Source organism: Microbulbifer aggregans (assembly GCF_020524005.1).
GTDB lineage: Bacteria > Pseudomonadota > Gammaproteobacteria > Pseudomonadales > Cellvibrionaceae > Microbulbifer > Microbulbifer aggregans_A.
This window is the reverse complement of the sequence record NZ_JAIVKK010000004.1, coordinates 230,686-346,028: the sequence shown is the minus strand read 5'-3', so window position 1 is coordinate 346,028 and position 115,343 is coordinate 230,686. Positions and strand designations below refer to the sequence as shown.

The following is a 115,343-nucleotide window of genomic DNA, read 5'->3' as shown; positions in this document are numbered from 1 at the left end:
GGCAGTGAGCGGGTTTTTGACGCTACAGCGGAGGATGTTATCGGGACGGCACAGTTCCGGGTAAACGGCAATGCCGCCTTTATCCGCTATGTGCTGGAAGTGCCTTACAAGGATTCCACAATCAAGCTCACGGTCGACGATCGCATGTACCTTACCGCCGACAACGTGCTGATTGGCGAGTCGGAACTGAGTAAATGGGGCTTCCGTGTCGGCGAGATCGTGCTGACAATATTCAAGCCCGAGTCGAGCTGATAATTCACTCACAGCGTAAGAAGAAAGATAAAAGGCGCCTTCCGGCGCCTTTTTCATAGGGTTCTACAGAAATTCGCGGGACAGCTGCCGTCACGCTTTCTTTACAAATTCAGACTTCAGCTTCATCGGGCCAACGCCTTCGATTTTGCAATCGATATTGTGGTCTGAATCAACCAGGCGAATATTCTTCACCTTGGTGCCAACCTTGACCACGAGGGAAGAGCCCTTGACCTTCAGGTCTTTTATTACGGTAACCGTATCACCATCAGCCAGTGTGTTCCCGTTGGCGTCTTTGACCAGCAGTGCGTCCTCGTCTGTATCGCCCGAATCACCGGCCGACCACTCGTGTCCGCACTCTGGGCAAACCAGGTTCACACCATCTTCATAGGTATATTCTGATGCGCACTTTGGGCAGTTGGGCAGATTTGACATAGTACTTCCTAGCAGCTTGCTAAAGGTTTAATGCGGCTCTGGCAGCTATTAAACGACAACATGAGATAAATTAATTGCGCGGCAAGTATAACCGGAAGCCGGCTGTTTCACATTTTCACGCTGGCCGGGACAGATGCGGCGCAACCAGAGCAGGCATCAACGGCTCAATACGACTAGGCAGGAACTGAAAACAGAGTGTATGAGAAGAGAGGAAAACCAGGCAGCAATGATCAGGGCGTAAGGTACACGCCCTGATCACTGCGCGCTGAGGGGACGGGGTCGAAGTACAGACTACTCCCCGTCGTCACCCCCGTTCATGCCCAGCTCCTTGAGCTTGCGCGTCAGGGTATTTCTGCCCCAACCCAACAGCTCTGCGGCGTCGCGCTTGCGACCAGCGGTGTGCTTGAGCGCGATCTCAATCAGGGCTCGCTCAAACGCCGGTACCGCTTCGCTGAGGATCTCGCGGCGGCCGGTAGCCAGGGCCTGATCTGCCCACAGGCGCAGCGCTTTCTGCCAATCCTGCGGCGCATCACTGGTAGCACTCTGCTGGTGCAGCTCCGGGGGCAGGTCGTCGACGTGGACTTCGCGACCGGACGCCATGACGGTGATCCAGCGACAGGTGTTTTCCAGCTGGCGCACGTTACCCGGCCAGTCCAGACCCGAGAGATATTCTTCGGTTTCCTTGAGCAGGATTTTCGGTTCTACCCCCAGGTCTTTTGCCGCGCTGTTGAAGAAGTGGCGCACCAGACGTGGAATATCTTCCCGGCGATCAGACAGACGGGGAATATGGATACGGATGACATTGAGACGATGGAAAAGGTCTTCGCGGAACTTGTGTTCCTGCACCAGGTTTTCCAGATTTTGGTGAGTGGCCGCAATGATGCGGACATCAACCTTGACCGGGGTATGACCACCGACCCGGTAGAACTCACCATCCGCCAGTACCCGCAACAGGCGGGTTTGTGTCTCTGCGGGCATATCGCCTATCTCATCGAGAAACAGCGTACCGCCATTGGCCTGCTCAAAACGGCCAGCGCGTTGTGCAGTCGCACCGGTAAATGCCCCTTTTTCATGGCCGAACAACTCTGACTCCATCAGGTCTTTCGGAATCGCAGCCATGTTGAGTGCAATAAACGGCTGGTTTTTTCGGGGGCTGTGATTGTGCAGCGCCTGTGCGACAAGTTCTTTACCGGTCCCGGATTCACCATTGATCAGCACGGTGATATTGGAATGAGACAGGCGGCCAATCGCGCGAAATACTTCCTGCATCGCCGGCGCTTCACCGATGATTTCTTTCGAGCTGGTGCCGTTGTCGATGGTTACCGGCTCTTCAATCTCCTGCTCATTGGCATGCGCCAGGGCACGGCGAGTTACCGCCACCGCCTCATCCACATCGAAGGGCTTGGGCAGGTATTCGAAGGCACCACCCTGATAGGCGGCAACCGCACTGTCGAGATCCGAGTGCGCGGTCATGATAATGATTGGCAGCGCGGGGCGTTCCGCCTGGAAGCGCTGCAACAGTTTGAAGCCATCGGAGCCTGGCATACGAATATCACTGATGACGACATCGGGCTGTTCGCTGTAGAAGTCATCCAGCGCGCGGTCGCCGTTTTCGTAGCAGGTGGTATCTATCCCCGCACGCGAAAGTGCGCGTTCCAATACCCAGCGGATAGAGCGGTCGTCATCAATAATCCAAACGCGATTGTTCATAATAATTTTCCGGTCTGCGTTCTTTTTAATAAGTAATCTTGTTCGGCTGCTACTCCGTCAACAGCGGCAAATAAATCTGGAACTCCGTCTGACCGGGCTGGCTTTCACATTTGATGAGCCCCCGGTGCTGGTTAATGATGTGCTGAGAGATCGACAATCCCAGTCCCGATCCCTCTGCGCGCCCGGAAATCATCGGGTAGAAGATCCGTTCGCGAATGTCTTCCGGTATACCCGGCCCGTTGTCGACAATATCGATCCGACACACCAGCGGACACTGGCGGCGGCCAATAGTGAACTGGCGCTGTACCCGGGTACGCACAGTGATACATCCCTTGGCAAGGCCGATACTCTCGTCGATGGCCTGCATAGCGTTGCGTACGATATTCAGAACCGCCTGGATAAGTTGCTCACTATCCGCGGGAATATCCGGGATCGACGGGTCGTAATCGCGCCGGATAATCATTGCCCCGTCGCACTCCGCTTCAATCAGCTGTGCAACGCGCTCGGTAATCGAATGCACATTGACGGGCTGCAGCGTGAGCGGCTTGCGCGATCCCAGCATGCGATCGACCAGGTTGCGCAGCCGATCCGCCTCTTCAATGATGATCTGGGTGTATTCCGCCAGGCCCTCGTCCGGCTGGACGCCCATCTCCACATCTTTCAATTCCCTTTGCAGCAACTGTGCCGCTCCGCGTATTCCGCCGAGAGGATTTTTCACTTCGTGCGCCATACCCCGTACGAGGTTGCGGGTGGTTTCCTGGGCGGCAAGCAGGGCATCTTCACGGGCGATACGCAGCAGGCGATCCATGGACTGGACCTCGAGCAGTAGCAGGCCCAGATCCGACAGTGGAGTCACCGAGTAATCCACCGTGCACTCCTCGAGGTTGTGCAGGATCCACAGCGCCCGGCGCACGGTGTATTTCTCACCGGTGGCAAGTGCATTGCGCAACGCCTGGTCTGCGGCCTGGGACTCCCGCACGACTTCCGCCAATGGCTGGCCCAGGGCCCGCGCGCTCGAGGTCGCAACCAGGTCTTCCGCGGCGGAGTTCAGGTAGTAAATCGACAGGTTTTCATCAAGTACCAGCACGGCTGAAGTGAGGTTATCCAGCAATAGCCGTAACTGACGGTCATTGAGCATGCGGTATTCCGGTTCTCGTTACAGTTCGTTCGCCTAATGGCAGTGCAAGAAGCAAACCAAAATGGCGCACAAGGAAAAGCCAAGTGTTTCGAATGGGGCACAACATACTGGCGAGCACCCAATGTGCACCATTATTGTGCATCGAGCAAAATTTGGCCAGCTTGACGCCTTGGTCAGCACCAAAGGGAAATCAGATAGGGGAGAACAGGCAGGAGTGAAGTACGAGCGTGCAAGAAGGAGGGGCAGCGGAAGACCGCTAAGAATTGAGCCTGGGAGAGCCAGAAGCTCCCAGGCTGGAGGACAGTGAAATACGCACTAGCGGCGCGGTTGCGGCCCGACCCCCGGCGCCTGGGGCATTTTCGGCGCCTGGGGCGCTTGCTGAGCGGGGAAGTCCGGTACCTGCCCTCCCGGTCTCTTCACATGAACCTGAATACTCTGGGATTCCGCCAGTGGCTGGCCTCCTGCACCCAGCAATACCGCCTGAATCGTGTGCGTACCGCGCTCCAGGGCGGAAATATCGAGACTGGTGCCAGTGGAACTGCCCGACCAACGCTGGCCGTCGATCACCGCGAAGAACTGATACTCGCCGCGCGGCACCGGATCCATCGCCACCTGCAACACGATAAAGCGCTGTCCCGGCGGGATCGTGGCGTCATTGGCCGGGCTGACGATGGCGAAATTGACCGGCCCGAGATCATCATTCCGGGGATCATCATCTGACTTGGGGGAAAGTTTGCGTGTGGGCAGGGGGCGCGGCAGTGAAATCGGCTGCACATTGGTGGGACCGATCTTGACCTTTTCCGCCTTCTGACCCGGCGGCGGCGTATCGCTGAACGTAACCTTGCCATCCGGGCCCACCACCTTGTACACCGTGCTCCCGGCGGAGGTCACCGGCTTGTCACTCTGGCTCTTCACCGTATCCGCCGCAGCCATCGCCGGCGCCGTAAGGAAGAATCCACCAGCCAGTCCAACAACCAGTGCCAGAAAAGGACTCGGGAGGCAGCGCTCTGCGCGTTTCACAATGCTCTTCATGGTGCTTTCTTTTCCCTGACCATTCAGTAAAAGGCTAGTGTACCCACATAAAAAAAGCCCGCACCAGAGGTACGGGCTTTTCTTCGCCACTGCGCCACCGGAAGGTGGCAGCAGGGACTGTACAACTCGCGTAACGGATTACACGGAGTAGTACAGCTCGAACTCGACCGGGTGAGTGGTCATGTTCACGCGCTGAACTTCTTCGCGCTTCAGGTCGATGAAGGCGTCGATCGCGTCGTCGGTGAATACACCACCTTCGGTCAGGAACGCGCGGTCCTCGTCCAGTGCGTCCAGAGCCTGTTCCAGGCTGGAAGCTACAGTCGGGTACTCGGCCAGTTCTTCTGCCGGCAGGTCGTACAGGTCTTTGTCTGCAGCGTCGCCAGGGTGGATCTTGTTCTTCACGCCGTCGAGGCCAGCCATCAGCAGAGCAGCGAAGGCCAGGTACGGGTTGGCGGTCGGATCCGGGAAACGGGTCTCGATACGCTTGCCTTTCGGGCTCGACACGAACGGAATGCGGATAGACGCAGAACGGTTACGCGCGGAGTAGGCCAGGATTACCGGTGCTTCGAAGCCAGGAACCAGACGCTTGTAGGAGTTGGTCGAAGAGTTACAGATCGCATTCAGCGCGCGTGCGTGCTTGATGATACCGCCGATGTAGAACAGGGCAGTTTCAGACAGGCCAGCGTATGCGTCACCAGCGAACTGGTTTACGCCGTCTTTGCTGAAGGACTGGTGTACGTGCATACCAGAACCGTTGTCGCCTACCAGCGGCTTCGGCATGAAGGTCGCAGTTTTGCCGTAAGCGTGCGCTACGTTGTGTACTGCGTACTTCAGGATCTGAACTTCGTCAGCCTTTTTGGTCAGGGTGTTGGCGCCAACGCCGATTTCACACTGGCCAGCGGTGCCCACTTCGTGGTGGTGTACTTCGATCACCAGGCCCATAGATTCCATCGCGGAGCACATGGCTGCGCGGATGTCGTGCAGGGAGTCGACCGGCGGAACCGGGAAGTAACCGCCTTTAACGCCCGGACGGTGACCCATGTTGCCTTCGGCGAAGCTTGCGCCGGAAGACCAGGCCGCTTCCTGGGAGTTGATTTTGTAGAAGGCGCCGCCCATTTCGGCACCCCAGGTAATGTCGTCGAATACGAAGAATTCGGGCTCCGGGCCCATCAGCACGGTGTCACCCAGGCCGGTGGACTTCAGGTATTCTTCGGCGCGCAGTGCGATGGAGCGCGGGTCGCGCTCGTAGCCCTGACCGGTGATCGGGTCAACGATGTTACAGCGAATGATTACAGTCGCTTCGTCGGTGAACGGATCCAGGAACGCGGTATCGTCGTCCGGCATCAGGATCATGTCGGATTCGTTGATGCCCTTCCAACCTGCGATGGAAGAACCATCGAACATCTTGCCTTCTTCGAAGAACTCGCCGCCAACTTCCGAGGACGGAATGGAAACGTGTTGTTCCTTACCTTTGGTATCGGTGAATCGCAGGTCTACCCATTTTGCTTCGCTCTCTTTAATGAGCCCGAGCGTTTTCGCTGACATTGCAGTCCTCCAAGAATGAAAAGTTATGTGTCGCGCCAATTCGCTAGTTCTTGTGGCAACTGAATAAGCAAGGAATGTGCCAAATTGGGGCAAGGCCATAAAAATGGCCGCTCGCCGACGCAGAGCCGTGAAATCAATAGTCGCGGGGGCAGCTTAATCTCAAAAATGAATCGATCACAAGCAAAGATGCACCAAAAAAGAACCCGTGCACGCGCGCAGGCACCATTATGGTGCGACGAGCAAAATCTCCACAGCGAGTTTATAATTCGCCACCTTTTACAGGGTCTGCGCTCTCCAGCCTATAACTGCACGATGGAAGCCCCGCAGGCCCGGCAACTTCACTCGCGGTATTCGGCACACTCCCTATGCACTTCGTCGTCAAGTTTTTCCCAGAGATCACCATCAAGAGCAACCCGGTGCGTAAACGCATGTCGCGCCAGCTTGCCGACAATCTGCGCAAACTGCTGCGGCAGCTGGATGACCGTATTCAGGTACGCAAGGACTGGGAAAAGATCGATGTGATCGCCCCGGATGCAGTATCCCACCTTTCCGATCGCATTGAAGAGGTACTGGCGCACACTCCAGGTATCGCCAACTTTGCGCGGGTGCAGCAGTTTCCGCTGGGCGACCTGGACGATATCTACCAGAAGACACTGGCGGCCTGGGGCGAAAGGCTTGCCGGCAAAACCTTCTGTGTGCGCGTGAAACGCACCGGCAAGCACGACTTCCAGTCCCTCGACGTGGAGCAATACGTCGGCGGCGGCCTGAACCAGAATACCGATGCGGCCGGCGTAAAACTCAAAAACCCCGACATCACCGTGAAGCTGGAAGTCCGCCACGACAAGCTGAACATCATCGAACAGCTCCACCAGGGCCTCGGCGGCTTCCCGCTGGGCACTCAGGACCCGGTATTGTCACTGGTGTCCGGCGGCTTCGACTCCACCGTCGCCAGCTATCTCACCATCAAGCGCGGGATTCGTACCCACTACCTGTTTTTCAATCTCGGCGGCCGCCAGCATGAGCTGGGGGTAAAAGAGGTGGCCTTCTACCTGTGGGAAAAATACGCCGCTTCTCACCGGGTGCGCTTTGTCACCGTACCGTTTGACGAAGTGGTGGCAGAGATTCTCGAGCAGGTTGACGATTCCTATATGGGCGTAACATTGAAACGCATGATGCTGCGCGCCGCCTCCGTCATCGCCAAAGAACTGGAGGTAGATGCGGTGGTAACCGGGGAAGCCATCGCCCAGGTTTCCAGCCAGACCCTGAAAAACCTCGCCGTAATCGACAGCGTCACCGACACCCTGGTACTGCGCCCGCTGATCGCTTCCGACAAGACCGACATCATCCGTACCGCGCGCGAAATCGGCACCGAAGAATTCGCCGCAAACATGCCGGAATACTGCGGCGTGATTTCGGTAAAACCCACCACCCGCGCAAAAATGGAAAAGGTGGAGAAAGAGGAAACCCGCTTCGATTTCAGCGTACTGGACCGCGCCGTAGGCAACCGCGTGATACAGAATATCGACGAAGTGATGCAGGACCTGCGAGACGATGCCCCGCCGGTGGAAGTTGTCACAGAGCCGGGCAACGCTACCGTAATCGATATCCGTCACCCGACAGAAGAAGAAGTAAATCCACTGGAACTGGACGATACCGAAGTGGAGACCATCCCCTTCTATCGTCTGAGCACCGCATTCCAGAAACTGGATACAGACAAGCACTACCTGCTGTACTGTGACCGCGGTGTGATGAGCCAACTACATGCCTCGCACCTGCTGGACGCGGGCTACCGCAACGTGGGCGTTTTCCGCCCCGAGAAACCCAAAGCGAACCAGTAAGCTCACCGTATTGCCGGGGCCAGGAGACGGCCCCGGCCTCCCACCCTCATTTCAGCTCCACTGCCTGCCCTACTGTTTCCAACCCGATCCACTCTGGAATCGGGGACTGCCATTCCTATAGAATCCAAAGCCAAGAAAAATAATTCCAAAGGGAAAAGGATGACCAAGCTGTATCTGGGTATAGATCTGGGCACCACCAATTCGGCTGCCGCGGTTTTCGATGGGGAACGAGTATCGGTCGTACCCAACAAACGCGGACAGGAAAATACGCCATCTATTGTTCGTATAGTCGGTGACAACGTCATGGTCGGCGACCGTGCCCGCAAATTCCTGGACACTGATGCAGCCAATACGCACCGCGAATTCAAACGTCTTATGGGCACGGGAAATCGCACTGCTGCGGATAGCCATGGCAAGCAGTGGTCACCAGAGCAGCTTTCCGCTGAAGTACTCAAGGCTCTGCTGGATGACACCGAAACTGCCCGTGGTATACGGCCCAGCCAGGCCGTCATCACCGTACCCGCACTGTTCGAGCTTCCGCAGAGCAAGGCAACCTCGGAAGCCGCACACTTCGCCGGCCTGCAAAAGGTGGAATTGTTGCCGGAGCCGGTGGCATCTGCGTTTGCCGCTGGCTGGTCGGAAGACTCTGTCGGCCAATCCTGGCTGATATTTGATCTCGGCGGCGGCACCTTCGATGCTTCCCTGGTGGAAGCGAGAGATGGCCTGCTGCGTGTGATCGGGCACGATGGTGACAACTTCCTGGGGGGCCGCGATATCGATCGCCTGCTGGCCGAGTGGGCTGTACGGCAACTCGAGGTAGAGCACCACATTCATATCCCGCTTCACGATCCCGCCCACAAGGCGCTGACCGCCAAACTGTACAGCGAAGTGGAGCAAGCCAAAATCCGCCTCTCCACGCAGTCCGCGACCACCGTTGAAGTTGACCTGGAATTAAACGGCGAGGAGATCATCAGCGAATTAGCGCTGAGCCGTGCAGAACTTGAGCTTTTATGCGAGCCGATCATCAATCGCGCCCTGGAGATCTGTCGGCGCCTGCTGGCTGAGCATGGCCTGGATGAAGGCGGGCTGGATCGCACGGTACTGGTCGGGGGGCCGGCCAATATGCCGGTAATCCGCAATCGAATCACCGCAGAGCTTGCACCGCTCGCCGCCGCAGATCGAAACCCCATGACACTGGTCGCAGAAGGCGCCGCCTTATACGCCGTTTCGATTGGACTCGGTACCGAGCAGGAAGCGGCCAGCTCGCAGGCAGGCAGCGCCTGTAAACTCTGGCTGCAATACCCGAACGTTTGCTCCGAGCTGGACCCCACTGTGATGGGGCGAATAGTCAGTGCCGATGGCAGTACGCCCGCCTGTGTACAATTTATTCGCGATGGCTGGGAAGGGGAAAAAGTTTCCCTGAATCAGGAAAACGCATTCCTCACATCTGTCAGTATCCAGCCGAGCAAAGCCACGCAATTTGAAGTGCACTGTTACGACGCAAGTGGCCAGCGGGTGACGGCGCACCCGGAAAAAATTTCCATAATGCACGGGCTGACCCTGTCCGATCCTCCGCTGTCCCGCTCAATCGGCGTGGCGCTGGCTAATGGTTACGTCAAAACATTTCTCGAACGGGGTACCCCGCTACCCGCGCGGCGAACCTTTTCCCAGTCCACAGTCGACACCTTGATGCCCGGCACACAGGCTGAACTCAATATTCCTATTGTTCAGGGTGAGCGCGCCAAGGCCCGCTACTGTCGGCGGGTGGGCAACCTGGTTATCCGCGCATCGGATCTGAAAAAGCCATTGCATGCGGGATCGAGAGTAGAGATTTCACTCGAAGTAGACCGCGGCGGCAATATGCAGTCACAAGCCTCGCTGCCGGACCAGGACTTAATTATCACCGGGGTTGCCGAACTCATTATTCCCAGCGCCGACCCCCATGCGATGCGCGCAATGTGGCAATCGCTACAGCAGCGCGTCGCGGTCCTGCAGCAAGATGCCTTCAGGGAGCGCAGCGAAAGCATGGTTCGCCTTCTCGAGCGCCAGCAGCATCAGCTTGCCGAAGTCGGCACACAGTTAGCCGGCGCGGTTGACGATGAGGATACCCGGCAACGCCTTTACCGGAACCTGCTCGAAGTCGAAGCGGAAGTCGAAGAGCTGACCCAGCGTGGACAAGTCAATGAGCTGCGGGATCAGTGCGAAACGGAATACCTGAATGCACAATATTGTGTTGTGCAATGGGGCAGCGATACGGACAAGCAATTGCTCGCCAGCCTTGAGAAAAAAATGGCAGCTGCACTCGAAGCCGGGCGTGTCACCGAACTCGAAAGAATTATTGAGCAGCTGGAGCGAATCAATCAGACCGCCTACCGCAAAAGTCCCGAATTCTGGGCAGAGCAGTTTCATCACGCTGCTTCGCGCGTCCACGAAGCCCGCGACATGAAGCGAGCCAAGCGACTGATTGAGCAGGGCCACAGCCTCCTCGAACAGGGGAAATCCGAGCAGCTTCGAGGCATCACCCAGTCCTTGTGGGCACTACTGCCCGATCTGGTCCGCGCAGCTGAGGATACCCATGATTCCGGCGTTTTTTAACAATCCCGCGGCCTCAGGCTGGCCATTCTGGGTTTTGCAGCTGACGCCAGCGGCAAGCCTGAATGATGTAAACCGGGCAGCCCGCGATCTCGCGGGCAAGTTGACCCTGCAGCTGGATGGCGCTGGCGAATACTCCACCCCAGTGGGCGTCATGCAACGAGATGAGTTTCTCATTCGGGAAGCACAGGCTGTCTTGATTGATCCGGAGCGGCGCCTGTTGGCCGAATTCTGGTACTTACCACCGGTACCCGCCTGTGAGGAACAGAGCGAAAAGGCCGTCACCGCCGAACAGTGGCGCGAGCATTTCGGAGTGGCCTGATGCATATTCTGTTCATCTTATTCTGGGTCCTGATCTTTGCTTTGCGGGCATACAACAGCAGCGAACACAAAGGGCAAAAAGCCTCATCGCAAGCGCGGATACTGGGCTTTTTCGTCTGGGTGCTTGCCGTAATCACGTTCCTGATTTTCAGGCCCTACGACAACCCGGGCAGCGTGGCCGCTCTCGTCGCAATTGTATTCTTTCTATTCCCATCCATCTGGATAAAGGCACCTATCGCCGCAGGCTGGATTATCCCGAGCTATTACCTCAGCTTTTTAATTCTGCGAGTAAATGGACACGCCATTCGCGCCGGCGCTGCGTTCAATGGTTATCGGGCCCTGCTCAGAAAACCGCATATTTCCGCAGAAAAACGAAAAAAAATTCTCAGCTGGCTGCTTCGCAAAATTGAGCGTGAAAAAGGCAGAATCACCAGCGGTGATATGCTGCTCCATGCAGTACTGAATACGGATGGCGCACCCGACGAACTCGAAAGGCAGTTGGACACACTCTTTTATCTCAGGAAAGAATGCGTACCTCTCCCGATGGTCCGCTTTTGTTTCGCGCGCCTACTGGCTCAGGCGCTTGGCGAACAAGACTGGAAAAAAGTGGCAAGCATCAGCAACAAGTGGCGAAAGAAATGGCGACTGCCGCTGGCTACTCTCATTGAACTCAGCTACCACCGGCATATGAAAACCAGGCGGGTCGATCCGTTTAGCTATTTCTTTCTCTGGCTGGAGTGTGGCTGCCCTCGCTGGTTGTCACAACTGCCCTTCAGTAAAGCTACCGAAGATGCGGCCGGGGACAGAGGTGACCCTGCCGAGCTAAAGCCGAGGCTTGTCCAATCCGCCCTTACTGGCAAACTGCTGGACCCGGAAATTGGTTCAGCCAACATTCTGCTATCGCCGGACCAACTTGCCGCCTGGAAATCACGCGCACAGACATTGCATTGCCGCAACCCGGAAGCGGCCATCGCGAAAATTGAGCAGTCCTTAACCGCTGCCTGTGAAAACAGCCCCCTCTCAACAGCCATGTCTACACCTGGCGACGATGCGTTAAACCGACTGCGCTATCAAGCGCGCTCCATCTACCGGCGGCAAGCCTCGAAGCAGCTACAGGCGGGATCCGTAGAATTTCAGGAGTGGCTGAATTTTGTTTCGGCCTATGAGCAGCTTGCCAGCGACAAAAATGATCGCTACGAAGCCTATTCTCTGGTTGAAGGCGTCATCTGGAACTGGATGGCCGACTTGTGGAATATCAAGAAAGAACGTCACCTGGCCTTTATGATATGCGGTTATATGAACCCTCACGCGCAGGAATTCGGCTCTGAAGCTGGCCAGGTGTACAAGCAGGTGCTGGAGGGAAAACTGGGCTAATCCAGCCACTGCAACAATCCAACGAAGCTCTTTCCCGCGCGAGCCTGGCCAGCAAAGCGATACACAACAGGAACGTTTTGGCCTAGCATCGTGCTCTGGTTCGCGGCAAGCTGTCGTCGCGACAAACGCAATAGACCAAAGGAGTCACGATGTTTAGCCATGTAATGCTCGGTGCCAACGATATCCAGGAATCAAAAACCTTTTACGATGCCATTCTGGGAACACTTGGCTACAAACCCGGTATCTTTGATGAACACGGCCGCTGTTTCTACTTTACAGATAGCGGTGTATTCGCGCTCACCAAACCCATTGATGGAAACCCGGCCTCCTGCGGCAACGGCAGCACCATCGGATTTACCGTAGAGAGCCCCGAGCAGGGTGACGCCTGGCATGCAGCGGGTGTGGCCAATGGCGGTACCAGCTGTGAGGACGCTCCGGGTACCCGTGAAGGCTCCGGTATGAAGCTGTATCTCGCTTATCTGCGCGACCCATCCGGCAACAAGATCTGCGCGCTGCACCGCCTGCCCGCGTAAATCCACATCGCCACTCGCCCGCGCATTTCTTTAAATGCCGGGTGAGACGGCACTCTATATCCCCACTCAAAGTCTCTCGAATATTGACAGAGCGCATCAACTGAATCATTCGAGTAATCCAAAAGAGAAACGTTTAACGTCACTCACGCGAATTTCTGTCGCCTGATCCGACGACAAATACGCCGCACAGAAATTCTTGCGATACCTTACAGGAACCCCCGCCCGCAAAGGTTTCTCGCATGCGCCTGTTCAAACTCGTATTGCTTGCCGTTCTGCTTGTTCAGAACGCAGCTTTCGCTGAGCCGTTTCATTTCAAAAGCGAATACACGCCGCAACAAATAAAAGACTTTTTTGCCAAAACTTACACGGACGATATCAAGTCGCAGCCGCAACGCATTCTGGATCCGGAATATGCCCGTGACGCCCAACTACGCTTCCTGATGGTCGCCGATTATATTGACCTCAACAAAGATCTTACATTTCTTGAAGAATACGGCCTGAAAAAGGTTTCCGCGACATCCTATCAAATCGATATGCAACGCCACCCAGGGTGGATAAAAGCCCAGGACCTCACCACCATCCTCCACCCCAAAACCTTCGATGACTTCGACAAAAACCGGCTCCGTGAAAAAGGGTTAACAGATAAGGAAGTAGCGCTGGTAGACGCCCACATTCAGAAATCTGATTTACCCGCCAAAACCCAGGATCAGTTTCGCAAGTACATTATTTTGCATGGAGAAGATCTTGCAGCGCAGTTTTTTACTGAGAATGCAGATAAATTTTCGGTCTTCGACCGCTACAGGAATGCCATCGACCGCCAAACACGGCAGCTCAACAATGTATGGCTGAGAAGCCTGCTCGACCAACTGGAGCCGCCTGCACAAGCTATATTTCTGTCCTTTCTTTTTGAAAGTGTCGGGAAAGCGACGATATTCCCCAGCAGCAATGTCAACGTGCAAATCGAAACCTTTTTTCGGTCCATGCAGGACGGAACCCTGCAGGAAGCGATGAAAACGGCAGAGCGCTGATCGATGCAACGCAAGTCCGCGCTGAATCATCACGGCAACCCTCGCGCATTGCTGAAAGCGATTTCCACCCCACTGGCATCGATATTCGGCAGCGGGTTTCTGGTTATGGTGCCGATTCTCTCAGGCGCAGTCGGTATGTACGCGGGACTGGCGATGGCAATTGTTTGCGCTATAGCGTACTGCGTGGGCCACGTGATCCGCTTCAATATCCGGCATGCAGAACCGGCCCTGCGAAGTGATCCAAAGGAATCCACACTGGCGTTCGAACGCAGTTCCGACCTGGCACTCGTACTCGCCTACGTTATCTCGGTATGTCTCTACCTGCACATTCTCTCTGCATTCGTCCTCGGCAGCCTGCACCTCGACAAAAATTTCAATGAAGATCTGCTAACCACCGCAGTCATTCTTTTTATTATGGCTGTCGGCGTAATACGCGGGCTGACAGGCCTCGCATCCCTGGAAGGTGTAGCACTGCTGGTCACGCTGGTGATCATTGTGCTCTTGATAGGAGGGTTCGCTCTTTACGACCTGAATGCGTGGCGATCACCGGCGGGTATGACACTTTTCAAAGCAAAGCATCACAGTGTGTGGGAAGTTCTGACAATCGTGGCCGGCACGTTGATCGTGGTACAAGGATTTGAAACCACCCGCTACCTGGAGGATACGTTTGATACCGATACCCGTATACGCGCCTCCCGCTGGTCACAGCTGATTTCCACGGGCGTATATCTGGTGTTTATTGCGGTGGCACTGCCACTCGTGCATACATTGAACGGGAAGTACGATGATAACAGCCTGCTGCACCTCGCAGCCGCTGCATCGCCGCTACTGGTCGCACCACTGGTAATTGCCGCGGCAATGAGCCAGTTTTCCGCTGCCGTCGCCGATACCCTGGCCGCCACCGGCAACCTTGAGGAAGTCACCCACCACCAGCTCAAACTGCGCTTTGCTACCGTACTGGTCGGTATCGGTGCCATCGCGCTGACCTGGACCGCTGATACCATGCAGATCGTGGCTTTAGCATCCCGGGCATTCGCCTTTTACTACCTGCTGCAATGCCTGGTAGCTATCAGTATCAGTAAGACCGCGACGCAGCGCGCCTTCTTCATTGTCGTGGCAGCCATACTGGGCTTTGTTACCGCATTTGCTGTGCCTGCGAGCTGAATATCCAGAGAAACGCCCTCGCTGCCTGATATAAAAACTGCCAGGCACAAAAAAGCCCGGTATCCATACCGGGCTTTTTTGGGGGGTATCAGCGGCGAACCGCTGTTGGGCTTTCCCGATCCAGAGAAAATTTTTATCAGCGTGTCAGCTCGCGGATTGCTCCGCGTTCATACACGCTTCTTTTTTTGCTTCGTCGTCATCTTTGCCTTCTTCGCACTGTTCAGCTTCGTAGTAGAACTGAAAGCGCCACTCCTGGTTTGGCCAGTTTTTTTCAGAGGGCACAAACTGCCAGTTTTTCATGGCCGCCAGAATCGGTGCAGCGAACACCTGAACTTCTTCACTGGTTTTTTCTTTCAGTACAACGCTGGAAACACTGCCGTCCCGCTCAACATTGAATGAAAAGAACAGCGCACCTTCTACTTTGTCTTTGAGCGCTTTTTTGATTTTCTTGTTATCAGAAAAATCCGGGCGTTCGTAGTACCAGAAGGACAACCCTTTTTCTCGGAACTCCTGCTGTTTCTGCTGGCGGTAGCCGTTGCGCTCGGCATTGCGGCACTCGCTGAAGCTGTCAAAAGTGGAGCAGTCCGGGCGCTGCCAGTCCAGGCTGAATGCCTGGCTGGCCACGAGCAGGGAAGCGGCGGCGATCACTTGCTTAACCACGTTTCACCTCGTCGTAGAATTTGTATTCAAGACCGTGGGCACCTTCCGGTACACAGTCGTTGGCCGGTGCATCGGTGGGCTTGCCATCGCCAATGTGGCGATTGAAGAAGTCGATCATGCGGCAGTAGATTTCTTTCTGGCTGTTCTTCTCACGGGCGCCGTGGAAAGCGCGTGGGGCGACCAGGGTTTCCAGTGCGTGATCCTGCTTCTCCAGTGCATCGCGCATGGCCCAGTAGTGTTCGATGGGTACACGTACGTCGCGGGCACCCTGCACCAGGAATACCGGTGCCTTGATGCGCTCGGCATTGCGCGCCGGGGAACGCTGGCGGTGTACTTCCGGGTCAGTACCGGTGGCTTCTGCCAGGTACTTGCGGCCAGCCTTGCGCAGGCGGATATCGCCGTGGGTACTGAAGATCTCCATGTCGTATACGCCAACGTAGCCGATGCCACACTGGTAGAGGTCCGGCTCTTTGGTAACACCCTGCATAGCCGCGTAGCCACCGTAGGAAGCGCCGTAGATACAGATGCGATCCGGATCCGCAATGCCAGCCTGGATTGCCCAGTGGGTTGCGTCAGTCAGGTCATCCTGCATTTCCATGCCCCAGTGACCGTACCAGTCGAACAGGAAGTCGCGACCGTAGCCACCGGAACCGCGATAGTTCACGTGCATCACGGCGTAGCCGGCGTTGGCGAACACGACGCGTTCCTTGTTGTAGCCCCAGTAGTCACGCGGGCCGTGCGGACCGCCGTGTGGCAGGATGATCAGCGGCAGCTTTTTCGCTTCCTTGTTCACCGGCAGGGTGAGGTAACCATTTATTTCCAGACCGTCACGGGCGTTGAAGCGCACCGGGTGGGTAGCCGGAATCTTCGCCGGGTCGATCCAGTCCGCCTGGTTGGCGAGGAACTTCAGCGCGCCGTCAAACTGGTTGTACACGTAGTATTTGCCCGGTGCACGGTCGTCGCCCACATGCACCACCCACTCGTTGCCATCGCTGGTACGGTTGAGAATCTGGATGTGCTTGTTGGGGAAGGTTCCCTGCAGGCGCTTGTGTGTCTTGGCGTAGTGGTTATCTTCGTCGATGTACACAACAACCGGGTAGTCGTAGTTGACCAGTGCACCCCAGGGGTTGCCGTCGTCATCATTGAAGATGCGGTCGTAGTCCACTTTCGGGTGACGGTAAACCAGCTTCTTCTCACCGGTTTTCACGTTGTAGCGGTACAGACCTTTGGTGGGTGCCTCGATCGTATCGGTGTACCACATCCAGTCTTCGTCTTTGGTCCAGCCCATAGGCTCGAAGAAACCGTCCTTATTGTGGAATACGGTCTCGTCCCAATCGCCGCCGGCATTTTTGGTGGCAACGACGGTCGCATCGAAGTCGTCCGGGAGTTTGCCTACCCAGTGGGTGATTTCACCGTTCTTGTCCATCACCGGGCGACCCATACGGATCGGAGAACGGGCGATACGGGTGGTCTTGCCGGTGTAGATATTCAGCTTGTAAATATACTTCAGCGGAAAGTTCAGGGAGCTACCAGACGGGTACACCTCGATGCGGTAGTGCTTGTCGTCGATCTTGCCGGCCAGCGCGGCACCTTCACCGCCGCCGTAATCGCTGGTGCCGGTAAAAATGATTTCCTTGCGCGAACCGTCGACGTTCATGCCGGCAATCTGCGAGGTACTTGCATCTTCCGCGACCGCAGACTTCGTGGTGAAGCTGAACAGTACCCGCTCTTTGTTCGCCCAGCGGATCGCACTGACACCGACGTCGCCAGACATCTGCAGGGTGGATTTGATCTCCATGGTGCGGCGGTCGATGATCAGGCCATCGGTCATACCATCTTCACGCATGCGACCGGCGGCGAAATAGCGGCCGTCCGGGGAAATACGGATATTGGTGTAGGCCACCGGGCGGAACAGGTCTTCAAACGGAACCGGCATTTCGCCCAGGCTGGCAAACGGCTTGTCTGCCTTTTCTTTCGCGACTGCCGGCGTCGGCAGCACGCTCATCGCAGCAATCGCACCGGTAACCACCGCGGCGCTCAGCATTGATAACATTTTCATTATTTAACTCCTGTGGCCGGCGCCCGATAAAAAACATCAGGTGCCGGCCGACACATCAACAGGAAATCAGTTACTCAGGAAGTAGCTGAACGACAGGTTTACGCTACGGCCGTATGGCTGCTGCAGGTAGCTCCAGTAGTAGGGCCAGCGGTTGCTGGTGTCGTTGTTGGGCATTTCGTCGGTCAGGTTTCTGACCGTCAGGCCCAGGTTCAGACGTGCACTCGCGCTGTAGTTGGCAGACAGGTTGGCGGTGTAGTACGGATCCATGCGCTCGGTACCAACGTAGTTCTTCACACTGCCCTGGCGCTGGATAAACAGCGATGCACCCACGGAGCGGAAACCGGTCAGCGGGTTGCTCCAGCTCAGGGTCAGGTTACTGTTGTTGGCCGGAGTAGACTGGCCGCGCAGGCCATTGCGCATTTCAACCGGTTCATCGCCCGCGAACTGCAACCACTCGTAGGACAGGATGTTCACGTATTTGAACTGGGCGCTAAAGTTACCGAAGCGGGCAGAATCCCATTTGCTGGCCAGGGTTACGTCCACACCTTCCATGTCGGTGTATTCGTGGTTCTGCGGCTCGATGATGACACGCTCAACACGACCGGAAGCATCGCGAATCACGCGATCATTCACGTTCTGACAGAAAGCGCTGCCGCTGGCGAATACGCCGGTGGCACACTGCCATTCCTGGCGCATCAGGCCGGAAGCGCTCTCGGTAACCACCAGGTCTTCCAGACGTACGTTGTACCAGTCAACGGCCAGGCTGATGTCGTTGGTCGGAGTGAATACCACACCGAAACCTACGTCCTTGCCTTTTTCTTCTTCCAGGTCCTGACGGCCGCGGCGGGTGGAAACCACGTTGTAAACCGCACAGTCGTCAGTGTTCTCGTCGGCGTAACAGTTATTACCCAGCAGGTCCGCCACCACGGTGAAACCAGTGGACTCACCGTAGATGTTGAACATATCCGGGGCGCGGAACGTTTGCGCCACGCTGCCGCGGAATTTCAGCATGTCCATCGGGCTGTACAGAAACTTCAGCGAGGAAGTATTGCGGCCGCCGATCGCGGTGGAATCGTCGTAGCGATCCATACGGGTAGCGAAGGTCAGTTCCAGGTCTTCCACAACCGGGATCAGGAACTCGGCGCCAATCGCCATGCGATCGCGGCTGCCGCCGGCTTCGATCGCACCCAGGTTCAGCCAGCCATTGCCGTCGAGGTTCAGGGAGCGCTCATCCGGGTTGATGCGACTGGACTGGGTGGCCCAATCGCCCACAAGTGCTACGGTCACCGGGTTGTACAGGAAACCGAAGTCGCTCAGTTCGCCAACGGCTTTCAGGCTGATGCTGTCGGCGCTGGAGCTCGCGTAGGTAGTCGCTACGCCCATCAGCTCGTCGATATCGCCGGAGGCATCGCGGAATACGTTATCCACCAACTGGTTGTCAAAGAAGCTGTTGTTGACCACGTAAACGTTGGAAGACAGTTCCTCGCTGTACTGGGCGCCGTCCAGGATCCAGTCACGCAGCTTGTCTTCGCGGATGGCGCCGTACTTCTGCACCATGTTGTAACGGGCCTTGGAGTAGCCAACGTCCCAGTTCCAGGTGGTGTCGCCGAGTACGACTTCACCTTCCAGACCCATCATCAGGGTCCACATTTCCTGGTCGTAACCGGAGGTGGTGTAACCCAGGTCATGCACGAAAGAACGCGCAACATTCACCGCGCGGGAGCCATCGGCGCTGATGATAGTACCGGACCAGTTCGCGGCCGGCGCCGAGCTGGACACATCCTGCTTGGTGCCTAGGAAGGTCATAAAACCGCTGACGGTGTCGGAGAACTGGTAGCGACCGTCGATAAAAGTCGAGGTGCGCTCCATGTCTGGCATCATCGCGATGCCACCGGATGCATCGAAGTTACACACGGTTTGTCCGTCTTCACCGTAGGTCTCAGTGGTGACCATACCGGAGGCTTCACAGTCGTAGCCCATCGGGGAAACCGGGCCCTGGGTACCCGCATTAAGGTCGGTCAGGGTGACACCAACACCGGTGGTCAGGTAAGCGCGATCCTTGAGGAAGTCGACTTCGTCGGCGTAGACCGCATCGGAAGTGCGCTGCTCCAGGCTGAAAGTCACGGAACCCTTGTCAAACACCTTGCCGGTGATGAACGAAGTATTTTTGGTCAGGCCGTAACCTTCTTCGTACATGCCCACATCGCCAGTGACGATGGTCTGTTCCATGTCGCGTTTGGTGATCACGTTGATCACGCCACCGACCGCATCGGAACCGTAAATCGCAGATGCACTGCCATTAAGTACTTCAACACGGGACATGGCGGTGCCAGGGATAGTGCCCAGGTCAGCGCCGTTCTGCTCACCACCGAACGGCATCGGGTAGTCAGCGATGCGACGACCATTGACCAGCACCAGAGTACGGCCGGAACCCATACCACGCAGGTTGGCCTCGGAGGCACCCACAGTGAAACCGGACAGCAGGTTGCCAGCTTCGCCTTCGCGGTAACCGGTATTGGCGGCCAGCGAGTCGATCACATCGGCAACAGTGTTGAGGCCGCGGGCCTTCATGTCTTCTTCGCCGATCACGGTCATGGGATCCGGGCCGTCGAAGGTATTGCGCGGAATCAGAGAGCCGGTCACCACGACATTTTCAATGGCTTCGCTCTCGCGGGTTACCAGGCCATTGACCGCTTTTTTAGTGGTCTTGGTCTGCTGCTCTTCTTTGCTGGATTCCGCTTTCTGCTCAGCGTTTTCCTGTGCAGACAGAGGCATGGAAACTGCCGCACCCAGAACCATCGCAACACAGAGCGAGAGTTTATTTTTTTCAAACATTGTTTTTACAAACATAGTCAATTCCCGTGGGCAAACGCCCATCTGAAATTTTTAAATTTCTTGAGCCGGGGGCGCGCTGCGCCCCCGTGGATCATGAGTAACAGGCTGCGAATTACAGGCTGCGAGAGACACCTACATGGCCGCTAATGCCATTGTTGTCTGTATCGCCGCCGTGTACGCCGAGGCCGCTCTTGAAGGTCCACAGCTTGTATTTGCCGTCGACACCGAAGTCGAGCTTGAAGCCATTGCCGGACACATCACTGTTGAATGCCACACCGTTGGAGTGCAGGTCGTGGATATCGTTGGTGATGTGGTCAACCACGCTGAAGGTGGCGTACGGCATCGCGAAGCCCTCGCTCACGGAGAAGGACTTGCGCAGGTTCAGGCCGAGGCGCGCGCGCTTGCTGTTGCCGAGATCGTAGGCGTAATCGAAGGCACCGTCAGAAGAGGTGAACGCATCGATTTCCATCTTGACGTCATCCCACTGTGCAAACGGGGTCAGCGCGATGCCAGACTCGGACAGGTAGGTCCAACCCGCTTCCAGGCTGAAACCGTGTGCCTGACCTGAGGTGGAGGCCATGGAATCGTGGGCGCGCACATTCGCATCAAAATCCACTACCTGGTACATGGCGTTCGCGTAGAAATCGCTCATGCTCCAGCTACCGGTGATCGCGTAGGTCTTGGTGTCCAGCTTGGCGTTGGAAGACTGCGCCAGCTGGCTGCCGTCGGCGGTACCCAGGCCAACCATCGGGCTCACGGACAACCAGTGTTCACCCAGCTTGGTGGAGTAGGTGGCACCGGCAACCTGACCACCCAGGGACTGGGTGAAGCTCAGGTCCTGGCCAGCCACATCGCCCTGGCTTTCCATATCGCTGTTGCTGCTGAAAATGCTGGACCAGGCGTGCAGGCCTTCAGTACGACCGGTTTCGCTGCCGTTCGCGGCGCGCTCGCCGTCGAAGAATGCAGACGAAGAACGCAGCCAGAAGCTTTCCGCCAGGTGGGAAACAGAGCTCGCCGCTGCACCCAGGTCAGACAGACCGGAGGTGTAGTCGATTACCCAGTTGCCGTTGTCGTCTTCGCGCAGTTCCGCGCTCAGGATGGTGTCGGCGAAGACGCCGCCCACTGAGGCCAGGTCAACGGACGCAACATCCGTATCACCGTTTACGCTCAGAACCGGGCCAGTGGTAAGTGCCCCCTTGCCCTGATCTACAGCATTCATCGCAATGCGCAGGTTGGATTGCTGGGTGTTGCCTTCGGAGTCGATGGTCTCGTCAGCGGTGAGGCTGCCGTTAACCACGATGCTGTCGCTAGCCATGGAGCTCACGTCCAGCAGGAACAGGCCATTTCTGCCTTCGACCGTATTGAAGCGCACATCACCATTGATGGTCAGGGTGTCACCGGCGTTGCCGTCCACGCTGGAGATGGTGACGTAGTTGCCGCCCTGCGAGTAGTTCTGCATCTCGCCTTCAGCACCCAGATCGATGCTGCTATCGCCGGAGAACACGATATCCCCGAAGACGTTGCGGAAGGTGTTCGCACCGGCACCCATGTCGATGGAGTCATCATTCAGGCGGATAACACCCGCGCCCACCAGATAGCCGTCGGCATCGGTGCGCACGCCGTTGTAGAAGAAGTCGTCGCCGCCGCCCATCACCACGGAGCCTTCAATCAGGCCGCGGTTGACGATATTGGCCGTGTAATCTTCGGTGGACTGGATCGCGTAGCTGCCTGCGCCGCTGGCAACAATTGATCCCTGGTTGAGAACAGTACCCGCACGCTGGAATTCTTCACCAGTTTCCGCATCGATCGCGTTCACGATCGCAGAAGACAGCAGTACACCCACGGAGTCGTCGCCCACGGAAACAGTGCCGGTGTTGATTACCTGCGCCAGGGTGCCGAACGCCTGGATACCTACAGACTCATCGCCCACTTGTACCGAACCGGCGTTGCTCGCGGTGGCGTAGTTGGCGCCGTAGTTGAAGTTGGTACCCATGGCCTGGATACCGGTAGAACGATCACCGGTTACAACCATGCCGTAGTTCTGCACGATCCCCTGGGTTTGCCCACGTGCCACCAGGCCCGCGGAGTCGTCACCCACGATCACGCTGCCGGTGTCGGTCTGCACACTGCGCGCGAAGAATGCTTCGCCGAACATGCCCGCCACTTCATTGCCGCCGGTAATGTCGCCGGTATTCAACAACGTCGCGGTCAGGCCGTTGTCGGTAAGGGTGCGCATACCTGCAGAGATCTCGACATACGAGGTATTTTGCATCGGGCCGCTACCGATGCTGATGCTGCCGCTGTTGTAACCCAGCGACATATAACCGTTCACGCCCATACCGGTGGAGTAATCGCCGGTGCTGATCACACCGGTGTTGATAGCCGCCGCAGTGTAGTTGTGCGCGAATTCCTCACTCAGGAAGCTGCCGGTGGTGAATACGTTGGATGACACCATGCCAAAGGCGCGATCACCAGTGGTCACATTGCCGCTGTTGTGCGCCAGTGCGTAGGAATCGTTACCACCGCTGACGACAGAGGCAATACCATTGGAGACCGCACCGTGTGCGTACCTGCCTTCAGTGGCCTCCAGCAGGTTGCCACTGCCAACCGTGATATTGCCCTCGTTATACACAGAGCTGGAACCGTGCCAGCTTTCGGAGCGGACACCGCTGGCGACATCGCCAGCGAATACATCGCCGCGGTTGACCACGTAGTGATTCGCCAGGCCTTCAAGACCGAAGTTGCTGACATTGATGCCACTGGACTTGCGGGTAACTGGGCCATAACTTCCCGGCACTCTGCCGTGCATGCCATTACCGACGGAAATAGTGCCCTGGTTTTCAACCACAACCGTGCCGTATTTCGCCCCGACATTGATGCCTCGGGCCACGTCCGACAGGTTGATATCACCGGTATTCAGGATACTGGTGGTGGTGAGTTCGATACTGTCATCGATCTCGATCTTGCTGTACTCGTACACCTCATCGATGGTGATTTCACCAGCAAGGTAGGACTCCATATCCGCCTGGGCACGGGCGTAATTGCTGGCATTGACCTTGTCCACGGTCGCCTGGCCGTACTGAGTCCACTTGTTGGCGCTGCCAACGCGGTTTGAGCCCAGGGCAGACACGCTGATACCAAAACTGTCGGTGGCAAAGGCTTCCAGTGCACCGTTTTCGTTGTAGCTGGCCAGGTGGCTAGTGTCAGCGCCGGAGATGGAACCGGAGTTCACAATAATCACGTCGCCATTTTCAAAGCCGCCAAACGCCTCGGCGGTGGCTTCGTCAAAGCCGACGCCGGACTGTTCAACGCTGTCCATATCAAACGGCGAGGCTTCCACCTGAATCGCCGCGCTTCCAGCGCCGTTCAAGTAGATACTGCCCTGGTTGTCGATGACGGTCTCACCAACACCACGGGAAGCAATTCCCACACCCAACGCTCCAGCCTGGATATCACCGGTGTTAAGGATGGTCTTGGCACCGTGGCCAACGGCACTGATACCGGCAGCGCGGTAGGTGCCGGTCAGGTCGATGTTACCGCTGTTGGCGATCTCGATATCGCCGCGGTCATCGAAGTAGCCGTTCGCTACCCAGTCGACCACATAGGTTTTGTGCTCAGTCGCCTGCTCGGTGTATTCACCCGTAAACAGGTTATTAATCGGCAAGCTGAAACCCGGGTATAACTCTACCGTTCCACTGCCGAGTACTGGCGCCATGTGGGTGTAATAGACCCCGGTCTTAAGGGGGTTATCCACCTCACCCGTTTCCGGATTGATCCCCATCTGCTCCGAGCTGTTGAAAGCGATAGTGCCCTCGCCCCTATCGACGATTCCGTTTACCTCATCGCGATTGGTCAGTCCGTACGTAACTTTGTTTGGATCGGCCTCACCCTCTGCAATGGTATAGCTACCATCCGCATAACAACCGAGACGGCCACAATCCTGCACGTTCTCTTTGCTGGTCGCCAATCCCGCGCTGGTAGAGGCGTAAATACCGGCACCGCCAATACCCTCGGCTACAGTAATGTCTCCGGAGTTAACAATGGAAACGCCTGCACCAGACGGATTTTTCGCCTGGATGCCCACGCCAGCTTCACCCACGGAAATAGTGCCCGCATTGGCAATCGCAATAATGCTGTCCGTGGTATCGACCACATGCGCATTAACGTTGTACTCACGCACAAAGTGGCTGTAGCTCGGGCCGGTAAATTTAATCGTGGTATTGCCGGCAATCTCTTGCGTGCTGACGGACCCAGCGTTGTATTCAACGGCATAGGCAGACGCAGATGTGTAGTCGTACTCGGTGGCCAATTCGGTCAACACGGCACTGCCGGCAGAAATACCCACCGAGGCTGCGCCAGTGGTGATATCACCGGTGTTGCTGATGGCGATATCACCACTTTCGGTAAAGACGTTGATGCCCTTGGAGACATCCTGTGCGGTGATGGTGCCGGCATTTTCAATGGCGATATTGCCGGTGGTGCTGATGGCGCCGATGCCGCCCGCGAAAACGGTGGCAGTGTGTACGTTGTCCGGGGCCACCCAGATGGTGTCTTCACCGGTCCACACGCTGATATCGTCAATACCGTCGCCGTCGACATCGATTGTATTGAGAACACCGAATGGATTCTTGTTCGATGCCACCAATTCATCGTAACTGTTGCTGTGCACCTCACTGAATGCGGAGTAATAGGTAATGGACTGACCGCTGCCGACACTGATATCACCAGTATTGGTGATATGGATACTGCCCGCTTCGGTTTCTGCGCTTACCAGTGCACTGGTTCCGCCGGCAAAGGTGCCTTCATCGGCAACCAGGAAGGTTATCTTGTCCTCGGGGCCGTTCTTGTTCCACTTGTTATAGCTTTCGCTTTCGGGATCTACACCCAGGTAGCTGTCAATCTCGTCGCCGCCAACCTTGATCGGATTGCCATCGGCGTCGGTAAACAAAATACGCTCGCCAGTGGGCTTGCCGTCTTCGTCCAGCAACACCTTGCCGTTTTCGTCCAGCTTCATGTAGCTGTCAAAGAAGTGACCGCCATCACCGGGGGTCGTGCTACCGATACGGATACCCATGTCGTAATAGGTACGCTCGACACCGTCCGGAATGTCGATACCGGCATCGCCCTCTCGGGAAATATCGCCGTGATTCTCGATCACGATGGAACCGGTCGCTGCGGTATCTGCAATCGCTGCGGTGACGGAGGAAATGGAAATACCGGCTGCGGTGCTGCCTTCGGCAACCACGACACTCAGGTCGCCCGGCACGATGGACTCAACCCCTGCATTCACTACAGTCGCATCGACCACATCAAAGTTGATGGATTCATCGAAGTTGCCTGCGCAGACAACGGAGTCGCCGGCAACCGGCGTGCCGAGCTGACCGGGCGCGCAGCTGATTTCTGCAGCGGCAGCGTAGCCCGGCGCACCGACGGCAATTGCGGTCGCGGCAGCGGAAGTGAACAGAGCCTTACGAACCGCTGATGTCAGCTGGCTCGGGGTCCCGGGAAAGCCATTTATTGTTACGGCCATAGGTACTTCTCCCCAGAGATTGGATTATTCGTACTCGAGTAAATTTTTTATGAGAGTGTCCGAGGCGGGCATAAAAACATGGCGGGCATCCAGTGGCCCAAGGCTTTCAGGTAACAGTTTGTCAGCAGAGTCAGCATAAGACCGGAAGTCAGCACAAGAGCGGACAGCGTTCTAAGAGGAAGGGGAAAGGCGAAAAAAAGTCACGAGACGCGTGACTCTGCGGTTCAGACTTCTTCTAAAGCAAAATAATTCGGAAACCCCAACAGTCACCAGAATTTCCTCTAGCAGAAACCGTTTTGTAACAGTTTGTATGGATTTGTATCCGTCTGTTGGAGTCGCCCGTTACGCTGTGATACAAGGTGCTCAAATTTGAACCAGAATCCGGATTTGACCCAGCTGCATGAAGCAAAGATTTACCCTGCTAGCCCTGCTGTTTTTACTCTGCTCCCTTAATTCACAGGCGGCTGAAGTGCAGGTGCCCGAGTGGAAACTCAGTATCGGTAGCGGCTACGGCATTTTGGAAAATCCGATTAGTGGAAAGCAGGATGGTGAGACTTATTTCCTCCCTTCCTTCTCCTACTATGGCAAGCGCTTTTTCGTTTCTGACCTTACAGTCGGCTACAGTCTGCTGGAAGACAAACGCTTTTATATCGACGTGATCGCCCGCCCCAACGAAGACGGACTTTTTTACAAACTGGGGGATACAACGGCAGTAACTACAGGATCGCTTGCGTCCTACCTGGTTCACGCCGGCCCCGCCGCGCCCAGCGTGAAAGACCTGGAGAGGAAGGTTTCCGTAGTTGCGGGACCCAGCGTTACGCTCGTCTCCGATGTCGTGGATGTGTCTTTTTCCTGGCTTCACGATATCTCTGAAGTGCACTACGGCAGTGAGACCCACATCAGTATCGATAAACAATTCCCATTAATGGGCGGGTTAATCGGGTTTGGCATTGGCGCGGTCAAGAAAGACGCAGATCTGGTGAATTACTACTACCAATTTACCGAGCAGGAAGCGCAGGCATTTTACACACGCTACCTGAGGTCTTATCCGGTGGATGACGTGACGGATCGCTATGCGCGCCTGCAGTTTTCCTATCCGCTCAGTAAACGGCTGGAACTGCGCCTGGCGGCCCGCTACAACTATTTCGATCTCGATGGCCGACACACCAAGTTTATCGAAGATCCGGAAACCCTGAGCTGGTTTGCCGGCGTGCAATACACGGTTGGAACCGGGCAATGACACGGCGCGTCCTGATATTTTTGCTCGCCTGCCTGCCGGTGGCAGGCACGGCCGCGGGCTTGCAGTTGACGCCCAGCCTGTGTGCCGTCAGCGAAGATGACAACATCTGCCATGTATCTGTAAAGGTGGACTTCAGCGCGGACGACAACGCGCGCTATTGCCTTTCCATAAAAGGCAAAGGATTGATTCGCTGCTTTTGGGGCGAAACCGATAAGGATATCCAGGTCTATATCGACAGTGACGAGGATATCCAGTTTATGGTGACCAAAAGTGAAAGCGGTGAACGCGTCGCGTCAGCAACGCTGAAAATTGCCCAGTACCAACCCAAACGACATCGTCGCCGCTACGGCTGGGGGCTGCTGTGAACGCCATACAGAACGCTTGGGCGCCGCTAAGTATGGGGCAAACCAGCAGTACCGATGGCTATCGTATCCTGCTACTCGAAGACGACGAGCAGCTGGCCGCACTGATTATCCGCTTCCTGTCCGAGCGTCGCTGCGATGTTACCTATGCGGCGAATGGCAGTGAATTTATGAAGGCCATTCACCACCGCCACTACGACCTCATCATTGCCGATGTGGTGCTGCCGGATGCCAGCGGTTTTCAGTTGCTGGAGCAGTATCGCACCCAAATCAGCTGCCCTCTGATCTTCCTCAGCGCGCTCAGCACGGTAAACGACCAGGTCAGCGGGCTCAAACTGGGCGCCTGCGATTACCTGGTAAAACCCGTAGATCCGGAGCTGCTGTGGGCAAAAATCGAAGCCAACCTGCGCGGTACGCGCAGCAATGCACCGTCCACTTCAGATATTACTTTCGGCCCACTGAGCATCGATCTGGTCAGCCGCGAGGCCCAGGTCAATGGCGAGCCACTGTTGCTGACCACCAATGAATTTGACCTGCTGCAGATTTTTGCCGAACAACCGGCGCGGTTACTGAGCCGCGAATATCTGTTCCGACGGGTTATCGGACGCGAGTTTGACGGTCTCGATCGTGTCATTGATATGCGCGTAAGCCGCCTGCGTAAAAAACTCGATTCTATCCCCGCGGGTGTAGCGATCCAGTCCATACGCGGGCGAGGCTACTCGCTGAATACGAGTCGCGGGAACCGCTAATGCGCTGGCAGATGTTGCGCCTCGTCAGTGTTCTGGCACTGGCGCTGATCGTGGTGTACTCGTCCGTAGCCACACTGTATAACCTCTATTCCACCGCTCCCCACGAGTACACCATCAGTGCCGCGCAGCTGGCGGAGGCGCTTGAGCGCGGTGAAACCCCCATCGCCCAGAGCTACTCGATCAATGCCATCCATTTTCCACAGACTTTGAAAGACCGGGTGGACGCGGGCGAAGTTGTCGGCCTCGAATCCGGCGGCAAGATCCTGTTTTATCACCGCAACGGCAATGTAATTCTGGAAATCGGACCCTTTCCGCACCAGCCTGCGGAGAGTGTGACCCAATGGCGACTGCTGTTTATCGGCGCAATGCTGGTGGTACTGGCACTGCTGACGTGGCCGATGTTCCGCGATCTCAACCGCCTGCAAAACCAGGCCATCCGATTCAGTAAAAAACCCTTCAACATGCCGGAGCAAATCAGCCGGCGTTCGACAATTTACCCGCTGGCAGAAACCTTCCGGCGCATGGCGAACATCGTCACCGGCTATTTCGAGATGAACCAGGATCTCGCACGTACCATCGCCCATGAAATTCGCATGCCCCTGGCCCGGATTAAATTCCAGCAGGCATTAGCGCCAAGTGACACAGAAAGCGCGGCAGTGATCAGCCGCGCGACGCGCGATATCGAGCAACTGGTGGAAAAATACCTGAATTTCGCGCGGGTGGAGATTAATGAGCAGTTAATTTCCAGAAAGCCGGTCGCACTTGAAAATTTTTTCTCCGAATTGGGCTCCGCGCTGGAAGCGCAGTGCCCGGATCTGGAGATCGGTTATTACTTTCCTGACGCAGAGGCCTGGCTGGAGCCGGACGCGCTGACGATTGCGATCCAGAACCTGGTAGGCAACGCCTGTAAATACGCCGACGACCGCGTGGATGTACGCTTCACGTTCGACGGTAATTACTGCCAGCTCTCGGTGGAAGACAACGGCCCTGGGCTTGGCGGCGATGCCCTGGAGCTCACCGACGCCTTTACCCGCTCAGCCACCGACGATCAGGGTTACGGCCTGGGCCTGTATATCGTGAAGAAAGTCATGATGTGGCACGAGGGCGAGCTGCGTCTGGATCACTCACCCAATCTCGGCGGTACCCGTGCCACCCTGCGCTGGCCGAACCAGCAGTAACGCGCTTCCGCCCTGTACCTCTCCGCAAATATCCCCAAACAAAAATTACAGGCGAAAAAATGGGGGCGAATGCCCCCAAAAGATCAAGTTAAATTTTTTCAGTTAGCCCGCTGCTTTTGCACTGCTGCCGGTGGCATCTTCATAGGTCACCATGGTCAGGTTTTCCTTACTCTGCTGACCAATACCCATGGGGCAGCGCACGCCCGGCAGTACAGTGAGGTCAAACAGTTCGCTTACCGGGCCGTCGAGGCGGATCCAGTGTTCCACGTTGCCGTTCTTCAGATTGATGAACTGCACCCCACACCAGGCTTCTGAATCTTTGTCAGCCAGGTTCTGGTCCAGCTCCAGACCTTCGAAGCGCTCGTAACGCGGCTTGGACAGGCCGACGATCGCATAGTCGCCGTAGATGGCAAGACCGCGCATAAAGCCCGGGCAGAAGGTGTGCGGTACAAATTTCTTGGTCTCGAAATCCACGGTGCCCAGGTAACCGGTGCCGCTGTTCAATACCCACAGCTTGCCATCGACCCAGCGCGGCGAGTGCGGCATCGACAGGCCTTCACACACGATCTCATTGGTTTCCACATCAATCACGATACCGCCGTTGCTGCGGCGCTCGCGCCAGCCGTCAATGGTGTCGGATTTGCACACCGCAGTGACGTACTTGGGCTTGCCATCCACCATCGCCAGGCCATTCAGGTGACAGCGGTCTTCCGGCACAATCTTGCTGATAAATTCCGGCTTCCAGATCACGCGGAAACTGTGGGTCAGGCTCGGCTCGGCCAGGCAGTTGTACTTGGTATTTACAAAGACGATCTTGCCGTCTTTCTGGATACCCAGCTCGTGGATATCCACCTCGCCGGTAAACTGCGCGTTGCGCGGTACATAGCAGGCATCAAAGATCTTGTTAGCCACCTGGCCCGGCTGCAGTACGTTTTCAAAACGCCAAACCTGGTACAGGCCACCCATGTAGATACGCTTGCGGTTACCCACAATGCCCATCGCGCGCTGGAAGATACGCTCGTGGAAGGAAAGCTTGCCACCGGGTTCAGCGCCAACCATGTAAACGCGGCCAGATTGGTAGGAAGTAAACGCGATGGACAGCTGGTTCTGGTGCATCCACGCCGCCAGGCCAGAAGAGCAGGATTTGCGTACCGGCTCCGGCTGCGCCTTTTGCTGCTCACCGGCGGTTGGCTCAGTCACCTTGTCGGCGCCTTCGGCCTGCTGCTCGCTCCCGGCGACGGCTGCGGCTTCTGCAGCCACACCTTCGTCATCGCGCGGGTTTTGCTCTGTTACTTCATTGCTCATAGGGGTACCACTAGTTTGCCCCGGGCGTACTACCGCGCGCCCCGGAGTCATTATTCTCGTCACCAGACAATACTGGCCATATAGCACTGTAACGTGACAGCCGCCCCGCGAAATCCTCCGCTCTGTAACAGTTTGTTGCCGAAACCACCGCAACCGAGCATTGCAGTACAGATTTTCCCAGCCGTGGAATTGATTGAAATCGCATCACACTTGGCTGCACAGTCGAAGGACACGGTTACCAACCTCCACCTTCAAATCCTGGAAGCCCTTTTCAGGGCAAATACCACCTTTCATACTAAAAGGGGCTAAAGCTCCCGCAGCCAGCGTCGATAACGAGTAGCAAGTCCCATATAAACCTTCCCAACCATGAAAAAGCTAACGCTCTCTCTGCTGGTACTGGGCTGGGTTGGCGCGGTATCGCTGTTGCTGGGTATCCTGCACAGTTGGCACCAGGCCGACCTCAGACCGATAAAAACCGATATTCCAGGCCTGCGCAGCCTGCTGGCCCAGTCACTCAGCGACTTTAACGTCGTGCATTTTTTTACCCCGACCTGCAGTTGCTCCCAGGTCGTTATGGCACAGCTGCTCGAGCGGCAGCCGCTGTCCGCGAATGGGCAGGCAGAAGTAGTGGTGCTGCTCGACGATCACGGCCAGGAAGCCGCGCGTCAATTGCGCGAGCACGGCTACCAGGTGCTGCACCTCGCCTCACCGGAATCCGGTGGTGAAGCGTCTTCACTGGTGTCCGCTGTGCCTCTGCTGGTGGTGTTTGATGGCAGCGGTGACGTGCTCTACGCGGGTGGCTACTCCGATCGCACGATCACACCGTTCAGCCAGCTGGATCTGCAGGAGATGATCGTACGCATCAATTCCGGCGACATGCCCGCTCCACTGCCGGTGCGGGGTTGCGCGGTGAGCCGCGCCTATCAGGAAATCCTGGATCCACTGGGGCTGAAATATGGATAAGCAAAACCCACTGCAGGACCACCAGGCCCGCATCCACCACCTGGGACTGATCGTGCTCGGGGCCCACATCCCCCTGCTGCTGGTTATGGCCCGTTTTTTTGATACCACCGACGTGCTGGCCACAGCCCTGCCAGCGGCCATCATCGCCGTGCAATTTCTGGTGGCCCGGTTCGGGGGTTTGGGTTTTGCGGTACCCCTGATGGGTTTTTCCGTAATGGCTTTCTCCGGGATCATGATCCATCTCGGCAAGGGCATGATCGAATGGCACTTTCATATCTTCGTGATGATCGGGCTGCTGACACTGCTGGCCGATGTGCGGGCTCTGCTGGTGGCCGCGCTGACCGCCGCGGTGCACCACCTGACGTTCTATTTTTATTTACCGGCAAGCATTTTTAATTATCAGGCGTCTTTTGGGATCGTCGCGATTCACTCGGCGTTCGTGGTGGTACAAACAATAGCCTGCGTCTACGTTGCCACAGTGTTCCGCCGCGCGTTTGTGGTACAGGGCAAGCTGACTGACGAGTTCGGCCCACTGTTGTCGTTCCTGCAACAGGTGTCCCGCGGCAATAACGACTCCGCCCACCTGATCACCGCAGTCTCCACAGAGAATGCCGCCGCATTGGAACAACTGTCGGACAACTCGGAGGAAATCTCCGTGCAAGTCAGTACCACTACCGACAACTGCCAGCGCGCGCAAAACTTGTCGCGCCAGAGTTACAGCGAGATTCAGGGCAGCGAGGAAACCCTCAACAAGCTGAACCAGGCCGGTGAACAAATGGAGGCCCTGCGCGTAACGCTGGCGGAGCTTCAGGCCGACACCCACGCCGAACTGCAGGCCGTTATGGAAGCGGTCAATCAGGTCACTGCCAAAACGGCGGTTGTCGGGGACTTTGCCACGCGCACCAAACTGTTGAGCCTCAACGCCTCGATCGAGGCCGCACGGGTAGGCAGCCAAAGCGCCGGATTTGCGGTCATTGCCCAGGAAATCGGCCAGCTGGCCAGCAATTCGGGCGGTGCCTCGCGGGAAATTGCGGAACTGGCGGAGCGCAGTAACGGTGTGCTAAATAGCGCGGTGGGCAAAATCAATTCCGAGTTTACCGCGGCCAATGAAGTCTTCGAGGCAGCTGCCACCCTGTTCCTGCACAGCCGGGAATCACTCAATGAAGCCGTGCAGCGCATCGGCCTCAACAGCCGCGACCTCAACGGGCTGCTCACCGAGATCAGCTCAGCTGCAGGCGAACAGTCTCAGGGCGTCGACAGCCTGCGGCTGGCGATCAGCAATGTGGCCGCCGGCTCCAACGAACTCGACGGCGCGGCCCAGAATATCCTCAAGTCATCCTCACAGGTCAGCCAGGAGTTTCACCGCTTCCGTAGCCTGTATAACGAGGTGACCGGCATCATGGCTTCCGGTAAGGGCAAGGCCGCACGTGGGAGCGTGACCAGTCATTCCGGCGCTATCGAGGAAACCGCACTCGGCGGCAGCGCCTGACGCCACCGTGCCCGGGGCCGCCCCACGGCCCCGGCAAATCACCTCAAATTGGCTTATTTTTATTCAATTCGCGCTCGCAGTTGTCACGCATCACCACTATAATCGCCGCCTTTGGCCGCCGGGCAGGCCTTTCGGCCCTCAAGCCCCCGCCCCGCTTAACTCTGCGTGACGCCACGCTTACCCCAGAGGTAGACCCCTGTGATAGACAATTTGCGCAATATTGCGATCATCGCCCACGTTGACCACGGCAAGACCACCCTGGTCGACAAGCTGCTGCAGCAGTCCGGCACCCTGGACCGTCGCAGCGCCGACTCCGAGCGGGTGATGGATTCTAACGATCAGGAAAAAGAGCGTGGCATCACCATCCTGGCCAAGAACACCGCCATTCGCTGGAACGACTACCGCATCAACATCGTGGACACCCCCGGGCACGCCGACTTCGGCGGCGAGGTAGAGCGCGTACTGTCCATGGTGGACTCTGTACTGCTGCTGGTAGACGCGGTAGACGGCCCGATGCCGCAGACCCGCTTCGTAACCTCCAAAGCGTTTGAGCAGGGCCTGAACCCGATCGTGGTGATCAACAAGATCGACCGCCCGGGCGCGCGTCCGGACTGGGTGATGGACCAGGTATTCGACCTGTTCGACAGCCTCGGCGCCACCGAAGAGCAGCTGGACTTCCCGGTGGTTTACGCCTCCGCCCTGAACGGCATCGCCGGCCTCGACGACACCGACATGGCCGAAGACATGACCCCGCTGTTCCAGATGATCGTGGACAAGGTTGAGCCGCCCAAAGTCGACAGCGACGGCCCCTTCCAGATGCAGGTTTCCGCGCTGGACTACAACAGCTATGTGGGCGTAATCGGTGTTGGCCGTATCACCCGCGGCACCCTGAAGCCGAACCAGCAGGTCGTAATCCTCGACCGCGAAGGCAAATCCCGCAAAGCCAAGGTACTGCAGGTAATGGGTTACCTGGGCCTCGAGCGCGTGGAAGTAGAGCAGGCCAGCGCCGGCGACATCGTATGTATTACCGGTGTGGGTGAGCTGAACATTTCCGACACCCTGTGTGACCCGGAGCAGCCCGAAGCACTGCCGGCACTGACCGTGGACGAGCCGACCGTGAGCATGACCTTCCAGGTCAACGACTCTCCGTTTGCCGGTAAAGAAGGCAAGTTCGTCACCAGCCGCAACATCAAGGACCGCCTGGACCAGGAGCTGATCCACAACGTGGCGCTGCGCGTAGAGCAGGGTGACTCCCCGGACAAGTTCAAGGTATCCGGCCGTGGTGAACTGCACCTGTCGGTACTGATTGAATCCATGCGTCGTGAAGGCTTCGAGCTGGGTGTATCCCGCCCGGAAGTAGTACAGAAGATCGTCGACGGCGAAGTGCAGGAGCCCTACGAAGAAGTAGTGATCGACGTAGAAGAGCAGCACCAGGGTCCGATCATGGAAGAACTGGGTCTGCGTAAAGCCGACCTCACCAACATGGAACCGGACGGCAAGGGCCGCGTGCGCCTGACCTTTATCGTACCGTCCCGCGGCATGATCGGTTTCCGTAACCAGTTCCTGACCATCACCAGCGGCTCCGGCATCATGACCAGCATCTTCGACCATTACGGTCCGGTGAAGATGGGCGACGTGGCCAAGCGCATCAACGGTGTACTGGTTTCCATGACCAAGGGCAAAACCCTGGCGTACGGCCTGTTCGCACTGCAGGATCGCGGCCGCCTGTTCCTGGGCCACGGTGAAGAAGTTTACGAAGGCCAGGTCATCGGCATTCACTCCCGCGGCAACGACCTGGTGGTAAACCCCACCAAGGCCAAGCAGCTGACCAACGTCCGCGCCTCCGGTACCGACGACGCGCTGACCCTGTCACCGCCCATCCGTCACACCCTGGAGCAGGCGCTGGAGTTCATCGAAGACGACGAACTGGTGGAAGTGACTCCGGAAAGCATCCGGGTTCGCAAAAAGATCCTGCAGGAAAATATGCGCAAGCGCGCGAAGAAGTAATTCTTCGGGAAACAAAAAAACGGGCCAGTTGGCCCGTTTTTTTATGCATAGAATCAGCACGCTAAAATAGCCCCACCAAGCATTCACCGCTCCAGCTGCAGGAACTGCGCCGCATTGTCGAAGTAGATGCTGCGCTTCTGTTCTGCCGTCAGAAAATCCGCCTCCTCAATCACCTCGATACCGGTACCAATGGAACCCCAATAATCCGAACCAAACACAATGCGGTCACCATGGCCGGCGTCTGTCACACGCTTCAGGGATGCGTAAACCCACTCCCGGGGTACCCTGGACATGGGGGATGTGTCGATATACACATTCGGGTAATCATCCATCAGCCTGATTGCCTCAGTGACAAATTCATCGCGGATGGTATGCATGAGTAACAGGCGCAGTCGCGGGTGCTTTTCCAGCAAGGGAGCATAGAGTAAAGGATTGCCGTAATCGCCGTTGAAGTTCGGGCAACAGCCACCTTGCCGCACCGGGCTATTCGGGGGCGGCCCCTGATCCGCGTGCACGGCGACCGGGATGTCGTGTTCCGCTGCCAGCGCATAGTAGGGCATCATCCGCGGATCCAGGGGCGACACACCGGCATAGACGTTCATCAGTTCGCCCAGAAACCTGATCCGGCCAGCCTCGATTTCACCGCGCAGCCAGGCCAGATCCGGCCAGTCTTTACCTGAGGGAAAACACTTCCAACCGTTTGGCTCTCGCCCTCCCACACAAGGGAAACTGGTACCGGCCCAAAGGCGCTCGGGATCCGCCTGCTGGAAACGCAGTGCATCACTGGCCGGCCCACCCACCAGGCCGAGCTGTACATCGTGCCGATCCAACTCGGATTGAAACCAGCGCAGGCTGGCATCATCGGCAGTCTCACCCGCCCTGCGCCGATAGAGACTGGAGTTTTTATTGCCGGGACCGGCGTGCAGATGCATATCGATAAGCGGGCCAGCCGGTTTGCTTTCCGCAGAGCCGGCGTATCCGTGTAGCGCCACAAGGCACAATGGAATACAGACAATCAGGGACATTATTTTCATTGCATTTCTCGTCGTTGTTCCACAGGTGCCTCAGAAGGGGAAATCTGAGAGCGTTGGCGACTCGGGACTGCAATCATTCCCCTTGTCTAAGGATGTACACCGCGAATTCCAAGTCTTGCATGATAACCCACGCTGCTCAAATTAAATTTAAGGGCGCAAATGACATCCCTAACGGATTAATTTAGACTTGATAAAAACAACATCAGGTAAGGATTCGCGTTAATGAAAAGCAAGATTTTGGTATTTATTTTTTCGATACTTGCTTCACTCCATACCTCTGCCGAAACCATCACCTTTGGCATTGTCCCGCAACAATCTGCCGCCACTCTAGTCAAAAATTGGGATCCCATTCTTCAGTATCTCTCTGAACAGGTCGGCCATAACATCGAGCTTCGCACAGCCAAAGATATACCGGAGTTTGAAAAGCGTGTATCAGCAGGCGAGTATGACATCGCCTATATGAATCCATACCAATATGCGCGCTTTCACCAAGACCCCGGATATATTGCCTTTGCAAAGCAGAAAGACAAAAAAATCCGCGGCATTGTGGTGGTTCACAAAGATTTTCCAATCACTGACATTCAACAGCTCAATGGGAAAACCCTCGCCTTTCCATCTCCGGTCGCCTTCGGCGCCGCTGCTCTACCGATTTTCACTCTCGCGCAACAAAACATTCATGTTCAACCGAGATACGTTTCTTCTCACGAATCAGTATATTTGAATGTCGCACAAGGATTTTTTGCCGCCGGCGGCGGTGTCGAGCGCACGTTTAACAACAGCGCGCCAGAAATTCGCGAGCGACTACGCGTCCTCTGGAAAACGCCAGAATACTCCCCCCACGCATTTGCTTTTCGTTCTGACCTAAACGCAGAACTCGCCAAAGAAGTACAGGCGGCTTTTCTTGCGATGAATGACGACCAACGAGGTGTCGAGCTGCTAAAGAACATTGGCTTCAACGGCATTAGCCAAGCGCAAGATTCAGATTGGGATGATGTTCGCCAACTGCAGCTCACAATGCTGAATCACATGCTAAAAAAACAAATGGGCCAGTAAGCAGCATAATTCTATCTGGCAACATGGAAGTCACAGACTCCGGTCGACACAAGTACCGGCACTGCCCGTGTACGGAGCTAGTGAAAGAAACGCTCATCCACCCGCCGCCAGGTTCCCGGCCATTCATGCACGGGAATATGGTACCTGCCCACAGACGCCCGGGGCCGCCTGTTGGAAACGCAGTGCGTCACTGGCCGGACCACTCACCAGGCCGGGCGTCACATTATGTCGATCCAACTCGGATTGAAACCAGCGCAGGCTGGTATCATCCAGCGCACGTTGAAACAGGCTGGAATTTTCCCGGCCCGGACCGGCGTGTAGGTGCACATCAATAATCGGGCCGACAGACTTGCTTTCCACCGGGCTGGCGTAAGCAGGTAACGCCGAGAACAAAAACGCCATACCGGTAATCAGGGAATTTATTTTCATTGCTTTCTCGGTCGTTGATCCGGAAACCCCGTTGAAGGGTATCCATGAGAATGGGTTGGCGACTCGGGACAGCAATAAATCCCTTGTCCCACTGCCAAATGCAGAGCATTCAGCAGGATCGCAACCGCCAGCTCCTGTGCCACGGTGAAGAAATTTACCAGGACGAGGTAATTGGTATGCATTGCCACGGCAATGACCTGGTGGCAAACACTACCGAGACCAAGCCGCTCACCAACGTACGCACCTCCGGTACCGACAATGCGCTGCCCCTGTCACCGCCCATCCGTCACACCCTGGAGCAGGCACTGGAATTCATCGAAGACGACGTACTGGTGGAAGTGACTCCGGAAAGCATCCGGATCCGTAAAAACATCCTGCAGGAAAATATGCGAAAGCGCACGAAGAAGTAATTCTCCTGGGCAAATACAAATACTCACCCCCTCTAATAATTTCGCTTCTTTGGCGCCTATTTATTGGCTATATATATTGCTTGCCGCAAGAAAAACCATAACGCAACAAACCAGCGGAATCACTCAGCCCATCCCGCCTTAATTTGCTCAGAAGGCAACAAAGAATAAATCCATTGGCGCCCGTCTTTTTTCTTAGAAAACAATTTTAGCTCAACAAGTCCATTTAGCGTTCCAGCGGCAGTATTATAAGAACACCCAAGATTTTCCATTACGCTTTTAGCCGTAAATCTTGTTGCAAGTCTTGCTCGTGCAATCTGAAAAATCATCTGCTGCCGTTGATCAAGCTTCCTATAAAGGCCTGATTCCCAAAGCCACTTATTAAACGATTCAATTTCCAACAGCGCATGCTCAAAGGCTGAGCTAAATGCGGCAATGGCTCTGATTATCACCTCGCATTGGTACTCAATAAAATAAGTGAGATCCATATCATCTGTCTCAGTGTACAGATAACTCTTTCCGTACTTTATCGGTGCAGACTTGAGCAACACGCTGATCGCAATGTATCGAAACGCCGCGAATTCATGCTTGAACATGTACCAGTAAAACAAGGATCTGGCAACACGGCCGTTTCCATCTCTAAATGGATGCTCATAGCCGATAGCAAAATGCAAGATGATTGCTTTCACCAGTGGATGCACATAATTTTTTGTTTCAGCATCGTGATGCGATTGATTTGCCCAATCTGACAGCATTCCAAGCCGCTCCTCAAGCCCCTCGAAGGGCGGTGGCTGGTGAACAACTTCTCCCTCCCCATCCACAACTCTTACATCATTAGTATTCCTCAGAATGCCTGGAAAATATTCGTCATCATTAATTCCCTCCGTACCGATTGCGTGGAGCTCAAGAATAAGTTCCAGTGATAGAGGCTCTCTTCTTTTTTCCCAGGCAAATCTCATCATCTTAAAATTGCCAAGAATCATTCTTTCATCTATCGACCTAGGCTTCCTTTTTCTCTTAAGCATTTCCTTGGCGGCGACGGTAGTGGTCGCCGCGCCTTCCAATTGGCTGCTACTTATAGCTTCGTCTTCTTCAAGGTCATTTTTGAGATATTCAAAGTGCTTGAGCTCACCAATTTGAGCACTCATCCACTCGAGATGGGCGAGCGTAGTATTGCGATCGGTTTCCGAAATAGCTCGCTGAATAGTCGGAGATAAGAAAAATCTGCAAGCCTGCTTGGGCTTACCTAGAGAAATAATAGAGCGCAATTGCCGATTCCGAGACGACTTGATAACTGACCAAATAAGAGCGGGATCAAGGTGTGCCTTCAGCCTGCGCTTCACTTGATCGTAGTGCAGATACCGCCCTTTGGCGTCCAACGGAGAGTGCCACTCCAAGTATTCTGCTGCATTAGCAGAGTGATCACTAACAACCGTGTTAAGTGCGTTGGGGTCTGGGGACGGCGGGATTAATACAGCCATTTTTGTCTCAAAAAATGAAAATTTTGAAACATACTAGCCTAGAACATAATTTTTGTCTCAAATTTATCAGGTTTTGAATTATTGTCAGACACTAAAAAACCGGGTATCCACTTGCTGCCAAGCAGCAAGCGCTGACGCCGAATGCAGACAAACAGTCAGCAGCGTAAAGTCATCCATAGCACCCCGCAATACCTCCAGCCCCTGATGCGCCGCAATCTCGTGCGGGAAACGGTTGGTGCCGGCGCCCAGGGCGGGGAACAGCAATCGCCGGAGATTCCGCTCCCGCGCCAGTACCAGTACGCTCTCATAGCACCGTCGCAGATCTGCCACGGCTATGGCGCCCCATTGATCACCGCTGCTCCACTGAGGCGTGACTGTGTGTAATAGGTAGTGCACGGCCAGGTTGGGCGCACTGGTCATACGGGCCTCGCCAACCGGGCACTCCGGCAGCTGTGAACACTCACTTACCAGCGCCTCTCCAGCGCGATCATAGACCTGTGCGGACAGTCCGCGCCCGCGAATCAGGTGTTTATGCGCCGGACATATGAGTGCATCCGCCTCAATTCTGAGAATGTCGTCACAAATTAGCTGCAGCTGCCCCATGGATGACTCCGCGCCATTGCCGTTCACCATTACTATAGCGCGTTCGCCAGTCACCTTTAGGCGGGCGGCCCAGGATCGGGCCTGATCAGCGACGCAAAGAGACCATGGAACACACGTATAACACCAACAATAATCTCGGATATTCCGACCCCCTTGTTCAGGCATTGGGACTTGAGCTGCGCCGCCGTATCCAGGCCTCTGGCTATATGCTGATCTTCGCGCTCGCGATTACCGGTGCAATGGGCGTGATTGCCCTGATGACACCGGACGTCTTTCTCGCCAGCACCCTGTTTGCCGTTGCCGGCGTAATCCTGCTGGCTTACATCGGGGTGAATATAGCCGGCCCCAGCCGCAAGACCCCGGTGCTCGTCGGCATTCTGCTACTGGTACTGTACTTCTACCTGTTAATGTCCGGCGGCGTGAACAATACCGGCCTGATGTGGGCGGTGATGCTGGTACCGGGATTTATCAATCTCTACGGCTACAAATGGGGCACGGTGACCCTCGCCGGTATCGGTGGCGCTACCGCCCTGGTGCTCTTCTACCCGGACTTCCCCGGCCTGGCCGCTGAATACGATACCGCGCACCGAGCCCGCTTTCTGGCCGTCTTCGGCGCCCTGACGGCCCTCACCGCCATCCTCGATAGCAGCCGCCACCAGACCCAGCAAATGCTGCACACGCTGACCGCGGAGCTTGAGAATCATGCCAGCACCGATGCGCTGACCGGCCTTGCCAACCGTCGCGAGGCCTACCGGGCAATCGACGAACTGGAACGGCGCAACCATGAGCTCGCCGGACGCTATACGGTACTGATCGGCGACCTCGACGGCTTTAAGACCATCAACGACACCTATGGTCACAGTTTTGGCGACCGGGTATTGCAGGATGTAGCGAAAATCCTGCAGGAAAATACTCGCGCAGACGACATCGTCGCGCGCTGGGGGGGAGAGGAGTTCCTGGTTCTGCTGCCGAACACCGATGTGCCCGGCGGTGGCGTGCTGGCGGAAAAGCTGCGCAAGAAAGTCGAGGCCCTGAGTGACGCCTACGACAAGCCGGTGCAGGTTTCCATCAGCTTTGGTGTTGCCGAAGGCAACGCTGGTGCAACCTCCGGTCACAACAATATGCTTGCGGAGGCAGATGCGCGCATGTATCGCGCCAAGAACAGCGGGCGCAACCAGGTAGTTACTGACTGACTGTGTGGGCGGGTTCGCCCACGTACACATGCCTTAGCCTCCTCGAATTTCCCTCGTCAACGTCCCGCCAGGTGCCACGCCGGTGCCCACATTTCTGGGGACCAGTGGTCACCACACTATAATTCAGGCGCCCGGAATATCCGGGACGATCAAAATGCATAAGCTTGGTATTGGGAGGTGGATATGAAACTCATCCCTCGAGATACCCTCTGGGATCTGGACAGCGTGTTCGACAAGCTGCTTACCAGCAGCCCTACATTGAGCGAAGCGCGCGAGGGGTTCTTTTCCCCGCGGGTGGATATCCGTGAAACCGAAGGCGGCTATGAGATCAGTGCGGAAATGCCCGGCGTACGCAAGGAAGATCTGAATGTCACGCTGGAAAATGGTGTGCTGAGCATCGAAGCGGAAATGCAACAGGAAGACAAGGAAGAGAAGGACAGCCGTATCGTTCGCCAGGAGCGTCGCTACGGTAAATTCACCCGCAGCTTCAACCTCGGAGAGGGCGTGGGTGAAGCAGACATTGACGCGAGTTTTCAGGACGGCGTTCTGACACTCAAGGTGCCGAAAACTGAACCGAAACAACCGGTCAGTCACCGCATTGAAATTCACTGAGCCGTGTTCAACGTATAAACCTACCGACTAGACGGTAAGCCACTGCGGTCTTCCCATATCGACCACAGTGGCCGCTCGCCATCCGAGTGCGCGGTGCGCAGGTTTTCCTGCTTATTTCACCAGGTGTTTTTCCAACTCTTCTCGCACATTTTTAGGAATCGGCGCCTTGCTCTGGTTTTCGTAATCGAAGTGCACCATCACGCAATCACCCTGCGCGACCAATTCGTCTTTTTGCCACACTTCCTGATGAATGGACAGCGAGGTGTTACCTATGGCAAGGATGCTGGTGCGGATTTCCACAGGCGAGAAAAGATAGATCTGCGCAACAAAATCCACCTCCATTTTTTTCAGGATCAGATTCCACTGCACCAGAGACAAATCCGGGTTGAATATCCGGAAAATCGGCATACGCCCCTGTTCAAACCAGGCGGGCACTACCGTGTTGTTGATATGGCCCAGGGCATCGGTTTCGGAAAAGCGCGGTTCAATCTGGTAAGTAAACATATCGGGAACTTCCTGCGGCAGAGCCAGCTAAACACTCAAAAACGTAGATGGCCATCATATAGCAATAATGCAATCTGTTGCACATAGTGACTATCCGAAACAAGAGCGGCGTTTAAACTCCAGAGAGGTTGCGCAACAGGTAGCCCGTTGCATAGGCGAGTGAGGCAGCTCCACCGCCAAGGATAAAAGTCCTGAGCCCGGATGCCAGCAGCGAGCGGTTGTTTACCCAACCCTTTAACAGACCGATACAGAAAAATACGAAACCGGCCAATACTGCGCTGATAAAAAACTGGGATGGAAGATCAGCGACAGGAAAAAGAAATGGAAGCAGTGGAATCAGGCCAACAACCACAAACGCACAAAAAGTCCACCAGGCGGAAGCGAGTGGGTTGGGAGGGATCTGGGCGAGCCCGTACTCTTCCTGCAGCATGGTTTCCACCCACAGGTTTTTATCTGCAGTCACGGTGTCGACAATAATCTCCAGACTCTTCCCACTAAAACCCTTGGCAGCGAAAATCTGACGAATTTCTTCCCGCTCGCCATCGGGCACCAATTCGATATGTTGCTCCTCTGTGCGCCGGGCTGAATCGGCAAAATGGCGCTCTGTACTCACCGCTTCGTAATTACTTACACCCATACTGAAGCCGTCAGCGAGAAGATTGGCTATGCCCATCACCAGTACCACCAGCGAAGGAAATCCGGCACCGAATGCCCCGGATACAATGGCGAAGGTCGTGACGCAGCCATCAATGGCCCCCAGCACCAGGTCGGACAATCGCCGCGGTTTCGGTGCTTCATTCAGGCGCTGCGCAATATTTTCCGGCCGGTGATCCCGGATTAACTCATGACGGTTGTCGCGCTTCATATCGACTGCCTGTTGCGTTGCACCCGATAAACATATCAGTAATGTGCGAAAACGAAAGGCAAAAAAAGGCGGGCATAGCCCGCCTGCAAATCACAGACAATCGGTTAACCGGCCTGTATTTCATCAACCCAGTGTTTGACCCGTGCCTCCAGAATCGACAGCGGCAAAGCGCCGCCCCCGAGAACGGTGTCGTGAAATCCGCGGATATCAAACTGCTCGCCCAGCTCCCGCTGTGCCCGGTTGCGCAGCTCCTGAATTTTCATCATACCCACTTTGTAGGCGGTAGCCTGCCCGGGCCATATCAGATAGCGCTGCACTTCTGCACGTGCCAGTGTTTCCGGCATTGACGTGTTTGCGAGGAAGTACTCCACAGCCCTGTCTTCACTCCAGTCTTTGGCATGTAATCCGGTATCAACCACCAGGCGTACCGCGCGCCACATTTCAGACTGCAGGCTGCCAAAGTAGCTGTAGGGGTTTTTCATGGCCCCCATTTCCCGCGCCAGGGTCTCTGCGTAAAGCCCCCAACCTTCTACGTAGGCCGTAGAGAAGAACTGGGTACGGAATTTCGGTATGCCGCTCAGTTCCTGCTGAATGGCAAATTGCATGTGGTGGCCAGGGTTTCCCTCATGGTAGGCAATGGTTTCCATATCCGGTTTCGGGTAGGCGGTCATATCACTCAAGTGCGCATAGTAAATACCCGGGCGGGAGCCATCTGGAGTAGGCGGGTAATAGTGCTGTACGCCACCGTCGCGCTCGCGAAAGGCTTCCACCCGTCGCACTTCCAGCGGAGCCCTGGGTTTGAGGCCGAAATATTTCGGCAGGCGCACGTCGATTCTGGCGAGGAAAGCCCGGGAGTCTTCCAGATAGGCTTCTCGCCCCTCATTGGTGTTGGGGTAGAAAAATTTCGGATCCGTGCGTAAATATTCGAAAAAATCCTGTAGGTCACCGTAAAACCCCACGTCCTTTTTCACCCGTGTCATTTCCCGGCGAATGCGCTGCACCTCCGCCAGCCCAAGGTGATGAATCTCTTCGGCGGTCATGGCCGTACTGGTATGCAGAGCCAGTGCATGGGCATAGTAGTCGTCACCGCCATCCAGCTCTGAGGCGCCAATAGTTTCCTCCGGCGCCAGTTCCAGCTCGCCCTCCAGCCAGGCTATCAGGGTCAGGTAGGCCGGCTGCATATCTTCCAGCAGGGCAGTTTCCGCGGCCGCGGTTAGCTCGGACTTTTCTTCATCGGTGATTTCTCCCGTTTGTACCAGCGCATCCAGCTTGCCTTGAAAATCCTGCCAAAGGGCAGTGGCTTCGCCATCGCTAAACGGCGCACCATCGAGTAGCGCCCGGGAGGATTTCAGGGCTTCCGCGGATGCAAACGCCGGCAGGCGCAGCCCGCCGTCTGCATAGCGTTCGGCACGGGCTCGCAATTGGTTGAGCGCAGTCGCAATCGCACTAATCCGACTGATATAAGCCTCCGCATCCGATACTCCTTCCACCTTGTGCTCACTGATCAGCACTCTGGGTAGTTCGGTGTGGTACCCCCACATCTGGTTGAAAATGTAATCATTCCCACGAAATGCGGCATCGCGCTTCATCACTTCGTACTGGTACAACCACAGGTCGTAGGATGTCTTGGCTTCGTAATCCAGCGCGTGATAGTCAAACTGCGCCTGCATATCGGCAATGGTCTGTGCTTTCCACTCAAGCTTGCGGTCAGATGCGGCCTCACTGAAATCATCGAACTCATCGTAGCGTTCCTTGCTCCCAAGGCGGGTGAGTTCCAGCGGACTGAAATACAGTTCTTCGTCGTAGCGGGCATCGAGCCAGGCAGTGAGACGCTCGCTCTCGCTTGGCGGTTTTTGCGCGGCAGGTTCACTGGCCGCTGCCGGTAATTCGACAGTACTGCCAGCAGTAAGATGAGATTCTGCTTCTGGCGTGTCTTTATCACAGCCCAGCGATAGCGTAACTAATAACAGTAACAAACATCGGATAGTGACAGATAAAACAGGTCGCATACATTCCCCCAGTATTCGCCCGGATTCCAGCCAGAAACCTCGACAACGCAATCCATGCGTATTCAAAAGTAAAAAGTAAGAAGAAGCGCCAGCGGGTTAAGCCTGGAATGCGTGGCCGGTCCCGGCGGGCGGGACGGATCCCTGCGGTGCGGCTTTAAACGGCAGAGAGGAAATTTGAGATTCCCATTTTTGTGAAATTACGTCCACAACTGGAAGGAAGGATACGCCAGAAAATAACCTGAGAAATAAAACCGGGAGGTAAGGCAGTTAATGGGCAAAAAAAGGCGCCTTAAAAAACTTTTCCTGCCAACCTTAAATCTCTAATCGATCGACAAACGGTACTGTTGAAATTTATGCGTTGAGTAAATACAGATTAAAAAAACACGAATTACTCCTGGCCTTTTATGTCGCCTTTTTTCCTTCCTTCTCGGATATCAAACCCTCCCGCACTTCGGCTTTATCCAGGGCGTGATATTTTTTTCGGATACTTTCTATATCGACGGTAGGTTTTGGAAACGCCATATTCAGGGATTCCAGTGCGCGCACCACGATATGGGAAATAGCCAGATTCCGGAACCACTTGTGATTGGCCGGAATTACGAACCAGGGCGCATAATCCGTGCTGCATTTATTCAGCGCGTCTTCAAATGCCGCAGTATATTCATTCCAGTAGGGCGCTTCTGCGTAATCGCTTTCACTGATTTTCCAGTGCCGTGTCGGATCTTCGATACGCTTGCGAAAACGCTCCAGCTGTTCTTCCGCATCAATATGCAGGTAAAACTTCAGTATCAGCGTGTCGTTGTCAGCGACCAGTTGTTCAAAGTTGTTGATATGCTGGTAACGTCCCGACCAGATACTTTCAGGGACCATTTTATGCACCCGCTGTATCAGCACATCTTCGTAGTGGGAGCGATTGAAAATGGCCACGTGACCGCGCCGGGGAACGGCTTTGTGACATCGCCACAGGAAGTCGTGGTCGGCCTCTACTGCGGAAGGCTGCTTGAAACCAGTGACGGTGCAGCCCTGGGGATTCATTGCACCCAGCACATGATTGATTGTGCCGTCTTTTCCCGCAGCGTCGCGTCCCTGCAGACAGATCAGTAGCGAACGCTTGTGCTCCGCATACAACAGGTATTGCAGTTCCCGCAGCCGCTGCGCGTATTCTTCGATCACCGGCAGTGCGGCCTCGTGCGAACTGTGGTCGCCGTGAAAGGACGCATCGATGGCCGACAGTTTTATCCGGCTGCCCGGTTTTACCCGGAATTCGTCGAAGTAATTCATGCGGCCACGCTCTCCTCTTCGCCAGATTTCTGCATATGCCGGTACAACACGCGCTTCACCAGGTCCAGCACAAACATCCACAGGATCATGTAGCACCACACGAGCGCAATGATCCTCCACGGTATGGCCGGCACCAGCCAGCCGAAGCCACACATCAGTACGGTGAGTATCTGCGTTCCCAAGATCGCAGCAGACAACGGCAACGCCGGCCAGGGGCGGGAAAAAAAGGCATGGCGTGCGCGCACCACGAACAACAGCAGATGGCCGCCGGCCACAATCTGCAGGAAGACCACTGTCTGCAGCTGCTCCCTGCTCAGTTTGATCCAGGACTGCCAGCTATCATTACTCAGCCACTCGAGCCCGATCAACACCAACCCCAGCGTTTGTGCGATGGTAAACAGGCCAATGACACTGGCGCCCAGCAGTAGCTGGTGCATCTGCCAGTGCACCGGTTTTGGGGGTACCAGGGTGTTGTCGTAGGCGATGGTCATAATCGGCACATCATCCAGCAGCGCAATCAGTACGATCATCACTGGAGTGAGTGGGGAAAAACCGAAAAACACCGTGGCGATAACGACCACAACCATGATGTCCAGGGTCATGGCAACGCGGAACAAGACGTAATTGATAATGCGTTCAAAGATCTTGCGCGCCTCGTCGATGGCATCCACCACCGTAGACAGCCCGGGCCGGGTAAGAATGATGTCGGCGGCCGCACGCGCCGCATCAGTGGCACCACTTACTGCAATACCGCAGTCGGCCTGTTTCAGCGCGGGCGCATCATTAACACCGTCGCCAGTCATCGCCACCTGGTGGCCACGGCCCTGCAACGCTTTGACGATGGCGTATTTGTGTTCGGGAAATACACGCCCGAAGCCATCTACCTTTTCTACGCAGTCGATGGTTTTCTGCGGCAGGTGATCCACATCCATGTGTTTGTTGAACACATCCCCGGCGGCGAGAATATTGGTACCTATTCCAACCTGGCTGGCGATTTCGCGGCCGATGGCTACGTCGTCACCGGTAATCATTTTTACCCGCAGGCCGTGTTCGCGGGCACGGGTAATGGTCTCGAGGGAATCATCCCGGGGCGGATCTTCCAGAGACAGGATTCCCAGAAATGCCCAGTGCTTTCCAGCGTCCACCGAGAAGGCAACGGCGAGTGCGCGCAGGCCGCGGGACGCCAGATCTTGAACGCAACCATCCACCCGATGCGCGTCTTCAGCACTGAGCGCGCACAGCTCGGAAATGGCCTGGGGAGCGCCTTTGGAAAAAACCTGCACCCGGCCATCCGCATCGGTCACTTCAGAGCAGGTGCGTTTACTAACCGGATCGAACGGCGTGAAAGGACCGCGGATATATTTCGCCAGTACATCCCGGTCTTTCACGCCGGCAAAGATGGCGCTGTCGATGGGATCACTGGAACCCGGTTCCGATGCCAGTGCGGCCCCGGTAATCAGGGTGTCGGCATCTTCGGCTTCAAATAACTGCGGGTCGTGCAGGGTGAGCTGGTTTTTGGTCAGCGTGCCGGTTTTGTCCGAACACAGGATGTCCACACCCGCCAGTTCCTCAATAGACTCAAGGCGGGACACGATGGCTTTCCTGCGCGATAACGCCAGCGCGCCGAGCGCGTTGGTCACGGTCATCACCGATGGCATTGCCACGGGGATGGAAGCGATCAGCAGAACCAGCACCATGCGCAATATGTCCAGCGCGTCGGACCACTGCCAGTCGTCCGCCACCACGATGTCTCGATACAGCTCGCTGCCCACCAGTACCAGCGCCAGCAGCAGGCAGAGTGCGATCAGGAAATCGCCGATCTGCGCCACGGCCCTCTGTGAGTGGGTGGCGCCCTTACCGGCACTGGCTACGAGGCTGGCGGTGCGGCCAAAAAAGGTATTTCTGCCAGTGCCGATCACAATCGCAGTCATCTCCCCACGCTTGGCGATACTGCCGGAATAGCCGGCATCGCCGACCTTTTTCTCCACCGGTAGGGATTCGCCGGTAAGGGCGGCCTGATCGATACTGATGGAATCGCCACCGACGAAACGCACATCCGCGGGCACAATCTGGCCCAGGCGCACCCGCACCAGGTCACCGGGGACTACCGTCGAGGTATCAACGGTTTTGAAGGCCCCATCGCGCAATACCGCGGCTTTCGGTGCCATACCGGCCTTCAGCGCCGCCAGCGCGCGCGACGCTTTGCGCTCCTGCCAGAAGCCGGTGGCTGCGTTGTACAGCAGGAGCAGGGTAATGATGGCGAAGTCCGCCCAGTGACCGATCAAGACCGATAGCAGCGCCGCCGCCTCGATCATCCAGGGGATCGGGCCCCAGAAGTAATGCAGCAGGCGGTGCAGCGCGCTCTCTTCCTGTTCGAGAATCGCATTCGGCCCGTATTTCTGCAGGCGCGCGGCGGCCTCGGTATCCGTCAATCCGCGCGGGGAGGAGTGCAGGGCCTGGTAAACCGCATCCAGATCGGCTTTTTCCAGTTTGTCTGCGGCGGGCACATCCCGCGTACTACCGCCGCTCGCTGATGCTGTTGAATGCTGCACGGGCTGGGTTCATGTCTTCTCGACCACAATCGGATAGCCCCGGAATCGGGACCTCAAGTATTCAATCTAGTCGCGCAGCTGTGATTTTGTCGCGCTGCGAACCACTGCGTTCAGACTGGGATAGATGGCGCCTTCTCCTACCAGCGCGCGCACCTGCGCCAGTGCACGGCTGGATTCACCCAGCATGACGGTGGTGAACAACAGGCGAATGCCTTTTGCAGAGAGCGTGCGATACAACTGCCCGAGGGCTTCTGCCGCGGTGAAATCCACATCGTCCACCGCAGAGAGTTCAATACACAAGCTGTGCAAATTCGGCTCGGCGTGGTGTACCAGCTGCGCAACCTCGTCCATCAGCCGCTGCGCGTTGGCGTAGTACATACTGTGGTTGAAGCGATAGATGATCAGGCCCGGTACCGCCTGCTCGCCACTGGCAATGGGCCGCGCGCGCCAGCCCTCGCCTTCAACCGGAACCAGCAGGACATTGGTCGGCTTGTAGCCATGGCGGGTGTGCACTACCAGTGAGAGCGCCAGTGCCAGCATGATGCCCTGCTCGACACCGACCAGTACCACGGTCGTTGTGGTAATAATGGCCACCCAGAACTCCATCGGCCGCGTGCGGAAAATTTCCCGCAGGCCGCGGATATCAATCAGCTCCAGGCCGATCAGGAACACCACTGCGGAAAGTACTGCATCCGGCATATACCCGAGCGGCCGGGTCAGTAACAGCAGGACCAGTAGCGCAATCGCGCCGGCAACCAGCATGCTGAGCTGGGTGCGGCCGCCGGCGCTGTCAACAATCTGGCTTTTGGTGGGGCTGCCGTTCACCACAAAGGTGCCGGTGAGCGCAGCACCGAGATTGGCCGCGCTAAGCCCGACAAGATCCGCCTCTTCATCAAAGCGTTCGTTGTAGCGCCCGGCATAGGCGCGGGCAGTGGCAGCGCTCTGCGCGAGGATCACAAAGCAGATCGCGAAGGCGGTAGGCATAAGATCCGCCAGCAGCTGACGATTCCAGTGGATTTCCGGCAGCCCAAAATGTGGAAAGCCCGCCGGAATTTTGCCCAGCACCGGCAGGTGTTGCTGCAGGTCCAGCGCCCAGCTTGCGATCGTGGCGGCGCTCACGGCGATCAGCGCGCCGGGGATACGCGGCGAGCGTTTTTTGCAACACAGGATCAGTACCAACGTGGCCGCGCTAATACCGAGAGCGTAAACATTGGGCGCATCCAGTAGCCGAATGACTTCGTGGAGTTTGTGCCAGGCGTCACGCCCGGCCAGCTGCAGCCCGAACATCCCGGGTAATTGACCAAGGGCGACCTGGATGCCGACGCCGGACAGAAAGCCGATCAGTACCGTGCGAGACAGGAAGTTGGCGAGGAACCCCAGGCGCACCAGCCGCGCTACCAACAACAGTAAGGCGGCAAACAGGGCAGTCACTGCTGCGAGCGCAACATAGTGTTCAGAAGAGGTTGCCGCGATACCGGTAAGACCCGCCGCCAGAATCGCCGCGGTGGCGGAATCCGCGCCGACAACCAAATGCCGCGAGGCTCCCAAAAGCGCGTAAACGAACAGGGGAACGATCAGGGTGTAGATACCCGTAACTACGGGCATGCCGGCAATTTTCGCGTAGCCCATGACTTCGGGTACGGCGAGTGCGGCGAGGGTGATACCGGCGAGGATTTCCGCCGGTATCTGGCGGGCATGCAGGGGCCTGATACCGAGTAGTACCGGCCAGGCCCCTGCCGCTGATTTGTCCTTGAAGTATTTGGGCATTGCGCCCGTCCTGTTTACTCCGGGACTTTCAGCTTAGTTCAGCCCTGTTTGACGCTGTTGATCCAGGTGTTCACACGTTTTTCCAGCAGCGGCAGCGGCAGTGCACCACCACCGAGAACGGTGTCGTGGAAGGCGCGGATATCAAACTGGTCACCCAGCTCTTGCTCGGCCTTGGCGCGCAGCTCCTGAATTTTCAGCATACCGATTTTGTAGGAAGTGGCCTGGCCCGGCAGGGTCAGGTAACGACGCACTTCAGAGCGCACCGCACCTTCCGGGATCGCGGAGTTTTCCAGGAAGTATTCCACCGCCTGCTCCTGGCTCCAGCCCTTGGCGTGCATGCCGGTATCCACTACCAGACGGATGGCGCGCCACATTTCTGCTGTCAGGCGCCCGAAGTCCTTGTAGGGGTCGCGGAACTGACCCATCTCTTTGGCCAGCGCTTCAGAGTAGAGCGCCCAGCCTTCGATGTATGGGGTGAAATGCGCCTGGGTGCGGAACTTCGGAATACCTTCCAGCTCCTGGGCAATGGAGATCTGCATATGGTGACCGGGGTTACCTTCGTGGTAAGTCACGGTTTCCATATCGGTGGTCGACAGCGCGCTCATGTCAGACATGTGCACGTAGTAAGTGCCCGGACGGGAGCCGTCGGGGGTACCTGGTTGATAGTGCTGGGCACCGCCCGGCACTTCGCGGAAGGCTTCCACGCGTTTCACCACCAGACCCGCCTTGGGCAGAATACCGAAGTATTCCGGCAGCTTCTTCTCGATGTCGTCGAGGAAGCCCTGGGTTTCTGCCAGGTATTCTTTGCGCCCTTCATCGGTATTCGGGTAGTAGAACTGGTCGTCGGTGCGGATGAAAGTGAAGAACTCAGGGAGAGAGCCTTCGAAGTTCACCTGCTCCTTGATGCCTTCCATTTCCTTGCGGATACGCGCGACTTCTTTCAGGCCGAGCTGGTGCACATCCTCTGCAGACAGGGGCAAAGTGGTGTAGACCGCCAGGCGGCTGTCGTAGAAGGCGTCGCCATCCGGCAGGCTGGAAGCACCCTTGGCTTCTTCGCTCGCGTTGGTGCGGTCTTCGTTCAGCCAGGCAATGTAGGCGTCATAAGATGGCTTGAACTCACCGGTCAGCGCTGCCTCGGTCTGCGCCAGCAGGTCTTTGGCGGTAGCGTCGTCGATCTTGCCGTCTTTTTTCAGGGTTTCAATCTTGCCCTTGGCATCGGCCAGCAGCGGGGCATCATCGCCTTCGCCAAACGGTTGGCCGGTAATCACATTCTGCGCACGCTCGATGGCCAGGTCATAGGCAAAGCGGGGCGGACGAATACCTTTCTTGGCGGAATCCTGTGCGCGCTCCAGGCGCTGGCCCAGGGCACGGCTGACACCACCGATACGGGCGATGTACGCCTGCATATCTTCCGCGCTGTCCACTTTGTGCTGGTTGATCAGGAAGGTGGGCAAAGAGGCTTCCGGGCCACCCAGCTCACCGGCAAAATAGGCGTGATCCCAGAACGGCTGGCCCGCTTTTTCCTGCTCGTACTGGAAGATCCACAGGTCGTAGGATTCTTTGCCCGCGTCGCTCAGCTTGTCGTAAGCAAAGTTCTGCTTCAACTCTTCGACGGTCTTGGCCTTCCACGCCAGCTGGCGCTCGGACTCGGCTTTGCTCATATCGTCGATTTTGTCGTACTGCTCCTTGCGGCCCAGGTAGCTGAGCTGCATCGGGCTGAACTGGAGCTCCTCTTCGTAGCGCTCGTCCAGCCACTGGCCCAGGCGCGCAGTTTCGGCGGCCTGATCCTGTGTGGTCTGCTCGCCACCGGCCGGTGCCACTACCTGTGCAGTGCCGGAATCAAGCTGTTCATTCTGCTGCTTGGGTTCTTCACTCTGCTGACAGCCGCCGATCACGGACGCTATCACCAGGCTCAAGAGCGCTTTACGCATCGTTTTGCCTCTTTGGTTATCTGGATAAATTGGGAGTAAAAAAATAACCGGATGGGTTTTTTCAGCCGGCTAGCATGACATGTTCGGCGCCACAGGGCGACTGTGCTTCGGCGAATCTACCTGAGCCTGAGACCAGCGTCAGCGACGCCGGTCTCGCTTGCTCAGGCTTTTATAACCTCTGCGGGTTTGGTCTCAGAAACCGGTTCGGCATCCTGCAGCGGCGCAGCGGGGGCAATGCCCTCTTCGTTGCGCTGCAGGTCCTGGGCCAGGGCATCGCGCAGCTCGCGCTTGTCGCGCCAGCGGCGGTAGCGCGCGTGTACGCCGCGGGTGAGGCGGGTGGAGTAGTTCTCGAGAATATCCACCCCCAGCAACACGAACAGCACCAGACCGGCAATCGTCAGCGCGGTGCCCGGCTGGTCGAATCCGATCAGGGTTCCAATGGCGGCCTGCACCCAGATGGTTGCGGCGGAGGTCACTCCCACCACCACGCCGTCTCGTGCCAGCATCACACCGGCGCCGAGAAAGCCGATACCGGTGATCACCTGCCCGAGTACCCGCGCCTGGTCTGCACCCTGGCCGATGGAGACCGCGAGCGCGGTGAAGGTGTAGGTGCCGAGTACGATCAGGATCGAGGTGCGAATACCCACCGGCTTGCCCCGCAGCTGGCGCTCAAGGCCAATGCCGCCAGCACAGATCATGGCGACCAGGATGCCGCTCCAGGTGAGTGGAGCGATGGAAAACCAGTTACTCATGTACCACTTTTTCCAGCGGCCGTTTTTCGGCCTGATTGACGATATGCAGCTCCCGCTGCGGGAAAGGAATTGTGAGGCCTTCGGCTTCCAGCGCCGGCTTGAGCTGCTTCATCAGCGACCAGTACACGTCCCAGTAGTCGTCGGTGGTGGTCCAGGCGCGCAGGTGCAGATTGACAGAGCTGTCGGCGAGGGCACGGACCGCGAAGGCGGGCTCCGGGTCGGCGAGAATCCGCGGCTCTTCCGCCACCAGGCGGCGCAGCACATTCATGCCGGTCTCAATGTCATCGCCATAGGCAATACTCGCGATGATTTCGATGCGGCGGCTGGCGTTGCGGGTAAAGTTGGTCAGGGTCTCGCCCCAAACCTTGTCGTTGGGGGCTGATACCCGCAGGCCGTCGACGGTATCCAGTTCGGTGGTGAACAGGCCTACCTTGCGCACGGTGCCAATGGTGCTGCCAAACTGGATGGTTTCACCGACGCGGAACGGGCGCAGCCCCAGTAGTACGAAGCCCGCGGCAATGCATTGCAGGGTATCTTTCAGGGCCAGGCCAATGGCGAGGCCGGCGGCACCCAGCAGTGCCACCAGACTGGTGGTGTTGGCGCCAAAGATATCCAGCACCACCATGCCACCCACGACGTAGGTGCCCCATACGGCGAGGGTTTCCAGCACCGGTACCAGGGTTTCGTCGATACCGCGCTCGGTGAGGCGGTTGACTGCGCGGCTCACCAGCCTCGCGGCGATCCAGGTTACGAACAGCGCCAGTAGCGCCCACAGAATGTTCAGCCCAACCCCCATGACCACCGGCCACAGTGTTTCCAGCTGTTGTTTGATTTTGTCCATGCGTTACCCCCTCCTGTTCCATTTCGAAATGCGCAGCGTGCGCAATGGTCAAAAAACAATCGCAAAGAATACGGCAACTGGCGCGGCCGTGCATAGCGCGGCTACGCAGTTTTGCAAAGCGCTTTGCGGAGACTCATTCTTCTCGGCTGAGCTTTACGGTGGCGGCAGCGCTACCGGGTGCGGACTTGCGAGACACGCCGTATACCCATCCCTGGGGGCTCTTCCGCGACATCCCTGTCGCAGAAGGTCTCGCAAGTCCGCACCCGGTATCGCCGCCTTATCCCATAACCGCATCGAAATGAACAACTATGCATTGTGGGGCGAGGGGCAATGTGGGGTCATAGAGGGATCGCAACCGGCTATTACACCAGACGCATTTTCTTCGCCGCGGCAGCACAGCGGTCGTGCGCCGGGCAGTCCAGCATATGGTCATTGACCATGCCGGTCGCCTGCATATGGGCGTACATGATGGTGCTGCCAACGAAATTGAAGCCGGCCTTCTTCAGGGCCTTGCTCATGGCATCCGACACCGGGGTGCTCGCCGGCACCTGGCTCATTTGGCTGAAGCGGTTATCGATACATCGACCGTCGGTGAACTGCCACAGGAAGTCCGACAGGCTACTGCCGGACTCCCGCAGCTTCAGGTAAGCCCGGGCGTTCTTCACCGCGGATTCCACCTTCAGGCGGTTGCGGATGATGCCGGGGTCCAGCAGCAATTTTTCCACTTTCTTGGGCGTGTAGCGGGCGATCCTGTCCGCATCGAAACCGTCAAAGGCCACGCGGTAATTCTCGCGCTTGTTCAGCACGGTAATCCACGACAGTCCTGCCTGGGCGCCTTCAAGAATCAGGAACTCAAACAACTTATTGTCGTCCAGTACCGGCACCCCCCACTCCTCATCGTGGTACTGCTGATAGAGCGGGGTAGAGAGACACCAGCTGCAGCGTTTTTCCGACATCAAGGGCTCCCGGTCCGGTGGCTACTGAGCACCGGAGAAAAAGTAGTGCTGTACCAACTGGAGGATCAACAGGAGCAGCACCAGGCTGAAAATGATATTTTGCCGGTTCATACGCTCGCGGCCTGCTTTTCAGCCGGTAACTTCAGCAATCCTTCCGCAACCAGCCAGTCGCGGGATTCCCGCAGCATGTCTTGCAGGCTGTGCCCGGTGCGGTAACCCAGCTCGCGCACGGCTTTGTCGGAGCAACCCACCACCCGGCGGGTAAGCATCGCGGCCTTTTCCGGTGTTATCGCCGGCTCCCGCCCACTAAAACGGGAGCGCAGGTCTTGCACTGCGGCGGCCGCGCGAATCGCGAATGCTGGCGTGGTGCGCTGCGGTGCCGGCTTGCCCACCAGCTCGGCAATGCACGTGAAGAAGTCGAGAAAGCTCGCGTCGGTACCGGCAATGATGTAGTTCTCGCCCGTGCCGCCATTCTGATACGCACTGATATGGGCCCGCGCCACTTCCCCCACATGACAGAAAGAGCCTGAGCCGGGTGGCACGCCGGGCAGCTTGTCTTCGGCAATCATGAAAAAGGTCTGGGCCCAGTTGGACTTGTCGTACTTGCCCACAATCGCACAGGGATTCAGGAAGACCGCATCCAGGCCCTGGGCAATTTCTTCGCGCACCGCGGCCTCGGCGCGCTTCTTGGTGTACAGGTAGTGATGGCGTGGATCATCGGCCAGCTGCGGGCTCGCCTCGGTAATCATTTCCCGATGGTAACCGTAGGCAGAAATGGAGCTGGTCATGATGAATCGACCCGGCTTTTCCTGCCCGGCAAAATGCTCCCGCGCAGCCTTCGCCAGGTTTCCCGAGCCAACCACATTATCCTGCCACTGCTGCGCGTTGCCGCCGCGCCACATATTGGTGTTGGCGGCCACGTGGAATACCGCATCCAGATTTTCCGGCAGCGCCGCACGCAGCGAATCTATATCCGCGAGCGATGCTTCCACCAGCTCCACCCCAAGTTTTTGCAGTAGCGTGGTATCCGAGCCGCTGCGGTGCATGGCAGTTACCTGCCAGCCATCGGCCAGTAACTGTTCAATCAGGTTGGCACCCAGAAACCCGGTGCCGCCGGTTACAAATGCGCGCATAACGTCTCGCTTTTAATTTTGTTTGTAGTTATATCTATGTGTAGAGCTTGCCAGAAACTACCCGCTTCAATCCAGTTCCATTTTCTTGCTGCCCACAAGCGCTCATACCAAGGTTCAATGGCGTTTCATCACACCACTGGTAATGTATGACTTCCTGGTACTGCATCCTCGAGTCCCCGGAGTTACTCCCATAAATCCTGCGAAAATAATAAGCCTTAGGGGGCAGCTTTGAATTCTCTCAACAAACCGATATTCCCTTCCCTCGCACTCTCACTTTTCATTACCACTCAGCTGGCCGGCTGTGGGGGCGGTTCCGGGGGGCAGAGTGGCGAGCAGCCACCGGAGCCGGCACCAACAAACCAGGTACCAGTGGCAACGGATGACAGCGCCTCGATGCTCGATCGCGATACCCAGATCATCATCAATGTGCTCGCCAACGATACAGACGCGGACGGTGATACGCTTACGATCGCTGGCGTTGAAGAATCGGCCCAGGGCGTGAACGCGACGATTGTCGACGGAAAAATTCGCTACGTCCCTCCCGCAGCTTTTGTCGGAAAGGATACCTTTTCGTATTCCATCACTGACGGCACTGCGCAAGCTTCTGCTTCGGTAACGGTTGTCATCGAGCCCGGCATGACCATAAGCGGCAGGCTCGGTGAAAGCCTGATGAGCAGTGCGAATGTGGAAGTCATTGTTGCCAGCGATACCCAGGACACCTCTTACAGCACCCAGGCCAACAACGGTACTTTCGAGCTCAACATTGCACTGCCGGGTGACGACAATGTCGTGATAGCAAGCGCGACACTGAACCAGGTTGCACCGCAAAAACCCATCGTTTTCAGATCCTATCTCGGCGGGGGCCTGCAGCTTAAAAATGCGGCTATCAGTGACTCGGTATCCGAAAACGAACTGGCCACACTTTACCTTTCTGCTGCCAGCACCAGCGCGGCAGCGTTGATCGAGCGCGCCGCGGGTGAGGAAATCGTTACTCGGGATCAATTGATAGAGGTATCGCAGATCCTGCCACAGGATTTACTGATGGAAAGCGCCATCACTTTGAAATCCCTCGTGGCCGGCGACCAGTGGGCTGAATTCACCCAGGCCGATTCGTATGCGTTGCTGCAGGATTTATCCTCGGCGACCGCCATCGCTGAATCACTCAAGGCCAGTGACAGTGCAAAATACGAGTCCTACCGCACTTCTGTACTACAGGATCAAAACCAGTCCAAATCACTGGTCTTGCAACCCCATCAGGAGCTTGTATTTATCGAGGGCCCATCGTCCATCCGCCGCCCTTACGGATTTGCTGTTCAGCTACAGGAAGCCGGTTCCAGTACGTTCTATCTGGCGGAGAATATTTTTCACAAAAGTGGAGATAACCTCGGAACATTCACCAGCACTGCAAGAGAAATCAGCCTGTCAATCGAGGGCCTTTTCCCGGAATTAAGAGATGTTGCGCACAGTGTGGAAAACTGCCCGGCCGACGAAAATGGATACCATCGATCCATCGCCGTAGCGCGGGATCTGAAGCGCTACCTTGAGACCCCGGTATTCTCTTCCTTCTCCAGTGTGGAAACCTACAAATGCATCACTTCAGGTGAAACCTATACGCTGCCAACGCGTTATTACCAGGTAAATAGTTTCACTTACGGTGATTTTTCCGGTTTTCTAAATGATGCATTTGCTATCAGCAGCTATCGCGATCTGGATCCCAATATCTATACGGTGAGCAACCGCTGGCAAGCGACAGTATCCACACCAAATTCTGCCGGCGGATTCACCCAGCGCTTTGACCTGAAACACGGTTATACCGATACCGCTACCGGTGAAGTACTGGCAAACGGCCATCTTTTGATGAATTCCGGACGCGGAGACACCATTGAGTATATTCCGGTGGGCTATGACGGTGCCGGACTGAGAGCGATCGCTTTGCTAAAACGTGACGACGGCTCCATTGCCAGCATGGGCGGCGACATGGTGATTCCGGTGATGGCGTCAAGCGCACTCACCACGCCCCTTAAGCTGGTATACAAAGACTCCCCGTTCAGTGTGGTATCGCCGTCTTCGGCCTACCATGACCTGAGCTTTGGGTTTGACTTCCGCATCGGCGGTACTGGAAATGACCTGGAGCGGACCGACACGAACTTCGCTGAAAATGGTAACGCGTTTTCCTGGTCGGATCAGGGCGGCCATCTGGAACTGCACTACGCTTACGACCGCGACACACAAACTTATTTGGCGTCGTGTCCGGCAGGCGCCGGCAACTGCGAAGACTATCGCTTCCGGGAGTTCGAGCTACTCTACGAAGAGAATGGCGAATATTACATTCGCGTACACAACGAAACTGACCTGTCCAAACAATACGGTATCAGTTTCAACCCGAACACATTCCTCTACAGCTATGTAGATCGATTTGTGATTGCGCAATAAAAGCGGGAGAAAGGCGGCACCCACTGGTGCCGCCAATGAGCGGGCGCACAGGCGCCCTCCCGTCACTTGAGCTTCATTCCCAGCTGCTGTGCGAGAAACGCATACTGGTTGGTAAAGTCTTCCACCTGCATCCACACCGGCTTGCCGGCACCGTGGCCCGCACGGGTTTCCACAGCGAGGTATATCGGCTGGTCACAACCCTGGTCGCGCTGCAACGCGGCGGCAAATTTGTAGCTGTGCCACGGTACTACACGGTCGTCGCGGTCGGCGGTGGTGATCAGGGTAGCCGGGTAACAGGTCCCTTTTTTGGTGTTGTGCACCGGTGAGTAGGCGTAGAGCGCCGCGAATTCGTCTTTATTTTCCGACAGGCCGTAATCGCTGGACCACTGGCGCGCGTTGGCAGAGGCGGTGTGGTAGCGCAGCATATCCAGCACGCCCACTATCGGCAGCGCCGCGGCAAACAGGTCCGGCCGCTGCACTTCGGTAGCGCCTACCAGCAAGCCGCCATTGGAGCGCCCCATAATTGCGAGCTTTTTCGGCGAGGTAATTTTTTCGCCAATCAGCCATTCTGCTGCACCGATAAAATCATCGAACACATTCTGCTTCTGCAGCTTGGTGCCCGCCTTGTGCCAGTCGCCACCGTACTCGCTGCCGCCGCGCAGGCTCACCATGGCAAAGGTGCCGCCCATATCCAGCCAGCCGGCAAAGCGGGTGTAAAAACGAGGCAACTGCGCCGCATTGAAACCACCGTAACCGTACAGCAGTGTCGGGTTACTGCCATCGTGTTTGATGCCTTTCTTGTGCACCAGGAACATGGGCACGCGGGTGCCGTCTTTGCTGGTGAAGAAGTGCTGGCTGACGGTGTAATCGGAGAAATCCGCCGGGTACTTGGGTGCCTTGACCTGTTCGCTGTTGCCGCTGGCCACATCCAGCTTGTAGATGCTCGGCGGAGTCAGGAAATTACTGAACGAGTAGTAGGTTTCGCTATCGCCCGGCTCGCCGTAAAAACCTTCGACCGTACCCATACCCGGTAGCTTCAGCTCGTACTGCTGCTTGCCGTTAAGGTCGGTAACCACGACTTTGGATTTGGCATCTTCCAGATAGTGCAGCACAAAGCGGTCGCCAATCAGGCTGGTGCCTTGCAGGGCATTTTTCTGCTCCGGTACCAGGGTTTTCCAGTTGGTCTTTTCCGGCTTGTCGAGATTGATGGCGATGACGCGGCCGTTGGTGGCATCGGCGTTCGTCTCGAAATAAAAAGTTTTGCCTTGGTTACCCAGATAGGTATAGAGCCCATCCCAGTCGTCCAGCAGCTTAACCACTTTGGCACTGTCGTCGCGCAAGTCCCGGTAGTAAATACCGTTGCTGTCGTAGCCGTCGAAAATACCAAAGATCAGGTAGTTGCCATCATCGCTGACCATGGCGCCCGGGTTGCGGGTGGGGTGATCGGTAATCTGATACACCAGCTGGTCTTTGCTCTGTGGTTCGCCGATTTTATGGAAGTAGACAGAAACCTGCTTGCTGTCGTCCGCGCTGCCGTCTTTGTTGAACGGGTAGCGGCTGTAATAGAAACCGGATTCGTCTTTGGCCCAGCTGGCATCGCTGAATTTAATGCCGGTCAGGTGATCGGGCAGCAGGCGGCGGGTCTTGAGATCGCGCACATGGTAATCGGTCCAGTCGGTACCGCCGTCAGAGGTACCGTAGGCCAGGTAGCGGCCCTCGGGGCTCACGGAGTAATTTTTCGCGGCAATGGTGCCGTCTTTACTCAGCTTGCGCGGATCCAGCACCACGCCGCCGTCCTTGTGGATATCCTTGGTGCTGTAAAAGACGTTCTGGTCCCAGGTACCGTCGTTGTATTCATAAAACACCTGGCCGGCTTTTTTGTAGGGCACGCCGTAGCGCTCGTATTGCCACAGCTGGGTCAGGCGGTCGTTGATCTTCTGCCAGCCCGGCAGCGCCTTGAGTGTCGGCAGTGAATAGTCATTCTGCGCTGTTACCCAGTCTTCCACTTCTTTGGAGTCGAGGTTTTCCAGCCAGCGGTAGGGATCGCTGACCTGGGTGCCGAAATAGTCATCCTTCTGCTCGACTGCGGGCGTAGCCGGATACTGATTCGCGGCGAAGGCGGTGGCGCTGGCAACAATGCCCGCGGCCAGGGCCAGGAGGGTCTTCTTCATAACGGGACGTCCGGTTCTTTGATCTGCTCAGTTGGGCTAATCTAGGCGATTCTGTCTGCCGGTTCTACCGGGCAGGGTCGAGTTTAGAAGAGGTTTACGATGAAGGGTTTGATACAGCGGGTGAAGCATGCGCGCGTCGAGGTGACCGGGGAAACCGTCGGTGCCATCGACCACGGAATATTACTGCTTCTGGGTGTGGAAGCCTCCGACAGCCGCGAGACCGCGGACAAGCTGCTGCACAAGGTACTGCACTACCGGGTATTCAGTGATGAGTTGGGCAAGATGAACCTGAATGTGCAGCAGGCGGAAGGTGGACTTTTGGTGGTCAGCCAGTTCACCCTGGTGGCGGACACTGCCAAGGGATTGCGCCCCAGTTTCAGCCGCGGCGCGAGCCCGCAGCAGGCCGAGGAACTCTACGACTACTTCCTCGAACAGGCCCAGGCGCGGTTGCCATCGGTCGCCGGCGGTCAGTTTGCCGCCGACATGCAGGTTTCACTCTGCAACGACGGCCCTGTGACCTTCTTGCTCGAAGCCTGAGCCCGCTCGTTCAGCGACTTCAGACGCGCCTTGCGCTCGTCTTTGGGCAGCTTCCCCAGCGCTTCTGCCGCTTCGTAGAAGCGCTCCCAGTCAGCGTCGGAATCCCGGTACAGCTGGACGAACGCCGGCACCTGGGACTGGTATTCACTCACCAACGCCAGTGTTGCGTTGTTGGTTTTCTCGATCATGGTGGTAAAGCGCGCATCCTGCTCCCAACCTTCGGAGAGCGTGCGATAACAGCTGCGCAGCCGCTGCAGGGTCTGCGCCTTCTGCGCGCGCTTTGCATCGTCACTCTCATTCGAGGCATAAATACCCTTGAGCTGCTTGCGTGCGATGACCATCAGGCTGTTGATTTGCCGCGCCTGCTCCACACTCTTTACCGCCGGCGCGGGAATGCCCTGGCGGCGACGCCAGTCCGGCAAAGCAATGCGTGCTACGGCCGTGGCAAAGCTCTCATTGAAGCCGGTGTCTCCGGAGATATACACCCGACGGTGCGCCAGCTCGTGAAACAGCAGGTTGGCCAGCCGGTCCGGCTTCCAGTTCACAAAGCTCGACAGTACCGGATCGTCAAACCACCCCAGCGTGCTGTATGCGGGTACCGGCCCCAGATACACGTCGTAACCCTCCGCCCGGAAGCGATCTTCCTGCGCCTGCGCGTCCGCCTTATCAAAGTAACCCCGGTAACTGGCACAGCCGGCAATTGGATAACACCAGCGCTTGGGTGAGAGGGAAAATTCCGGCGCCGCAACCAGGTTCCACAGCGCGTATTCCCCTTCGAGCTGGGTGAATTCACTGTAAGCACTACCCACCGGCAGATGCAGTTCGCCGCCGGCATAGGCGCGAATCGACTGCACCCATTGCAACTGGGCTTTTAGCTTGGGGTCGGTGGCTTCATGGCCGACCAGGTCATCAATGGATTTGCGGCCGGCGAGGATTTTCAACTGTCCGGTGGCCGCCTGGGAATAGAAAGACACCGTTTCACAGCCCGCCAACGCAATGGATACCAGCACGAGTGCCCCCATGCGCCACAAACCGCCAACCAGTCGGGGAAGAGCTACGTTTAGATACGGGAGGAAAGTTTTCCGGGTAACGTCCATGCCACCTGTCGCCGCTGTCTGTCTTGTTTTTGCTCTGGTACTCAGTGCCGCACTGTGGATCTACCTGGTCAGAGTCTGCTTTGCCAATTCCACCGTGCACGGCATCGTCGCCTTGCTGTTGCCACCAATCGCCTTGTTATCGCTGCTGCCGCATTGGCAACAGTACCGGCAACTATTCCTGATGGCTCTGGGGGCATTCGGATTTATCAGCATAGCCATTATTCTTGCCTGAGCAATACTCGTAAGTACATCGGCCGTTGGGCCGACCCGGCTCAACCCAAGACCACCACCTTGATCAAAAATATAAAAGCGAACTTATTTTTATGAGTTAATCCCCAAAAAATGATGCCCGAATTGGAAAATTAATAGCACAACATCCGACAAGATCCCCACCCGCATAAGTCCACCCCAAAATACCAAACCTACAACAATGATAGATTTTGCGTTAACTTCCTTGTGTTGTTTGAGGCGACACGCTCGTTGCGCTGCTTCTAACAACACCAAGTACAAAAAGGAAGTCCTAAGGGAATACAATGTTTTCTGTTTTTCATCCTATTTTTTCCAAAAAAATAAAACACCTATCTTATATTCCACTTTGCCTGGCTATTGCCGCCTGTGGCGGAGGAGGCAGCGGCGGCGGCGACTCCGATTCAGGTACACCACCAGCGCCAAGCAATAGCGCCCCGGTTGCCACTGACGATTCAGCTTCTATCAGCAATCGTGATGTCGACGTCGTTATTGATGTACTCGCAAATGATTCCGATACCGATAGCGACACGCTCACCATTACCAGCGTCAGCAAATCGAAAATGGGCGTAGCCCCAGCGATAGAAGATGGCAAAATTCGCTATAAGCTCGCTGCCGGGACCAAGGGCGAAGATAGTTTTACCTATGTCGTGAGCGATGGCACAGCACAGTCCGAAGCAACCGTAACCGTTCGTATCGAGCAGATACTGACGATCTCCGGCGCAATCGGTGAAGCCGTTTCTGGTGAAGGCTTAGTAACGGTCTATGTGGCCGGGGAGGCCAATGATGCACTGCTCGAAGAAAATCGCTACAGCGTAGATATCAAAAATGCCGATGAGGATGCACTGGTTGTTATCGAATCTCGCCACCAAAACACCAGCATCGACAAAACCATTATCCTGAAGTCCTATGCCGGATCCATTTCCGAGCTCAACGCTCAGGCTACCTCAGGACGCGTGGATGAAACGAAAATACCAGCCTTGTATCTTTCTGCCGCCAGCACTGCCACCAGTGCATTTCTGGAAAAAGCCGCGGGAGGGGAAATAACCTCTACCGATACTTTAATCAATGCGTCACAAACACTGCCTCAGGCATTAGTATTCGAGAGTGCGACTACACTCAAATCTATCTTATCCGGCGATAGCTGGTTCATTTTTTCCCAAGACGATACCTATTCACTCCTGGAGTCCTATCCAGATGCAATTAGTATCGCGGAGTCAATGGTGGAGGAGGCACCAGAAAAGTATCTGGATTATCGTGCGGCGATACTAAGAGACAGCAAACAGTTCTTATCCCAGGACTTCGCATCGAACGAAGAACTGATCTTCACTTATACAACGACTCGCAATCAGGTAATTGGTGCAACTGCGATCCAGCTTTCGGAGACTGCATCCGGGACAGGCTATTTGGCGACTGCCAACACACAAAAATCAACCGACAATAGCACTCCGGTCTCTTTTGATGGCCAAAGCATTACGGCATCTGTGGAAGGCATACTTCCGCCGACAGCGGTCAATTACCAGCCAGAATGCGCGACAAACGAAGAAAGCTCCTCGCATAGTTATGTGACCCCGATCCGTATAAAGCTGACCAAATACTTGGAGACACCGGTATTTTCTGCCTATGCCGAACAAATCGAATATCAATGCGACGAAACGCTTGAGCGATTTTTCTCAGAACCAAGCTTCGTACAGCTGAACAAGCGTGGTTATGGAAGCTTTGCGAGTGAAATTACTGCAACCTTCGCAATACACGCTTATCAGGATGTAGATCAAGGCATCAACACGACATCCGCCGTCTGGCGAACCACTGTTGTCGAACCAAATAGCACTGGAGGCATTAGCCTTCGCACTGATTTCAACAGTGGTTATAGCGACACCGGCACAATATCCCTTTTATCTCCGGGAAAATTGAAACTCAGCACACAGCAGACAGGCGATGTTGAGTATACGATCATGGGTACCGAAGGCAGTATGCTGAAAGCCGTCGGCTTGGTGCGCAGGCAAGATGGCACAATCGCCTCAGTTCGTGGGGGGTATATGGTACCGGTAACACCGGGGATTAAACTACCAACGCCTTCGACGCTGGCTTACAGTGAGCCGAACTTCCACGAAGGACTACTGAGCGACTCAAAATATTTTTATGGCGGATTTGCTTTTGAATTTCATGCAAACAACATTGCCAACATACTAATTTTCAATGGCGTGAATTATGACCCATTGACGCTTGATTACTCCTGGACGGAGCAGCCTGGCTACCTGGATATGCGGTTATATGATGTTATTACCAGCGATGGCAGCTATAACTACCTGCCGGAATGTCCAGAAGACGCAGTGGAATGTACATTATATTCCGTCACCGAATTCGAACCTCTGGCGCAATTCGGCAATGACTATATTTTGCGATATTACGCTGCATCCGGCAGTGGAGGGGCAGATTACAAGACAGATCTAATTGTGCGCTATACCATCCTTCCCTGACCTACACCATTAGACCTGCCGGCTCTCCACAGAGTCGGCAAGCCATCTATCCTTCAACGTAATTAATCTTCAGCAACCGCTTCGTCGCGCTCGCCGCGCTTGATCCAGCGCCCGAAGAAAATGCCCACTTCAAACAGCAGCCACATTGGTACCGCGAGCAGGGTCTGGGAGATGATGTCGGGGGGCGTGAGCAGCATGCCAACAGCAAAGCAGGCCACGATCACATAGGGGCGTTTTTTCGCCAGGTCTTTTGCGGTAACAGCACCGCTCCAGATCAGTAGCACCGTGGCAATCGGGATCTCAAACGCGAAACCAAAGGCGAAAAACAGCTTCAGTGCCAGGTCGAGATAACTGCGGATATCCGGCATCACCTTGATATCAGCATCGGCAGAGCTGATAAAGAAATCGAAGATGATGGGGAAGACCACAAAATAGGCGAAGGCCATACCGGCATAAAATAAAAATACGCTGGAGACCATCACCGGCGCCAACAGGCGCTTTTCTTTTTTATACAGCCCCGGGGCTATAAAGGCCCAGAACTGGTAGAGCACAAACGGGATGGCAAGGAAAAAGGCCAGCACGAAAGTGGTCTTGAACGGCGTCAGGAATGGAGATGTGACTTCAGTGGCAATCATGCCCGCGCCTTCGGTCAGGCGTGCCTGCAGAGGGTCGGCAACGAAATCGTAGATCTCATTGGCAAACGGCATCATGCAGGCAAAAATCGCGATCACCGCCACCAGTATTTTCAACAGGCGGTTGCGCAGTTCGATCAGATGCTCGATAAACGGTTGTTCTTTCTCACTCATTGACGCTTGTCTTCCGCCTGCGAAGATCGGGGTTCGGATTCATCATCGTCCCCTTTGGGGTTGGTGAGCTCGCCCTCGTCAGTGAAGGCTTCGTCATCCTCATAATGATCGGGGTGGTGCGGGTTGTATTCCGGGTCACCGTGATCGTGCAGGTGCTCGGGGTACTCTGGGTCTTCCAGGTCGGAATCGTCTTCGTCCTCTTCCGGCAGATAGTCCTCCGCACGTTTCGTGTGGTGATCCTCCTCCGGCAGATAGTCCGCCGCGGCAACCCGCTGGTCGGCCTGCGCCTCGGCTTGCCGGTCGAATACTGTCTCAGCTTCAGAAGCACTCTCGCGTTTTACCGCGTCGAGGTCCTGCTGAAACTTCTGCTCCGCCGCCTTGAAAGAGCGCTCCATTTCTTCCTGGCTTTCGCGCAGCTCTTTGAGGATCCGCTCGTTGTGCAATTCTCGACGGATTTGATCCGCTCCCACTTCCCGCTCCAGCTCATCCTTGGCGCTGTTGAGGGTGTTTTTTATCTGGTTCCACCAACGTACGGTTGTGCGCACGGCATCAGGCAGGCGCTCCGGCCCGATCACTACCAGACCGACGATACCCACCAATAACAGTTCAAAAAAACCGATATCAAACACGCGCTGCGCTCGCCCTGTTGCCCGCTAGGGGTTATTTATCCTGAGTGTGCTTGTCTTCCGCAGAGGTCTTCTGCTGCGGCTTTGCCTGCTCGTCTTTTCCCAGCAGCTCTGGATCCTTTTCATCCTCTTCCTTGTCCTTATCTTCGTCCTTCACGGCTTTCTTGAAACCCTTGATGGCACCACCCAGGTCGCCGCCGAGGTTACGCAGACGCTTGGTACCGAAGATCAGCAGTACGATGACCAGCAGGATAAGTAATTGTTGCCAGCTAATGCCCATGGAATGCTCCTGATAATACTCTGTGTTTTATAGTGCCTCGCCCACGGGGCGCTGCCACTTGTTTGGATTCAGATTCAGTTTTGCTGCCGCGCGGCCTTTTCTTCCAGCCCGGACAGCCCGAAACGGCGGCCGAGTTCGTCCAGTACTTCGCGGGAATCCGTTCCCAGGTGTGCCAGCATCACCAGTGAGTGAAACCACAGGTCGGCGGTCTCACCGATCACTGCACGGTGTGCTTCCGACTCGGCGCTCTGGCCCTCGGCATCTTTCGCGGCGATCACCAGCTCGGTGGCTTCCTCACCGATTTTTTCCAGAATTTTGTTCAGGCCCTTGTGATGCAGGGAGGCTACGTAGGACGAGTCCGCATCGCCTTCCTGTATCCGCATCCGTAGTACCCGATCCAGTTGTGTCAGCATATTGCTCATGGCGAAAACTTATTGGTCCTTTGCGTAAATTTTCTGCGGGTCGGTGATCACTGGCTGGTTGATATGCCACTCACCGTCCTTGAAAACCCGATAAAAACAACTGGTGCGCCCCGTATGACAGGCTATGCCACCGAGTTGTTCCACCAGTAGCACCAGTGTATCGCCATCACAATCGAGGCGTACTTCACGTACCTGCTGAACATGGCCGGAGGATTCACCCTTGCGCCACAGTTTGCCGCGCGAACGTGACCAATAGACTGCACGTCCTTCTTCCACAGTCAGACGCAGCGACTCACGGTTCATCCACGCCATCATTAAAATACGCCCGGACTTGTAGTCCTGAGCGATGGCAGGTACCAGGCCGTCGCTGTTCCAGCTGACCGCTTCAGTGAAATCGGTATCGCTCAAGGGATGCATCCTTACTTCATTCGTTATTGTAGGCTGGCTGCCCGGGTTACCGTCCTGCGCCGCCCATTAAAGGGTCAAGTGGGGACTCAAGGCCACAGCAGGAGCGCCAGACCGGCAGCACCCAGCGCCCAACTCGCGGCCGGAACCTGTGCCAGCAACCCCGGCGAAGCCACCAGTGCCGCGCCTACCGCCAGCAATACACCAGCCACGCGCCGCGCATACTGGGCACGACCTCGGCGCTGGCTGCCCGCCAGCTGATCACCAAGGCGGTGCAATTGGGGTGCCAATTCGCGCCCCTGCTCCAGCGCCGCAAACGCCATCTGCGGCAACTGGGGAAATTTTTCCAACCATTCCGGCCCATAGCGCTTTATTTCACCCAGAATGGTGCGCGGGTGGATGCGATCGCGCATCCAGCGTTCCAAAAATGGATGGGCAGTCTTCCACAGATCCAGTTGCGGATAAAGCTGTCTGCCAAGGCCTTCAATATTGAGCAGCGTTTTCTGCAACAGAACCAGCTGCGGCTGCACCGCCATATCAAACCGGCGCGCAGTCTGGAACAGGCTGATCAGCACCCTGGCGAATGATATTTCACCCAGCGGTTTTTCGAAGATCGGTTCACACACCGCACGAATCGCTGCCTCGAAGGCATTGATGGGGGTATCCGCCCGCACCCAGCCGCTCTGCACGTGCAGCTCCGCCACCATGCGATAGTCGCGACGGAACATCGCCAGCAGGTTGCGCGCCAGGTAATACTGGTCCTCGCGGGTGAGGCTGCCGACGATTGCGGTATCGATGGCAATGTACTGAGGCCGCTCCGGGTGCTGGCGGGAGACAAAAATATTGCCCGGATGCATGTCGGCGTGGAAGAAGTTGTGCTCGAACACCTGCTTGAAAAAGATCTCCACGCCGCGCTCGGCCAGGAGCTCCATATTGGTGTTCTGCGCGCGCAGCTGGTCGAGATCGGTCACCGGGATTCCGTCGATGCGCTCCAGAACCAGCACATTCTCGCGGGTATAGTCCCAGTGGACTTCCGGGATATAGAGCAGCGGGGAGTTGGCAAAGTTGCGCTTCAACTCAGACGCATTGGCGGCCTCGCGCACCAGGTCCAGCTCGCCCTCGATGGTGTGACGGTAATCCTCCACCACCTCCACCGGGCGCAGGCGCCGACCATCTGGCAGATAGTGCTCAATCCAGCGCGCAATGAAGCCCAGCAGGTGCAGGTCCTGCTGGATCACCTTGTCGATACCGGGGCGCAGCACCTTTACCACCACCGAAGCACCGGGCTGGCCATCGGCACCAAACAAACGCGCCGCGTGTACCTGGGCCACCGACGCAGAGGCCAGAGGCTCACGCTCAAACTCGGCAAACAGCTCGTCCACCGGCGCGCCGAGGGCGGCCTCGATACGGGCAATGCACTGGTCAGCGGGGTAGGGGGCCACCTTGTCCTGCAGCTTGTTCAGCTCCAGTACGATATCCGGCGGCAGCAGGTCCGGGCGGGTAGACAGCAGCTGACCGAACTTTACATAGATCGGCCCCAACGCCTCCAGTGCCGAGCGCAGGCGCTCGCCACGACTCATGTCTCTGGCTTTGCGGCTCTGCGGCAACAGCCGCGCCGGCGCCCATAACGCACGCAACCAAAAGGGTTGATGCTCGGCCGGAACCAGCTCGTTCAGGCGGTAGCGCAGGAATACCCGCGCAATAGTCAGGGTTCTCGCAATCGGCACGGTCAGTTGGCTCCCCGGCGGCTCAGCTTCTCACGCAGCAGGGCAATGCGCGCTTCCAGACGGTCCACACCCTGGGTGAATTCCGCCACATCATCGGCAAACGCTTCGAACTGCGCCTGCGGCGGAGTAACCCGCCACTCTTCGGTCGCCGCTTCCGACGCCGCACCAGGGGCCTTGCCCAGTGCATCGCGCAGCCAGCCAGCTGCGGTACGCAAGCCGCGCCCGATCTGGTGGGCCGGCACATCGCCAAGCGCCTGTGCCAGCGGCTCCTCCCAGTCGATATCCAGATCCCGCAGGATGGACTGCAACTCGGCGAGAAACGCACTGGAACCGCGCACTCCCACCCCCAGCTTCGCTGGTGTGGCATCGCGGTTTTTCAGCAATTGCAGAAACGCCAGGGCCGAGCCCTGCAGCTCCGTGGTCACCTCGCCATTCCAGCGGCTGTGCACTTCAATACCGTCGTCTTCGATCAGCACGAACAGGGACATTTTTGGCGCGGTGAGGTCCACCGCCAATACCTTGCCGACAAGCTTTTGCAGGCGCGCGGCAGTACCGGGGTCGTACCGGAGGGCGGTGTTAATGGCAGTTTCCAGGGTGGCGTCAAAGCCGGCGCGGAAAGTGGGGTCGGTCATTATTTTACGAGTTCGTCAGTGCGCAAGCGCAGATGCAAAGGTCCGGGCGGCGGGAACCCCTCGCGAGACCTTCTAAAACAGGGATGTTTTAGAAGAGCCCCCAGGGATGGGTTCACGGCGTGTCTCGCGAGGGGTTCCCGCCGCTCGGACCGCCACGGACTGAGATAAGAGCTAAGGCTTGATACCTTTGTGCAAAGCCACAATGCCACCCGTCATATTGTGGAATTCACAGTCCACAAAGCCTGCTTCGCCCATCATGTCTTTGAGGGTCTGTTGATCCGGGTGCATGCGGATACTCTCGGCGAGATAGCGGTAGCTTTCGGCATCGTCAGCCACCAGCTTGCCCATAAACGGCAGCAGGCGGAACGAGTACTGGTCGTAGACCTTTTCCAGCAGCTTCGACTGCGGCTTGGAGAACTCCAGTACCAGCAGGCGGCCGCCCGGCTTCAGCACCCGCAGCATCGAGCGCAGCGCCAGGTCCTTATCGGTGACATTGCGCAGGCCGAAGGCAATCGTGATGCAGTCAAAGGTATTGTCGGGGAAGGGCAGGTACTGGGCGTCCGCCTGCAACGTCTCCACATTGCCCGCAATACCGCGATCCAGCAGGCGATCACGACCCACCTTCAACATCGACTCATTGATATCCGCCAACACCACCTTACCGGTGGGGCCCACAATGCGGGAAAAGCGCGCGGTCAGATCACCCGTGCCGCCGGCAATATCCAGAATCGTCTGCCCCGGCCGTGCCGCGGACAGCTCGATGGTGAAACGCTTCCACAGGCGGTGAACCCCACCTGACATCAGGTCGTTCATCACATCGTAGCGCGCCGCCACCGAGTGAAAAACATCCGCCACACGCCCGGCCTTTTCCTCGACCGGTACTTGCTGGTAGCCGAAATGGGTCGTCTTGCGTTCCGTCATCTTGTGCCTGCTGTGCAAATTTCAGGGCGGTATTGTACATGGGAATCGGCATACAGCACGACTGAGAGGCGGCAAGCGAATACTTAGGGGGGGGTAGGGATACAGTTTCGCTGACAAACAGGCCGTATCATCCACAGGGGGCAGCAGCCCCACCCCAAAAGCCGGTCGCTTTGGATGAGACTGCTAAGTTTGACTGCGAAACTACTTCAGATATTTAGAGGCCACCGGCGCCACAATCCGTCTCAAGATAAGAAATCATAGATTCATAAAGCGTTTTCTGGTGATCATAAAACAGGGTGTTACTGAAGTGGTCGGCACCGTCCAGCTCTACGTATTTATAGACCTTCCCATGCTTGTCTAGCGCCTTGCGATAGCGCTCAGCGTGCTCAGGGGGAACTCGTTGGTCGACACTGCCGTGAATTAGCAGGATCGGCACATTGACATCCGCTGCTGTTTCAATCGGGGAGATACTGTCATCCCACATACCCAGCTGCTCAATTTTTTGGGCGCCGCGCATGCGATCACGGTAATAATTTACCTGCATCTGGTTATCGGAAACAGCTGCACCTGCAATTACACACTGGTAAATTTGCTCCTTGCGCGCAGCGGCGATAAGCGCTGCATAGCCGCCATAAGACCAGCCAAACATCGCCAGGCGATCTTTTTCTGCCCAACCTTGATCAACCAAGTAGAGCATGCCGTCGTCCTTATCATCCTGCATTTTGTGGCCGCCCTGTCCGCCGTCAACAAAAGCAGATGTATAGTGCTCCAATCCAAAGCCTTTACTGCCACGATATTCCGGCTGCAGCACAACATAGCCGTTGTTGGCAAGCATCTGCGCCCATTCATCATACAGAACCACCTCTGAAACGAAGGGGCCCCCATGGGGCATGACAATCGCCGGGAAGGGTGGCTTACCGTTCGGGATGGTCAAGTAGGCTGGGATAGTGCGACCATCGCGCGCCTTGTATTCGATGTAGCGTACTTCGGCCAAATTCTCAGGCGCGAGTAGCGGCTGACGGCTACCAACTTTAGTCAATTTTCCGCCATGCAGCAGGTAATATGTACCTGGATCTCGAGGACCTACGTTATAGATCGTCAGACTGGAACCATCGCGGCTGCGGCTATTGATTCGCAGAAAATGAGCTTCCGGGATGATACTTTCCAGCTGTTTGGACGTCGCCATTTCCAGCTCATCAAAGTATTCAACTTCAACATTGCTTTTGGTGTACACCACCCCAACCACTGAGTCTCGGTTTTTCCACTTGTTACTGTGGAAACGGACGCCAGCGACGTCAACATCACCGCGACGATAAATCAGCTCACCGAAGGCACCTTTGCGTACGTCATATTCCCAGAGCCCGATCTTGTCATCACCCTTGTTCGCGCGAACGTAAAAAATATGCGGCTGTTTTTCATCGAACCCTTCAACCGAGAAGGTTTCAAAGCTGTCTTCACTAAGGCGATAAAATTCCTGCCACTTGCTGGTATCGGTAATACGCTGGTACCAGACATATTCACCTTTCCCAATATCAAAACCGCGTGCTAACCAAGGGCTCCCATCAATATCAAACTCAACCTGGCCCATGTCCAACTTTCCACGGAGGAGCAATTTTTTCGCACCGGACTTCAGGTCCATTTCATAATACGTCCGCGGCCGAAATGCTTTATTCAATCGACTTTTATCACCGCCGGGAATGTAGGAAAAAATGATTCTGCGATCATTGTTGGGCAGAACATGTTCGAGATCAGCACCAAGCTGATCATACTTTTTCATTTTTTTCCGCTTGATGTCCACTGAGGCCAGCAGGTATTCGTATACTCCCTCATTAAAACCTTCAATACGATCACGCACCTTCTGGCGCAGATTCATACCGATAACATCGTTGCTCAACCAGAAAAAACCTTGTATTTCCATCGGATCAGAGTTGATCCGATATGGCTCTGCTTCGAGGTTGTCCGACGGATAGACTTCGATGATTGGGTCGCCATCCTTGGTTGGAATCTTCAGCAGGGCCACATGCTTTCCATCCGGGGAAACTTCCACATTGCTGATCACATCGCGTAGAGCCCAGTAATCCAGCGGATAGGGCTTGGCAACCCCGGCAAACGCATCCACGCTGAGTAGCAGCAACAGTGATGCGGCAAGCTTTCTCAGTATTCCCATTTCGATACCCTATAAAAAACTATCAAATAAATATTTTTTTGAAAAAAAAGCCCGCATAAATGCGGGCTTTTTCAACCTGGATACTATCAGAAATTCTTCTGAAGATTCAGGAACATGGTACGGCCTTGCAGGTCGTAGCCGTAGCCGATTGGCGTGTTGTTGATGGATGTTACATATGCACCACCGTCAACTTGGGGCGGAGCTTCGTCGAACACGTTGCTCACACCAAGTCCGGCAGTCCAAGTATCCGCGTAGTAATACAGGGAGGCGGAGTGCACCATGTAATCGTCCGCGAAGCCTACATTACGGCAGTCCACGCCACCGTTGGCTGCGCCAACACAGGTATCAGAGATGAACCCGGTGTTATTGGAGTCAAAAATATCACTGAACTCATCGACATAAATATCATCCTCTTCCATTGAGCCCAGGTAGCGGGTAGTCCAGGTAAAGCGGTACTTATCGTACTCAACACGGAACTCGCCTCGAGCGTTCCACTCAGGGTAGCCGAAAGTGCCATGATACCGCTCAACATCCGGAACGCCGTCGTCGGAAACGTAGGTCAGCGTGCGCTCCAGCACCCGGTTAAAGGTGAAGTTTGCAGACAGGTCAAATGGTGCGCCAAACAGGGTTACCGGCTGCGCGTAACGGATGTTGTAATCAAACCCGCGCGCCACTTCGTTGTCCCGGTTCACGAAGGCAGCGTCGATCAGACCCAATCTACCTTCATCATTGCGTGTCAGCTGCGAGCAGAAAGCGCTGTTGCCGTTCGGGTTCGTGTAACAGTCGTTGATCAGGAACTGCGGGGTTGGCTCTACGATCGAGCTTTCAATCTCGATATCGTAGTAGGTCATGCCTAAGGTAAGGTCGAATCCAGCGAAGAACGGCTGATCAAACGAGAAGCCCACGGTCAAGGACTCAGATGTTTCTTCTTGCAGATCCAGGTTGCCACCGCGGGCCACTTCCACGCTATAACTATTCACACCACCGTTTTCAAGAACAGTGGGATCCACACCTGAAGCAACACAGTTTGCGAGAACCTCAGGAGAGCGAGTGTCCAATGCAGCATTGTAGCCACCGCTGAGTTCATCCAGCGCAGCATCCGGAATCATGCAGGGATCGAATACGTTCTGGAAACCAGTCTGATTCATCAAGAAGTTTTCGCGCAGGTTCGGTGCACGGTAGGACGTACCGTAGCTTGAACGCAGCAGTAGAGACTCTACCGGGCGGTATGCAATCTTGGCGGAGTTAGTCCAGGCACCACCGTAGAACTCGTCTTTGGTGTAGCGTGCAGACAGGTTGGTAGTCAGCTCTTCCGCTAGGAACTTGCCGGATACCACCGGAATTTCGACTTCGGCAAAAGCTTCCTTGGTGTCCTTGCTGCCGGTGGCACCGCCATCAGAGAAGAACCCGAAGAAAAGACCATCGCGAGCGATATCGTCCGGCAGGGACTTGATGCGATCGTTACGCAGTTCTGCACCCACACCAACAATCACGTCACCGGCAGGCAGGCTAGCCACGGTACCGGATGCGTACGCAGAAAAGATAGACTGATAGTAGGCAGTGTCGAAATCGCGGCTATCAAACAGGTAGTCGCGCTCGGCTTGGGTAGCAAAATCACCCACAACACCCTCGTACAAGGAGTCTGCGAACATATCGACCGGCACACAGGTAGATTCCCCGGGCAGCGGATCACAGATATAGGAACCCGGGTTGTTCGGATCTTCACGGGTGGTGTTGAGTGACTGACTCAGGCGATCACCGCGAATACCGTAGCGGTGGGACTTGCCTTCAGACTTGGTAATGGAGCCAGAGAGCTCAAAAGACCAGTCAGACAGACTGCCCACGTTCAGCATGGGCAGGTCACCGCGCAGACCGGTCACGAAACGCATCTGAGAAACTTCAACGTCAGTGGTATTGCGGTCACCAAGTACGGAAACAATGGGCTGAGTAGCTGCGGGGCCGATAGCGCCAACAAGCAACTCTTGACCATATACAGCCCCAAACTCAGCAGGGGTAACCCCATAAACCGATTGGAACTGGGACGCAAATTCAGGGTTCGTCAGCAGGGCATCATATGCCTCACCACAGTCCACGCCGCGCATGCCTGCAGGGTTACAAATGCTGAACGGGTTGCTGCCCGGGACAACCGGGAACAGCTGGGAAGCGCCACTGTTGATAAAGGTTTCACGCTTGGCGTAGCTGGCCTCATAGAACGGGGTCAGGTTCATATCACCTTCGAAGGTGTATTCGCCGTAGGTCATGAGGCTGATACGTTCCTGCTCTGGGTACAGGTGGGTAAACAGATCATTACCATTGATATCGTGATTGCGGAAGTTTACGTCGGTCACACCGTCGCCATCCGCATCTACCGGGAACCCGAGAGCATTGGACTCAGAGAAGCCCGGCCACGCGCCCTGGGCACTGCCCGGAGTGTAATAAACACTACCGGCGACAGGTACAGAAACTCGACCAGCCAACAGGCCTACAGCACAGCCTTCTGACATATCCATGCCCAAGACATTGCTGTAGTAGGCGTCGTCGTGGTAGATCTTGCCGTCAGTACCGATTTCCACATTGCGTTCACAGCTGTCGGTCCACGCGCGATCTGCGAGGGTTACCGCGTCTGCAGTGAAATGCTCGGCACCGAAACCAATAAAGCCACGATCGAAGTTTTTACCCCAGCTCAGGCTCATGGTGGTTTCTTCCCCATTTCCCTGCTGCGGAGCTTTACTGAACACCTCGAAATCTACGCCTTCGAAATCCTTTTTCAGGATGACGTTGGTGACACCAGCCACTGCATCAGAGCCGTAAATGGAAGATGCACCATCCAGCAGCATATCGTATTGCTGAACCAGTGAAGACGGGATCAGGTTGAGGTCAGCCGCAACCGGCGCACCTTCTACGCCCGCGGGCGCCAACCGACGGCCATTCAGCAGCACCAGTGTACGATCAGCGCCCAGACCGCGCAGGCTGACAGTAGCAGCGCCGGGGCCGTTGTCCAGAACGTAACCGGAGAAAGTCAGGTCGATCTGCTGACCGCTGGCGGCACCGCTGGTCTGCAGGATAGAAGAAGTATCGATTGCACCAGCTTCGCGGGCGCCCTCGGCATCAATGATCTGCAATGGAGCGATACTTGAAAAAGTGTCGCGCTTCAAGCGTGAGCCGGTAACAACTACCTCTTCGACAGCGGCGTCGTCTTCTTTACCCTGCGGAATGGAAACGCTGGACTGCTCTTGCGCAACCACATTGGATTCGCTAATAGCGCTGTCATCTTCTTGAGCGAAAGTAACAGGAGAAAGTACTGCAGCCAGCACAGCGGTAGACACACTTGCTTTAAGTGGCGCGCTGGCGCCCCCAAATATTCTTTTTAATTTATTCAATTAGTTAGCCCCCCAAAAATTGGCATTGGAAAGTTGTCGTGAAAAAATTCACTAAACAAGAATATGACGACTAACCTCCCTAACCCCTCAGTTATATTTTTCCAAACAAACAGAAAATGTAACCAAATGCACAAAAAAATCGACTATTCGAAATGTTGCACCCCCCTTATGGCACACTTCATGCATGACTTTACAAAAATCGAATATTTTTAGGATAAATATCTCAAGGGGAGACCACCTGGAAACTGGGGATTGATTGAAAGAGATGTATCTAACCAAAAATTAATTCCCGATAAGATTTTGTCCTACTTTAAGAATAAATTTGTGTTTTCATCCTAATAAGCGCACATTTTCCTGAGCCGCCCTCTATTTTAGGTCCATCTTTAATAACTAGAGGTCCTAGCTCAATTAATGATCCTGAGCGCTAAGCCGCCGACACCGTCGCTCAAAAATTGTACAAACCCCTGACGTTACGCGTGCTGCAGACACCAGCAACGGCTGGAGCTCTTGCTCTCCTCCAACGTCCTAGCCACCCGGTATTAGCCATACCCTCACAGAGCACGCCATCCAAAAGTTCACGCCAATACACATACACAAAACCAGTGGCCTTCGGACCCACCTTCAAAGCCGCATATTCATACGGCATTTCTTATACTTGCGCTTGGCAGCCTAGAATTACCCTATCTTTACCAAGGCCCCAGGCTAGCGTTCCAATGAGCTACGAACTCTCTCCTCGCCACCCTGTTGCAAAAAATATCGAAGAGGCTACTAAACACCAGATAAAAGTAGCCCTTCACGCTTGCGCTCATCTCTGTAGAGACGATGCAATTCACCAGGTGCGAAAGCACTGTAAAAAAATTCGCGCACTGGTTCGATTAATCAGAACAGCCACACCCGCCACTGAGCAACTCTATCGATTTGAGAATGCGCACTTTCGGCAAATCGCCGAAGTCCTTTCCGGCAGCCGCGACCCCGCATCCCTGCACAATGCCCTCACCAAGCAACTGGAAGCAAAGCGCTTTCCCGCCACTGTAGCTTTGCTGCTGGCTCGCATTGATACAACGGAGTCGGATCAGGCATTAGCGCAAGCCCAGCAACTGCTCGAACAAGGCCTGGAGCGAATTGAACACTGGGATCTGCAACCGCTCCGCAACAAGGATTTACTGCGGGGCTATACCGTCAGCTACCGGCGGGCCTATAAAGCGATGCAGGCGGCCTTTGCCGAGGGCGACGACGAGCACTTTCATACCCTTCGCAAGCGAGTTAAAGACCAGTGGTATCACAGCCGCTTAATGAAAAAGCGGAAACCCAGGCAGATTGGCCGCCGCTGCAAACACCTCAACAAACTCGCCAGCGACCTGGGAGACTGGCGCGACCTGCGGCTGCTGCGCGCTTTTGTTGCCTTCACCGGCGATCAATTGGACGGGGAATTGATACCCCTGCTGGATCAGGCGCAGTTGCGCCTGGAGCAGCTGCGGGAAAGTATCGAGTGCGGATGCGAACAACTATTTGCCTGCGAGACGTGGCAACAACAGCGCAAATAGCGAGCCTCCGCGCCAAATTAAACCGTGGATTTAGTCTTCGCCCAGCAACCCACCTGCATGTGTCATTACATGGAAGATGAAGCTCTGTTCATTGGTACCACTCAGCAGATGTGCGCCGGGGCCACGGGCCCAGATACCAACGTCCTCACCACCGTGGGTTTCACTGGGCGCGGGCACCAGAACTTCCTGATGAAAACCGGGCGCCCGGGTGTTTACCTTGGCCAGGTCGACACGGCCCGCGTGCAATGGTAATTCTTCACGTCCATCGGCATTGGTTTCCTCGCCCCGGTTGGCATAGCCCGCACCATTGGCATAGCCCACAGTAGTGTAGGGCTGGCCATCGGCAGCCAATTGCGGGTGATCCATGGGCTCACCGCGCTCATCATTACTCACCACTTTCCCGAGAATCGGGTTGCCGCGGGTCGGGTAGCCGGCGATGGTGAAGGTGTGACTGTGATCGGCAGTGACAATGATCAGGGTATCGCGTGGATCGGTATTCTCCATTGCGACCTGCACCGCATTGGCGAACTCCACGGCATCGTGCAGAGCGTTGTAGGCATTACCGGCATGGTGGCCGTGGTCAATGCGACCGCCTTCCACCAACATGAAATAGCCCTTATCACTGTTCTGCATCAGTTCGAGGCCCTTGGCGGTCATCTCGCTCAGTGAGGGTTCACCGGCCTTGTCATTCTTGCGGTCGGACTCATAACGCATGTGGGAAGGCTGGAACAATCCCAGCAGTTTATCGGTGGATTTGCTATCGAGCTTGGAAAATCCAACCTGATCCTCGATGTATACCGCGCTCTTGCCGTAGCGCTTTTGCCACTCCTGCACCAGGTTGCGGCCATCTTTGCGTTTGCCGGCAACACCTTCGAGGTCGGTCATATTGGCTGGCAGGAAGCCGCGGCGGCCACCACCCATGATCACATCGATACCATCGCCAACCGGCATTTCCACCAGTTGCGCGGCGATATCGCGGCAACCTTCAGGGGCCTCGTATTCCCAGTCGCGCTCGGGCACTTTGGCATAAGTGGTGGCCGGGGTGGCGTGGGTGATACGCGCTGTGCTGATGATACCTGTGCGTTTGCCCTGGGATTCGGCCAGCTCGAGTGCAGTGGTGAGGCCGTGTTTCAGGCTCGCTGGGCAATCACCACGGGCCACGGTTTCATCGACACTGATAAAGCCCGCTTTGGTTTTGACCCCGGTGACCATCGCGGTGGCGGTACCGGCGGAGTCCGGTGTTTGCTGGTTGGTGTTATAGGTTTTGATCAGGCCGGCGAAGGGCATCTTTTCAAAGCTGAGCTGGTACTCCTCACCCGCGAGCCCCTGTTGCTGGCCGGCGAGGATGCGTGCGGCGGTGACGGTGGAAATCCCCATACCATCACCCACGAAAAGAATGATGTTCTTGGCAGCACCGCGTTTGTTATTGATCTCACGCTCAGTGGCCCGTTGCAGGGCTGCCTGGCCTTCGCTATACCAGTGGCTGCCCTGCTGGCGCGACGGCAACCCCTCGCCATAGCTGTGGATAGAGGAAAGCAGCACCGCCAAAGAGAGGGCACTAGTCATGGATTTCCGGATCATTCTGTAACTCCCGAACAAGAACTGGCACATAAAGGCGCAGATTAGAACGGAGAGATATTACAGAGCTGTGACCGGACCTGCGAGTGCTCCGCTGGCCCGGCCCGGAAATCACCGCCAGCTCAGAAACCAGTTCAGAAATAGGAAGACACGCTCTCCACCCCGGTTTCCTGCCCTTCCGCCACTTCCCGCAGCAGGTTTTCCCTTGGGGTGAGCACCGCATCGCGGCCCTCTCGGTAGCTCTGCTCCTCGACGATTGCCCGGTAGGCCTTGTTCAGATCGAGGGCGCGACGGCGGGAAGGCATGATCAGCACGTTGATGTCTTCGGCGAGTTTGTCGAGCATCGCGGCTTGCAGGGTTCCGTCATTGTTGAAAAAGCGCGCGCGCACTTCCCCGTTGGAGCGGTATTCGTCGGCGTTGCCGACCTGGCGCAGGTAATACGCATACTCTCCCTCGCCGTCTTCACGGCGCGGCTCGGGCACACCATTCAAAGGTTTCTGGGTCCAGTGATACCAGCCCCGCTGAAAACTGTCGCCGGCGTCCAGCTTGCGGGTCATCGCGAAGCCACCGTCGACATTGGCTCCGATGGCGCCGTGGCAACCGGCGCAGGTCGCCAATTCTTCGTAGGACTGCGGGCGGAGCTCGCCATGCGCATCCTCGATGAATCCGCTATAGCGCCAACCGCGGCGATTACTGATTCCGCGTTCGATATCGCCGATTACCGGCTCGATACGGTCGGGGAAATCGTGTGCGTCCTTGAGCTCATCCGCAGCCAGTTCCCGATGCTGGAAGTAATTTACCCAACGCACTTTGCGGGCATAGCGCAATTCCTTCATACGCGCCGCCATGACCACTTCGCTATCGCCGTTGACGTCCAGGTAACGCACGCTGTGCAGGAATTCTGTACCCAGCGGATAGGAGCCGGCGGAAAGGGGCGCTTCTTCACGCTGCTGCGCCAGTCGCGCCTCACCCACGTAAGACATAAAGCGTTGTTCTCGCGGCGCCCAGTCGTAGGTCACCTGCCTGGCCGTGGAGAGTTTGCCGTCTTTATCCAGATCCACGTTAAAAACGGTTTCGTCCACCGGTTCAATGGCAACGTCGCGGCGTTTGATCAATGCCTCGACAATGGCCAGGTTCACGCGATAGACCGTGGCATCGTAGTGCCCCTGCTCCGTGTTGCGATACATCGCCGGCAGGCGGATCAGCACATCGTCGGTGGAGCCGTTGGTCGGAAAAAAGGTACCGGGGAAGGGTGTATAGGCCAGTGCCCGCCAACCGGTATAGCGGCCTTCGCTGTCGCGGTCGAAACCGTGGCGGTCAAAGTTGAACCCCGCGTCCGGCACATAGCCGTCCCAGCGGCCATTGCGGTTGCCGTCCCAGTGGCCGGGCAGGTCGTCGGTCAGCTTGTCAGCCAGCGTCACGCGATCATTTGCCGCGCGGTAGTTGTCCTCGCGTGCGTACTCCAGAATCTCGTCGTCGCTCACTGCCGCCAGGTAACCGGATCGGTCCTTGAACAGGTTGTGCCAGCGATTGGTACGCGCGGGCTCGGCAAAGTCGTACAGCAATTGCAGGTCAGGATCGTTGGTGAAATTCGGGGCCTGGCTGTTGGTGTGGCAGACGTAACAGGGGTTGCTCGCCGCAGCCTCAACGTTTTCAGTTTTCGTATAGCACTGGGGCGGGGTCACGGCGGTAGGATTGGACAGGTAGAGGCGGCCGAGGTTTGCCGGCTCTTGGGGCAGTTTTTTTTCGCTGCCAAATAAATACCCGGAAAAAACCGCAATGGCAACGGCGGTTAGTGGAATGGATACACGCATGGATCTGACTCGAGTTCACTAACAGGCAGAGCCCCGGCCGAATTCGACCGGGGCTCTGTGCGAGGGGTTACGGCGAGTAATCATTTACTCGTCGCTGACATCCATCGCCGGGAAGGGACCCACGTAGCCGGTGTAGGCGCGGTGCTCCAGGGAGCCCGGGGCAAGTTTGTCACCGTCGGATTCACCATAGGGGTGCTGGATCACGCTCATCAGGTAGGCGAAGCCGTTGATGTTCGGATACCAGTAGGGTGAGGTGGTCTCGGAGCCATAGGGCGTGGTCTGGATACGAGTCAGGCCAGCGGTGTAATCCGCCGCGTCCACTGCGTCCAAATTGAGGGACCAGATCACATCGTTCTGGTGGCCGGAACCGGTGTCTTCACCGATGATCAGGGTATTGTAACCAGTGATAAAAGTGACGTTGTCCGGGCTGGCAATTGAATCTGCGTCGCAGCTGTAGCTGGCGAAGGGGCTGTCTTCCGGGTATTCCGCGGGAATACCCCCGATCAGGCCACTCATGTTGATGGCAACGTAATCGGAGCCGATTTCGCTGTCCGCGGCGACATCCAGCTGATAGATAGCGCCGCAGGAATTTTCTTCGGCGATCTGGATATGGCCGGCACCGTCGGTCATGCCTTTACGTACTTCGCTCATGGCCACGTAAAGCCTGCTGCCGGCCGGATCGAAGGTCACACCTTCCTCCTTGCGGAACTCGGTAGAAGCGCCCATCAGCGCCGCGTAGCGACGGGTCTCGAGGCGGGATGCCACGGTTTCCATGCCCGCTTTCACGCTCAGGCACTCGGTGTTGCCGTTGGTAGCGGTCTCGACACAACCTTCGGCATCCACTTCAAAAAGATCGTTAAAGGTGAGAGCCGGAACGCCGTCGGCACCGTGTACCGCAACATTGATCTCGTCGTTGCTGGCGTGGCCCAGGGAAATCCACTCCAGGTCGGCACTACCGAGGCCTTCGGCGGAAGTCTGGTTCCACTTGGCCGCATACAGGGTCCCGGCGCTCAGGTCGCCTTCGGCATCCGCGATAAACATGTAGAAGCCGACATTGGTGCCGTCGTCGGTCATATATACGGTTTTGGAATCGGGCATTACGTAGGACAGCTCGAAGGCCAGACGGCCCATGGCGTAGTGCTTGACCAGGTCGGTGGTCGGCGCGGCATCGCCTTCGGCGGCTACATTAATTTCGATATTCCAGCCGTAGAAGTAGGGGTTCCACTGGCTCGGGTCGGCGTAGTACTCAAGCATGGTGCGGGAGTAACCATCGCCTTCAACCTCGACACTGGTCGGCAGGTAACGGGCATCCGGCTCGTATTCTTCGGACGCCAGGTGCGCGTTCCACGGAGTTACCGACGCAGCACAGTGTACCCAGCCACCGTCTACACCAGACTGGTCGATCTGCCACAGGTCTTTGGTGGAAAGTTCACCGGTAGTGGCGTCCTGATCCAGCTCCATCAGGAACATGGCACCCGGGCGGGTTTCCATTTGCGATACAGAAAACAGGCGATCGCCGATCGGCAGCAGGGAAGTGTGCTCGTTGGCATCAGTCACCTTGAGCATGCCGTCTTCGTCGTACAGCGGCTGACCGGCGGCGTCTACCAGCTGGCCAAAAACCACGTTGGCATTTACGGAGTCTCCGGAGCGCAGCAAGGTATGGAATCCGATTTCATATTCCTCGCCGTCTACAGTCACTAGCGGTGAAGCCAGAATCTGGCGTTTTTCACTATCGGTAGCCGGGGCCTGTACGCCGCTGAAGCTCAGTGTCCGCTCAGGCGTTTCACTACCACCGCTACCGGGATCAGGATCTGGCGTAACGACCGGAGGATCATTGCGGTTGTTGTCGTCACTACAAGCGGGAATCAGTGCGAAGGCGGCCAGGATAAATCCCAGCTTTAAAGCCAGCGGTGTTTTGGTGAAAGGAATCATTGTTGCCCCGAACTCAAAATTATTTTGGAGCGGGGATTTAATCGGCTGCGGGTGACAGCGTAGTGACACGACGGCCACAAGATGTGAATAGTTGGTTAATTTTTTATTAACAAAAACGGCACCATCGTGCCGATTGTCAGTCGATAAATTTCACTGCGCTCTCGTCCGGGTCGCGACCTTTACCTTCGCTTTTCAGTCTTTCCAGATAGGCCTGCCATTTTTGTTCCTGCTGCTCGCACAGCTCGCGCAGATAGGCCCAGGTATAAATGCCACTATCGTGGCCATCGTCGAAGAATATCTGTAGCGCATAGCGTCCGGCGGCTGCCACTTTTTCCATGCCAACATGCAACTTTCCGCTCACCAACGTCCCTTCGCCGACACCATGGCCGCGCACTTCTGCACTGGGGGAATACACTCGCAGGTATTCCGCTGGCAGGGAAAATTCCCCATCGGCGTATTGCAGAATGAGTTTTTTATCCGATTTGTCCAATCGGATTTTTTTTGGCGGGGACATGATGGATCCAAAAAGTTATCACCTTGTAGGAGCCTGCTTGCAGGCGAAGTGCCCGGCGTGGCGAACATTCGCCTGCAAGCAGGCTCCTACAGAGATTGGGATTAGAGAATAAAGCGGGACAGGTCTTCGTCTTTACTCAACTCACCCAGGTGCTTATCGACATAAGCGGCATCGATGGTGATAGAAGTATCGCCATCGCCACCGACGAAAGAAATTTCTTCCAGCAGCCGTTCGAGCACGGTGTGCAGGCGGCGTGCACCGATATTTTCGGTGGACTCATTCACGTCAAACGCGACTTCGGCAATGCGGCGGATACCGTCTTCGGAGAAGCTCAGGTTTACGCCTTCGGTTTCCATCAGCGCTTTCTGCTGTTCGGTCAGGGAAGCGGATGGCTCGGTGAGAATGCGCTGGAAATCGTTAGAGGTCAGCGAGCTCAGCTCTACGCGAATCGGCAGGCGGCCCTGTAGCTCGGGGATCAGGTCCGAGGGCTTGGACAGGTGGAAGGCACCTGACGCGATAAACAGGATGTGATCGGTCTTGAGCATGCCGTACTTGGTGGTAACGGTGCAGCCTTCGATCAGCGGCAGCAGGTCGCGCTGTACACCTTCGCGGGAAACGTCGGCACCTCCACTTTCCTGGCGCTTGGCCACCTTGTCTATTTCGTCGATGAATACGATGCCGTTCTGTTCCGCGGACTGGATCGCTTTGGTCTTGATCTCTTCGTCGTTGATCAGCTTGCCGGCTTCGTCGTTGGTAAGCTGCTTGAGCGCCTGCTTGACGGTGAGCTTGCGCTTCTGGGTTTTGCCCTTGGACATGTTGGAAAACATGCCCTGCAGCTGGTTGGTCATTTCTTCCATGCCGGGCGGCGCCATGATTTCGACACCCATGGGAGACGCGGAAACGTCGATTTCGATTTCTTTGTCGTCGAGTTCACCTTCGCGCAGTTTTTTGCGGAACACCTGGCGGGTACCGGAGTCGCGGTCGCCGGGCTCGGTGGAGCGGGCGGGGGGCAGCAGGGCGTCGAGGACACGTTCTTCGGCGGCGTCCTGCGCGCGCTGTTCTACGCCGGCCATGGCGCGCTCGCGCTCAAGCTTGATGGACATTTCCACCAGGTCGCGCACGATGGATTCCACGTCGCGACCGACGTAACCGACTTCGGTGAATTTGGTGGCTTCGACTTTGATAAACGGGGCACCCGCCAGTTTGGCGAGGCGGCGGGCAATTTCGGTTTTACCTACGCCAGTCGGGCCGATCATGAGGATGTTTTTCGGGGTGATTTCGGCCCGCAGTTCCTCGCTGACCTGCATGCGCCGCCAGCGATTGCGCAGGGCGATGGCAACGGCGCGCTTGGCGTCGTTCTGGCCGACGATATGGCGGTCGAGTTCGTGGACGATTTCTCTGGGGGTCATGGACATAACAAAACTCGTAATTCGATGTTCGGCGTTCAATGTAGGAGCCTGCTTACAGGCGAACTATCACCAATAATTTTTTGCACACCGTCCGTTCTAAGCTGGTGCGGTGGCGGGTGATCACCGGGATAAAGGTTTCAGGACCGCTGTGAATACATCCCTGTACGCTCTGTCGGAAACATCCCTGTTTCCGACAGTCCTGAAACCTTTATCCCGGCGCCCACCCTTCGATTTAGGGTTGCGCTCACTTTCCCAATCAGTAACTCAACTCTTCAATCGTGTGATTGTGGTTGGTGTACACACAGATATCGCCAGCAATTTTCAAACCCTGCTCAACAATACTGCGCGCATCCATCTCGGTGTTGTCGAGCAGCGCACGGGCGGCGGACTGGGCGAAGGGGCCGCCGGAACCGATGGCGATCAGGTCGTCTTCCGGCTGGATAACGTCGCCATTACCGGTGACGATCAGGCTGGCGGTTTCGTCGGCGACTGCGAGCAGGGCTTCGAGGCGGCGCAGGGCGCGGTCGGTACGCCAGTCTTTGGCGAGTTCGACGGCGGCGCGGGTGAGCTGGCCGTTATGGGCCTGCAGCTTGGCTTCGAAACGTTCGAACAGGGTGAAGGCGTCGGCGGTGCCACCGGCAAATCCGGCGATGACTTTGTCGTTGTAGAGGCGACGGACTTTGCGGGCATTGCCTTTCATGATGGTGTTGCCCATGGAAACTTGTCCGTCACCGCCGATGACGACCTTGCCGTTGCGACGGACGGAGAGAATGGTTGTACCGCGATATTGTTCCACGTGTGCCTCACTGTTCGGGTTGAGTACCTCTAAGTGTGGGCGAGGGGGTGAAATTTCAACTTTCGACCATGCCACCTATAATTGGCGCCAATTTATTCATCCTTCGAGGAATGGCCTGTGGCTCGTATCAAGCGCCGGTATTACACCCTGGTTTTCGCGTTGTTTATGTCGCTGTTTATGTCGGCGATGATGTCCGGGGTGGTGACGGTCATGAATACCGGCCTGTCCGAAGGATTCATGACCCGCTGGTTCCATGCGTGGCTGGTGGCGTGGGTGATCGCGTTTCCGCTGGTATCAATGATCGCGCCGGTGGCGCACTGGATTACTCAGAAACTGGTAGCGAAGGAATAATTCGCGCGCAGTGAATTTGCCGGCGTCCAACTGCCCCGAGCACTTACCCTTTCGCCGGGCGCTTCAGAACCAGCGGCATCAGGCGGTGATCCGCCAGTATTTCCCGCGCCTTGGCGACTTTCGAGCGGCTGGTATAGGGGCCTACAAGTACCCGGTGCCAGGTACCTCGACTGTCAGTGGCGGATTCAACCTTGGCATCCAGGTTGGCGAGCATCAGCTGCGCGCGCAGGCGCTCGGCCTCGGCGGCATCGCGGAAGCTGGCGGCCTGGAGGATGTATACGAGGTCGGAGGCGGGGTCGCTGTGATCGACAGTTTTACCGCTGTCACCACTCTTGTCTCCGCTGTCGCGCACCCGTACCTGCTGGTTTTTCGGCTTGGGTACTTTGACCTCGTTTTCCTCCAGCAAAGTATAAAAATCAAAGCGTGGCTTGGATTCGGCGGGCGCCGCTTTCTCCGCCGCGGGCTTGCTACTTTTTGCCGTGACCTTGGCCTGCTCAGTTTTCATATCGTTGAGCAGGAAGATGAACACCGCAAAGCCCCCAACGAAATTGCCGAGCACAAACCACACCCATGCGGGTTTGCCGGAAGACTGTTTGCGGCGGGTGTTGCGGCGGCTCATGGGGTTCTCTCGTAAATCTTATTGATGTTTGCAAGTAGGCAATGATAACGCGTGATGGCGGGCGGTGCAGTCTCCGACCTGACTGACCGCCTGTTTAGGACAGCTCCTGCGCATCCATGTCCACGGCCCAACGCAGGCGACGGTTTTTGTTGCTTTCGGCCCAATGCGTGAAACGCGCCAGCAGCCCCTGGAGCAGACCACGCTTTTCCGCGGTGATCTGCAGGTAGAAACGGAAGCGACCGGATTTTCGCTCCAGCAGCGCGGGAACTGGCCCCAGGTACTGAAGCTGGGGCGAGGGCGGCGCGAGCGCTTGCAGGTAATTGCGCGCGTTGTTGAGGAACTCCTCCGCCCAGCGAGGCTCTTCGCACTCGGCGCGCACCAGTGCCATGGCGCGGTAGGGCGGCAGGCCGGTGAGTTCACGCTCTTCGAGCAGCTGCCGAGCGAAGGGACCATAGCCCTTGTTCAGCAGCAGTTGCAGCAGCGGGTGTTCCGGGTAGCGGCTCTGCACCAGAACATGGCCGGGAAGGTCACCGCGCCCGGCGCGGCCGGCCACCTGCTCCAGCAGCTGGCCCATGCGCTCGGGGGCGCGGAAGTCGGCGCTGAACAGGCCACCGTCGGCATCCTGAATCACCACCAGGGTCACTTTGGGTAAATGGTGCCCCTTGGCCAGCATCTGGGTACCCAGCAACAGGCAGGGCTCGCCATTGCGCGCCGGCTCCAGCAGCCGGTCGAGAGCCTGCTTGCTGGCGGTGGTGTCGCGGTCGACCCGAATCACGGGAAAATCACTAAACGTGTGCGCAAGGAAGTCCTCACTGCGCTCGGTACCGGTGCCCAGCGCATTGATATTGCGGCTGTGGCACTGGGGGCAGCGGTGCACCTCCGGCTGGCGGTAGTCACAGTGGTGGCAGCGCAGGTGCCGCTGGCGGCGGTGCAGGGTGAGCTTGCTGGAGCAGTGCGGGCAATCCGCCAGCCAGCCGCAGTCATCGCAAGTCAGCGCGGGTGCATAACCCCGACGATTGATGAACACCAGCGCCTGCTCACCGCGCGCCAGGGTATCGCCGATATGGCGCAGGGACTGCGGCGCGAACCCCTCCTGCAGCGGCTGGTGTAGTGTGGGAACCAGACTGATCTGCGGTGGGCGCGCGTTGCCGGCACGGTGGCGCAGGCGCAAGTGCTGGTAGCGGCCGGACAGCGCATTGTGCAGGCTTTCCAGTGACGGGGTGGCGGAGCCCAGCAGTACCGGCACACCGGCGTTGCGCGCCAGCACTACCGACAGGTCGCGGGCGGAGTAGCGCACGCCATCCTGCTGCTTGAAGGAGCCATCGTGCTCCTCATCCACCAGGATTACCCCCAGCCTCGGCAGCGGGGTGAAGATGGCCGAGCGGGTACCGATAACGATATCCGCCACCCCACTGGCCGCAGACAGCCAGGCGCGGGCGCGCTCACCGTCGGCGAGACCGGAGTGCAGGGCGGCGATGCGGTGGTCGGGGAAGCGCGCGGCAATGCGACGCAGGGTTTGGGGAGTAAGACCAATCTCCGGTACCAGCAGCAAGGCCTGCTGGCCTTCCGCCAAAGCCCGCTCCATCAGGCGCAGGTAGACCTCGGTCTTGCCGCTACCAGTAGTGCCTTCCAGTAAGGAAGCGCTGAAATTGCCGAGTGAAACTGCGTCAATAGCCTCGCGCTGTTCGTCATTGAGTTCCGGCGCGGGGCGGGGTGCCACTTCTTCCATCGGCGGTGGTGCGGTGGGGCCAGACTCCCAGCGCGCGAGCCCGCGCTCGATTAGGGCCTTGCACACTGTGGTGTTGAGTCCGCGGGCGTTGAGGACGGTGCGACTCTGACGTCCGCTGCGCAACAGGAGTTGCAGCAGCTCCTGCTGCTTCTTGGCTCGCGCCAGCGCGGTTTCCGGCAGGCCTTTGCCCTCGGTGGTAAGTTCGAGCCACTGTTCCGCCCAGTGGTCCGCCGGCTTGCCCTTGCGCAGGGCTACCGGCAGCGCGGCCGCGTAGAGTTCGCCGAGCGGCGCCTGGTAATAGTCCGCCGCCCACTGCAGGAACCCGCGACTGCGATCATCAAATACCGAGAGGCTATCGATCTGCTCCAGCGCCGGCTTGAGCTCTGCCAGAGGGGATTCACTGACCACATCCACCAGTACGGCAACCAAACTGCGGTTGCCAAAGGGCACCCAGAAACGCTGCCCGGGGTGCAGATCGTCAGCGGTGAGACCTGCCGGCGGCAGGTAGTCAAACAGGCGGCGCAAAGGCACCGGAACTGCCAGACGCAGTATGACCGGATGTTCCCGTTTTTGACCGGATTCAACCCCCACAAGCTCCAAAGCGCTACTCCCTACTGCTGGCGCAAAAAAGGCGATGATAACGCAGAACCTTATGCTTGAATCACCGGGCTAATCTGATAGTATGCGCCGACTTTTTAAACAGCCCGGGGAATCATCCCCTGCACCAACGACGATTCCGTGCCAGGCAAACGATCCGGTGGCGGTGTCGAAAAGAGGCCATCATGAAAACCGATATCCATCCGAACTACGTAGAAATCACTGCGACCTGCTCCTGTGGCAACACCTTCAAAATGGGTTCCACCCTGGGCAAAGATATCCAGCTGGACGTGTGCTCCAACTGCCACCCGTTCTACACCGGCAAGCAGAAGCAAGCCAGCACCGGTGGCCGCGTAGACCGCTTCAAGAAGCGTTTCGGCAGCCGTATCTCCAAGTAACGGCCGCGTTTCGCGCAGGCACCGCACTGGCAGCCGCCATGTGTGTTGCAACAAAAAAGGCACCCAGGTCTTACCTCGGTGCCTTTTTTTGTGCCTGTTTGCTGCTCATCCCGTCACTCGGGCTGGCGGATTGCGTTCTCGGCCCCGCTGACGAGCTGGTCGCACTGCGCAGGGTCGTGGACGGCGACACGCTGCGCCTCAAGGATGGACGACGGGTGCGCCTGATCGGGGTAAATGCGCCGGAGATCGCCCACGGCAGTCGCCGTGCGCAACCGCTGGCGCGCGAGTCAAAAGAGTTTGTGGAGCGTTTTCTTGCCGGCGGGGACCTTGAGCTGGTTTACGATCGCGACCGCCGCGACAAGTACGGCCGTGTCCTGGCCCATGTCTACAACTACCGCGGCGACAGCCTTGAATCTGCACTGCTCTCCGCCGGCCTTGCATTCCATGTGGCGAAAGCACCCAACCTGGCACTGGCGGAATGCCTGGCAAGTCGCGAGGAGGAAGCGCGCCAGGCGCACCGTGGGCTGTGGGGCCCCGGAGTCTGGCCGCTGTTACACGCGGCCGACGTACGCCCGGGCGATGGCGGCTTCGTGCGGCTTACAGGCACAGTGAAGAATGTCGACCAGAACCGCTACCTGTGGCTCGAGCTCGATGGGCCAGTGGCCGTGCGCCTCGATCCGGAGCGGGATTATGGCCACTTCGGTGGGCGCGATTGGCAAGACCGCGAAATAGAAGTGAAAGGCTGGCTGGTTGACAGAGGGCCGAAATACGCATCCTCAAATAAGAAAAATAAAAGATGGTTTATTGCTGCGGATTCCGAATTTACTATCGAAATTAGAAAATATTAATCCACAAGCTCACTTTCTGAGCTTGTGGATTTCCGGTCGTCTCGCTATTCTTCGCCCACTTCTGTACCCAGAACCCGCTACCAAGCACCGACCGCCGATCACAGAATATCGGGGGCGTTACACACCAATAGAGATGACATCCTGATGACCAAATCCCTGCGCCAGGCAGCGCTCGATTACCATGCCTTGCCGACACCGGGCAAACTTTCGGTGGAACTCACCACGCCCGCGCACACCCAGGAAGACCTGTCGCTGGCCTATAGCCCCGGGGTTGCCGAGCCGGTGCGCGAGATCGCCAAGGACCCGGAGGCGGCTTACCTGTATACCGGCAAGGGCAACCTGGTCGCGGTGATTTCCAACGGCAGTGCGATTCTTGGCCTCGGCAACCTGGGCCCCCTGGCGTCCAAGCCGGTGATGGAGGGCAAATCGCTGCTGTTCAAGCGCTTCGCCGACATCAACTCGGTAGATATCGAGGTCGAGGCACCGAGCCCCGAGCGCTTTATCGAAACCGTCGCCGCCATTGCCAACACCTTTGGCGGTATCAATCTCGAAGACATCAAGGCGCCCGAGTGCTTTCACATTGAGGAAGCTCTGATCGAACGCTGCTCGGTACCGGTATTCCACGACGACCAGCACGGCACCGCCATCGTGACAGTGGCGGGCATGCTCAACGCACTGGAAATCCAGGGGAAAAAAATCGAAGACGTGCGCATCGTCTGCCTTGGCGCCGGCGCTGCCGCAACCGCCTGCTGCAAGCTGCTGCTGGCCGCGGGCGCGCGCAAGCACCAGATCACCATGCTCGACAGCCGCGGGGTAATCCACGCGGGCCGTACCGACATCAATGCCTACAAGGGTGAGTGGGCACAGGACACCGAAATGCGCACCCTGGACGACGCGATCGAGGGCGCCGATGTATTCCTCGGCGTTTCCGGGCCCGATCTGTTGTCTGCCGAGCAGCTGCAGCGCATGGCTGACAAGCCAGTGGTATTTGCCTGCTCCAACCCCAACCCGGAAATTGCACCGGAGCTGGCCCACGCCACCCGCGACGACCTGATTATGGCCACCGGCCGCTCGGACTACCCCAACCAGGTCAACAACGTGCTGTGTTTCCCGTTTATCTTCCGCGGCGCCCTGGATGTGCGCGCCAGCCGTATCAACGAAGATATGAAGCTGGCGGCCATCGAGGCGATCCGCAAGATCGCCCGCGAGCCGGTACCGGAATCCGTGCGCGCCGGTTATGGCGGCATCGAACTGGCCTTCGGCGCGGAATACATCCTGCCCAAGCCGACGGATCCGCGTCTGCTGCCGGAAGTGGCCAGCGCCGTGGCCCGCGCCGCAGTCGACAGTGGCGCGGCCTGCTTGCCGTACCCAGAACACTATCCATTGAAAGCCCTTTGATACCTTTGATGTAGGAGCCTGCTTGCAGGCGAACAGGCGCCATTGCAGTGGCCTGTTCGCCTGCAAGCAGGCTCCTACACGCCCGGATCCACCCCCAATCCTTGAGCCTCCCCCCAGCCGCCGCTAAACTGCCCTGCATGTCTGAGCAACGATGTGCCCCCGCATGAGCCATGTCTACGTGCTGACCAATCAGCACCAGCAGTTTTTAAGCAAAAGTAACGAATGGATCGACGGCCGCGAGAACACCAAACTGTTCCGTACCGAACACAAAGACGTTGCAATCAACCAGATGTTCGAGGCGAATACGCGCAATGTATCCCTGCGTATCGAGCTGCTCGAATGCGAGCTGGACGGCAAACGCCAGCCCACAGTGCCGGAGTCAGCTCTGAGCGATGAACCACTAGCGACGCAGGGTGAAGAGCCTCTTGGGGAATCACCTGAAACCCAGGGTGAGCCGATAGCAGCCTCTGCCGGCGATCCGGAAGAGTTGCCGCAAACCGAGCCAAGTGAAACGCCGCCGGAGTACAACCCGGAGGTGGATCCACAACCGACGCCGGAAGTGGAACCCGAACCGCAACCGGAGATCAATCCGGACCAGTACCCGGGTGACACCCCGGAAATCCAGCCGGATCAGCCCCCAGAATCGGCCCTCACCACACCGCAGGCTTGAGTCGCCGGAATCTGCCCCCATATCGGGCGGATTGCGAACCGGCTGCTCACAGGAGATTCGAGTGCCCATATTTAACCTGGCCGAACTGGCCCAGCCGGAATCCCTGGCACTGCTCAAAGACATCCGCCGCGGGATCGAAAAAGAAAGCCTGCGTGTGACCCCGGGCGGCGAACTGGCCCAGACCGACCACCCCGTTGGTCTCGGCTCAGCCATGACCCACGACCGCATCACCACGGATTTTTCCGAGGCGCTGCTGGAGTTCATCACACCGCCGGTGGCAACACCGGAACAGGCACTGGAAATCCTCGACCAGATTCACCGCTTCACCTACAGCCAGATCGGCGACGAGCGCCTGTGGGTCAACAGCATGCCCGGGCGCATCGGCCGCGATAAAGACATCCCGGTGGCCCGCTACGGCAAGTCCCATAGCGGCACCATGAAGACCATTTACCGCCTGGGACTCGGCCTGCGCTACGGCCGCGCAATGCAGACCATTGCCGGTATCCACTACAACTTTTCCCTGCCAAACACCTTCTGGGAGTGGCTGCAGGAAAAAGAGGGCGGCGACAATACGGGTAACAAAGAATCCCTGTGCGCGTTCAAGACCCGCCGCTACTTCGACCTCATCCGCAACTTCCGCCGCCACTACTGGCTGCTGATCTACCTGTTCGGCGCTGCACCGGCGGTGTGCGGAACCTTTGTGCAGGGCCGCGAACACAAGCTGCAGCCCTTCGATGGCGACGGCCGCAGCCTTTATGCCCCGCAGGCCACGTCCCTGCGCATGGGGGACCTGGGCTACACCAGCGACGCGCAGAAGTCCCTGATTGTCTGCTACAACGACCTGCAAAATTACCTTTCGACGCTTTGCGCGGCCATCAGCCGGCCGTATGGGCCGTATCACGAACTGGGCGTGAAAGACGAAGAGGGCAACTACCAGCAGCTTTCCACCGGCCTACTGCAGATCGAGAATGAATTTTACTCACCGATCCGGCCGAAGAACCCGGCCGGTATGGGCGAGACCGCTCTGTCAGCGCTGGACGCCCGCGGTGTGGAATACATCGAGGTGCGCTGCCTGGACCTGAACCCCTTCGTGCCCCTGGGTGTGGAAGCCCCGCAGATGCGCTTCCTCGATGCCTTCCTGTTGCACTGCCTGTTGAGCGACAGTCCCCTGAGCGACGACGCCGACTACCGCGCAATCCAGCAAAACCAGCAGCGCATCGTCTATCACGGTCGCGACCCAGAGCTGCAGCTGATCCACAACGGCAGTGAGCGCAAACTCACCGATTGGGCCGCTGAATTACTGGATGAGATCGCTCCGATGGCAGACCTCCTGGACCAGGCCTGGAGCAGTAAAGACTATGCCCGCGCACTGAACGCCCAGCGCGACAAAGTCACCGGTAAAACCAAAACCCCGGCGGCGCAGATGCTGGCCGAGATGCACGAGCACAAGCAAACCTTCTTCCAGTGGGCCTCCGCTAAAGCGGAGCAACATCGCCAGTACTTCCTGGATCGCCCGCTGGATGCCAGCGAACAGGCGGAATTTGTCCGTCTTGCACAAGAGTCCCTGCAAAAACAACAGAGTATCGAAGAGGCCGACACCGGCAGCTTCGAAGACTTCCTCGGCAAGTACTACGCCCAGTACACTTTCTGCCAGCGCTGATGCAGCGCCTCAGTTAACCGTATCGGCCTCCTGTGAACTACCTCGCCCACCTGCTGCTTTCCGGTCCCGACCCGGACTGGCAGCTGGGTGGGCTGCTTGGGGATTTCGTCAAAGGGCCGCTCAAAGGCAACCTGCCTGAGCCGATCGAAGCAGGTATCCGCCTGCACCGGCGCATTGACCTGCTGAGTGACCGGCACCCGGGGTATGTCACCGCACTGAGGCGTCTAGGCCCCGAGTGGCGGCGCCTGGGCGGCATCGGCCTCGACATCTGGTTCGACCACTTGCTCGCTAACAACTGGCATTCCTGGCACTCCGAGCCGCTGGAAACTTTTGTTGAGACTTGCTGGTCAAACTTTCGCGCACGCAGTCCCTGGATCCCCGAAAACGCGCAGGCATTTATTCAGCGCGCCGAGCAATTTAAACTGCTGCCCGGCTATCGCGAGGTAGCCGTGATTGAACGTACCCTTGTGCGGGTGGGTGAACGCCTGAGACGGCCGCAGCCCCTGGCCCAGCTGGTACCGCTGTTTCTAGCCGATGCAGCGGCGCTGGAACAGGACTTTCATTCGCTGTTTACCGATTTGTCGCAACAGGCTGTACTGTTCCGGCAGCACTATTTCCGAAAGCAGAAAACGGAAAATAATCTATGACCCTGCCCAATCCGCGCCTTACTTTTTTACTGACCTTTCTTGCCGTGGTTTTCCTGCTCGGCGCCGCTTTCTATCTTGAATACGCGATGGGACTGGAGCCCTGCCCGCTGTGTATTACCCAGCGTGTGATGCTGCTGGGTGTGGGCCTGGTAGCCCTGATCGCATTCCTGCACAACCCGAAAGGCGCCAGCAATATTGGCCGCCGGGTGTACGGCCTGCTGATTTCCCTGTGGGCCATCGGCGGTCTCTACTTTTCCGGTCGCCAGCTGTGGCTGCAGAGCCTGCCGGATGACAAGGTGCCAGCCTGTGGACCCGGTATTACCTATATGGTCGAAGTCTTCCCCATGTCTGACGTGATCAGGACCCTGCTCACCGGTGACGGCAATTGCGCGGAAGTGAAGTGGACCATGCTCGGGCTCTCGATCCCTGGCTGGGCCGCCGTGGGCTTTGCCGGCCTGATTCTGTTCGGGGTGTGGCAGGCATTTCGTAAAAACTGATCGCACCAGCTGCTAACCGCACCATGCCCAACATAAAAACCGCCGCCCAATGGTTAGGCGGCGCTTTCATCCTGGTTGTTTTTGAGCTGCTTGGTCGCAGCCTCGCACCTATTCTGCCATTCCCGGTACCAGGCTCCGTGCTCGGCATGCTGCTCTTGCTACTGGGCTTGATGCTCTATGGGGAAGTGCCGCGCGGGCTTGCGGTGGTCAGCGAGCAGCTTCTGAAATTACTGGTGCTGATCTTTTTGCCCGCGGCAGTGGGTATTTACTTTCTGCGGGACCTGTCACCCCGAGACTGGTTTGCACTCTTCGCGGCGATGATCGTTGGCACACTGGTCAGCCTGACCATCAGCGGCCTGTTACTGAATGCCCTGCTGAAGCGCTCCCGCCCACCTGAAAGCCCTCACACGTTGTCGGAGGGCAAGGGGGATGAATGAATGGCTAACGCAACTACAGAGTGTTACCGCGGCCTTCACAAGTCCCTGGTCATGGCACCATCCACTGCTCATGCTGCCACTGAATATCGCCGCCTTCTGGCTTGGCCTGAAGCTTTACCGGAGCAGCCGCACCCCATTACTGCACCCCATCGTCGGTGGCAGCCTGCTGGTGTTTCTGATCCTCGCAATCGCCAGAATCAATTACCCGGAATATCAACAGGGCAGCGGGCTGCTGTATTTCCTGTTGGGACCATCGGTTGTCGCACTCGCGGTACCCCTGAAGCAAAACCTGGCGATCGTGCGCCAGGCCGGTTGGCCCCTGATGCTTGGCCTGCTGATCGGTGCCATTCTGGCACCACTGGTGGCTGTGATTATCGCCCTGTTACTCGGAGGCAGCCGTACAGTCCTGCTGGCCCTGACGACCAAATCTGTTACTACACCGGTGGCACTGGCCCTGGCCCAGGAGGTGGGTGCGGTACAGAGCCTGACCGCCGGCGTGGTGGCCTTCACCGGTATCGTCGGCGCGGTATTTGGACCCAGCCTACTGAGGCGACTGAAGGTTACCGACCACCGGGTACTCGGTTTCGCCATAGGTGTGAATGCCCACGCCATCGGCACCGTGCGGGCGCTGGAAATCAGCGCACTCTGCGGCGCCTTTTCCGCACTGGCCATGGGACTCTGCGGTGCACTGACCGCGCTGCTAATACCACTCTTTCTCGCCACCTGAAAGCGCTTTTGGCCAGTGTGCACAAAACTGGCGCAGATACCGGCGGCGCGCTTGCCCACGGCGGATGAAGCTTCTATCTTCCTAGTAACCTATTTTCGAATTCATACGTTTTCGGAAGCTGCAGCGACGTAACATAAGGAAACTTGGAGATGCTGGAAAACTGCAAAACTGCACGAGAGCGCTGGGGTGGCGTCAGTGAGATCATCGACCGCTGGCTACACTGCCGTCAGAACCTGCTCGTGAGCTTTTGTCACCTGTCTGAAAAGAAGTCCTTTGCAGATCGTGATAAGCAAGCAGAGAGCAACCTGCGCGAACTGTGCCAGCAGTTGGTGGACTATGTTTCCGCCGGCCACTTTGAAATCTATGACCAGCTGATACAGGAAGGACAGGCTTTTGGTGATGCGGCTGGCCTGCAGCAGGCCAAGGCGCTGTACCGGGAAATCGATGCCACTACCGACGTGGCCGTGGACTTCAACGACAAGTATCAGGAAACCGACGACCTAAGCACTCTGACCCAGGACCTGTCGAATCTGGGTGTAGCTCTGGAAACTCGCTTTGCCGCAGAGGATCGGATGATCGATACACTGCACACCGCGCACAAAAACCAGCTGGCCTGAATCCGGCTGGCACCCATTGGGGATTAGCCCCGGGCCATTCAAAGCAGGCAATAAAAAAGGGGCTTTAAGCCCCTTTTTTATTGCCTGAATACCGCGTGCGATTATTCGCTTTGGGTATCTTCCGCAGGCTGATCTTCCTCAGTCGCTTTCTCTTCCGCAGCGCCCTGATCTTTGCTTACGTCAGCCTTGTGCAGTTCCACCTCGAAAATCAGGGTGGAGTTGGGGCCGATCAGACCGCCAGCGCCGCCCGGGCCGTAGGCCAGTTCGGAGGGGATATACAGTTCCCACTTGGCACCTTCTTTCATCAGCTGCAGCGCTTCGGTCCAGCCTTTGATCACGCCGTTTACCGGGAACTGAACCGGCTGGCCGTTCTTATAGGAACTGTCAAACTCGGTGCCATCGATCAGGGTGCCCTTGTAATCCACTTCAACCACGCTGGTTTCGGTAGGGCTGTCACCGCTGCCTTCGGTGATGATCTTGTACTGCAGGCCGGAGTCGGTGGTCTGCACACCTTCTTTCTTGGCGTTTTCTTCCAGGAACTTCTTGCCTTCTTCAAGGTTCTTCTCGGCGCTCGCCTTGAAGTCCGCTTCCTGTTTGGCCATCAGTTCTTTCTGTTTGGCCTGCATGTTTTCCTGGAATACGGAAATTACCTTTTGCTTCTCCTCTTCGCTCAGGCGGGAATCGCGATCGCTCGCCACATCTTCCAGAGCCATAGCGACGATTTTCGGATCCAGGGTAACTTCCTGGGACTTCAGGCGACGCGCCATATCTTCAGCAATGATATAGCTGACTTTCTGCTCCTGAGTGTCCAGTGCAATTTCTGCAGAGCCCGCTGGCTCCTGCTTGTTACAGCCGACCAGCGCAATGCCCAGAGCAACCGCAGCAGCCAAAGAAGTTTTATTCATGAGAATCGTCTCTTTATTTCCGTGAAGCTTTGATTATGTGTATACAGAGTTCCATACCCTGCGTGCCGTTGTACACCCGGAGCCGCTCGCGCATTGTGCTACAGATCACAGTTGAGCATTTGCTTGCGCGCGTCGGCAGGCCAACTGGCGACGAGCAAGTCTAACCTATGGCTTCAGTCGGTGCACATTACGGCAACTGGGACCACAAATGATCACAAAAAATTCCCGAAAAGTAACAACGTCGCCCGCAAAGGAGCGCGCACAATATTTACCGTGGTAAATGCCCAAAAAGCCGCACCCACAGGGATGCACTTCGTAAATAACAACGCTATTATCAGCGTTCAACCCGCGAATATTTCACGCTGCGAAGAGGTGGTTTCGAGTGGAAATATCCGGCTCTCGACTATTCCCGAACACCAACCTCAGGATTTGACCCATGGCCGCCAAACGCAAAGCCGATGTCTCTATTGCAGACATAGAAAAACAGATTGCCAAGCTAACCACCCAATTGGACAAAGCTCGGATTAAGGAAGTTACCGACGCTGGCAAACAGGTACAAAAGGCCACCAAAGCAGAAGCCAGCGCAAAAACCCAGCTTGGCAAAGCCAAGGACAAGCTCGCCAAGGCCAAGGCCGCCGTCACCAAAGCCAAGACCCCGGCCGCCAAAAACTCTGCCAGGAAAAAAGTTGATACGGCAAAATCAGACGTAGCCAAGCTGGACAAGGCTGCCAAAGAAGCCGGCAAGGCGCTCACTGAAGCCAAGGCGGCGGAAGCTTCCGCCAAGCTTGCGGAGAAGACCGCCGATACTGTCAAGAAGGCAGCAGCAGCAGCCACCAAGAAGGTAGTTGCCGCGAACAAGCCGAAAGCGAAGAAGGCTACGGCCAAGAAATCGACCGCGACCAAGTCCGCCACAACGGCAAAGAAAGCTGCAGCCAAGCCCGCCGCAGGCACTAAAAAGGCAACTGCCAAAAAAGCAGCCAGCAAGAAAGCCCCGGCCAAAAAGGCTGGCGTAAAGGCCGCCGCCGAGGCCAAAGCCGAAAAGAAAACTACGGCCAAGAAGCCCGCAGCGAAAAAGGCCGCTGCAAAGCCAGCAGCCAAGAAAGCTGAAGCCAAAAAAGCGGCGGCCAAACCAGCGGCTAAGAAAGCAGCGACCAAGAAGAAACCCGCAGCCAAGGCGGCAGCTAAAACCAACAGCAGCGCACCGGCCGCAGCCAAACCTGAATCCGCACCGGTAGCACCATCGGTCACACCGGCCGCTGAGCCGGTTATGGGCAAGACCTCTGAGCCACAACCGCTGGTTCCGGAATCAAGCCCGGCTGCAGTAGCCCCGGTAACCCCGACCATTACCCCAAGCACACCGCCGAACAGCCTGTTTGCCAGCGAGCCGGAAAACAAGCACTACGGCCCGGAAGAGCACAAGCACAAGTACTGAGAAACGGACACAGTCCGAACTAGTCAGCCGGGTCTATATTCGCCCGGCTGTACGCATCGATCAGGCCCGCCCAGCGGGCCTGATCTTTTTGTAGCAACCCATATTGCTGTCCCGCCAGTTCCAGCGGCGAACGATCTTCCGGCCAGCGCTCCCCGTGAAGTTTCCACAGGGCCGCCAGTTGCCGCTGCTCCATACGCAACTCGCAGCGCTTGCACCACTCGTATACGCTACCACCCTTGTTGACTCGCCCCACAAGCCTGCGCAGGTTGCGCAGACTGCTGATCATCCTGCGCCGCGGCGCGAGCCCCCGATCGGCCACCCGCCAGCTTTCATCGCTGAGTTGACGCCCGCACGCACTGGCATAACTGGCCCACAGCAGAAGGCAAACGTCGGCACCACGGCTGTCCTGACACCTGAGGAGGAAGTCCGCCACTTCGGGCTGCCGATAGAACTCCAGGCTGAATTGCCACAGCGGGTTCTGCAAGGGTTCCGTGGGTGAAGATGGAGGTGCGGTAGCGGTCACGATAGAATCCCGGCGATTTGTTATGCCGATAGCATAGGACAGTTATGCAACAGGCTAATGTCGGCAGCATCATAGAGGTTATCCAGTGATTAATCTGCAAGGCGTCTCACTGCAAATTGGCGGGCGCGATCTGTTAAACAACGCAAACTGCCGCATCTTCCCGGGCCAGAAAGTAGGTGTCATCGGCGCCAACGGCTGCGGCAAATCCACCCTGTTCAAGCTGTTGCTTAAAGAACAGGACAGCGACGCCGGCAGTGTGGAGATCCCCGCGAGCTGGGAGGTCGCGCATATGGCTCAGGAAGTGTCAGCTAGCGACCGCAGCGCGCTTGAGTACGCTCTCGATGGCGACCACCGCCTGCGCGCCCTGCAACAGGAGCTGGATGAGGCCGAGGCCGACGGTTCCGATGGCAAGCGTATCGGTGAACTGCACGAACGCATGGCAGCCATCGACGGTTACAGCGGACCCGCACGGGCGGCGCAATTACTGGATGGTCTCGGGTTTTCCCACGCTGACCAGCAGCGCCCGGTGAAGAGTTTCTCCGGTGGCTGGCGCATTCGCCTGAACCTGGCGCGTGCCCTGATGTGCCCCGCAGACCTGTTGCTACTGGATGAGCCCACCAACCACCTGGACCTGGACGCGACCCTGTGGCTTGAGCAGTGGCTGCAGCGCTTTCCCGGTACTTTGCTGATTATTTCCCACGACCGCGATTTCCTCGATGCGGTGGTCAACAACATCGTCAGCTTTGAGCAACAGGAACTGGTGCTCTACAGCGGCAACTACACCGCATTCGAGCGCGCCCGCGCCGAGCGCCTCGCTCAGCAACAGGTGCAGTACGAGAAGCAGCAGGCAGAACGCGCGCACATGGAAGACTTCGTGCGCCGCTTTCGGGCCAAGGCTACCAAGGCCAAGCAGGCCCAGAGCCGGCTCAAGGCCCTGGACCGAATGGCAGAAATCGCCCCGGCGCATATCGACTCGCCATTCCGCTTTCGCCTGCCCGCTGCCGACAAGGTTTCCAATCCACTGATTGATCTGCGCGAGGCGGAAATCGGTTACCCCGGCAAGCCCATCCTGCAAAGCGTACAGCTCGGTATCCAGCCCGGCCGCCGCATCGGCCTGCTCGGCCCCAACGGCGCCGGTAAGTCGTCACTGATCAAGACCCTGGCCGGCGACCTGACGTTACTGGGCGGCGAGCGACAGTGCGGTGAGCACCTGAAAATCGGCTACTTCGCCCAGCACCAGCTGGAAGCGCTGGATGCCAATGCCTCCCCACTGCTGCACGTGCAGCGTCTCTCGCCGGAGGCCAGTGAGCAGCAGGTGCGCGATTTCCTCGGCGGTTATGGATTTATCGGCGATCGGGTGTTCGAACCGGTAGGTGGCTTTTCCGGCGGTGAAAAGGCCCGTGTCGCGCTCGCGCTGCTCGCGTGGCAGAAACCAAACCTGCTGCTGCTCGACGAGCCCACCAACCATCTGGATCTCGAGATGCGCCATGCGCTGACCATGGCACTGGCAGAGTTTCCCGGCGCCGTGGTGCTGGTGTCGCACGACCGCCACCTGCTGGCCAACACCACCGATGAATTTATTCTCGTCGCCAACGGCCGTGCCGAACCCTACGACGGTGACCTCGACGATTACAAGCAGTGGCTACTGAGCTTCCGCCGCCAGGAAAAACAGGAAGATTCTGCCCCCGCAACCGCCGACAGGCCGGCCGAGGACAAGAAAGCACAGCGCCGCGCCGCGGCGGCCCTGCGTGAACAGCTCAAACCGCTGACCAATAAGCTCAAGAGTATTGAGCAGAAGATGGCGAAAGCCGAACAGGCTCTGGCGAAAGTCGAAGAACAGCTGGCCGACGAGAGCCTCTACACGGGCGGTCAGCAGGATGAAATCACCCGCCTTACCCAGGCGCAGGGGCAGGCGCGGGAAGCACTCGATACCCTGGAAATGGAATGGCTGGAAGTTTCTGAAGCACTGGAAGCGGCTCGCGGCGCCTAGCGCCGCTGCCTCTGTTGAGTACTATTTGGCAAAGTCAGCCGGGTCGTAGGATGGCCTGGGACAGCCATCTTCGTTCACGGTCATGCCCATAGGGGTCATTGCACAGCGATCCAGGTAATCCGGCACCCCGTCCCCATCGCTGTCGATGGGACAGCCCCGGAAATCCACATCGAGGCCGGGAGGTGTCTGTGGGCATTCGTCGACATCGTCCAGAACCCCATCCCCATCGCGGTCATACACCACGGGGTCGGCGCCCCACTGATACCCGATACTCAGGCTGAGAAAGCTGTCCATGCCGCCTTCCTCGACGCCCTGGAAGCCTCGCGCGTCGCCACGCACTTGCCAGCGTGGCCCCAGGCGGTATTTCAGCCCCGCGCCAAAGTTGACCATGGTCTGGCGGCGGTGCCAGTCGAGATCCACATTGCTTGAACTTTCATCCACCCGCAGTTCACCGGCACCAAATACGACATAGGGCTGCCAGTCGAAGTTGCCACAGAAACGGCCGCCAAACTGGTACAGCAGATCGAAGTGGTAATTCGAGACTCTGACATCCAGATCTGTATCGTCCACATTGACGCTGAACAGGTCGTAGACGCCTTCAATTGCCCAGCGATCGGTAACGTTGTAGCCGAAACCAAATCCGCCACCGGCACTGTCCTCGAGTTCGAGGCCAAAGTAGGGAGTGCCATCCAGGCGCTTGTCGTCGAACCAGTACTGTCCGGCATTGAGATAGAGGTTCAGTGTGCCTTCGCGATCGGCAAGGGCCTGGCTGCTCAGTAGAAAACCGAAACAGCCAATCAGCAGAGAGAAGATTTGCAGGCCGCGATGTGTACTTGTGGGCACACAGGAATGAGTACGTCTTGTTGTCATTGTTGCTCCGGAGCATCCGTTTACCGGCGGTAACCTGAAGATAGCAAATTCCGCCGGCTAGGCGCCCGGAGCAGTCGATTATTTACGACACACGTCGCAGTGATTATACCCGCCGATATAACAGGTCCCAGACACCGTGCCCGAGGCGCTCGCCGCGGCGCTCGAATTTGGTTTGCGGACGGAATTCCGGGCGCGGGGCGTAGCTGCCTTTACCAGCGGTGTTTTCCAGCATTTCTTCTGCTTCAAGCACTTCCAGCATCTGCTCGGCATAGTTTTCCCAGTCGGTCGCCATATGCATCAGGCCGCCGGGTTTCAGTTTGCTGCACAGGAGTTTGACGAATTCCGGCTGCACAATACGGCGCTTGTTGTGCTTTTTCTTGTGCCAGGGATCCGGGAAGTACAGCTGGAAACGGTCCAGGCTGGCGTCAGGAATACAGTCATTCAGTACGTCGATGGCATCGGCCATATAGACGCGCAGGTTTTTGACTTCGGCTTTGCCGGCGTTGTTGATCAGGCGGCCGACACCGGGCGGGTGGACTTCGATACCGATAAAGTCTTTGTCGGTTTCCGCCTGCGTCATTTCCAGCAGCGAATCACCCATACCGAAGCCGATTTCCAGTACCACTGGCGCTTCACGTTCGAAGATGTCTTTCGGGTCAATACCACCGCCATACAGGGACAGACCGTAGGTGCCCCAGTAATTATCAAACGCGTTGCGCTGGCCCTCGGTCATGCGACCGCCACGGATGACGTAGCTGCGGATGGATTTCTTTTTGAATTCGGTGCGGTAGGGGAAGTCTTCTTCCTCGTTACCTTGTTCGTTGTTCGGTTCTTCTTGCATCTTTTACCTCTTAGCCCGGAGCACTGGTCTTGGGTGCTTCGTAGCTGGTGCTGGGGCGGCCAAGCACCGGGTATTTGTTTTCGGAACCGCTGTGGATACGTCCCTGTACGCTGCGTCGGCAACATCCCTGTTGCCGACGCTTCCGAAAACAAATACCCGGCACTTGGCCTTCGATTCAGGATTTTTCGCTCTTACCACCCTTGGTTTGGTGGTTACTTTGAATAATTCAGTGCGGCGATAAACAGAGCTATCCAGCCGCCAATCATCAGCGATCCGCCGAGTGGGGTGATTGGCCCCAGGATTCTCGGACCACCGAAAGTCAGGCCATAGAGGCTACCGGAGAAAAACAGGATACCTATGGCAAACAGGGCGCCGCTGACTACCAGTGAAGTTTTTGCGCCGATCTGATGAATCAGGATAGCCACGGCAATTAGGGCCAGGGCGTGGATCATCTGGTAGTGCACACCGGTTTTATAGGCTTCCAGCAGGTTTTCTGCGACTTTGTTGCGCAGGCCATGGGCGCCGAAGGCTCCCAAGACAACACCTGTGCCACCGAAAAAAGCAGCGAGCAATAAATATAATTTAGCCATTAGGGCTTTCCCTTCCTACCGGATTGCGGAGCTAAGAACTTAATGCGAAGGGGTGGTGCCGGGGATCTGTTTTCGGAAGCGTCGCAAACAGGATGTTTGCGCCGCAGCGCCCAGGGATGGGTTCACAGCGGTTCCGAAAACAGATACCCGGTGCCTCCCCGCCACCAAGCCTGCTTCAAGACCAAGACCACTAAACCCGAGCAGGCCTACATACGAAAAAACCGCGCCATAAGCGCGGTTCTCGAATCCGGATGATTCAGTCAGCCAATCAGGCCTCCATCGCCACCCGGACTTTTTTCATGGCGTTCTTTTCAAGCTGGCGGATACGCTCAGCGGAAACACCGTATTTGTCGGCCAGCTCGTGCAGCGTGGCTTTGTTCTCGCTCAACCAGCGGGCCTCGATGATATCGCGGCTGCGGTCGTCCAGCTTCTCCATCGCCACCGTCAGGTTGTTGACGCTGGTTTCCTGCCAGTTGTCCTGCTCCAGCATGGTCGCAGGATCGTAACGGCGGTCTTCCAGATAGTGGGCCGGAGCCTGCCAGGCAGATTCGTCATCGTCATCAACGCCGGCATCAAATGCCGCGTCGTGTGCCGCGAGTCGGCCTTCCATATCGTGTACGTGGGCAACGTCCACGTTCAACTCTGCGGCTACACGCTTGGCTTCATCGTTCGTCAGCCACGCCAGCTTTTTCTTCTGGCCACGCAGGTTGAAGAACAACTTGCGCTGCGCCTTGGTGGTCGCGATTTTCACAATGCGCCAGTTGCGCAGGATGAATTCGTGGATCTCCGCCTTGATCCAGTGCACTGCAAAGGACACCAGGCGAACACCTTTTTCCGGGTTGAAGCGTTTTACCGCTTTCATCAGGCCCACATTGCCTTCCTGAATCAGGTCGCCTTCGTTCAGGCCGTAGCCGGAGTATGACTTGGCAATGTGCACAACGAAGCGCAGGTGAGACATCACCAGCTGGCGCGCTGCGTCGAGATTCTCGTGATAGTAGAGGTCTTCCGCGAGTTTCTTTTCTTCCTCAGCGGAAAGGATCTCGAAACCACTCACTGTCTGGATATAGGCGTTCAGATTGGCGCCCGGAGCCAGCGTGTGGATCGGTTGTAAACTCGTTCCCATTCAGGTTTCTCCTCAAAACTCTTATTTGCCCCGCTTGCAGTCATACTGCGACTTGCGGCGGCGGCGCTGCCCGGCCCTTACAAGGCGTCCAGACGCGCTAAGTTGGCCACAGTGTAGCACCCACAGAGGGAAATGGAACCCCGCCTGTGAATGGCCGGCAAGCCTTGCCAGGCCTTGTTTTGCGGCAATTTAGATGAGTTATCCACAGGGAAAGTTCCACTGGCCGGGTGCGCTTTACAAAGATTTACGGACCAGGCGGTCAGCGCGGCTGTATCGCGGAAATATGGCGCGCCACCGCCATCCAGGCCCCGGAGAGCCCCAACAGGGCTGCACCACCTGCAAGCCCCGCAAAATAAGTAAATCCCGGTCCCTGCAAGCGGAAACCACTACCGTAGAGATTGGCCAGCCCGCCGACCGGCCCCGCCAGTAACCACACGCCAATACTCACCAACAGCCAGGCGATCAAGCCGCCGGCAAGACCGTAACAAAGCCCGGTGTACAGAAAGGGGCGGCGCACGAAGGCATCGGTAGCGCCCACCAGCTTGACCACCAGGATTTCTTCCCGGCGGTTTTCGATATGCAGGCGGATGCTATTCACCACCACCAGCAACACCCCCAGTGCCAGCAGGCATGCCAGCCCCAGGCTCAGGCGGCGGCCGAGCTCGGTCAACTGGGCCAGGCGCTGAACCCAGGCCATATCCAGTACCACGGAATCCGTCAGGGCACTCTCGCGAAGCTTTGTCGCCAGCGCTTCCAGCGCCGCGCTGTCCGAGCCCGCCGGTCGCACCAGAAGCACGGCCGGCAGGGGGTTACTGTCCATCCCCGCAAGCGCATCACCCAGCCCGGAGGCCTGCTGGAATTCAGCCAATGCCTCCTCCGGCGAGATATAGGTTACACCGGCCACCAGTGTGTTGGCCCTCAGCTCTTCGGCAAAACTTTGTACCGCGGCTTCTTTCGCACGCTTGTGTACAAATACGGAAATCTGCGGCTGCCCATCCCAGCCCGCCACCGCGCGCTGGAAGTTGGTAAGCCCTAACTGCAATGCCGCGGGCAAGGCCAGCGCAATAGCGATCACCAGCGCCGTCATACCGCTGGACATCGGGGACGCGAAGAAGCGCCGCCAGGCTTCGCGGGACATTTCCCGGTGGTGGCCCAGCCAACTGCGCAGGCGGTCGCCGGCACCGGTACGGGCGGTTACTGCGCCTGCGGCACGGCGCTCGGACACGGACTGCTGGGGCAGGGAGGAACTAGGAATACGCTGGTTCACGGCTCGGGTACCCGTCGTAGATCAGTTGGCCCGCCTGCAGGGTCAGCACCCGCTGTTGCATGCGCGCGATCAGTTCCAGGTCGTGGCTGGCGATCAGCACGGTCACGCCCACGGCGTTGAACTGGCGGAACAGTTGCATGATTTCTTCAGAGAGCTGGGGGTCCAGGTTACCGGTAGGCTCATCCGCCACCAGCAGCGCGGGCTTGTTGACCACGGCACGGGCGATACCGACCCGCTGCTGTTCACCGCCAGACAGCACAATGGGGTTCTGCTTTTCCTTGTGCAACAGGCCCACCTTGTCGAGCGCTGCGCGTACCCGGCGACCCACCTCACGCTTGCTGCAACCGGCCACTGACAGGGGCAGGGCGACATTGTCGAACACACTGCGGTCAAACAGCAGCTGGTGGTTCTGGAATACGATGCCGAGGTTGCGGCGGTAGTAAGGGATCTGGCTGTTGCGCAGGCGGTTCAGATTCTGCCCGCCGACAATGATGCTGCCGCGGGTCGGGCGCTCGATCGCGGTAAGCAGTTTCAGTAGGGTACTTTTACCGGCGCCGGAGTGGCCGGTAAGAAAGACCATCTCTGCGCGCTCGATCTCCAGACTGACGCGCCCCAGCGCATCCTGCCCGGACTCATAGCGTTTATTGACGTTATCGAATTGGATCATGAGCGCATTTTTGTTGTTTTTTGTTTCTGCAGTGGCACCGCCGTTGTGCCCTCAGGACTACGCGCGAAGGCGCTGATACCGGATCAATACCGGCCAAGCCGCGCCCTTGTACTTGTCATCCCGGTCTTAAGCCGGGATCCAGCCGCCACCGGGCCCAAAGCTCGCACTGGATACCGTACCGGATCTAGTCCGGCATGACGGCGCCGGTATGACGGCCGGAGCTTAGCCCAGCTAATCAGCCCTCAGCGCGATTGAACAATGCGGCGACAAAATCCTTCGCCACAAATGGCTGCAGGTCTTCGGCCTGCTCCCCTACGCCGATAAAGCGTACCGGAATCCCCAGTCGCTGCGCCAGCGCGAAAATCACCCCGCCTTTTGCCGTGCCGTCCAGCTTGGTCAGTACCAGGCCGCTCACGCCAGCCGCATCGCGGAAGGTTTCCGCCTGCGACAGGGCGTTCTGGCCGGTGCCGGCGTCCAGCACCAGCAGCACTTCATGGGGCGCACTCTCATCCAGCTTGCCCATCACCCGGCGCACCTTGGACAACTCCTCCATCAGGTTGGCCTTGTTGTGCAGGCGGCCGGCGGTGTCCGCGATCACCACATCGACACCGCGGGACTGGGCCGACTGGATTGCGTCAAAAATAACCGAAGCGCTGTCTGCGCCGGTGTGCTGCGCGACCACCGGCACATTGTGGCGCTCGCCCCACACCTGCAGCTGTTCCACCGCCGCAGCGCGGAAGGTATCACCCGCCGCCAGCATGACCGACTTGCCTTCGTTCAGGTACCGGTGCGCCAGCTTGCCGATTGTGGTGGTCTTACCCACGCCATTGACGCCAACCACAAGAATAACGAACGGCTTCTTCGCCTCGACCACCAGCGGTGCCTCAACGCTGTCCAGCAGACCGGCCAGCTCTTCTTGCAGCGCCTTATACAGGGCCTCACCGTTGGCGAGTTCGCGACGGGAAACGCGGTCGGTCAAGCGGTCAATGATTTCCGTGGTGGCCTCGACGCCGACATCAGCCATCAACAGCTGGGTCTCAAGCTCTTCCAGCAGCTCTTCATCAATTTCTTTGGCACCCAGGAACAGGTTGCCCATGCCCTCGGCAAACTGGCTGCTGGTACGCGAAAGTCCGCGGCGAATGCGCGCGAAGAAACCTTCTTTCTTCGGTTTTTCCTGTACCGCCGGTTGCGGGGCTGCCTCTTCGGTTGAGGGTGTTTCAGCGGGTATCCCGGCTTCCTCCCGAGGCTCGGGCTGCAGTTCCGATTGAGATTCCAGCGCCCCCTCTAGCGCGCCCTCTGTAGCAGTCTCCGCCGCTGCAGTCTCTATTTCCGCAGCGGGATCAAAGGAGGCTTCGGGTGCCTCTTCGACGGACAAATGCTCGCTCACCGGCTCATCGATGAGCGGGTGCTCAGGGACCCGGGGCGTTTCTTCCGGCGCCGCGGCATCGCCGCCGTCGGCAACTTCCGGGCTTTCTACCGGCTCGACGGCGGCATCTTCAGCCTTCGCCTTTTTCTTTTTGCGCAGAAAATCAAAAATCATCGTGGTGTGGAATCTTTGGCTGGTCTTCGCTGGCAGGCAGCGTTGGAAAGGCGCTAATCTTAGCACCGCTGGCTGTTTCGCACACAGTCACGTCTACTTGAATTTACCGCCCACAGGATTCCCCTTGTCCAGACATCGCAAACCCAGGTCTCAATCAAACCGCCAGCCGCAAGCCCAGTCACAGTTGCGTATCATCGGCGGCCGCTGGCGCGGGCGCAAAATTGCGTTTGCCCCGATCGAAGGGTTGAGACCCACCGGCGACCGGCTGCGTGAGACCCTGTTCAACTGGTTGCAGTTTTACCTGCCGGGATCCCGCTGCCTGGACCTTTTCGCCGGCTCCGGAGCACTGGGCCTGGAAGCCCTGAGCCGCGGCGCAGCGGCCGTGGATTTCGTGGAGCTGGATCCAGGCGCGGCACGGACGCTGCGCGAACAGCTGAAAGTCCTTGAGGCCGACAACGGGCAGGTACACAACTGCCCCGCGCAGGTTTTCCTGAGCCAGCCCGGCCAGCCCTGCAATCTGGTATTCGTGGATCCACCCTTTGCCGGAGACCTGTGGGCAGAAACCCTGTCCGCGCTGGAAACCAGTGGCCGCTTGGCCCCGGGGGCACTGATCTACGTGGAGTCGCCACGAGAAACGCCGCTGGCCGTACCCGGCAACTGGCAGCTGGAAAAGGAAAAGCAGGCGGGACAGGTAAAGATGCAACTCTTTACCCGTGGTTAAGCCGCAAATCCGGCATAAATCCGCGCATTTTTGAGCCGCGCCGCTAAATTGTTTAAGATGCGCGTCCCCTCAAGCCGGCAAGGCGATTTGCCCTATGAAAAAAGTGGTTTACCCCGGAACCTTCGATCCCATTACCAATGGTCATATGGACCTTGTGGAGCGGGCCTGTCGACTTTTTGACCATGTCGTGGTTGCTGTCGCTGCCAGCACCCGGAAAAACCCACTGTTTACGCTGGAAGAGCGGGTGGAGCTGGCCCAGCAGGAACTGTCCCACCTGAACAATGTTGAAGTCATCGGCTTCGATATCCTGCTCGCAGACCTGGTGCGCCAACTGGACGCCTACGGCGTAGTACGCGGCCTGCGCGCGGTGTCCGACTTCGAATACGAGTTCCAGCTTGCCAATATGAACCGTCAGCTGGCACCGCAAATGGAAAGCTTGTTCCTGACCCCGGCGGAACACCTCTCCTACATTTCATCTTCCCTGGTACGCGAGATCGCCTCACTGGGCGGCGATGTCACCAAATTTGTGCCCCCGGGCGTGCAGAAAGCGCTGCAGGAAAAGTACAACCGCCAGACCCCCTGACGTAGATTTCTACCTGTTCGAGCAGGTCTGATACACTCGGGCGATCCCAGTCACAGAAACCGGATCGCCCGTGTACAGACACCTCTTTTTCTCCATCGCTGCCTGCCTTTCCGCTTCTGTCTGCGCGCTTGCGCCCCAGGGAGAAGTACAGCCGGAAATCGCCACCGGCCGCACAGAAATCAAATCCGCTACCGCGCACAAATACATGGCGGTAACCGCCAACCCCCATGCGTCCAATGCTGCGGAGCAGATCCTCGCCAAAGGCGGCAGCGCCGTTGATGCCGCGATTGCCGCACAGCTGGTACTGAGCCTGGTAGAACCCCAGTCTTCCGGCATTGGTGGCGGCGCCTTCATGTTGAGCTACCGCGCCGATCAGGAAAAGCTGTACACCTACGACGGCCGCGAAACCGCGCCGATGGCGGTGGACGAAGACTATTTCATGCGCGACGGCAAACCACGCGGGTTTCTGGATGCGGTCATCGGCGGCAGCTCCGTGGGCGTACCCGGCGTCATGCGCATGCTCGAGCTGGCACACCAGCGCGACGGCAAGTTACCGTGGAAAGACCTGTTCCAACCAGCCATCGCCCTTGCCGAGCAGGGCTTCGCGATCTCGCCACGTCTGTACCAGCTCGCCGAACAATTGCCGCGGGTCGCGGCACGCCCCGCCATCAGCGCCTACCTGTTCGGGAAGGACGGAAAACCGCTGCCAGTGGGACACATTCTGAAAAACCCCGACTACGCGCAGACACTGCGACTGCTGGCCGGAGAAGGGGTTAAGCCGTTTTACGAAGGCGAAATCGCGGCGGCGATTGTCGACGCCGTAACGACGGATCCGGAAAACCCCGGTGTGATGACCCGCAAGGATCTCGCGAGTTACCAGGCGAAAGTCCGCGAACCGGTGTGTGGTGACTTCCTGGAATTCCGCTGGTGTGGCGCACCACCGCCATCTTCCGGCGGCACCACCGTCGGCGCCATGCTGGGTATGCTGCAACACTTCCCGCTGGACAAGTATGAGGTGGGCAGTGCGGAGCTGACGCACCTGTTTGTGGAAGCATCGGAACTCGCGTTTGCCGACCGCAATACCTACGCCGCCGACCCGGACTTCGTCGCCGTACCCACCACGGCGATGGTCGACCCTGCGTACCTCGCCTCTCGGGCACAGCTGATTGACCCCAGCCACGCACGGCCCGCAGTCGCTGGCAATCCGCTGGGGTTTGCCGAACAGCGTCGCACCGCCAAATCCCCGGAGCTTCCGAATACGAGCCACCTGTCCATCGTGGATCAATACGGCAACGGTGTGAGCATGACGACCAGTATTGAAACCGGTTTTGGTTCACGACTGCTGGTGAAGGGCTTCCTGCTGAACAATCAGCTCACGGACTTTTCCTTTACCCCCGTTAACGCTGACAAACAACTGGTGGCAAATCGCATCCAGCCGGGTAAACGCCCACGCTCGTCGATGTCGCCCACCATCGTATTCAACAAAGATGGCAGCCTGCGCCTGCTGGTGGGGTCGCCGGGCGGTTCACGCATCATCGATTACACGGCGCGTACCGCCCTTTACCACCTGGCCAAAGACATGCCCATCGCCGAAGCCATTCATGCAGGAAACATCGGCGCCATCGGCCATCAGGTAGAGGTAGAGCCGGAAACGCTTTCGGATGAGCAATTTGAAAAACTCGAGGCCATGGGGCATCGGGTCCTGCGCAAGGAACTGAATAGCGGCATTCACGCCATCGCGGTGATGGACGGTACGTTACACGGCGGCGCGGATACGAGGCGCGAGGGCAGTGCGGTCGGGCGGTGAGGGTGCCGATCTATACCCTGCAATGACAGAATTTGAACGATGGCCCGCCAGCCATCGTTCCCGAACACCGCCACCATCTAACCCTGCCTCAACCCGCCGCTACCCAGTAGCACCGGAAAACTGGAATCGACCAGTCTCCAAACAGCCCCCTGTGAGCCACCGCAATTAGCGGTGTCAGTTCTTGTGACTAAAACCAATCATCCAAAAACTTGCCAAAGTATTCACCGGACCACACATCCGCAACGACACCACGAAATACCAAGCCAGGACGATTTCCGTAGTTGACCACCGGAGCGCTCGGCACTTTGGCGTTAGGCAGCGCCTTGTTAAGCTGGGGGATCTCAAGGTGCCAGCACCTATCCTCGATGATCAGCCGGGAGATATATTCCTCTGCCTTGGTGGGTTGCTTATAGCGCATATTTTTCACTTCGGTCGACATGCCCATAAGTGCGATTTCAAAGTCTTTTCTCTTGGTGGCTTCCACACTGCTGTACGGAATGTCGAGAATATTATTTTTTTTGTAATCGGCTTCAGGCACACAATGCAGGGATACTCTCACCCCGCCTTTCGATATAGACGCTATTTTCTTTTCCATTAAAGAAATGACGTCCGCCCTGGCTTTCGACTTATTCTCGAAGTAGACCTCTTCGACCGATCTTCCGGCCGCGGCATAACCCCAGCCTCGCGCCGCTCTCAGACTACTGACAGAGGTTGCTGCCGGGAAGCTTGCACAGTTGTCATACATAATTCTCGCCTGGTCATGCATGGTACGTATGGTGCTGGAAATATCGCATTTCAGGATACCGCCAAAGCCCATCGCCAGCTTTACGACATTTTCGGAATAGGGGCTTAATACGCGTTTGGCGCTGGAGCGATATTGAATAGAGCGAGCCCCAGCGCCCGATTTCGCCGGAGACTCGCGGCGCAAGCCGTACTTTTTAGCCAGGACCGGAATCAAATCCTTATCAATTTCGATGGCTTTGGCCACCAGAACTTTCTCTGACCGCCCATTGGGATCAATGCGTCCATCCGGTTTTTTCAGCTTCACATAGAACGTTTGAAATTTTGAGACGGCATCTATTGTCATGGGCCCGGAAACCCCATCTACGCCGATTTCAGGCATCCGAAGATCTTGTTCGGAAAGTAATGCCAGCAGATCCTGTACAAATTGAACATCCGATTTTTTATTTTTCCCGCCAAACCCGACTGATCCTTCTATGTACACCGGAAACTCCCTGTAATATCAATTTTATTTGGCCGTATAATTGATCACGTAAAAGCTGTTATCGATATCGCTTGAGAAAGAAAACTGGTAAATCTTTCCATCAACATCGGTAAGGGGTAGCGAAAACTCTTCTTTATTTAGAGTGCGGTTTCTTTGCAGGCGCCCGCCTATTTTCTGGATAAATTCCTGGCTCACCCCAGCCAACGACATCATCTCGACAATTCGGCTGGCGAGCTCTTCCCTGGAGGGCGGTGAAGTGTAGAAGTAACTGGCATTGACGCCCCCGGATTCCCCCCTCCCAACCGCTAAAATCTCTCCGCTATCTCTAAGTTCAGTCTGGAGTTCAGAGCTATACTCGGTCGCACGGCTCACGCTGGCCTGGCCACTATAATTTTCGGAGCCGCTTTCCTCCGCACAACCAGCAAGCGGCATACAAACCAAAAAAACTGCGCTCACCATTTTCATAGCTTTCATAGTATTCCCTTAATGCTCTGGTGGAACCCAACGATAATGAATGACTGTTTCATACAGTGGGCTCGGCGAATCCTTGACCTGAACCCTGTGGCCCCCATTGGCCTCTTGCAGGGTAATCCCTCGGCGAAAATCCTCTTCTGAATACTTCACAACTTGTGAGGATATGGTGCGGGCGGTGTCTTCTGATGGAATCGCACTAACCAGCAATACTTTTATGTATTCTGACAGGCGACCGCTTTCATGCTCGATCAAGTAACTTGCTTTAACCCCAAGACCACAAAGATCGAAACGAGCGGTTACACTACTGCCGTCCTTCAAGGTTGCACTGTACTCTCCCTTCTCGGGTTCGAAGTGCTCCCGGACAACGCCTTCCACACCAGTAAACAAGGCTCTGGGTGTAGTGGAAATAACACACTCTTTCGCCATTAAACTTGACGAAGCAGCAAATAAAATAGTCGCCACCAGTCCTTTAAGTAACTGCATAACTTCTCCATTGCGGTTTGAATGGCTAAATAAGTGAATAGATTCTATGTTCAGGTGTGGCGGTATTCTACGCGGGTTATCACACGAATTTTATTTAAGGAAAGCGAAAGGAAGATTTGCGTTCAGGAAAACAAATGAAATAGGCGCCACAGTTATTCCGTAGCGCCTAAAGTTGCCCGTTATTTTTCATAAAGGAAGAGAAAAAATCTTAATAGGTACTGTCGTTTTAAGTTGAACCTATCAAGGCGATCGCGATTTTGCTTTTCGTTTAACGCTGACAGCGAGGACAGAAAAAGGTATTGCGTTGGCCAATAATCTGCTCGCGAATCGTGCCGGGGCAACGGGGGCAGGGTTGGCCAGCCCGGCCGTAGGCATTCAGTTGCTGAGCGAAGTAGCCTGGTTTGCCGTCGCCGCCGACAAAGTCCTTGAGCGTGGTTCCGCCCTGCTGGAT

97 protein-coding genes and 1 pseudogene (2 of these 98 only partly in view) are annotated in these 115,343 nt (G+C 57.0%); 40 read left to right on the top strand and 58 right to left on the bottom strand.

Going from position 1 to position 115,343, the window contains the following annotated elements:
• Window positions 1-252: the end of a DUF3833 domain-containing protein gene (locus LC093_RS09085; RefSeq protein WP_226664366.1), read on the top strand. The gene continues 300 nt to the left of window position 1, outside the view; 252 of the gene's 552 nt are visible here — the last part of the coding sequence; its start codon lies off the left edge, out of view; it ends in the stop codon at window positions 250-252.
• A gap of 90 nt (window positions 253-342) precedes the next feature.
• On the opposite strand, the gene LC093_RS09080 is transcribed toward LC093_RS09085, so the two are convergent.
• The 5 genes from LC093_RS09080 to glnA all read right to left on the bottom strand — a co-directional run bounded on the left by LC093_RS09080 (window position 343) and on the right by glnA (window position 6,109).
• Window positions 343-684, bottom strand: a complete 342-nt coding sequence (locus LC093_RS09080) for a zinc ribbon domain-containing protein YjdM (RefSeq protein WP_226664365.1) — start codon at window positions 682-684, stop codon at window positions 343-345.
• 291 nt (window positions 685-975) lie between these two features.
• Window positions 976-2,400, bottom strand: coding sequence for a nitrogen regulation protein NR(I) (gene glnG, locus LC093_RS09075; protein WP_413231502.1), 1,425 nt, complete (start codon window positions 2,398-2,400; stop codon window positions 976-978).
• A gap of 43 nt (window positions 2,401-2,443) precedes the next feature.
• Window positions 2,444-3,532 carry a nitrogen regulation protein NR(II) gene (gene glnL, locus LC093_RS09070; RefSeq protein ID WP_226664362.1) on the bottom strand — a complete coding sequence of 363 codons (1,089 nt, stop codon included), beginning with the start codon at window positions 3,530-3,532 and terminating at the stop codon, window positions 2,444-2,446.
• A 315-nt stretch (window positions 3,533-3,847) separates the two neighbouring features.
• Window positions 3,848-4,564: a DUF4124 domain-containing protein gene (locus LC093_RS09065; RefSeq protein WP_226664360.1), complete on the bottom strand. Its 717-nt coding sequence runs from the start codon at window positions 4,562-4,564 to the stop codon at window positions 3,848-3,850.
• 138 nt (window positions 4,565-4,702) lie between these two features.
• Window positions 4,703-6,109: a glutamate--ammonia ligase gene (gene glnA / locus LC093_RS09060; protein WP_226664358.1), complete on the bottom strand. Its 1,407-nt coding sequence runs from the start codon at window positions 6,107-6,109 to the stop codon at window positions 4,703-4,705.
• A gap of 365 nt (window positions 6,110-6,474) precedes the next feature.
• On the opposite strand from glnA, the gene thiI reads away from it, so the two are divergent.
• From thiI to LC093_RS09025, 7 genes are all read left to right on the top strand, one after another.
• Window positions 6,475-7,947, top strand: coding sequence for a tRNA uracil 4-sulfurtransferase ThiI (thiI, locus tag LC093_RS09055; protein WP_226664356.1), 1,473 nt, complete (start codon window positions 6,475-6,477; stop codon window positions 7,945-7,947).
• Between the two features lie 159 nt (window positions 7,948-8,106).
• The gene (locus LC093_RS09050; protein ID WP_226664355.1) at window positions 8,107-10,542 is read left to right on the top strand and encodes an Hsp70 family protein; all 2,436 of its coding nucleotides are present in this window, start codon (window positions 8,107-8,109) and stop codon (window positions 10,540-10,542) included.
• Window positions 10,523-10,861, top strand: a complete 339-nt coding sequence (locus tag LC093_RS09045) for a hypothetical protein (protein WP_226664353.1) — start codon at window positions 10,523-10,525, stop codon at window positions 10,859-10,861. Before LC093_RS09050 ends, LC093_RS09045 begins: the two co-directional genes overlap by 20 nt.
• Complete coding sequence (locus tag LC093_RS09040; RefSeq protein ID WP_226664351.1) at window positions 10,861-12,234, top strand: hypothetical protein; 1,374 nt, start codon at window positions 10,861-10,863, stop codon at window positions 12,232-12,234. Before LC093_RS09045 ends, LC093_RS09040 begins: the two co-directional genes overlap by 1 nt.
• Before the next feature lie 149 nt (window positions 12,235-12,383).
• The gene (locus tag LC093_RS09035; protein ID WP_226664349.1) at window positions 12,384-12,767 is read left to right on the top strand and encodes a VOC family protein; all 384 of its coding nucleotides are present in this window, start codon (window positions 12,384-12,386) and stop codon (window positions 12,765-12,767) included.
• Window positions 12,768-13,006: 239 nt separating this feature from the next.
• Window positions 13,007-13,795: a hypothetical protein gene (locus LC093_RS09030; RefSeq protein ID WP_226664347.1), complete on the top strand. Its 789-nt coding sequence runs from the start codon at window positions 13,007-13,009 to the stop codon at window positions 13,793-13,795.
• A 3-nt stretch (window positions 13,796-13,798) separates the two neighbouring features.
• Window positions 13,799-14,959, top strand: coding sequence for a hypothetical protein (locus LC093_RS09025; RefSeq protein WP_226664345.1), 1,161 nt, complete (start codon window positions 13,799-13,801; stop codon window positions 14,957-14,959).
• A 144-nt stretch (window positions 14,960-15,103) separates the two neighbouring features.
• On the opposite strand, the gene LC093_RS09020 is transcribed toward LC093_RS09025, so the two are convergent.
• The 4 genes from LC093_RS09020 to LC093_RS09005 all read right to left on the bottom strand — a co-directional run bounded on the left by LC093_RS09020 (window position 15,104) and on the right by LC093_RS09005 (window position 26,043).
• Window positions 15,104-15,619, bottom strand: coding sequence for an energy transducer TonB (locus LC093_RS09020; RefSeq protein ID WP_226664343.1), 516 nt, complete (start codon window positions 15,617-15,619; stop codon window positions 15,104-15,106).
• Window positions 15,612-17,678 carry an alpha/beta hydrolase family protein gene (locus LC093_RS09015; RefSeq protein ID WP_226664341.1) on the bottom strand — a complete coding sequence of 689 codons (2,067 nt, stop codon included), beginning with the start codon at window positions 17,676-17,678 and terminating at the stop codon, window positions 15,612-15,614. The genes LC093_RS09020 and LC093_RS09015 overlap by 8 nt, the downstream gene beginning before the upstream one ends.
• A gap of 66 nt (window positions 17,679-17,744) precedes the next feature.
• Window positions 17,745-20,528: a TonB-dependent receptor plug domain-containing protein gene (locus LC093_RS09010; protein ID WP_226664339.1), complete on the bottom strand. Its 2,784-nt coding sequence runs from the start codon at window positions 20,526-20,528 to the stop codon at window positions 17,745-17,747.
• 97 nt (window positions 20,529-20,625) lie between these two features.
• Entirely contained in the window at window positions 20,626-26,043 is a 5,418-nt protein-coding gene (locus LC093_RS09005) for a hypothetical protein (protein ID WP_226664337.1), read from the bottom strand.
• 400 nt (window positions 26,044-26,443) lie between these two features.
• On the opposite strand from LC093_RS09005, the gene LC093_RS09000 reads away from it, so the two are divergent.
• From LC093_RS09000 to LC093_RS08985, 4 genes are read left to right on the top strand one after another with little or no spacing between them, the layout of a single operon-like run.
• Window positions 26,444-27,283 (top strand): MipA/OmpV family protein, encoded by an 840-nt coding sequence (locus LC093_RS09000; protein ID WP_226664335.1) that lies wholly within the window; start codon window positions 26,444-26,446, stop codon window positions 27,281-27,283.
• Window positions 27,280-27,648, top strand: a complete 369-nt coding sequence (locus tag LC093_RS08995; protein ID WP_226664333.1) for a DUF3019 domain-containing protein — start codon at window positions 27,280-27,282, stop codon at window positions 27,646-27,648. Before LC093_RS09000 ends, LC093_RS08995 begins: the two co-directional genes overlap by 4 nt.
• A gap of 32 nt (window positions 27,649-27,680) precedes the next feature.
• The gene (locus LC093_RS08990; protein ID WP_226664330.1) at window positions 27,681-28,394 is read left to right on the top strand and encodes a response regulator transcription factor; all 714 of its coding nucleotides are present in this window, start codon (window positions 27,681-27,683) and stop codon (window positions 28,392-28,394) included.
• On the top strand, window positions 28,394-29,572 hold the full coding sequence (locus LC093_RS08985; RefSeq protein WP_226664328.1) for a sensor histidine kinase: 1,179 nt from the start codon (window positions 28,394-28,396) through the stop codon (window positions 29,570-29,572). Before LC093_RS08990 ends, LC093_RS08985 begins: the two co-directional genes overlap by 1 nt.
• A 102-nt stretch (window positions 29,573-29,674) precedes the next feature.
• On the opposite strand, the gene LC093_RS08980 is transcribed toward LC093_RS08985, so the two are convergent.
• A complete protein-coding gene (locus LC093_RS08980; protein WP_226664324.1) occupies window positions 29,675-30,877 on the bottom strand; it encodes a TIGR03032 family protein in 1,203 nt (400 codons plus the stop codon).
• Window positions 30,878-31,243: 366 nt separating this feature from the next.
• On the opposite strand from LC093_RS08980, the gene LC093_RS08975 reads away from it, so the two are divergent.
• The 3 genes from LC093_RS08975 to typA all read left to right on the top strand — a co-directional run bounded on the left by LC093_RS08975 (window position 31,244) and on the right by typA (window position 35,336).
• Complete coding sequence (locus LC093_RS08975; RefSeq protein WP_226664322.1) at window positions 31,244-31,840, top strand: TlpA family protein disulfide reductase; 597 nt, start codon at window positions 31,244-31,246, stop codon at window positions 31,838-31,840.
• Complete coding sequence (locus LC093_RS08970; RefSeq protein ID WP_226664320.1) at window positions 31,833-33,329, top strand: methyl-accepting chemotaxis protein; 1,497 nt, start codon at window positions 31,833-31,835, stop codon at window positions 33,327-33,329. The genes LC093_RS08975 and LC093_RS08970 overlap by 8 nt, the downstream gene beginning before the upstream one ends.
• A 198-nt stretch (window positions 33,330-33,527) precedes the next feature.
• The gene (gene typA / locus LC093_RS08965) at window positions 33,528-35,336 is read left to right on the top strand and encodes a translational GTPase TypA (protein WP_226664318.1); all 1,809 of its coding nucleotides are present in this window, start codon (window positions 33,528-33,530) and stop codon (window positions 35,334-35,336) included.
• 83 nt (window positions 35,337-35,419) lie between these two features.
• Here typA and LC093_RS08960 read toward each other — a convergent pair whose 3' ends face one another.
• Window positions 35,420-36,370, bottom strand: a complete 951-nt coding sequence (locus LC093_RS08960) for an amidohydrolase family protein (protein WP_226664316.1) — start codon at window positions 36,368-36,370, stop codon at window positions 35,420-35,422.
• A gap of 222 nt (window positions 36,371-36,592) precedes the next feature.
• Between LC093_RS08960 and LC093_RS08955 the strand changes: the two genes are divergently transcribed.
• Entirely contained in the window at window positions 36,593-37,423 is an 831-nt protein-coding gene (locus LC093_RS08955) for a phosphate/phosphite/phosphonate ABC transporter substrate-binding protein (RefSeq protein WP_226664314.1), read from the top strand.
• Window positions 37,424-37,546: 123 nt separating this feature from the next.
• Here LC093_RS08955 and LC093_RS08950 read toward each other — a convergent pair whose 3' ends face one another.
• Window positions 37,547-37,852, bottom strand: a complete 306-nt coding sequence (locus LC093_RS08950) for a hypothetical protein (RefSeq protein ID WP_226664312.1) — start codon at window positions 37,850-37,852, stop codon at window positions 37,547-37,549.
• A gap of 113 nt (window positions 37,853-37,965) precedes the next feature.
• Between LC093_RS08950 and LC093_RS08945 the strand changes: the two are divergent.
• Window positions 37,966-38,262: pseudogene (locus LC093_RS08945) on the top strand (translational GTPase TypA); the annotation flags it as partial.
• A gap of 119 nt (window positions 38,263-38,381) precedes the next feature.
• On the opposite strand, the gene LC093_RS08940 reads toward LC093_RS08945, so the two are convergent.
• Window positions 38,382-39,740 carry a Fic family protein gene (locus LC093_RS08940; RefSeq protein ID WP_226664310.1) on the bottom strand — a complete coding sequence of 453 codons (1,359 nt, stop codon included), beginning with the start codon at window positions 39,738-39,740 and terminating at the stop codon, window positions 38,382-38,384.
• 84 nt (window positions 39,741-39,824) lie between these two features.
• Entirely contained in the window at window positions 39,825-40,343 is a 519-nt protein-coding gene (locus tag LC093_RS08935; RefSeq protein ID WP_226664307.1) for a macro domain-containing protein, read from the bottom strand.
• A 104-nt stretch (window positions 40,344-40,447) separates the two neighbouring features.
• On the opposite strand from LC093_RS08935, the gene LC093_RS08930 reads away from it, so the two are divergent.
• Together LC093_RS08930 and LC093_RS08925 are read left to right on the top strand one after the other, a co-directional pair.
• The gene (locus tag LC093_RS08930) at window positions 40,448-41,536 is read left to right on the top strand and encodes a GGDEF domain-containing protein (RefSeq protein WP_226664304.1); all 1,089 of its coding nucleotides are present in this window, start codon (window positions 40,448-40,450) and stop codon (window positions 41,534-41,536) included.
• A gap of 183 nt (window positions 41,537-41,719) precedes the next feature.
• On the top strand, window positions 41,720-42,148 hold the full coding sequence (locus LC093_RS08925; RefSeq protein WP_226664302.1) for an Hsp20/alpha crystallin family protein: 429 nt from the start codon (window positions 41,720-41,722) through the stop codon (window positions 42,146-42,148).
• 111 nt (window positions 42,149-42,259) lie between these two features.
• Here LC093_RS08925 and LC093_RS08920 read toward each other — a convergent pair whose 3' ends face one another.
• The 11 genes from LC093_RS08920 to LC093_RS08870 form a co-directional block, all read right to left on the bottom strand.
• Complete coding sequence (locus LC093_RS08920) at window positions 42,260-42,652, bottom strand: acyl-CoA thioesterase (RefSeq protein ID WP_226664299.1); 393 nt, start codon at window positions 42,650-42,652, stop codon at window positions 42,260-42,262.
• 112 nt (window positions 42,653-42,764) lie between these two features.
• The gene (locus LC093_RS08915) at window positions 42,765-43,517 is read right to left on the bottom strand and encodes a VIT1/CCC1 transporter family protein (RefSeq protein WP_226664297.1); all 753 of its coding nucleotides are present in this window, start codon (window positions 43,515-43,517) and stop codon (window positions 42,765-42,767) included.
• A gap of 104 nt (window positions 43,518-43,621) precedes the next feature.
• Window positions 43,622-45,526 (bottom strand): DUF885 domain-containing protein, encoded by a 1,905-nt coding sequence (locus tag LC093_RS08910; protein ID WP_226664295.1) that lies wholly within the window; start codon window positions 45,524-45,526, stop codon window positions 43,622-43,624.
• Window positions 45,527-45,928: 402 nt separating this feature from the next.
• Window positions 45,929-46,807 (bottom strand): polyphosphate kinase 2 family protein, encoded by an 879-nt coding sequence (locus LC093_RS08905; RefSeq protein ID WP_226664293.1) that lies wholly within the window; start codon window positions 46,805-46,807, stop codon window positions 45,929-45,931.
• On the bottom strand, window positions 46,804-49,359 hold the full coding sequence (locus tag LC093_RS08900) for a plasma-membrane proton-efflux P-type ATPase (protein ID WP_226664291.1): 2,556 nt from the start codon (window positions 49,357-49,359) through the stop codon (window positions 46,804-46,806). Before LC093_RS08900 ends, LC093_RS08905 begins: the two co-directional genes overlap by 4 nt.
• Window positions 49,360-49,425: 66 nt before the next feature.
• Complete coding sequence (locus LC093_RS08895) at window positions 49,426-51,126, bottom strand: SulP family inorganic anion transporter (protein ID WP_226664289.1); 1,701 nt, start codon at window positions 51,124-51,126, stop codon at window positions 49,426-49,428.
• A gap of 38 nt (window positions 51,127-51,164) precedes the next feature.
• The gene (locus LC093_RS08890; RefSeq protein WP_226664287.1) at window positions 51,165-53,057 is read right to left on the bottom strand and encodes a DUF885 domain-containing protein; all 1,893 of its coding nucleotides are present in this window, start codon (window positions 53,055-53,057) and stop codon (window positions 51,165-51,167) included.
• 161 nt (window positions 53,058-53,218) lie between these two features.
• The gene (locus LC093_RS08885) at window positions 53,219-53,809 is read right to left on the bottom strand and encodes an MgtC/SapB family protein (protein ID WP_226664285.1); all 591 of its coding nucleotides are present in this window, start codon (window positions 53,807-53,809) and stop codon (window positions 53,219-53,221) included.
• Complete coding sequence (locus tag LC093_RS08880) at window positions 53,802-54,650, bottom strand: mechanosensitive ion channel family protein (protein WP_226664284.1); 849 nt, start codon at window positions 54,648-54,650, stop codon at window positions 53,802-53,804. Before LC093_RS08880 ends, LC093_RS08885 begins: the two co-directional genes overlap by 8 nt.
• Window positions 54,651-55,012: 362 nt before the next feature.
• Window positions 55,013-55,606 carry a DNA-3-methyladenine glycosylase I gene (locus LC093_RS08875; RefSeq protein WP_226664282.1) on the bottom strand — a complete coding sequence of 198 codons (594 nt, stop codon included), beginning with the start codon at window positions 55,604-55,606 and terminating at the stop codon, window positions 55,013-55,015.
• A 107-nt stretch (window positions 55,607-55,713) separates the two neighbouring features.
• Entirely contained in the window at window positions 55,714-56,739 is a 1,026-nt protein-coding gene (locus LC093_RS08870; protein ID WP_226664280.1) for an NAD-dependent epimerase/dehydratase family protein, read from the bottom strand.
• 228 nt (window positions 56,740-56,967) lie between these two features.
• Here LC093_RS08870 and LC093_RS08865 point away from each other — a divergent pair, with 228 nt between their 5' ends.
• Window positions 56,968-59,172 (top strand): Ig-like domain-containing protein, encoded by a 2,205-nt coding sequence (locus LC093_RS08865; RefSeq protein ID WP_226664278.1) that lies wholly within the window; start codon window positions 56,968-56,970, stop codon window positions 59,170-59,172.
• 62 nt (window positions 59,173-59,234) lie between these two features.
• Here the strand turns inward: LC093_RS08865 and LC093_RS08860 are convergent, their stop codons facing one another.
• On the bottom strand, window positions 59,235-61,343 hold the full coding sequence (locus LC093_RS08860) for a prolyl oligopeptidase family serine peptidase (RefSeq protein ID WP_226664277.1): 2,109 nt from the start codon (window positions 61,341-61,343) through the stop codon (window positions 59,235-59,237).
• 99 nt (window positions 61,344-61,442) lie between these two features.
• On the opposite strand from LC093_RS08860, the gene dtd reads away from it, so the two are divergent.
• Complete coding sequence (dtd, locus tag LC093_RS08855; RefSeq protein ID WP_226664275.1) at window positions 61,443-61,880, top strand: D-aminoacyl-tRNA deacylase; 438 nt, start codon at window positions 61,443-61,445, stop codon at window positions 61,878-61,880.
• On the opposite strand, the gene LC093_RS08850 is transcribed toward dtd, so the two are convergent.
• Window positions 61,811-62,890, bottom strand: coding sequence for an aminopeptidase (locus LC093_RS08850; RefSeq protein WP_226664273.1), 1,080 nt, complete (start codon window positions 62,888-62,890; stop codon window positions 61,811-61,813). The two genes, dtd and LC093_RS08850, sit on opposite strands and share 70 nt — an antisense overlap.
• Window positions 62,891-62,975: 85 nt before the next feature.
• Between LC093_RS08850 and LC093_RS08845 the strand changes: the two genes are divergently transcribed.
• Both LC093_RS08845 and LC093_RS08840 read left to right on the top strand, forming a co-directional pair.
• Window positions 62,976-63,209 (top strand): hypothetical protein, encoded by a 234-nt coding sequence (locus LC093_RS08845; RefSeq protein ID WP_226664272.1) that lies wholly within the window; start codon window positions 62,976-62,978, stop codon window positions 63,207-63,209.
• A 301-nt stretch (window positions 63,210-63,510) separates the two neighbouring features.
• On the top strand, window positions 63,511-65,703 hold the full coding sequence (locus LC093_RS08840; RefSeq protein WP_226664270.1) for an Ig-like domain-containing protein: 2,193 nt from the start codon (window positions 63,511-63,513) through the stop codon (window positions 65,701-65,703).
• Between the two features lie 62 nt (window positions 65,704-65,765).
• On the opposite strand, the gene tatC is transcribed toward LC093_RS08840, so the two are convergent.
• The 10 genes from tatC to LC093_RS08790 all read right to left on the bottom strand — a co-directional run bounded on the left by tatC (window position 65,766) and on the right by LC093_RS08790 (window position 77,069).
• Window positions 65,766-66,509: a twin-arginine translocase subunit TatC gene (gene tatC, locus LC093_RS08835; RefSeq protein WP_226664268.1), complete on the bottom strand. Its 744-nt coding sequence runs from the start codon at window positions 66,507-66,509 to the stop codon at window positions 65,766-65,768.
• On the bottom strand, window positions 66,506-67,138 hold the full coding sequence (tatB, locus tag LC093_RS08830; protein ID WP_226664267.1) for a Sec-independent protein translocase protein TatB: 633 nt from the start codon (window positions 67,136-67,138) through the stop codon (window positions 66,506-66,508). The genes tatC and tatB overlap by 4 nt, the downstream gene beginning before the upstream one ends.
• 31 nt (window positions 67,139-67,169) lie before the next feature.
• Window positions 67,170-67,415 (bottom strand): twin-arginine translocase TatA/TatE family subunit, encoded by a 246-nt coding sequence (gene tatA / locus LC093_RS08825; RefSeq protein ID WP_226664265.1) that lies wholly within the window; start codon window positions 67,413-67,415, stop codon window positions 67,170-67,172.
• Window positions 67,416-67,489: 74 nt separating this feature from the next.
• Window positions 67,490-67,837: a phosphoribosyl-ATP diphosphatase gene (locus LC093_RS08820; RefSeq protein ID WP_226664262.1), complete on the bottom strand. Its 348-nt coding sequence runs from the start codon at window positions 67,835-67,837 to the stop codon at window positions 67,490-67,492.
• A 9-nt stretch (window positions 67,838-67,846) separates the two neighbouring features.
• Window positions 67,847-68,245, bottom strand: coding sequence for a phosphoribosyl-AMP cyclohydrolase (gene hisI / locus LC093_RS08815; protein WP_413231496.1), 399 nt, complete (start codon window positions 68,243-68,245; stop codon window positions 67,847-67,849).
• 86 nt (window positions 68,246-68,331) lie between these two features.
• The gene (gene ubiB, locus LC093_RS08810; RefSeq protein ID WP_226664259.1) at window positions 68,332-69,969 is read right to left on the bottom strand and encodes a ubiquinone biosynthesis regulatory protein kinase UbiB; all 1,638 of its coding nucleotides are present in this window, start codon (window positions 69,967-69,969) and stop codon (window positions 68,332-68,334) included.
• Between the two features lie 2 nt (window positions 69,970-69,971).
• Window positions 69,972-70,601, bottom strand: coding sequence for an SCP2 domain-containing protein (locus tag LC093_RS08805; protein WP_226664252.1), 630 nt, complete (start codon window positions 70,599-70,601; stop codon window positions 69,972-69,974).
• Window positions 70,602-70,772: 171 nt separating this feature from the next.
• Window positions 70,773-71,522, bottom strand: a complete 750-nt coding sequence (gene ubiE, locus LC093_RS08800) for a bifunctional demethylmenaquinone methyltransferase/2-methoxy-6-polyprenyl-1,4-benzoquinol methylase UbiE (protein ID WP_226664250.1) — start codon at window positions 71,520-71,522, stop codon at window positions 70,773-70,775.
• Between the two features lie 214 nt (window positions 71,523-71,736).
• On the bottom strand, window positions 71,737-73,641 hold the full coding sequence (locus LC093_RS20445) for an alpha/beta hydrolase family protein (RefSeq protein WP_226664248.1): 1,905 nt from the start codon (window positions 73,639-73,641) through the stop codon (window positions 71,737-71,739).
• A 134-nt stretch (window positions 73,642-73,775) separates the two neighbouring features.
• On the bottom strand, window positions 73,776-77,069 hold the full coding sequence (locus LC093_RS08790; protein ID WP_226664245.1) for a TonB-dependent receptor domain-containing protein: 3,294 nt from the start codon (window positions 77,067-77,069) through the stop codon (window positions 73,776-73,778).
• Window positions 77,070-77,782: 713 nt separating this feature from the next.
• Here LC093_RS08790 and LC093_RS08785 point away from each other — a divergent pair.
• Window positions 77,783-78,613: a CHAD domain-containing protein gene (locus LC093_RS08785; RefSeq protein ID WP_226664745.1), complete on the top strand. Its 831-nt coding sequence runs from the start codon at window positions 77,783-77,785 to the stop codon at window positions 78,611-78,613.
• Window positions 78,614-78,643: 30 nt separating this feature from the next.
• On the opposite strand, the gene LC093_RS08780 is transcribed toward LC093_RS08785, so the two are convergent.
• The 6 genes from LC093_RS08780 to hslV all read right to left on the bottom strand — a co-directional run bounded on the left by LC093_RS08780 (window position 78,644) and on the right by hslV (window position 86,656).
• Window positions 78,644-80,179 carry an alkaline phosphatase gene (locus LC093_RS08780; protein ID WP_413231495.1) on the bottom strand — a complete coding sequence of 512 codons (1,536 nt, stop codon included), beginning with the start codon at window positions 80,177-80,179 and terminating at the stop codon, window positions 78,644-78,646.
• Between the two features lie 146 nt (window positions 80,180-80,325).
• Complete coding sequence (locus LC093_RS08775; protein ID WP_226664242.1) at window positions 80,326-82,005, bottom strand: hypothetical protein; 1,680 nt, start codon at window positions 82,003-82,005, stop codon at window positions 80,326-80,328.
• A gap of 84 nt (window positions 82,006-82,089) precedes the next feature.
• Window positions 82,090-83,937 carry a PhoX family protein gene (locus LC093_RS08770; protein WP_226664240.1) on the bottom strand — a complete coding sequence of 616 codons (1,848 nt, stop codon included), beginning with the start codon at window positions 83,935-83,937 and terminating at the stop codon, window positions 82,090-82,092.
• Between the two features lie 136 nt (window positions 83,938-84,073).
• Window positions 84,074-84,451 (bottom strand): gamma-butyrobetaine hydroxylase-like domain-containing protein, encoded by a 378-nt coding sequence (locus LC093_RS08765; protein ID WP_226664238.1) that lies wholly within the window; start codon window positions 84,449-84,451, stop codon window positions 84,074-84,076.
• Between the two features lie 101 nt (window positions 84,452-84,552).
• Window positions 84,553-85,866: an ATP-dependent protease ATPase subunit HslU gene (gene hslU / locus LC093_RS08760; RefSeq protein WP_226664235.1), complete on the bottom strand. Its 1,314-nt coding sequence runs from the start codon at window positions 85,864-85,866 to the stop codon at window positions 84,553-84,555.
• 250 nt (window positions 85,867-86,116) lie between these two features.
• Complete coding sequence (gene hslV, locus LC093_RS08755) at window positions 86,117-86,656, bottom strand: ATP-dependent protease subunit HslV (protein ID WP_226664234.1); 540 nt, start codon at window positions 86,654-86,656, stop codon at window positions 86,117-86,119.
• Window positions 86,657-86,773: 117 nt separating this feature from the next.
• On the opposite strand from hslV, the gene LC093_RS08750 reads away from it, so the two are divergent.
• Window positions 86,774-87,007 carry a DUF2798 domain-containing protein gene (locus tag LC093_RS08750; protein ID WP_226664232.1) on the top strand — a complete coding sequence of 78 codons (234 nt, stop codon included), beginning with the start codon at window positions 86,774-86,776 and terminating at the stop codon, window positions 87,005-87,007.
• 43 nt (window positions 87,008-87,050) lie between these two features.
• On the opposite strand, the gene LC093_RS08745 is transcribed toward LC093_RS08750, so the two are convergent.
• Both LC093_RS08745 and LC093_RS08740 read right to left on the bottom strand, forming a co-directional pair.
• A complete protein-coding gene (locus LC093_RS08745; RefSeq protein WP_226664230.1) occupies window positions 87,051-87,626 on the bottom strand; it encodes an SPOR domain-containing protein in 576 nt (191 codons plus the stop codon).
• A gap of 94 nt (window positions 87,627-87,720) precedes the next feature.
• Window positions 87,721-89,946, bottom strand: a complete 2,226-nt coding sequence (locus tag LC093_RS08740) for a primosomal protein N' (protein WP_226664744.1) — start codon at window positions 89,944-89,946, stop codon at window positions 87,721-87,723.
• 191 nt (window positions 89,947-90,137) lie between these two features.
• On the opposite strand from LC093_RS08740, the gene rpmE reads away from it, so the two are divergent.
• The 10 genes from rpmE to rsd all read left to right on the top strand — a co-directional run bounded on the left by rpmE (window position 90,138) and on the right by rsd (window position 97,851).
• Window positions 90,138-90,350, top strand: coding sequence for a 50S ribosomal protein L31 (gene rpmE, locus LC093_RS08735; protein ID WP_226664228.1), 213 nt, complete (start codon window positions 90,138-90,140; stop codon window positions 90,348-90,350).
• Window positions 90,351-90,388: 38 nt separating this feature from the next.
• Complete coding sequence (locus tag LC093_RS08730) at window positions 90,389-91,198, top strand: thermonuclease family protein (RefSeq protein ID WP_226664225.1); 810 nt, start codon at window positions 90,389-90,391, stop codon at window positions 91,196-91,198.
• Window positions 91,199-91,342: 144 nt separating this feature from the next.
• Entirely contained in the window at window positions 91,343-92,596 is a 1,254-nt protein-coding gene (locus LC093_RS08725) for a malic enzyme-like NAD(P)-binding protein (RefSeq protein WP_226664223.1), read from the top strand.
• 163 nt (window positions 92,597-92,759) lie between these two features.
• Window positions 92,760-93,266, top strand: coding sequence for a hypothetical protein (locus LC093_RS08720; protein ID WP_226664221.1), 507 nt, complete (start codon window positions 92,760-92,762; stop codon window positions 93,264-93,266).
• Between the two features lie 61 nt (window positions 93,267-93,327).
• Window positions 93,328-94,926: a glutamate--cysteine ligase gene (gshA, locus tag LC093_RS08715; protein WP_226664220.1), complete on the top strand. Its 1,599-nt coding sequence runs from the start codon at window positions 93,328-93,330 to the stop codon at window positions 94,924-94,926.
• Window positions 94,927-94,958: 32 nt separating this feature from the next.
• A complete protein-coding gene (locus tag LC093_RS08710) occupies window positions 94,959-95,573 on the top strand; it encodes an ACP phosphodiesterase (protein WP_226664218.1) in 615 nt (204 codons plus the stop codon).
• Window positions 95,570-96,070, top strand: a complete 501-nt coding sequence (locus LC093_RS08705) for a disulfide bond formation protein B (RefSeq protein WP_226664216.1) — start codon at window positions 95,570-95,572, stop codon at window positions 96,068-96,070. The genes LC093_RS08710 and LC093_RS08705 overlap by 4 nt, the downstream gene beginning before the upstream one ends.
• A 23-nt stretch (window positions 96,071-96,093) precedes the next feature.
• Window positions 96,094-96,507 (top strand): CidA/LrgA family protein, encoded by a 414-nt coding sequence (locus LC093_RS08700; RefSeq protein WP_226664214.1) that lies wholly within the window; start codon window positions 96,094-96,096, stop codon window positions 96,505-96,507.
• Window positions 96,500-97,234, top strand: coding sequence for an LrgB family protein (locus LC093_RS08695; RefSeq protein ID WP_226664212.1), 735 nt, complete (start codon window positions 96,500-96,502; stop codon window positions 97,232-97,234). The genes LC093_RS08700 and LC093_RS08695 overlap by 8 nt, the downstream gene beginning before the upstream one ends.
• 149 nt (window positions 97,235-97,383) lie before the next feature.
• Window positions 97,384-97,851, top strand: a complete 468-nt coding sequence (gene rsd, locus LC093_RS08690) for a sigma D regulator (RefSeq protein ID WP_226664210.1) — start codon at window positions 97,384-97,386, stop codon at window positions 97,849-97,851.
• 101 nt (window positions 97,852-97,952) lie between these two features.
• Here rsd and LC093_RS08685 read toward each other — a convergent pair whose 3' ends face one another.
• Entirely contained in the window at window positions 97,953-98,756 is an 804-nt protein-coding gene (locus LC093_RS08685) for an FKBP-type peptidyl-prolyl cis-trans isomerase (protein ID WP_226664208.1), read from the bottom strand.
• 436 nt (window positions 98,757-99,192) lie between these two features.
• Here LC093_RS08685 and LC093_RS08680 point away from each other — a divergent pair, with 436 nt between their 5' ends.
• Window positions 99,193-100,188: a histidine kinase gene (locus LC093_RS08680; protein WP_226664205.1), complete on the top strand. Its 996-nt coding sequence runs from the start codon at window positions 99,193-99,195 to the stop codon at window positions 100,186-100,188.
• Between the two features lie 19 nt (window positions 100,189-100,207).
• Here the strand turns inward: LC093_RS08680 and LC093_RS08675 are convergent, their stop codons facing one another.
• Entirely contained in the window at window positions 100,208-100,711 is a 504-nt protein-coding gene (locus LC093_RS08675) for a TIGR02444 family protein (protein WP_226664203.1), read from the bottom strand.
• A gap of 85 nt (window positions 100,712-100,796) precedes the next feature.
• Here LC093_RS08675 and LC093_RS08670 point away from each other — a divergent pair, with 85 nt between their 5' ends.
• A complete protein-coding gene (locus tag LC093_RS08670) occupies window positions 100,797-102,701 on the top strand; it encodes an ATP-binding cassette domain-containing protein (RefSeq protein WP_226664201.1) in 1,905 nt (634 codons plus the stop codon).
• 21 nt (window positions 102,702-102,722) lie between these two features.
• Here LC093_RS08670 and LC093_RS08665 read toward each other — a convergent pair whose 3' ends face one another.
• The 7 genes from LC093_RS08665 to ftsY all read right to left on the bottom strand — a co-directional run bounded on the left by LC093_RS08665 (window position 102,723) and on the right by ftsY (window position 109,335).
• Window positions 102,723-103,571, bottom strand: coding sequence for a porin family protein (locus tag LC093_RS08665; protein ID WP_226664199.1), 849 nt, complete (start codon window positions 103,569-103,571; stop codon window positions 102,723-102,725).
• Window positions 103,572-103,674: 103 nt separating this feature from the next.
• Complete coding sequence (gene trmB, locus LC093_RS08660; protein WP_226664197.1) at window positions 103,675-104,412, bottom strand: tRNA (guanosine(46)-N7)-methyltransferase TrmB; 738 nt, start codon at window positions 104,410-104,412, stop codon at window positions 103,675-103,677.
• 212 nt (window positions 104,413-104,624) lie between these two features.
• On the bottom strand, window positions 104,625-105,002 hold the full coding sequence (locus LC093_RS08655) for a DUF423 domain-containing protein (RefSeq protein WP_226664195.1): 378 nt from the start codon (window positions 105,000-105,002) through the stop codon (window positions 104,625-104,627).
• 268 nt (window positions 105,003-105,270) lie between these two features.
• Entirely contained in the window at window positions 105,271-106,125 is an 855-nt protein-coding gene (rpoH, locus tag LC093_RS08650) for an RNA polymerase sigma factor RpoH (RefSeq protein ID WP_226664194.1), read from the bottom strand.
• A gap of 259 nt (window positions 106,126-106,384) precedes the next feature.
• On the bottom strand, window positions 106,385-107,392 hold the full coding sequence (gene ftsX, locus LC093_RS08645; RefSeq protein ID WP_226664192.1) for a permease-like cell division protein FtsX: 1,008 nt from the start codon (window positions 107,390-107,392) through the stop codon (window positions 106,385-106,387).
• Window positions 107,373-108,059, bottom strand: a complete 687-nt coding sequence (gene ftsE / locus LC093_RS08640) for a cell division ATP-binding protein FtsE (RefSeq protein ID WP_226664190.1) — start codon at window positions 108,057-108,059, stop codon at window positions 107,373-107,375. The genes ftsX and ftsE overlap by 20 nt, the downstream gene beginning before the upstream one ends.
• Window positions 108,060-108,294: 235 nt before the next feature.
• A complete protein-coding gene (gene ftsY / locus LC093_RS08635; protein WP_413231501.1) occupies window positions 108,295-109,335 on the bottom strand; it encodes a signal recognition particle-docking protein FtsY in 1,041 nt (346 codons plus the stop codon).
• 388 nt (window positions 109,336-109,723) lie between these two features.
• Here ftsY and rsmD point away from each other — a divergent pair, with 388 nt between their 5' ends.
• From rsmD to ggt, 3 genes are all read left to right on the top strand, one after another.
• Window positions 109,724-110,320 carry a 16S rRNA (guanine(966)-N(2))-methyltransferase RsmD gene (gene rsmD / locus LC093_RS08630; RefSeq protein ID WP_226664186.1) on the top strand — a complete coding sequence of 199 codons (597 nt, stop codon included), beginning with the start codon at window positions 109,724-109,726 and terminating at the stop codon, window positions 110,318-110,320.
• 94 nt (window positions 110,321-110,414) lie between these two features.
• Window positions 110,415-110,903 carry a pantetheine-phosphate adenylyltransferase gene (coaD, locus tag LC093_RS08625; RefSeq protein WP_226664184.1) on the top strand — a complete coding sequence of 163 codons (489 nt, stop codon included), beginning with the start codon at window positions 110,415-110,417 and terminating at the stop codon, window positions 110,901-110,903.
• Between the two features lie 70 nt (window positions 110,904-110,973).
• The gene (ggt, locus tag LC093_RS08620; protein WP_226664182.1) at window positions 110,974-112,710 is read left to right on the top strand and encodes a gamma-glutamyltransferase; all 1,737 of its coding nucleotides are present in this window, start codon (window positions 110,974-110,976) and stop codon (window positions 112,708-112,710) included.
• A 187-nt stretch (window positions 112,711-112,897) separates the two neighbouring features.
• Here the strand turns inward: ggt and LC093_RS08615 are convergent, their stop codons facing one another.
• From LC093_RS08615 to mutM, 4 genes are all read right to left on the bottom strand, one after another.
• Window positions 112,898-113,935: a peptidoglycan-binding domain-containing protein gene (locus tag LC093_RS08615; protein ID WP_226664180.1), complete on the bottom strand. Its 1,038-nt coding sequence runs from the start codon at window positions 113,933-113,935 to the stop codon at window positions 112,898-112,900.
• A 24-nt stretch (window positions 113,936-113,959) separates the two neighbouring features.
• Window positions 113,960-114,409: a hypothetical protein gene (locus LC093_RS08610; RefSeq protein WP_226664179.1), complete on the bottom strand. Its 450-nt coding sequence runs from the start codon at window positions 114,407-114,409 to the stop codon at window positions 113,960-113,962.
• Between the two features lie 9 nt (window positions 114,410-114,418).
• Window positions 114,419-114,892, bottom strand: coding sequence for a hypothetical protein (locus LC093_RS08605; RefSeq protein ID WP_226664177.1), 474 nt, complete (start codon window positions 114,890-114,892; stop codon window positions 114,419-114,421).
• A gap of 268 nt (window positions 114,893-115,160) precedes the next feature.
• A protein-coding gene (gene mutM / locus LC093_RS08600) for a bifunctional DNA-formamidopyrimidine glycosylase/DNA-(apurinic or apyrimidinic site) lyase (protein ID WP_226664176.1) crosses the window boundary here: on the bottom strand, window positions 115,161-115,343 show its final stretch. It continues 633 nt past the right edge of the window; 183 of the gene's 816 nt are visible here — the last part of the coding sequence; its start codon lies off the right edge, out of view; its stop codon occupies window positions 115,161-115,163.

Bases quoted from the DNA above. Each gene is read 5' to 3' on its own strand.
- LC093_RS09080 (WP_226664365.1), bottom strand. From the start codon at position 684: ATGTCAAATCTGCCCAACTGCCCAAAGTGCGCATCAGAATATACCTAT.
- glnL (WP_226664362.1), bottom strand. From the start codon at position 3,532: ATGCTCAATGACCGTCAGTTACGGCTATTGCTGGATAACCTCACTTCA.
- LC093_RS09065 (WP_226664360.1), bottom strand. From the start codon at position 4,564: ATGAAGAGCATTGTGAAACGCGCAGAGCGCTGCCTCCCGAGTCCTTTT.
- glnA (WP_226664358.1), bottom strand. From the start codon at position 6,109: ATGTCAGCGAAAACGCTCGGGCTCATTAAAGAGAGCGAAGCAAAATGG.
- thiI (WP_226664356.1), top strand. From the start codon at position 6,475: ATGCACTTCGTCGTCAAGTTTTTCCCAGAGATCACCATCAAGAGCAAC.
- LC093_RS09050 (WP_226664355.1), top strand. From the start codon at position 8,107: ATGACCAAGCTGTATCTGGGTATAGATCTGGGCACCACCAATTCGGCT.
- LC093_RS09045 (WP_226664353.1), top strand. From the start codon at position 10,523: ATGATTCCGGCGTTTTTTAACAATCCCGCGGCCTCAGGCTGGCCATTC.
- LC093_RS09040 (WP_226664351.1), top strand. From the start codon at position 10,861: ATGCATATTCTGTTCATCTTATTCTGGGTCCTGATCTTTGCTTTGCGG.
- LC093_RS09035 (WP_226664349.1), top strand. From the start codon at position 12,384: ATGTTTAGCCATGTAATGCTCGGTGCCAACGATATCCAGGAATCAAAA.
- LC093_RS09030 (WP_226664347.1), top strand. From the start codon at position 13,007: ATGCGCCTGTTCAAACTCGTATTGCTTGCCGTTCTGCTTGTTCAGAAC.
- LC093_RS09025 (WP_226664345.1), top strand. From the start codon at position 13,799: ATGCAACGCAAGTCCGCGCTGAATCATCACGGCAACCCTCGCGCATTG.
- LC093_RS09015 (WP_226664341.1), bottom strand. From the start codon at position 17,678: ATGAAAATGTTATCAATGCTGAGCGCCGCGGTGGTTACCGGTGCGATT.
- LC093_RS09010 (WP_226664339.1), bottom strand. From the start codon at position 20,528: ATGTTTGTAAAAACAATGTTTGAAAAAAATAAACTCTCGCTCTGTGTT.
- LC093_RS09005 (WP_226664337.1), bottom strand. From the start codon at position 26,043: ATGGCCGTAACAATAAATGGCTTTCCCGGGACCCCGAGCCAGCTGACA.
- LC093_RS09000 (WP_226664335.1), top strand. From the start codon at position 26,444: ATGAAGCAAAGATTTACCCTGCTAGCCCTGCTGTTTTTACTCTGCTCC.
- LC093_RS08995 (WP_226664333.1), top strand. From the start codon at position 27,280: ATGACACGGCGCGTCCTGATATTTTTGCTCGCCTGCCTGCCGGTGGCA.
- LC093_RS08990 (WP_226664330.1), top strand. From the start codon at position 27,681: ATGGGGCAAACCAGCAGTACCGATGGCTATCGTATCCTGCTACTCGAA.
- LC093_RS08985 (WP_226664328.1), top strand. From the start codon at position 28,394: ATGCGCTGGCAGATGTTGCGCCTCGTCAGTGTTCTGGCACTGGCGCTG.
- LC093_RS08980 (WP_226664324.1), bottom strand. From the start codon at position 30,877: ATGAGCAATGAAGTAACAGAGCAAAACCCGCGCGATGACGAAGGTGTG.
- LC093_RS08975 (WP_226664322.1), top strand. From the start codon at position 31,244: ATGAAAAAGCTAACGCTCTCTCTGCTGGTACTGGGCTGGGTTGGCGCG.
- LC093_RS08970 (WP_226664320.1), top strand. From the start codon at position 31,833: ATGGATAAGCAAAACCCACTGCAGGACCACCAGGCCCGCATCCACCAC.
- LC093_RS08960 (WP_226664316.1), bottom strand. From the start codon at position 36,370: ATGAAAATAATGTCCCTGATTGTCTGTATTCCATTGTGCCTTGTGGCG.
- LC093_RS08955 (WP_226664314.1), top strand. From the start codon at position 36,593: ATGAAAAGCAAGATTTTGGTATTTATTTTTTCGATACTTGCTTCACTC.
- LC093_RS08950 (WP_226664312.1), bottom strand. From the start codon at position 37,852: ATGAAAATAAATTCCCTGATTACCGGTATGGCGTTTTTGTTCTCGGCG.
- LC093_RS08940 (WP_226664310.1), bottom strand. From the start codon at position 39,740: ATGGCTGTATTAATCCCGCCGTCCCCAGACCCCAACGCACTTAACACG.
- LC093_RS08935 (WP_226664307.1), bottom strand. From the start codon at position 40,343: ATGGGGCAGCTGCAGCTAATTTGTGACGACATTCTCAGAATTGAGGCG.
- LC093_RS08930 (WP_226664304.1), top strand. From the start codon at position 40,448: ATGGAACACACGTATAACACCAACAATAATCTCGGATATTCCGACCCC.
- LC093_RS08925 (WP_226664302.1), top strand. From the start codon at position 41,720: ATGAAACTCATCCCTCGAGATACCCTCTGGGATCTGGACAGCGTGTTC.
- LC093_RS08920 (WP_226664299.1), bottom strand. From the start codon at position 42,652: ATGTTTACTTACCAGATTGAACCGCGCTTTTCCGAAACCGATGCCCTG.
- LC093_RS08915 (WP_226664297.1), bottom strand. From the start codon at position 43,517: ATGAAGCGCGACAACCGTCATGAGTTAATCCGGGATCACCGGCCGGAA.
- LC093_RS08910 (WP_226664295.1), bottom strand. From the start codon at position 45,526: ATGCGACCTGTTTTATCTGTCACTATCCGATGTTTGTTACTGTTATTA.
- LC093_RS08905 (WP_226664293.1), bottom strand. From the start codon at position 46,807: ATGAATTACTTCGACGAATTCCGGGTAAAACCGGGCAGCCGGATAAAA.
- LC093_RS08895 (WP_226664289.1), bottom strand. From the start codon at position 51,126: ATGCCCAAATACTTCAAGGACAAATCAGCGGCAGGGGCCTGGCCGGTA.
- LC093_RS08890 (WP_226664287.1), bottom strand. From the start codon at position 53,057: ATGCGTAAAGCGCTCTTGAGCCTGGTGATAGCGTCCGTGATCGGCGGC.
- LC093_RS08885 (WP_226664285.1), bottom strand. From the start codon at position 53,809: ATGAGTAACTGGTTTTCCATCGCTCCACTCACCTGGAGCGGCATCCTG.
- LC093_RS08880 (WP_226664284.1), bottom strand. From the start codon at position 54,650: ATGGACAAAATCAAACAACAGCTGGAAACACTGTGGCCGGTGGTCATG.
- LC093_RS08875 (WP_226664282.1), bottom strand. From the start codon at position 55,606: ATGTCGGAAAAACGCTGCAGCTGGTGTCTCTCTACCCCGCTCTATCAG.
- LC093_RS08870 (WP_226664280.1), bottom strand. From the start codon at position 56,739: ATGCGCGCATTTGTAACCGGCGGCACCGGGTTTCTGGGTGCCAACCTG.
- LC093_RS08860 (WP_226664277.1), bottom strand. From the start codon at position 61,343: ATGAAGAAGACCCTCCTGGCCCTGGCCGCGGGCATTGTTGCCAGCGCC.
- dtd (WP_226664275.1), top strand. From the start codon at position 61,443: ATGAAGGGTTTGATACAGCGGGTGAAGCATGCGCGCGTCGAGGTGACC.
- LC093_RS08845 (WP_226664272.1), top strand. From the start codon at position 62,976: ATGCCACCTGTCGCCGCTGTCTGTCTTGTTTTTGCTCTGGTACTCAGT.
- LC093_RS08840 (WP_226664270.1), top strand. From the start codon at position 63,511: ATGTTTTCTGTTTTTCATCCTATTTTTTCCAAAAAAATAAAACACCTA.
- tatC (WP_226664268.1), bottom strand. From the start codon at position 66,509: ATGAGTGAGAAAGAACAACCGTTTATCGAGCATCTGATCGAACTGCGC.
- tatA (WP_226664265.1), bottom strand. From the start codon at position 67,415: ATGGGCATTAGCTGGCAACAATTACTTATCCTGCTGGTCATCGTACTG.
- LC093_RS08820 (WP_226664262.1), bottom strand. From the start codon at position 67,837: ATGAGCAATATGCTGACACAACTGGATCGGGTACTACGGATGCGGATA.
- LC093_RS08805 (WP_226664252.1), bottom strand. From the start codon at position 70,601: ATGACCGACCCCACTTTCCGCGCCGGCTTTGACGCCACCCTGGAAACT.
- ubiE (WP_226664250.1), bottom strand. From the start codon at position 71,522: ATGACGGAACGCAAGACGACCCATTTCGGCTACCAGCAAGTACCGGTC.
- LC093_RS08785 (WP_226664745.1), top strand. From the start codon at position 77,783: ATGAGCTACGAACTCTCTCCTCGCCACCCTGTTGCAAAAAATATCGAA.
- LC093_RS08780 (WP_413231495.1), bottom strand. From the start codon at position 80,179: ATGACTAGTGCCCTCTCTTTGGCGGTGCTGCTTTCCTCTATCCACAGC.
- LC093_RS08775 (WP_226664242.1), bottom strand. From the start codon at position 82,005: ATGCGTGTATCCATTCCACTAACCGCCGTTGCCATTGCGGTTTTTTCC.
- LC093_RS08770 (WP_226664240.1), bottom strand. From the start codon at position 83,937: ATGATTCCTTTCACCAAAACACCGCTGGCTTTAAAGCTGGGATTTATC.
- LC093_RS08765 (WP_226664238.1), bottom strand. From the start codon at position 84,451: ATGTCCCCGCCAAAAAAAATCCGATTGGACAAATCGGATAAAAAACTC.
- hslU (WP_226664235.1), bottom strand. From the start codon at position 85,866: ATGTCCATGACCCCCAGAGAAATCGTCCACGAACTCGACCGCCATATC.
- LC093_RS08745 (WP_226664230.1), bottom strand. From the start codon at position 87,626: ATGAGCCGCCGCAACACCCGCCGCAAACAGTCTTCCGGCAAACCCGCA.
- rpmE (WP_226664228.1), top strand. From the start codon at position 90,138: ATGAAAACCGATATCCATCCGAACTACGTAGAAATCACTGCGACCTGC.
- LC093_RS08730 (WP_226664225.1), top strand. From the start codon at position 90,389: ATGTGTGTTGCAACAAAAAAGGCACCCAGGTCTTACCTCGGTGCCTTT.
- LC093_RS08725 (WP_226664223.1), top strand. From the start codon at position 91,343: ATGACCAAATCCCTGCGCCAGGCAGCGCTCGATTACCATGCCTTGCCG.
- LC093_RS08720 (WP_226664221.1), top strand. From the start codon at position 92,760: ATGAGCCATGTCTACGTGCTGACCAATCAGCACCAGCAGTTTTTAAGC.
- LC093_RS08705 (WP_226664216.1), top strand. From the start codon at position 95,570: ATGACCCTGCCCAATCCGCGCCTTACTTTTTTACTGACCTTTCTTGCC.
- LC093_RS08700 (WP_226664214.1), top strand. From the start codon at position 96,094: ATGCCCAACATAAAAACCGCCGCCCAATGGTTAGGCGGCGCTTTCATC.
- LC093_RS08695 (WP_226664212.1), top strand. From the start codon at position 96,500: ATGAATGAATGGCTAACGCAACTACAGAGTGTTACCGCGGCCTTCACA.
- rsd (WP_226664210.1), top strand. From the start codon at position 97,384: ATGCTGGAAAACTGCAAAACTGCACGAGAGCGCTGGGGTGGCGTCAGT.
- LC093_RS08685 (WP_226664208.1), bottom strand. From the start codon at position 98,756: ATGAATAAAACTTCTTTGGCTGCTGCGGTTGCTCTGGGCATTGCGCTG.
- LC093_RS08680 (WP_226664205.1), top strand. From the start codon at position 99,193: ATGGCCGCCAAACGCAAAGCCGATGTCTCTATTGCAGACATAGAAAAA.
- LC093_RS08665 (WP_226664199.1), bottom strand. From the start codon at position 103,571: ATGACAACAAGACGTACTCATTCCTGTGTGCCCACAAGTACACATCGC.
- trmB (WP_226664197.1), bottom strand. From the start codon at position 104,412: ATGCAAGAAGAACCGAACAACGAACAAGGTAACGAGGAAGAAGACTTC.
- LC093_RS08655 (WP_226664195.1), bottom strand. From the start codon at position 105,002: ATGGCTAAATTATATTTATTGCTCGCTGCTTTTTTCGGTGGCACAGGT.
- rpoH (WP_226664194.1), bottom strand. From the start codon at position 106,125: ATGGGAACGAGTTTACAACCGATCCACACGCTGGCTCCGGGCGCCAAT.
- ftsE (WP_226664190.1), bottom strand. From the start codon at position 108,059: ATGATCCAATTCGATAACGTCAATAAACGCTATGAGTCCGGGCAGGAT.
- coaD (WP_226664184.1), top strand. From the start codon at position 110,415: ATGAAAAAAGTGGTTTACCCCGGAACCTTCGATCCCATTACCAATGGT.
- LC093_RS08610 (WP_226664179.1), bottom strand. From the start codon at position 114,409: ATGAAAGCTATGAAAATGGTGAGCGCAGTTTTTTTGGTTTGTATGCCG.
- LC093_RS08605 (WP_226664177.1), bottom strand. From the start codon at position 114,892: ATGCAGTTACTTAAAGGACTGGTGGCGACTATTTTATTTGCTGCTTCG.